This window comes from Arthrobacter sp. 49Tsu3.1M3 (assembly GCF_900168135.1).
GTDB lineage: Bacteria > Actinomycetota > Actinomycetes > Actinomycetales > Micrococcaceae > Arthrobacter.
Genome location: NZ_FUZD01000012.1, coordinates 1,228 through 114,886, shown reverse-complemented (window position 1 = coordinate 114,886; position 113,659 = coordinate 1,228). Strand labels below are relative to the sequence as shown.

Below are 113,659 nucleotides of genomic sequence, written 5' to 3'. Positions count from 1 at the left end.
GCGCGACTTCCTTGATGACCGTGCGGAACGTCATGATGTTATCCGCGGTCTGCAGGGCGTCGGCGTAGCGCAGGTCGATTTCGTTCTGGCCCGGGCCGGCCTCGTGGTGGCTGAATTCCACCGAGATGCCCACCGATTCGAGCATGGTCACGGCGGTCCGGCGGAAGTCCTGGGCCACGCCTCCCGGGACGTGGTCGAAGTAGCCGCCCTCGTCCACGGGGATGGGTGATCCGTCCGGGCCCGGTTCCTGGGATTTGAGCAGGTAGAACTCGATCTCGGGGTGGGTGTAGCAGGTGAAGCCCATGTCCGCGGCCTTGGCCAGGGTGCGCTTGAGGACGTTGCGCGGATCCGCGGCGGAAGGTTCGCCGTCGGGCGTCAGGATGTCGCAGAACATCCGCGATGTGGCCTCGGTCTCGCCGCGCCAGGGCAGGATCTGGAACGTGGCCGGATCCGGCTGGGCCAGCATGTCGGATTCGAAGACGCGGGCCAGGCCTTCGATCGAGGAACCGTCGAATCCGAGTCCTTCCTCGAAGGCGCCTTCCACCTCGGCCGGGGCCAGGGCCACGGACTTGAGCGATCCCACGACGTCGGTGAACCACAGGCGCACGAACCGCACGTCGCGCTCTTCGATCGTCCGCAGGACAAACTCTTGCTGGCGGTCCATACTGGCCTCTTTCCGGTTCTTCCATCCGCCCCAGGCCCGGCATTCATGGGCCCCGCGGCTGCTCACGGTTCACTTTACTAAGCATTGCCACCGATTGCTGAAGCCGGACCCCCGCGTAACACACCGTTAACACAAAGCCGGAGAAATTCGCGGCGGGAGGGGGCATTGCGCCGTCGCACAGGCCGCCCGTGTGACGTGATTCACGCCGGGCGGGGGCAACCCGCGGTAGCTGCGGCACTTCGTCTCGCACTACGCTCGTGGCATGGCCTCAAGTAACAGCTCCGATTCCAGCACGCCCGCAGAACTCGCGGCCCCCTACGGCAGCGGCCCGGCGGGGGCTTCAGCGGCCGCCCCCTCGGACACGCCGGCCAGTGGCACAGCCGGGACCGGCGACGGCGGCACCGGCGCGGCGGCGGAGGCGGCCCGGAAACCGGCGGCCAGGATCCGCACCCATCATCTTCACCAGGCCAAGGTGAACGGCGAGCGCTTCGCCATGCTCACCGCGTATGACCAGTACACCGCAGAAATCTTTGACCAGGCAGGCATCGAGGTGCTCCTGGTCGGCGATTCGGCCTCCAACAACGTCTTCGGCAACGAAACCAGCCTTCCCGTGACGGTGGACGAGCTCCTTCCGCTGTGCCGGGCCGTCGCCCGTTCCGCCCGGCGCGCCCTGGTGGTCGCTGACCTGCCGTTCGGCAGCTACGAGGTCTCCGCCCAGCAGGCGGTTGCCACCGGCGTCCGTTTCCTGAAAGAGGGCCTGGCCCACGCCGTCAAGATCGAAGGCGGAAAATTCTACGCCGAGACCGTCCGGGCCATGGTCCAGGCCGGCATCCCCGTCATGGCGCACATCGGTTTCACCCCGCAGAGCGAGCACTCCCTCGGCGGCTACCGCGTCCAGGGCCGCGGCGATGACGCCCAGCGGTTGATCGACGACGCCGTCGCGCTGGCCGACGCCGGCGCGTTCAGCGTGCTCATGGAAATGGTCCCGGCCGCCACGGCGGCCGCCGTCGATGCCGCCGTCGACGTCCCCACGGTGGGCATCGGCGCCGGCAGCGCCACCACCGGACAGGTCCTGGTGTGGCAGGACATGGCCGGTTTACGCGGTGGAAAAATGGCGAAATTCGTCAAACAGTACGCCGACCTCCGCACGTCGCTCAGTGACGCCGCAAAAGCCTACGGCGACGACGTGCGCTCAGGCCAGTTTCCCGGCCCGGAACACTCCTTCTAGTTCTGCGCCGGGGGGCCCGGGACCTTCCGGATCCGGGGACGCTTCGGCAACACATCATCCTTCATGGGCGAGGCGTTGCGCCTCCAGTGCGGGCACACTGACCATTAAGGTCTGCATTAGGACCTCAAGATGTTCCGCCGGCCCGGACGGTTTCATGCGCTAAGCGTTGGGTCAGGCTCCGGCGGACACGATTCGAGGAGTATTGATGGACACGAACAGCTTCTGGAACGTCCTGCTGTGGAGTTTCTGGTTCTTCATCTGGATCGCTGCGCTGATGGTGTGGTTCCGCTGCCTGATGGACTTGTTCAGCGACCACGAGCTCAGCGGGTGGGCCAAGGCCGGCTGGGTTATCCTGCTGATCTTCGTCCCGTGGCTCGGCGCCCTCATCTACCTGATCGCCCGGGGCCGCAGCATGGCCGATCGTCAGATGAAGATAGTGGCCCAGCAGCAGGCTGCCCAGCAGGAATATATCAAGCAGGCCGCAGGCTCGACGGCCAGTCCCGCCGCCCAGATCGCCGATGCCAGGGCGCTGCTCGATTCCGGAGCCATCAACCAGACCGAGTTTGATTCGCTCAAGGCAAAGGCCTTGGCCTGACGCTAAAACGGGCTGCGCCCGACATGAGAATCACCTGGCTTGGTCACTCCACGGTGGTTCTGGATCTCGACGGGGTTCGGGTCCTCACCGATCCGCTGCTCCGTACCCATGCCGGGTTGCTCCGACGCCTGGCACCGCGTCCGGATCCGTCCTCATGGGCCCGACCGGACGCGGTGCTCCTCTCCCACCTGCACCACGACCACGCCGAGTTGCGCTCCCTGCGCATGCTGCGCGGGGCAGCGCTGATGAGTGCCCCGGCGAACGTGGCCTGGCTGCGTCGCCGAAAGCTGGCGCACACAGTTTCCTTGGGCGACGGCTGGACCCCGGTAGGCAGCGGGGTCCAGATTCGCCAGGTGCCGGCCGAACATCACAGCCGGCCAATGCCACACCGCCCCAACGACGCCAATGGCCAGCTCGTTCGCGGCCAGTCGGGCATCGTGTGGATCGCCGGTGACACGGGTTTGTTCCCGGAGATGGCCGCTCTCCCCGCCATGGCGGGAGGGCCGATCGATGTCGCCCTGGTCCCGGTCTGGGGGTGGGGACCGAGGCTCTCAGCGGGACACCTGACTCCCGAGACCGCCGCCCGGGCTGTCGCGATGAGCGGCGCACGGTTCGCCCTGCCGGTGCACTGGGGGACGCTGCACCCTCCGTTCGTCACCTACTTTGCCCGGAGCTGGCTCGAGCGGCCCGGCCACCGGTTTGCCGCTGCCGTGGCGGAACAGGCTCCCGGCTGCACAGCAGTCGTCCTCGCTCCCGGCCAGTCCTGGGTCGCGCCCCCGTAAGCCAAGGACTTCGGACTGGACCCGGCCCCGGGGAAATCCCCCGGTCGGTCGCTCAGCCGCGGGACGCCGTCGTGGTGCGCTGGCCACAGGACTCAAGCATCGCCACCAGCACTTGGTGGAGTTCCCCGGCACCCTCAATCCGTTCAGGCAGCCCCGCCATGAGATCAGCCGGGCCCATCAGCAGGGCGCGGTCCTGCCAGCCCCCCAGTCCCCCGTGGGATCCCACGAGGCCTTCGAAGGCTGCAACGTCGCCGGTCACGGGATCCACCGAGCTGTTGACATAGAGATCCGGCGCCTCGGGGTGCATCAGCGCGAGCTGCAGCACCCGCGCCGCATGCGGCCCGAAGCCGGCCAGCGGGTCGGTGCCCTCCACTGCCCCGCTGGTGATGTTGACGCGCCCGCCGCTTCCGATCGCCCACGCCGCGCCGTCGTCGTCGATGCCGGCCACGAACCCGACGCCGGGATGGCCCGCCAGGCCAGGGACCAGTGCCGGCCACCGATGCTCGAGTGCCCGGAGATTCAGGCGCCGGTCACCCCGCAGGTACACCAGGCCCAGGTTGCCCGAGCCCAACACGACCACCGGATCCTCTGCCGCGTCGCCCGGAGCCGGCGTCTCTTGTGCCTTGGTCAGCACCTCGTCGGCACGGCCGGCGAGCTTCCCGGACAGTCCGCCAGAGGCAACGTCGCCGGCGATGGAGTCAGCGCGCCCGAGTCCTTCGACGGACGCGTCCACGTTCTGAACCTGTTCCTGCATCAGTTCCGCGCACAGATCACCAAGCGCCTGGTCATACCTGTCCGCGAACGGCGTGCCCTGGGACTGGCCGTGGTCCGAGAGCACCACCAGCCGGTAGCGGCGGGGAGCGGACCCGGCGAGTTCGGCCAAGGCGCCGAGCGTGCGGTCCAGGCCATCCAGGGCGGCAAGCGACTCGGGGCGGAACATGCCTGCGTGGTGGGCGATCTCGTCGTAGTCAACGTAGTCGACGTAGATGCACTTCGTGCCGCGACGCAGCTCCTCCGCCACGAGGGCCGTGTTCAGGTCCCGCAGCAGACCGTTGGTGACAGCCCGCAGCAGGGCGAAGGTCCAGTCCCGCCGCACCCGCGGGTTGAGGTCACGTTTGATCTGTCTCCGGGCCTGCCAACGCTCCTTGAAGATCTCGCCGACGGTGCGCGTGAAGCTGCGCATGAAGCCGTTCGGGGTGGCAAAAAACCAGGCGAACGCGCGGCGGGTTTGGGTCGAGCCGCGCCGGACCTCTACCCGGCTCATCGTCAAGAACGAGCGGGGCGCGTCGCCGGTGAACAGGTTCGAGATGGAGACGCCGTCGTCGCAGAGCAGGCCCTGGCCGGTGCTGTGCCTCTCCTCGATCACCCGGGCATCTGCCGGACGGTTGGCCACCAGGACGCGTTGGAGCTCACGGTCATACCACCGGAAGGCCGGGATCCCGTCGACCGTGCCGTGCAGTATGCCCATCTGGCTCGCCGGCGTGGTGCAGGGCAGCTGGGGAGTCCATTCACGGAACTGGTAATCCCCCGAGGCCAGCCAGCGGCGGAGATGGGGAACTCCCCCGGACTGGACCGCCCACTGCAGCACCGGGAAAGGGACCCCGTCGAGCTGGACGAACAGGACACCGTCAACCTCCGGATCAGTCACCGTTTCCTGCCGGCGCGCCCGTCCGGCCAGCGAGGTGATGAGGCCGTCATCGGTTCCGGCTGTGGTGGCCCACGAGATGAGCGTGCCCACGACGGCACTGACCCAGGTAGCGGCGAGGGCTGTCAACGGCGTCGACTCGATGCCCGGCACCAGACGGATCGCGACGTACATGATCAGGGCCTGCCCCACCAGGGCGGTAAGAAGCACTGCCACCCAGCCCACCCTGGCCGAGATCTCCACCAGCACGGGGCGCAGGACCAGGCCGACGAGGCCGGCTGCCGCCGCCACGGCGGCGTATGACCACCAGCTGGCCGCAGAGAACCCCGGCAGCAGGGCGCCGGTGATAATGAGGGCTACAGTCGAGGCAGCCCAGGCAAGGGCGAGCCTGGCGAGGTCTGAGATTCGGGCGCCGCGGGTGCGGACAACGCGCGTCGGCATTTTCCCAGTATGGCGGGCGGCAACCGGCCGGCACTCACCCTCACAGGGTGAGAATCACGGGCGGGGAAAAATCAGTCAGCGTGTGCGGTGTCCGGTCCGCGGTCGCCGGGGGGACGTTCCCGCGGGCGCAACAGGCCCGTACGGGCTAGTCGTCCTCGTCCTTGTCCCACGCCTCATTGCGCGCCTTGACCTTTTCCAGGGCGTGTTCGGCTTCCTCACGGGTCTTGTACGGTCCGATCAGCTGGCTCCAGTCGGACATCGCGTCTTCCTCGATCTCGTGGGTGTTGACGTTGTACCAGTATTCGGGCATCGGGGCTCCTTCATGGCCCGGAGCGTGTCCGGGCTGTGTTTTCCGGCTGTGTTTTCCGGCTGTGTTTTCCGGCTGTGTTTTCCGGGCTGCGCCCGGCTACTTATATGATCAATCTATGCCTTCTCTAGCCTCAACTGCACCCATCGGCACGCTGGTCCCGGGGACAGTGAGCCCGCAGCTTCCCGTGCCGCCGTCCATCCCGCGTCCGGAATATGTGGGCAAGCCGGCCCCTGCGAAGTTCACCGGCTCAGAGGTCAAGTCGGCGGAGACCATCGAGAAGATCCGGATCGCCTCCAAAATCGCCGCCCAGGCCATCGTGGAGGTCGGCAGGCACATCGAACCCGGCGTCACCACCGACCAGCTGGACCGGGTGGGCCATGAGTTCCTGCTGGACCACAACGCGTACCCCTCCACCCTCGGATACCGGGGCTTTCCGAAGTCCCTGTGCTCATCCCTTAACGAGGTCATCTGCCACGGGATCCCGGACAGCACCGTGGTCCGGGACGGCGACATCCTCAACATCGACATCACGGCCTTCGTCGGCGGCGTCCATGGCGACACCAACTACACCTTCCTGGTCGGCGACGTCGACGAGGAATCCCGCCTCCTCGTCGAGCGCACCCAGGAATCGCTGAACCGCGCCATCCGGGCCGTGGCTCCCGGCCGCGAAATCAACGTGATCGGCCGGACCATCGAGTCCTACGCAAAACGCTTCGGCTACGGCGTGGTTCGCGACTTTACCGGGCACGGAGTTGGCGAAGCCTTCCACACCGGGCTGATCATTCCGCACTACGACGCCGCGCCCGCATACAACACCACGATGGAAACCGGTATGGTGTTCACGATCGAGCCGATGCTGACCCTGGGCACCGTCGACTGGGACATGTGGGCCGATGACTGGACCGTCGTGACCCGGGACCGCAAGCGCACCGCCCAGTTCGAGCACACCCTGCTCGTGACGGAGTCCGGCGCAGAGGTCCTCACGCTGCCCTGACCCCCTGCTCGACACGCTAGTTCCCGGAACCACCCCGCTCTTTCACAACCGGCCCTGCCCGGTCACTACAGCCCGCCCCTGCCACGAACGGAACGACATTGGCCAAGAAGGACGAAAAGTCGAAGAAGAACGCCCCGCTGATCGGCATTGACATCGGCGGGACCGGAATCAAGGGCGGGATCGTGGACCTGAAAAAGGGGAAGCTGATCGGTGACCGCGTGCGCTTCCCGACCCCGCAGCCCTCCACCCCCGAGTCCGTGGCCGAAGTCGTCGCGCAGGTTGTCGCCGAGCTCTCGGCCCGTTCCGATGCCCCCGACGCCAGCAGCCCCGTGGGGGTCACCTTCCCCGGCATCATCCAGCACGGCGTCGTCCATTCGGCCGCGAACGTAGACAAGTCGTGGCTGGAAGCCGACATCGATGCCATGCTCACGGCGCGTCTCGGCCGCCCTGTGGAGGTCATCAACGACGCCGACGCCGCCGGACTCGCCGAGGCCCGCTTCGGTGCCGGCGAGGGAGTCGCCGGCACGGTGCTGGTGATCACCCTTGGCACCGGCATCGGCTCGGCGTTCATCTTCGACGGCAAGCTGGTTCCCAACGCCGAACTCGGGCACCTCGAGATCGACGGCTTCGACGCCGAGACCAAGGCCTCGGCCGTGGCCCGTGAGCGCGAGGGCCTCAGCTGGGAACAGTACAGCGTGCTGCTGCAGCGCTACTTCTCCCACGTGGAGTTCCTGTTCTCCCCCGAGCTCTTCATCGTGGGCGGCGGCATCTCCAAGCGTGCGAACGAGTACCTGCCGCACATGAAGCTGCGCACGCCGATCGTCCCGGCCGAGCTGAAAAACGACGCCGGGATCGTGGGCGCGGCCATCGAGATTGCCCTCAAGCACAAGCTGGCCAAATAAAGGCCCATTGCACTCTTAAAGCCAATTGAGCTATCACTCCGGGTCGTCCTGAACGCTGGGAACGACCCGGAGTGATAGCTCAATTTCTATGTGGAGCGGTGACGTGGAGCCGGTGGTGGCTGCGGCTTCCCCTCCGCTGCCACCACCGGAGTCTGTGGTGGATCCTGGGACGCAGTCGCCAGGACAATCAGGACATTTACGACGGCGCCTGCAGCGGCCGCTTGTCCGGGCTCTTGCCGTCCCGGCCCTTGGTCTCTGCCTCATGGCGAAGCAGGGAAATCGCCGATTCGAAGTCCTCGAGCGATTCGAAGGCCTGGTAGACGCTGGCGAACCGCAGGTAGGCGACCTCGTCGAGACGCTGCAGCGGCTCCAGGATCGCCAGCCCGACTTCGTGGGCCTCGATTTCGGCGGCGCCGGAGCCCCGGATCGCCTCCTCGACTTCCTGCGCCAGCAGGGCGAGGTCGTCTTCGGTGACCGGGCGGCCCTGGCAGGCTTTGCGAACGCCGTTGATGACCTTGCTGCGGCTGAACGGCTCGCCGACACCCGAGCGCTTGATGACGGTCAGGCTCGTGGTTTCCACAGTGGTGAACCGGCGTCCGCATTCGGGGCACTGCCGGCGGCGCCGGATGGCAGAGCCGTCGTCGGCGATCCGGCTGTCCACGACACGCGAATCAGGGTTCCGGCAGAACGGGCAATACATGTCAGTTCCTCCCCTGTCGCAATCCGCTGTGAGATCAGTTTACGACTAGATGTAGCTGAATAACAAGCCTGTAATTACTACATGTAGTGGTCCGGGACCTGAACTACCGGGCTGCGAACCGCACCGTGACGGCCTCGCCGTGCGCCGGCAGGTCCTCCGCGCCGGAGAGGCTGACGATGTGGCCGCTGACCTGCTCCAACGCGGAGCGGGTGTAGTTGATGACCTGGATGGCCCGCAGGAACGTGGTCACGTTCAGTCCGGAGGAGAAGGCCGCGGTGCCGCTGGTGGGCAGCACGTGGTTGGAGCCGGCGCAATAGTCCCCCAGGCTGACGGGACTGTAGTCCCCCACGAAGATCGCACCCGCGCTGCGGATCCGGCCGGCCACCCGGGCGGCGTCGGCGGTCATGATTTCAAGGTGTTCCGCGGCGTACGCGTCGCAGGCAGCAATGCCCTGCTCCAAGTCCTCGACCAACACCACCCCGGACTGCGGGCCCGAGAGCGCCTCGCGGACGCGGCTGGAGTGCTTGGTGGCAGCGGCCTGCCGCTCGAGCTCCACGCGGACCTCGGCGGCGAGGGCCTCGGAGTCGGTGAACAGCACCGAGGCAGCCTTGGGGTCGTGCTCGGCCTGGCTGATGAGGTCCGCGGCTACCAGGGCCGGACTGGCGGTGGCGTCCGCGAGGATCGCGATCTCCGTAGTGCCGGCCTCGGAATCGATCCCGACAACCCCTTTGACCAGGCGCTTGGCGGTGGCCACGAAGATATTGCCCGGACCGGTGACGACATCCACGGGGTCGATCCCGGGGAGGTGGCCGCCGTCGGACGCGTCGGCCGGGATGCCGTAGGCGAAGGCCGCAATGGCCTGCGCCCCGCCGATCGCGTAGACCTCCTCGATGCCCAGCAGGCAGGCCGCAGCCAGGATCGTGGGGTGCGGGAGGCCGCCGAAGTTCTTTTGCGGCGGCGAGGCGAGGGCAATCGATTCGACGCCGGCGGCCAGGGCCGGGACCACGTTCATGATCACCGAGGACGGGTAGACAGCCAGGCCGCCGGGGACATAGAGCCCCACGCGCGCCACCGGCACCCAGTTCTGGCTGACGACGGCGCCCTCGCCGAGTTCGACGTCGATGTTCGCCGGGCGCTGGGCGTCGGCGAAGGCGCGGGCCCGCTTAATGGATTCCTCCAGGGCCGCGCGAACGGCGGGATCCAGGTTCTCAAGGGCTGCACGCAGCGCCTCGGCCGGGACGCGGGGATGCGCCTGTTCGACGCCGTCGAACGCCTGTGCCAGCTCCCGCAGTGCGGCGAAGCCCCGGGTGCGGACGGCGGAGATGATATCCAGGACCTTGCCCTCGGCGTCGGCCATCGTCCCGGACTGTGCCCGGGGCACGGCTGCGCGGAGTCCGGCGAGAGACAGGTGCGCACCGCGCACGTCCACCGTGCGGAAGTTAAGGGTGGCGGTCATCGGGGTCACGGGGCTGTCAGGAGTTAGGCTCACCCGATCATTTTACGTGCCCCGCCGCGGCGGGGTTGCCGCCGTTGCCCGGGAAGAGGCTGTTGAGGAAGATGGCCAGGGCTATCGCTGCCGGCCAGATGGCGAGGACCGCATAGGAGCGCAGGGAGAAGGCGACGCTGGCGCTGGCCGAGGTATCTGCCGGCGCCCCCCACCATTGGGCGCTGAGCACGCCGGTTCCCCACGCGATGAGCGCACCCGCAGCACCGGCGAGGACCACGAGGACAACGGTGCCGGGTCCGGGCTGCTGGTGCTTGTTGCCGGCGACGAACGAGCCGGCAATGCACCCTGCGAGCAGGCACAGCCCCGCCAGCACAAGGTCCCGGGGCAGCCAGGTGGCGGTGTTGGTGCCGGCGGCGAGGTCAGGGTTCCCGGTCAGGACATTCAGGCCCGACGGCGCCAGAAGCCACCAGAGCAGCCCCACCGGGATGCCGGCGGCCGCGATGACCGCGGCCTTCCGCCATGTCCCCCCGGGACCGGGCTGCCCCTCGGCATGCCGCTCGGGCTGTGCGGGCTCCCCGGTGTGGTGGACGGGGCCGTCTACTGCGGACTGTGTCATGCAACAAACCGTAACAAGGATTCCCGTGGCGCATGACGCCGGCCGGCAGCACATGACGGGAGGCGTAAAGAAAATGCCGCACTCGATTCCCCTGCGCAATACGCTGGCAGAGTAGAAGTACGACACGCACGTGCAGCAGGGAGTTGGATCGCAGTGGCCACAGATGAAGGTATTTTCGAGGGAACATTCAGGGAAATGTTCCGCCGGCACGCGGCGGGCGTGGCCATCATCACGGCCAACCACAACGGTGTCCCGTTCGGATTCACGGCGACCTCCGTGGCCTCGCTGTCCGCCAAGCCGCCGCGCTTTACGTTCAACATGGCCAGGACCTCCAGCTCGTGGCCGGCCGTAGCGAACACGACCTACATTGGCGTGCACATGCTCGGGCTGGAAAACCAGGAGCTCGCCGACCGTTTCGCCCGGGCCGGCAACCGGTTCGACGGCGATCACTGGGAGCTCGGGCCCTACGAGGTGCCCGTGCTCAAGGGAGTCAGCGGCTGGCTGATCGGCAAGGTTCAGATGCGGCTCTCCTTCGAGAACAACGCGGTTGTGGTGGTCGAGGTGGTGGAGGGCCAGGTCGGCGACGACGGCGTTCCCCTGCTCTACCACTCCGGGGCCTACAGCCAGCCCGTTCCACTCGACTACGAGATCTGACAGACGCCTCGACGGGCTGCGCATTAAAACTTTCCCGGTGGTGCATCCGCCGACGGCCTTTGGCCGGTAGTAAGGGTGTAAGCACAACCACCGCCCCCAAGTGGGGCCCCGATGAGGAGTTGGAAATGCGCAAGACACTCTCTGCAGCCACCGGAGCAATGACGCTGCTGGCAGCAGTGGCCCTGGCCTCCCCGGCCCAGGCCGGGACCTGGCACCACAGCGACGAGGGAACGGCAAAACTCTCCGTCCTCCACGGCGTTCCGGGCCTTACCGTAGACGTCTGGGTCGACGGCAAACTCACCCTGGATAATTTCACACCGGGCACATTGGCCGGGCCGTTGAACGTCCCCGACGGGGACCACAAGGTCGCCATCACCGGTGCCGACGCCACCAGCGCCGACCACCCCGTGATAGGTCCCGTAACGGTGGACCTCGAAGCAGGTCGGGACTACACAGCAGTCGCACATCTGGCCGCTGACGGGAAGCCCACGGCCACCCTTTTCACCAATAGCACCTCCGCCAGCCCGGATGGAAAGGGCAAGCTGACCGTCCGGCACGTCGCTGCGGCTCCCGCCGTCGATGTCCTGGCCGGTGGCAACGCGGTGATTGAGGGACTCACCAACCGGCATCAAAAAACCCTCACCCTCAAGGCCGGAACCGTCCCGGCCTCGGTCGCAGCCGAGGGAACCACTGAAGCGCTGATCGGCCCGGCCGACGTCAAGGTCACTGCGGGGAAAAACACCATCGTCTACGCCTGGGGAAGCCTCGCCGACAACAACCTTGGGGTCGCCGTACAGGTAGTGGACTCCTCATCGCGCGGCCACAAAGAGCACCACGAGTAGGCCCATCCGGAACTTCGGCAGGCATCCTGTTTTCCCGCCCGGTGGGGCCGCATCAACCGCGGCCCCACCGGCACGCGCACAGTGGCAGCCCGGAAGGCTGACCCAGTTCGACCATGGCGGAGTCCCCGCGCGAGCGGCATAATGTGGTGCAACAGGGGCCACTGCCGCTCAAAGGAGCACCTGATGGAGGCTGCCGCATCGCACGATTGGGACTCCGGTCTCGATCACGCATTTGCCGGCGGCGACGAACGCGTCCTCGCAGAGGCGTACCGACGGTTCAGTCCGCTCGTCTACACGCTGGCGCTGAGATCCTTGGGAGAGCGGGCCGCTGCCGACGACGTCACCCAGGAGGTCTTCATTCGGGCCTGGAAATCACGGACCACTTTTCGCCCGGAGGCGGCGCGGCTGCCGGCATGGCTGGTCGGGATCGCCCGCAATGCAATCTCCGACGCCTTGTCCGCGCGCTCCCGCCAGCGCCATCTCGAACAAGCAGCCGCTCTCTTGGTCGTTGACCCCGCTTCCCGCCCGGATGCCGGGGACGTCGAAGAGGTCGCCGACCGCCTGGCGCTGGACGAAGAACTGGAGCACTTAGGGGATCCCCAGCAGGCAATAATGCGGCTGGCGTTCTATGAAGACCTGACTCACGACCAGATCTCGTCGCGCCTCAACCTGCCGCTCGGGACTGTCAAAAGCCACATCCGGCGCAGCCTCACCCGCTTACGCACCCGCCTGGAGGTGGAACATGGAACACCTTGACGCCGAACTCCTCAGTCTGCTGGCCCTCGGCGAGCCCCTGGGCACGGACGCCGACGCCGACCACCTCGCCAGCTGCCCCACGTGCAGCGAAACCCTCCGAGGCCTGCAACATGCCGTGCACGTTGCCACCCTCGACACCGCAGGCATCGAACTCGAGCGACCCGGCAGCCAGAACTGGGCCGCCATCCATCAGGCCCTCGGCCTCGCGCCGGCCCTCGCAACCGATCCCCTGAGCCAGCCCAGCTCAGGGCCCCCTGCCCCGGAGAAACCAGCCGCACCGGAGGAACCCGCCGCGGCGGAGGCGCGCCCGAACCAGGGCGCCGGCACAAAGCCGGCACCGATACCAATGCGGCCCAGCGCCAAAGACAGGCGTGGCCGTCCCGGTCTGTGGATTATCGCGGCTGCGGCCGGAATCGTTCTCGGCACGGCCGCCGGATGGACCGCTGCCGGAGTTCTCGGACACACCGGCACTCCCGCACCTTCCTCCACCCAGTCGGGTCCCGTTTCGACAGTCGTCGCCCAAACGTCACTGACTCCGCTGCCCGCACATACCGGGAGCGGAGATGCCCGGGTGGAGCAACTCCCCGATGGAACCCGGCACCTGATCATCCGGCTCTCCAACGACCCCATCACCGGATTCCGGGGAGTGTGGGTCGGCTCTGCCGACCTGTCCAGAATGGTAAGCCTGGGTGTCCTCGACAATGAATCCGGCATTTTCACCATCCCGGACGGCGTTGACCTGGCCCAGTACCCCATCGTGGACGTCTCCAACCAGCCATACAACGGGAACCCGGCCCACTCCGCCGACAGCATCGCCCGGGGAACGCTCAACCCGAAAAGCTGATCCCCGGATACCATCGTGAACCCTGGCGGGGCGGGAGGGACTCAGGGCGCGCTGGACCGCTCAGCCTTGCGTGGCGGCCGGCACCCCCTGCACGTCAGTTATCCAGGCACGTCGGGCCGAGCAGCACCTTCAAGTCGCCGAACAGTGACGGGCTCGGGTTGACGCGAAGGTGCACCGGCAAGCCCATGACCTCCACCCGGGTGTCGCCCTGCAGGTGCAGGCGGACCTCCGAATTTCCGCGGTGGGTGCGCAGCACGTCGCCCAGCTCGGTAACCACGGCCTCGGTGGCCTTGTGCGTGGCCATGGTGATCACCACGGGCCCGTTCTGGCTGTCGCTGAGGTCCGGTACGGAGAGTTCCATGCAGTTCAAGGTGACGGCGCCGTCGTCGCGCCGCTGCAGGCGTCCCTTGACCACCACGATCAGGTCCTCCGCGAGCACCGAGGCGATAGGGCCGTAGACCTGGCCGAAGAACATGACCTCCATGGAACCGGCGAGGTCCTCGATTTCGGCCCGGGCGTAGGCGTTGCCGCTGGCCTTGGCGATCCGTCGGCTGAGCGAGGTGATCATGCCGGCGATGGTCACGATCGAGCCGTCCGGCGGCCCGTCCTCGGCGATGATCGAGGTGATCGACCGGTCGGCGTGCTGGCTCAGGAGCCCTTCCAGCCCTTGCAGCGGGTGGTCGGAGACGTAGAGGCCGAGCATGTCGCGCTCGAACGCCAGTTTGTCCTTCTTCTCCCATTCCGGCAGATCGGGGATCTCGGTGCTGAGCGATGCCTCCGGCTCCTGGTCCTCAAAGCCTGCGAAGAGGTCGAACTGGCCGATCGCCTCGTTGCGCTTGAGGGTGATGACGGAGTCGATCGCTTCTTCATGGATCATGGCCAGGGCCCGCCGGGGGTGGCCGAGCGAGTCGAAGGCGCCGGCCTTGATCAGGGATTCGATGGTCCGCTTGTTGCAGACCACCGCCGGTACCTTCAGGAGGTAGTCCTTGAAGGAGGTGTAGGCGCCTTCTTTTTCGCGCGCCGCCACCATGGCCTCGACGGCGTTCACGCCGACGTTGCGGATGGCGCCCATGCCGAAGCGGATGTCGGTGCCCACAGGGGTGAAGTTGAGGGCTGACTCGTTGACGTCGGGCGGCAGCACCGTGATGCCCATGCGCCGGCATTCGTTGAGGTAGATCGCCGACTTGTCCTTGTCGTCGCCCACCGACGTCAGCAGGGCAGCCATGTACTCCGGCGCGTAGTGCGCCTTCAGGTACGCGGTCCAGTAGGAGATCACCCCGTAGGCGGCCGAGTGCGCCTTGTTGAAGGCGTAGTCGGAGAACGGCAGCAGGATGTCCCAGAGGGTCTTGACTGCGGCCATGGAATAGCCGTTGTCCTGCATGCCCTGGGAGAAGCCGGCGAACTGCTTGTCCAGCTCGGATTTTTTCTTCTTGCCCATGGCGCGGCGCAGGATATCGGCCTGGCCAAGGGTATAGCCGGCAAGTTTCTGCGCCACGGCCATGACCTGCTCCTGGTACACGATCAGCCCGTAGGTCCCGCCCAGGATTTCGGACAGCGGTTCCTCGAGCTCCGGGTGGATCGGGATGACTTCCTGGATCTTGTTCTTGCGCAGCGCGTAGTCGGTGTGCGCGTTGGCGCCCATGGGTCCGGGCCGGTAGAGGGCCAGGACGGCGGAGATGTCTTCGAAGTTGTCGGGCTTCATCAGCTTGAGCAGGGACCGCATGGGTCCGCCGTCGAGCTGGAAGACGCCCAGTGTGTCTCCGCGGGCGAGCAGCTCGTAGGACGCCGTGTCATCCAGCTCGAGCGTTTCGAGGTCGAGCTCGATGCCGCGGTTCATTTTGATGTTTTCCAGGGCATCGGAAATGATCGTCAGGTTTCGAAGCCCGAGGAAGTCCATCTTGATCAGGCCGAGGCCTTCGGACGTCGGGTAGTCGAACTGGGTGATGACCTGGCCGTCCTGGAAGCGGCGCATGATCGGGATCACGTCGATGATGGGGTCCGAGGACATGATGACGCCGGCGGCGTGCACGCCCCATTGCCGCTTCAGGCCCTCGATGCCCAGCGCCGTCTCGAAGACCTTGGCGGCCTCCGGGTCGGTGCTGATGAGCTGGCGGAAGTCGCCGGCCTCGCCGTAGCGCTTGGACTGGGGGTTCTGGATGTCGGCCAGCGGGATGTCCTTGGCCATGACCGCCGGCGGCAGCGCCTTGGTCAGCTGCTCGCCCATGCTGAACGGGTAGCCCAGCACGCGCGAAGAGTCCTTGAGGGCCTGCTTGGTCTTGATCGTGCCGTAGGTGACGATCATCGCCACGCGTTCGTCGCCGTATTTGCGTGTGACGTAGTCGATCACTTCGGAACGGCGCCGGTCATCGAAGTCGACGTCGAAGTCAGGCATGGAGACGCGGTCCGGGTTGAGGAAGCGCTCGAAGATCAGGCCGTGGTGCAGCGGGTCCAGGTCGGTGATGCGCATGGCGTAGGCCACCATGGAGCCAGCACCGGAGCCACGCCCGGGGCCGACCCGGATGCCGTTGTTCTTGGCCCAGTTGATGAAGTCGGCGACGACGAGGAAGTAGCCCGGGAAGCCCATCGAGGTGATGACTTCGAGCTCATAGTCGGCCTGCTTGCGGACCTTGTCCGGGATGCCCCCGGGATAGCGGTAGTGGAGTCCCTTGTCGACCTCCTTGACCAGCCAGGACGTTTCGTCCTCCCCCTCCGGGCAGGGGAACCGGGGCATGTAGTTGGCGCCGGTGTTGAAGGAGACTTCGCAGCGTTCGGCGATCAGGAGCGTGTTGTCGCACGCCTCGGGGTGGTCGCGGAACAGTTCGCGCATTTCCTGAGGTGACTTCAGGTAGTAGCCGCTGCCGGAGAACGCGAAGCGCGAGCCGCCATTGTCGTAGGTCGGCTCCAGGAGGGTGGAACCGGACTGGATGGCCAGCAGGGCCTCGTGCGCCTTCGCGTCGTGCTCGTGCGTGTAGTGCAGGTCGTTGGTGGCCACCAGCGGCAGGTTCAGGTCCTTGGCCAGGCGCAGCAGGTCACCGGTGACGCGCCGCTCGATGTCCAGGCCGTGGTCCATGAGCTCACAGAAGTAGTTCTCCGCCCCGAAGATGTCGCGGAACTCCGCCGCGGCCTCCAGGGCTTCGCGGTACTGGCCGAGGCGCAGCCGGGTCTGGACCTCGCCGGACGGGCAGCCGGTGGTGGCGATGAGCCCTTCCGAGTAGGTGTTCAGCAGCTCACGGTCCAGCCGGGGCCATTTGCCGAAGACCGAGTCCAGCGAGGCGATCGAGGAGGCCCGGAAAAGGTTCCGCATGCCCACGTTGTTGTAGCTGAGCAGGGTCATGTGCGTGTACGAGCCGCCGCCGGAGATGTCGTCCTTGCGCTGGTGCTCCTCGCCCCAGCGCACACGGGTCTTGTCCGTGCGGGCGGTCCCGGGAGTCACATAGGCTTCGACACCGATAATGGGCCTGATGCCCTGGTCGGTTGCGCGCTTCCAGAAGTCGAAGGCGCCGAACAGGTAGCCGTGGTCGGTCGTGGCGAGGGCCGGCATGCCGAGCCGCTCGGTTTCGTCGAACAGCTCACCGAGCCGGGCGGCACCGTCCAGCATCGAGTACTCGGTGTGGTTGTGGAGATGGACAAACGAGTCGTTGCTGGAAGTCACCGCACCATTCTAGTGCCGTGCCGCGACGGCGGTGTGCAGCCACGGCGGTGAGGATGGAACCTGCCGGCCAGGCCGGCAGGATCCGCCGGCCCGGCAGAACCCCGTGGATTCACGCCGCCCGTGCCTGCGGCTCAGGCGTTTCCGGACTCCAGGACCGTCAACGCGTACTGCAGGTCCTGCGGGTACTCGCTGGCGACAGTCACCCGCTCCCCGGTACGCGGGTGGTCGAAGGACAGTTCCCGGGCGTGCAGCCACTGCCGGGTCAGCCCGAGGGTGGCAGCCAGCCGCGGGTCTGCACCGTAGGTGAGGTCACCGGCGCAGGGGTGGCGCAGGGCCGAGAAGTGCACGCGGATCTGGTGGGTGCGGCCCGTCTCGAGGTGCACCTCCACGAGTGAGGCTTTCCCGAAAGCTTCCAGGACCTCATAGTGCGTCACCGAATCACGGCCGTCCTCGGTCACGGCAAACCGCCAGTCATGGCCGGGGTGCCGGCCGATGGGCGCGTCGATGGTGCCCGCCAGCGGATCGGGAAGGCCCTGTACGACGGCGTGGTAGACCTTGTCCACGGTGCGCTCCTTGAAGGCGCGCTTGAGCACGGTGTAGGCATTTTCGGTCTTGGCCACCACCATGACACCGGAAGTGCCGACGTCGAGCCGGTGGACGATGCCGGCGCGCTCCGGGGCGCCCGACGTCGAAATCCGGTAGCCGAGCCCGGCGAGGCCACCCACCACCGTGGGTCCCACCCATCCGGGCGAGGGGTGCGCGGCCACACCGACCGGTTTGTCGATGACCACAAAGTCGTCATCGTCCAGCAGGATCAACAGGTCGTCCACTACTTCCTCCACGATTTCCAGGGGGTCCCTGCGGTCCGGCACCACGACCTCCAGCACGGTGCCCAGGGTGAGTTTGAGGGACTTTCCGACCTTCCCTGCGTTGCTGGTGACGTTGCCTTCGGCGATCAGGACGGCGGCCTGGGAGCGGGAGATGTCCATCAGCCTGGCCAGTCCGGCGTCCACGCGGGAACCGGCGAGGTCCTCCGTGACGGTGAAGCGGTGGTGCCCAGCGGCTGCGGTACCGGGTTCGGCGGCCATGTCGGCCGCCATGTCAGCGGCGCTTCCTGAGGCAGTCTCAGACATCGTTAGCCACCGTCTCCTTCGTGTGGCGCGAGCCGTCCAGGGAGATTCCGCGGAGCGTGAGCAGGCAGATGATCACGACGGCGGAGACGACGGCGGAGTCGGCGATGTTGAAGATCGCGAAGTTTGGCAGCTGGATGAAGTCCACCACATGGCCCATCGCGAAGGACGGCTCGCGGAACAGCCGGTCCGTCAGGTTGCCGAGTGCGCCGCCGAGCAGCAGCCCCAGCGCCAGGGCCCACCAGAGCGAGCCGAGCTTGCGCAGCTGCAGCAGGATCGCGACAGACACCGCCGCCATGATGATCGTGAACACCCAGGTGACGTTCTCGCCGATCGAGAACGCCGCCCCCGAGTTGCGGATGTAGAACCAGTGCAGCAGCGGGGGAAGCACGGGGATCCGCTCACCTTCGGTCATGGTGGTCGTGACCCAGAGCTTGGTGAGCTGGTCGAACACGTAGGCGAAGACCGCGAAGGCAGCGAACAGGACAAACAGCTTTGCCCGCCGCGGCCGGGCGCGCACGGGCTGTGCCGCCTCGACGGGCTGCATGGCGTCTGGTGATGGTGCGTCAGTCATAGGGCTTTCGATCGGGAGCCAGTGCGGGACCGGGTTCAGGTACCGGCAAGCGCCGGGCACCTGGGCCGGTGCCGGCACGTTGCGGGAAAAGGGAAAAGCCGGCGGCCGAGGAATCCTCAGCCACCGGCTTTCAGAATACTTGCTTTTTGCCCTAGCTGGCTTCGCCAACCTCGGGGGCCGCAACGGAGCCGCGGGCGTCCAGGTCGCGGAGCTGGCCTTCGATGTAGGCCTTCAGGCGTGAGCGGTAGTCGCGCTCGAAGCCGCGAAGCTGCTCGACCTTGCGTTCCAGGACGGAGCGCTGCTGCTCGAGGGCACCGAGGATCTTGCGGGACTTTTCCTGCGCATCGTTGACGAGGCTGCTGGCCTCGATCTGGGCTTCAGCGATGATCTTGTCCCGCTGCTGCTCGCCGTCAGCGATGTGCTTGTCGTGCATCTGCTGCGCCATGGCGAGCAGTCCGGCGGCGGACTCCGACGCCGGGGTGGCGGCGCTGCGTGCCGGCTCGACAACCTGGGCGGCCTTGGCAGCCTGCTCGGCTTCCTTCTTCTTGGCGCCTTCTGCGGCCGCCTTTGCCTTGGCCTCGGCCTCGGCCTTGGCGGTGTCTTCCTTCTCGGCCTTGACGGGCGCCGGGACCTTTTCCACCACGGGTGCGGCGGCTGCGGAGCTGGCAGGCGTGCCGGCGCCGGATTCGGCGAGCTTCTTGCGCAGCTCGTCGTTCTCCTGGTTCAGGCGCCGAAGTTCGACGACGATCTCGTCCAGGAAGTCGTCAACCTCGTCCTGGTCGTAGCCTTCGCGGAACTTGGTCGGCTGAAAGCGCTTGTTGACAACGTCTTCTGGCGTCAAAGCCATCTGGTCACCTCGTTGGTCTAGTTAGTCAGTAGGCCTTCCGGCCGTCAAAACTACGGTACCTAAATATGGTCTGGTTCCTCTAATTCAACACCGCAGTGTCAAACCGGAGTTTTCTTTCGGTTTGGGCCAGGGCCGGACAGGTCGCTGCCGGGCTGCGGCTGCGGCCTATGCTGCGATCGGCTGGGCGTACACCAGGCCCTTGACGACCCACATCGCCACGCTCACGGCCACGAACAGCAGCAGGAAGCCGATGTCCAGCGACATTCCGCCCAGCCGCAGCGGCGGGATGAGCCGGCGGAGCAGCTTGAGGGGCTTGTCCGTGACCGAATACACAGCATGGGCGGTCACGAGTGCCAGACCGCGCGGCCGCCAGCTTCGGGCAAACATCTGCACCCAGTCGTAGACCAGGCGGATGATCAATGCCACGAAAAAAAGCAACAGAGCGATATAGACGAGCCCCAAAACAATTCCCATGAGCTAACTCATATCTCCATGTTCATTCCGGATACCGAAGTGTCCTAAGGAAAGTGTCACTTCTATTTCAACACGGATAATTCCGCACGGATGCCAGGCAGGTGTCCCCGCCTGGCATCCGTACCGAATATTCGGGCCTAGCTCTGGTTGAAGAAACTCGCCTGCGTCTCGCTGACCTTCTTGTCGTCGCCGATGACTTCGATGTAGGACGGCGAGAGCAGGAAGACCTTGTTCGTCACCCGTTCGATGCTGCCGCGGAGGCCGAAAACAAGACCGGCGGAGAAGTCCACGAGGCGCTTGGCGTCGGCCTCGCCCATGTCGGTGACGTTCATGATGACGGGGATGCCGTCGCGGAAGCTTTCGCCGATGAGCTTGGCGTCGTTGTACGACCGCGGATGGATGGTCGTGATTTGCCGGAGTCCGGTGGTCTCTTCGCGGCTCGATGCCGCACGCTTGATGGGTGTCACAGGTGCGCGATATTCCTCTTCAGCGGCGTGAGGCTCTTCCCGGGGAACCTCGCGGACGGGCGCCGGAGCACGTCGTTCCTCGCGGTCCTGCTCCATGGATTCGTCCTCATCCTTGTGCGGTGTGGGGTGCTCAGACTCGTAGTGTTCGTCGCCGTCGGCGAGCCCAAGATAGATCATTGTCTTGCGCAGAGCGCCAGCCATGGTCGACTCCTAATCTTGTCCGTAAGCGGGCCGCTTAGTGACTAGACAGCCTTGGAATCCCCGCCATTACCTTCCAATATGTCGAACTTACCGCAGGGCCGGACGCGGACCGAGAATATCGGAGCCAATGCGCAGGTGTGTCGCCCCGAAGCGGACGGCCTCTTCGAGGTCCTGGCTCATGCCGGCGGATATTCCCGTGGCGTACGGAAATTGTTCGGCCAGCCGCCCGGAAATGCCCGCCAGCTTTTCGAAGGCAGCCGCCGGGTCCGCCCCGAGCGGGGCAACGGCCATGACGCCGGCGAGCCTCAGTCCGTGGGCACCGGCGACCTGTTCGGCCAGCGCGGGGACTTCGCCGGGGGCCGCGCCGCCGCGGTGCGCTCCTTCGTCTTCAGCCAGGCTGACCTGGATGAAACAGTCCAGCGGCGGGCGGCCTGTGCGGTCGGCTTCGACAGCCATCGCCTTGGCCAGGGCCGAGGCCACGGCTTCCCGGTCCACGGAGTGCACGGACGTGGCGTATTTCACCACGGATTTCGCCTTCTTGCTTTGGAGCTGGCCGATGAAGTGCCAGCTCAGCCCAAGGTCCTGAAGCTGCGCCGCCTTGTCCGCGGCCTCCTGGTCCCGGTTCTCCCCGACGTCGGTGACCCCCAGCGACGCCAGCCGCCGGACGTCCTGCGCAGGATGGAATTTGGTGACGACGATCAGGCGCGGTGGCGCCGCCTGCCGCCCCGCGGCGGCCGCGGCGGCGCCGATCCGGCGGCGGACGGCCGCCAGGTTCGCCTCCAGCTGGGCCAGGCGGGGGCCTTCAAGCGCGTCCGTTCGGCCCCCATGGTTCTCCCCCGGCGCCGTGCCGGGCTCGACGGCGTGTGCGTCGGGGCGCTTCGCCGGTTCAGTCATGGCCATGCGCCTTTTTCCCGTCAGTCCCGTGTGTGCCGTCCGTCCAAGCCAGCCCGGCGAAGCGGCCGGTGCGGCTGTCGCGGCGGTAGGAAAAGAGGGTGTCGTCCTCGAGGGTGCATCCCCCGGAGTATTCGATCGCGACGCCGGCAGCTTCCAGCTGGCTCCGCACTCCGGCCGGCAGGTCCAGGCCAGGGGTGCCGGCGGAGGTGGTGCACCAGGTGGCGGGCACGGCCGCGGCAACGTCCGCGCGCAGGCTGCCGGGGACCTCATAGCAGCCCCCGCAGACCGAAGGGCCCACCCAGGCGCTGATGTGGTCCGCGCCGAGCTCCCGGAGGCGGGCCACGGCGGCGGGCACCACCTCGGCGGCGACGCCCGGCCGTCCGGCGTGGACGACGCCCAGCACCGGCGCCCCGGCCGGATCCTCGCCGACCAGCACCACCGGCACGCAGTCCGCCACCAGGACCGCCAGCGGCTCGGTCAGGGAGACCATGGCGTCGGCCGTGGGCGCGGCGGGACCTTCGCCCGCGGCGTCCGCGGCCGTGGACCCAAGGATGGTGGCGACGTCGCTGCCGTGGACCTGGTTCATGTACCGGAAGGAGCGCCCGCCGAGCCCGGCGGCCGCTTCGAGCGCCGCGCGCCGGCGGCGGACCGCCGCGGGGTCGTCACCGACATGCAGTGCCAGGTTCCCGGCTCCGGCGTCGGTGAAAGCCACCCACACGCCCGGCCGGACTTCAGCCCGCCAGCAAAACAATCACAACACCGCCATCAACATGTCCGGAATACCTGCGTTCATACAATCCACCGTAACCCGCCGCAAAGCAGCATGGCACCGCCGGACGGCGGTGCCATGCTGGAGCGGAACTATTTACTTGAGGAAGTCCGGGACATCCAGGTCATCGGAGTGCCGGCCGGACAGGTCCGGCTCCACGACGGCCGGAAGGTCGACGTCGAAGCCCGAATCGGCCGGTACGGCAGAGGGGCGCTGCTGGCCCCAGCCGCCGTAGCCGGAGGCGCCGACGGTGGCGTGCAGCGGCTGGACCGGGGCGGAGGCGGGTGCCTGCGCCGGCGCGGGGGCGGCGGTCGCGGGCCGCTGCGGCGCGGCCGGCAGGGACTGGTCCATGGACGGCGAGGTGGCCTTGACGTCGTCGAAGCCGGCGGCGATGACGGTGACGCGTGCCTCGTCGCCGAGGGCGTCGTCGATCACCGCGCCGAAGATGATGTTGGCCTCCGGGTGGGCGACTTCCTGGACCAGGCGGGCTGCCTCGTTGATTTCGAAGAGGCCAAGGTCCGAGCCGCCCTGGATGGACAGCAGCACGCCGTGCGCGCCGTCGATCGATGCTTCCAGCAGCGGGGAGGCGATGGCCAGCTCCGCGGCCTTCACGGCGCGGTCTTCGCCGCGGGCAGAACCGATGCCCATCAGCGCGGAACCGGCACCCTGCATGACGGACTTGACGTCGGCGAAGTCGAGGTTGATCAGGCCGGGGGTGGTGATGAGGTCCGTGATGCCCTGGACACCGGAGAGCAGGACCTGGTCGGCGGAACGGAACGCGTCCAGGACCGAGACGTTGCGGTCGCTGATGGAGAGCAGTCGGTCGTTCGGGATCACGATCAGGGTGTCGACTTCATCGCGCAGGGCGTCGATGCCGGCCTCGGCGGAACCGGCACGGCGGCGGCCTTCGAATGTGAAGGGGCGCGTCACGACGCCGATGGTCAGGGCGCCAAGGGACCGGGCGATCCGGGCGACGACGGGGGCGCCGCCGGTGCCGGTGCCGCCGCCTTCGCCGGCGGTGACGAAGACCATGTCTGCGCCCCGGATGACCTCTTCGATTTCATCGGCGTGGTCCTCCGCGGCCTGCCGGCCAACTTCAGGGTTCGCGCCAGCACCGAGTCCACGGGTCAGCTCACGCCCGACGTCGAGCTTGACGTCGGCATCGCTCATCAACAATGCCTGGGCATCGGTGTTGATGGCGATGAATTCGACGCCGCGAAGACCGACCTCGATCATGCGGTTGACTGCGTTCACGCCACCGCCGCCGATGCCGACGACCTTGATGACGGCCAAGTAATTCTGCGGAGCTGCCACGTTACGTGTCCCTTGTTCGTGTACTAATGCGAAAACTGATCGAGTCCTGCTTGAAGCTTTGAACCTTAACCTTCGACTTGAAGGTTATAGTTATGTCAAGTAACTCATGTCTGTGACGGTATTTCCTATGCAGGGGACATTCAATAACCGGCGCCGCGTGTCGCGCGAATACCGGGCAAATAGCCCCTGTAAGTAGTCCCGCGGGCAGCTGGACGTCCGCTGGACATCCTGGCCGCGGCGGATCCGATTGCCGGCTACCGCGTGACAGGGTGCCGGGGCACGCTGACATCGTAGACCTTCACCGGGTTTTTGGGATCGGCCGGGACCTTCAGGAGGGCAGAAAGGACCCGTGCCTTCAGCTCCTTCTCCCCCGCGTTGCCCCAGACGATTGTCTGCCCGTCGACGAGTCTGAGTTCGACGGCGTCGGCCGACGCGGCAGAGGCGTTGGAGAGCCGCGCCAGCACATCCGCCGGCAGGGCGCCCAGCACCGCCGTGATGGCCTGGAACAGGTCCTTCGGCAGGGTTCCGCTGCCGCCGTCAATCACCGGCAGCGATACCGACGCGGCATCGGCGGTAGTGCTGAGCTGGACGCCGTCGACGTCCACCAGCTGGAATGTCTTGCCCTGCTTGACCAGGGCCACGGGAATGCGCTCGGTGACGTGCACCTGCAAGGTGGCGGGCGGGAGCGCCTTCGCGGTGACGTCCTTGACCTGGACCAGCGGCTTGAGCAGGGCGGCGACCTCCTCCTCGCTGATCTGCGGCAGCGGCTTGCCCTGAAGGGGCGCGAGGGCGGCCTGGACCTGATCCGGGTGCAGCATCTTTGTACCCTCCACTGTGACCGTGCGCAGGGCCAGGACCGGCGAGTAGACGGCGGCCGCGACGATGCCCGCCATCAGCACGGACACGATGCCGATGGTGCTGAGCAGGATCCGCCGGCGGCGCTTGCCCTTGGGCTCGGGGAAGGACAGCACCTTCCCGGGCCCGTTGTCCGCGGTGCCCTGCAGGTTCTGCGGATTGCGGGCCGGGCCGGCGGCGGTGTCCGCGGCGGTCTTGGACGCGGAAATGACATCCGTGCCCGTCCCGGCGGCCGGCGGCCGGGAGCCGGACCCGCCGGTGCCGGATGCGCCACGGTAGGTGGGGCGCCTGGCGCTAGGCACCGGTGGCCTCCGCCGTCAGGGCCTCGACAATCAGCGGCCCGTAGGCCGTGACGTCACCGGCGCCGGCGGTCAGCACGATGTCCCCGGGTCCGGCGGCCGCCAGCACTGCCTGCACGGCCTCCCCGTCGGGTCCGACAAGGCGGCCGCCTGGGCCCAGGTGTGTGGCGATCAGCCCGCTGGTGACGCCTGGAATGGGATCCTCGCGGGCAGGATAGATGTCCAGGACCAGGGCCGTGTCCGCCGTGTTGAGCGCTTCGGCGAACTCGCGGGCAAATTCGCGGGTCCGGGAAAACAGGTGCGGCTGGAAGAGCACGTGTACCTTATGCTCCCCGGCGACCGCCCGTGCCGCGGACAGGGCGGCGCGGACTTCCGTGGGGTGGTGGGCATAGTCGTCGTAGATGCGGACGCCGCGGCCCTCCCCCTTGAACTCGAAACGGCGCGAGGCGCCGGAGAAGTGTGCCAGTGCCGCCGCAGCGGCGTCGGGCGCGACGCCGAGTTCGATCGCCACAGCGAAGGCGGCGGCAGCGTTGAGCGCGTTGTGCCGGCCCGGAACCTGGAGTTCGACGCCGAACGTGCCCGCCGTCGTCGAGATCCCCATCCGGTTAGGTCCAGCGTCGTGCAGCCGGACGGCGGCGTCCTCGGCGGTTCCGTAAAGCACCACGCGGGTGTTGCCGCGGGCCAGGGTGCGTTCGGCCAGCGCCCTGGCCCCGGGGTCGTCAGCGCACGCCACCAGGACGCCGTCCGCCGGGAGCAGGGCCGTGAAGCTGTCGAAGGAGGCATACACGGCCTCGGCGGTGCCGTAGAAGTCCAGGTGGTCCGGCTCGACGTTGGTCACCACGGCGATCGTGGGGCGGTAGTTCAGGAAAGAGCCGTCCGACTCGTCGGCCTCGGCGACGAAGATGCCCGCCGTGCCGTGCGCCGCGTTGACTCCGAGCGCCGGGACGTTGGCGCCGATCGCGAAGGACGGGTCCAGCCCGGCGCCCTGCAGCAGCACGGTGATCATGGAGGTCGTGGTGGACTTGCCGTGCGTCCCGGCGACTGCCACCACAGTGTCATCCGCCATCGTGGCAGCCAGCGCCTCGGAGCGGTGCAGCACCGGCAGTCCGGCGGCACGGGCCGCGGCGAGCTCGGGGTTGTCGGGCCGGATCGCGGAGCCGGCGACCACCGTCTGGGCGTCTTCCAGATTGCCGGGAGCATAGCCGACGGCGATCCGCGCCCCGGCGGCCGCGAGGTCCGCCATGACGGGCAGCGACTTGGCGTCGGAGCCGCTCACCGGGATGCCGCGGGCCACCATGATGCGGGCAACGGCGGACATGCCGACGCCGCCGATGCCGATGAAGTGCACGCGGCCGAGGGATTCCAGGGCATGGGTGACGTGTTGGGGCTGGGTCATTGCTCTACTGCTTCCTGCCGTGCTGGTTCGTGCGGTGTCGGTTACCGCTGTGCTCGTTCGAGGACGCGACTTCGAGGATGAGATCGGCCATGCGCCGGTCCGCGTCGCGGATGCCGAGCCGTTCGGAGCTGGCTGCCATCCGGGCCAGCCTGTCCGTGTCCAGCAGCAGGGGAATGATGTTCCCGCTGATCCAGTCGGCGGAGAAGGCCTTGTCATCGACGATCAATGCGCCTCCCGCGGCGACCAGGCCGGCGGCGTTCAGCGCCTGCTCGCCGTTGCCGATGGGCAGCGGGACGAAGACGGCGGGGACGCCCACGGCGGCCACCTCGCAGACCGTGGCGGCTCCGGCACGGGCCAGCAGCAGGTCCGCCGCGGCGTAGACGGTTTCCATGCCGTCCACGTACTCCACCTGCCGGTAGCCTGGCGCGGCGAGCGGTTTGCCGTCGGCGTCGTGGACGGACTTGCCCCGGCCGGTGATGTGCAGGGTCTGCACTCCGGCGTCGGCGAGGGCCCCTACGGCCGCGGCGAGGGAGCGGTTGATGCTCTGGGCGCCCGAGGACCCGCCCGTGACGATGAGCGTCGGCCGGTTGGCGTCCAGGCCGAGCGCCTGCCGTGCACCGGCCCGGGCGGCCGCGCGGTCGAGGCCGGAAATTTCGGGGCGCATGGGCATGCCTACGTGCCGGGCGGCGCGGCCCAGCTTGGTCGCGGCGAAGGCCACTGCCACGTGGGCGCCGAGGCCTGCGCCGACGCGGTTGGCCAGGCCGGGACGGGTGTTGGCCTCGTGGACCACGATCGGGATCTTCCGGCGCCGGGCAGCGAGGTACATCGGTGTGCACACGTACCCGCCGACCCCCACCAGGACGTCGGCGCCTGCCTCGTCCAGGATGGAACCCGCCTGCTTCACGGCAGCGGCCATCCGGCCCGGGAGCCGGAGCAGGTCCGCGGAAGGCTTGCGCGGGAGCGGGACGCGGCTGATGGTGGCAAGGTCCAGGCCGGCCGCCGGGACGAGCCGCGCTTCCATTCCCCCGGGGGTCCCGACAGCCAGGAGCTGCACTCCGGGGCGGGACTGCCGGAGGGCGCCGGCGATGGCCAGCAGCGGGCTGATATGGCCGGCGGTTCCGCCGCCGGCAAGGACCACGGACAAGGGCGACTCGGTGTTCATGAAGGGCTGTTTACGCTTTCGTACGGTTCTTGGCGGCGGGGCTCTTGCTTGCGGGGGCCTTGGTGGGGCTCTTAGTGGGGCTCTTGGCTGAGGGGGCCTTGGGGCGGGCTGCCGTGCGGGCGGCGGACCGGCTGGAGGCCGTGCTGGCGGCGGACCGGCTGGCGGCAGTCTTTGCAGCCCGGGCAGCGCGGGCCCTCCGGACTGAATTGGCGAAGGCGGCCGGGCCGAACCTGAGCATCTTCTTCGGCTGCATGCCGGGGTCCATCTGGGCCCGGGCCAGGGACAGGACGACGCCGATTGCGCACAGCGACATCAGCAGGGCAGAGCCGCCATAGGAAATGAAGGGCAATGGGACACCGATCACCGGTGCCAGCCCGGTGACCACGGCCATGTTGACGCTGGCCTGGCCGAGCAGCCAGACCATGATCGTGCCGGCCAGGACGCGGTGGAAGACATCGTGCTGGGCGACGACCACGCGGTAGATGGCGGTGCCGAGGATGGCGAACAGGACCAGGACGACGATCGTGCCGACCAGTCCGAGTTCCTCGCCGATGATCGCGAAAATGAAGTCGTTGTGCGCTTCCGGGATCCAGCTGTATTTCTGCCGGCTCTGGCCCAGTCCGACGCCGAACCAGCCGCCAGACGCGAGCCCGTACAGGCCGTTGGTGGACTGGTAGTTCAGGTCGGAGCCGTCGGCGCAGGTCTGGCCCGTCCATGACAGGATGCGGCACATCCGGTTCGGGCTCGTGACGGCGAGGATCGTCGCGCCAAGGGCCAGGACCGCCCCGGCGAAGCCGAAAAGGTACAGCCGCACGCCGGCGAAGAACAGGGCGGCGGCCACGATGATCATCACGATCATGGCCGTCCCGAGGTCATTTCCGGCCAGGATGAGGCCAAGGACCGCAATGGCGCCCGGGAGCACGACCGGAATGAGCGCGTGGCGCCATTCGTGGAGGAGCTTGGCCTTGCGGTCAAGCACGGTAGCCATCCAGAGCGCGAGGGCAAGCTTGGCGGCTTCGGAGGGCTGGAACGTGAACGGACCGACGTCGATCCAGTTCTGGTTGCCCAGCGCGCTGCGTCCCACGAGGAGGACCAGGCCCAGCAGTGCAATGGCCAGGAAGATGAGCGGCCAGGCGAAGCGCCTGAGCCAGACGACGTTGACGCGGGAAAGGACAAGCATCGCGAAGACGCCAATCGCGGCGAATCCGCCCTGTTTGAGGGCGGCCGAGTACGGCGACTCCCCCGCGGCGATGGCTTCCACGCTGGAGGCCGAGAGGACCATCATGATCCCGATAGCCGTCAGCGCCAGGGTGGAGCCAAGGATCAGGTAGTACGTGGATCCGTTGCGGGACTTGCCGGTACCTTCCAGGGCCGACCAGAATCCGCGGCTCCAGGCACGCACCCGGGCCGCGGGGGTGACGGCCGGGCCGCCGGCCGTTGGCCTTGCCGCCGAAGGGGCCGGACGGCCGGCGGGCGTGCCACTGGTGGCCCCGCCTCTACTGACCCCGCCTGCGGCGGGCCGTGCCGCCGTCGTACGTGTGGGCGTGCTGACCATTGTTACTCCTCGCTGGTCTGAGCCTGCCCTTCCACGAGCTCGCGGACAGCTTCGATGAAGGCATCGCCACGGTGAGCATAGGAAGAGAACTGGTCCATGGAAGCAGCCGCCGGGGCCAACAGCACAGTGTCCCCGGAGGCGGCCAGCTGCGCCGCCGAGGCAACGGCCTGGGCCATCACAGTCTCGCCGAAAATCGGCGAAGGGCCTGCGTCGGCTTTGGCCGTACCGGCAGTCTGCACGTCTTCAGTCTCGCCCTTGCCCTGCCCGATCACGGGGACATCCGGCGCGTGTCGCTTCAGGGCGGCCTGCAGATCGCTGGAGTCCGCGCCGATCAGGACCACGGCCTTGAGCCGGCTGCCCTGTTCCTGGATCAGGGAGTCGTAATTCACGCCCTTGGACAAGCCTCCCGCGATCCACACCACATTCTGGAACGCGGACAACGAGGCGGCGGCGGCGTGCGGGTTGGTGGCCTTGGAATCGTTGATCCACAGCACACCCTGATGCCGGGCCACCAGCTGGATCCGGTGGTCTCCCGGTAGGTAGTTCAGCAGGCCCTGGCGCACAGCCGATGGCTCCACCCCGTAGGCCCTGACCAAGGCAGCGGCTGCCAGCGCGTTGGCCACCATGTGGCGCGGCGCCACCGGTCCCAGGTCGGCGATCGAGGCGAGTTCGGCCGCGCTGTCCTTGCGTTCGGCGATGAACGCCCGGTCAACGAGCAGCCCTTCCACAACGCCGAGCCTGCTGATCGCCGGGGTCAGTGTGGTGAATCCCACGGCCCGGCAGCCTTCCACCACGTCGGCGTCCTCGACCATGCGTTCGGTCTCGATCTGCTCGGCGTTGTAGATGCAGGCCTTCTGCGTGTTCGCGTAGACCTTGGCTTTGTCGGCCAGGTAGGAGGCGTAGGAGCCATGCCAGTCCACGTGGTCTTCAGCGACGTTCAGGCACACACTGGCCACCGGCGACACCGAGTGGCTCCAGTGCAGCTGGAAACTGGACAGTTCCACCGCGAAGGCGTCGTAGTCCACGGGATCGCGCAGGGCGTCCAGGATCGGGGTTCCGACGTTGCCTACGGCGATCGCTTTCAGGCCGGCGGCCTGGAGCATGGACTCGGTCAGGCCGACAGTGGTGGTCTTTCCGTTGGTGCCGGTGATGGCCAGCCAGTCGGCAGTCTTGCGGCCCTCACGTTCGCGGAGCCGCCAGGCGAGCTCGACGTCGCCCCACACCGGAATGTGCGCCCGCGCCGCCGCGGCGAGCAGGGCCTGGTCCGGGCGCCAGCCCGGGGACGTGACCACCAGGTCCGGCTTCTGCCCGTCGATCTTCGGAACGGACTCCACCGCCTCCTCCCCCAGCAGGACGTCCACGGCACCGACGATCCGGAGTGTGTCGGCCTGGGCCAGTGCCTTGGCGCTGGTGGCGGCGTCCACCACCACCACCCGGGCGCCGAGTTCAATGAGGGTGTCGGCCGCGGCGAAGCCGGAGACGCCGATGCCGGTGACCACGACGCGCAGGCCGGCCCAGTCGGAATCCCACGTGGTGAGCCCCTGCAGCCGGGGCGAGGTGGTGAGCGGGGCGGGGATGGGACCGGTCACAGCAGCACCACCCATTCGGCGTAGAAGATGCCCAGGCCGGCGGCGACAAACAACCCGGAGAGGATCCAGAACCGGACCACCACCGTGACTTCGGCCCAGCCTTTGAGTTCGAAGTGGTGCTGGAGCGGTGCCATCTTGAAGAACCGTTTGCCCTTGGTGATTTTGAAGTAACCCACCTGGATGATGACCGAGAGCGTGATGAGGACGAAGAGCCCGCCGATGAAGGCCAGCAGCAGTTCGGTGCGGGACAGGATCGCGAAGGCAGCGACGGCGCCGCCGATGGCAAGGGAGCCGGTGTCGCCCATGAAGATCTTCGCGGGCGAGGTGTTCCACCACAGGAACCCGACCATCGCCGCGCTCAGGATGGCGGCCAGCAGGGCCAGGTCCAGGGGGTCGCGGACCGAGTAGCAGCCGCTGCCGGCCTGCCTCGGGGATCCGCAGGCCTGGTTGCTTTGCCAGATGCCCATGAGCGTGTAGGCCCCGAACACCATGACGGAAGCGCCGGCTGCCAGGCCGTCGAGGCCGTCGGTGAGGTTCACGCCGTTGGTCGCGGCGGTGACGATCAGGTTGGACCACAGCACGAACAAGATGGCGCCGAGGACGGTTCCGGCGAACGCGAGGTTAAGCCACGGAATATCGCGCACCAGCGAGATCTGGGTGGACGCCGGGGTCAGGCCCGCGGCATTCGGGAAGTTCAGCGCCAGCACGGCAAAGATGATGCCAACGGCACCCTGGAGGATCAGCTTGGCCTTGGCGTCCAGGCCCAGGCTGCGCTGCTTGGAGATCTTGATGAAGTCATCCAGGAATCCGACCAGCCCCATGCCCACCATGAGGAAGAGCAGGAGCAGCCCGGAGGCGCTTGGCCCCGGTGAGTGCGGGTTCATCATCCACATGATCAGGTGCGTGAGCCCGTAGCTGACCAGGACGGCCACGACCACAACGGTGCCGCCCATTGTGGGCGTGCCCCGCTTGGTGTGGTGGGAGGTGGGTCCGTCGTCCCGGATGAATTGTCCGTAGCCCTTGCGGACCAGGAACCGGATGAACAGCGGGGTGCCCACAAACGCGAGGAGCAGCGCCATTCCGGCGCCCATCAGCAGTGCAATCACAGCTGTGCACTCCCTTCTGTGGCGGTTGCGGCAGTTCCCTCAGCAGGTCGCTCGGGAGAGTCTTGGGTGGCATGTGGGGGTAATGCTATCCGATCCCCCAAGTGGCGCAGCCCGATGCCGTTCGATGACTTGAACAGGACCAGGTCGCCCGGCTGGAGCTCGGCCTGGAGAAGCTCGTAGGCCTCGTCGGCCGTCTCGGCGAAAACGCATTCGTCGCCCCAGGAGCCTTCGTTGACGGCGGAGACATACAGCGACCGGGCCTCCCTGCCCACCACGACGAGCCGGGAGATGTTCAGCCGCACCACCTGGGTGCCGACTGCCATGTGCTCCCGGATGGAATCCGGGCCCAGTTCCAGCATGGCGCCCAGGACCGCCCAGGTGCGGCGGCCGCGGCCCAGCTCGGCCAGCGTCCGCAGTGCAGCCCGCATGGACTCCGGGTTGGCGTTGTAGGCATCGTTGATGACGGTCACGCCGTCGGGACGCTCCGTGCGCTCCATCCGCCAGCGGCTGGCGGCGGTCTGCGCGCTGAGCGAGGCCGCGATCTGCGCGCCGGGGATGCCTGCGGCGTGGGCCGCGGCCGCCGCCGCGAGGAGGTTGGCCATGTGATGGGCGCCGATCAGCTTGGCGGCGACGTGGTGCCGGGTTGGCCCTTGCGGGGCTTTCCCGTCCTGTGCCTTCCCCTCCGGGGTTGGTCCCTGCTGTGCCGTCACGTCGGCGGGCAGGTAGAGCTCAAATTCCGGGTGGCCGTCGGCGTTCAGTTCCACGTCCGCGGCCCTCACCACCTCGGCCTGGAGGGTATTGTCCTGGGCGGTGCCGGCCGCGCCGGCCTCGCGGGAGGTGTAGCCGAGCACGCGTGCCCGGGTCCGGGTGGCCATGGCGGCGACGCGGGAGTCGTCCAGGTTCAGCACGGCGGTGCCCCCGGCCGGGAGCGCCTCCACGAGTTCGCCCTTGGCGACCGCGATGTTCTCGACGCCGCCGAACTCCCCGGCGTGGGCGGAGCCGACGCCGAGGACGACGCCGATCTCCGGCCGGACCATGTCCGCGAGGTATTGGATGTGGCCGATGCCCGTGGCGCCCATCTCGATGACGAGGTAGCGGGTGTCGAAGTCGGCTTTGAAGACTGTGAGCGGCACGCCGATCTCGCCGTTGTAGGACCCTTGCGGCGCGACCGTGGCACCTTCGGCGCCGGCGGCCGTGAAGATTCCGGCGAGCAGGTCCTTCGTGGTGGTCTTGCCGGCGGAGCCGGTGATGCCCACCACGGTGAAAGCGGCGCCGGCCGCCGCGCGGCTGGCGCGGATCCGGCGGACGGCTTCGGCGGCCAGCGCGCCCATGGCCAGGACAGCGTCCTCAACGACGACGGCGGGATAGTCGGTTCCGGCGGCGTCGGCCACTTCGCGCTCCACGAGCGCCAATACGGCGCCCCGGTCGAAGGCTGCGCCGACGAAGTCGTGCCCGTCTGCGTTCTCTCCGGGTTTGGCCACATAGAGGGAACCCGCCGTGGCCTCGCGGGAGTCGGTCACCACGGAGGCGGGGGTGATTCCCGGTTCCGCGGCGAGCCGGCCGTTGGTTATGTCGGCGATTTCCGCCGCTGTAAATGCAATCATCTCGGTTTAGGACTCTATCCGGTGGTCTTCGAGAACGGTGAATCCCCGTGCTGTCAAGGCGTTCCGAAGCTCCACCCGGTCATCCAGTGCCAGGTTGACTCCCTTGACCTCCTGCCAGACCTCGTGCCCGCGCCCGGCCACGAGGATGGTGTCCCCGGCTCCGGCGAGCTCTACGGCCTTCAGGATGGCGGCGTCGCGCGGGAAGACCTCCAGGACCGTGCAGTCCAGGCCTTCGTCGTCCTTGGCCGCCAGGGCCCCGGCAAGGACGTCCGCGCGGATGGCCGCCGCGTCCTCGTCGTGGGGATCGTCGTCGCTGACAATCACGGTGTCCGCCAGCCGCGCCGCGATGGCCCCCATCGCGGGGCGTTTGCCCTGGTCCCGCTGTCCGGTGGCGCCGAATACGATGATCACTTTGGATCCGGGTTCCGGGGACCGGACGGCTGCGAGGGCACGGGCCAGGGCGTCGGGGTTGTGCGCGAAGTCCACCACGGCCGCCGGGGCCGTGGACACCAGCTGCATCCGGCCGGGCACGGCAACGGTGAAGGGATCCGCGGCGTCGAGGGCGGCCTGCACCGCGGCCGGCTCGTGGCCGCCGGCGAGGACCATCACCGTGGCCAGCGCGGCGTTGGCGACGTTGAAGCTTCCCGGCAGGCAGGTGTGGACGCGCAGCTCGGTGCCGTCGCGGTGCCGGAGGACGAAGTCGGAGCCGAGGCCCCGCGGAACGGTCCGGACCACAGTCCAGTCGGCGGTCCAGTCCGCGTTCCCGTCCGCGGTCCGGCCGGCGTCGGCCTGCCCGGCGCCGTCGGTCCCGGCCGTGGCCAGGGTGGTGACCGGGATTTCGGCGGCGGCCGCAAGCTTGCGGCCCCAGTCGTCGTCGATGGTGACCACGGCGGCGCGGGCGCGTTCGGGCGTGAACAGCCGGGCCTTGGTCTGGAAGTACTCCTCCATGGTCCCGTGCAGGTCCAGGTGGTCCTGGGTGAGGTTCGTGAAGCCGGCGACGTCGAACACGACGGCGTCGACCCGGTGGAAGGACACGGCGTGCGAGGAAACCTCCATGGAGGCGGCATCGAGCCCGCGTTCGCGCATGAGCGCCAGAAGGGCGTGCACATCCGTGGATTCGGGCGTGGTCAACAGGCTCGGGATCGGCTCCCCGCCGGCCAGGATCTCAATTGTCCCGATCAGCCCGGTCCGCTTGCCCAGCGCCCGCAACAGGGCGTTGATGAAATAGGTGGTGGTGGTCTTGCCGTTGGTGCCTGTCACCCCGAAGAGGGCCGGTGCCCCGGCGCCGTCGGGCCTACTCTGGTAGATGAGCGCGGACAGCCGGCCGACCACGCTGCGCGGCTCGCCGGCCAGCAGCACCGGGACGGCGATGTCATGGCCCAGGGCCAGCAGGCGCGCCCCGGCGTCGTCTGTCAGGACCGCCACGGCGCCGGCGCCGACGGCCTGGGACACGAAGTCGGCCCCGTGCCGTGTGGCGCCCGGCAGGGCCACATACAGGTCTCCCGGGCGGACCGACCGGGAGTTCAGGGAGATCCCGGTGACCTGGACGGAGCCGGACGCACCGGGAACGGCGACGCCGATCGCCGCCCCGATGGCTGCCAGCGGCACTGCGGCAACCGCAGTGGGCCGGAAGCCCTGGGTGGAGTTATGGCCGGACGGCGCGGAAGCATCGGGGTCGGTGAGCTCTGACAAGTGGATCTCCGTTGTGGTGCTAGTGGATCGGGCACTGAAAATATCGGGCACTGAAAAAATCGGGCACTGGTAGATCGGGAGCTGCGCACGCGGAAATGCTCCGGCGCGCAGGCAATGGGTGTGGCGTCGGCTCGTGACTTCCGCGTGCCAGGTGGAACAGGCGCTACTTGGCGTACTGCGGCAGCCGCGCGGGTTCGCCGGTGGAGGGCTGGACGTTGAATGTGCGCAGCGTCTGGCTCATCACCGAACGGAACACCGGTCCGTTGGTGATTCCGAAGATGCTTCCCTTGGGCCGTTGCAGGACCACCTCAACAATAAACCGCGGATCGTCCATGGGCGCCATTCCGATGATGGAGGCTGTATAGCCGCAGAACCCTGATTTGCCGTCGTCGCAGGGCGATTCGGAGGTGCCGGTCTTGGCGCCCACCCGGTACCCGTCGATCGCGGCCTCTTTGATCTCGCCCTCGGTTACGGCGCTCTCAAGGATGTCGCGGACCTGTTTGGCCGTCTCCTTGGAGACGACTTGCTGAGGGGCCTTGGCCGGGACTTTTTCCTCGGCACCGTCGTCCGGGTTGATGTAGCTGTCGATCAGGCGCGGCTGGAGCATCACGCCGTCGTTGGCGATGCTCTGGTAGGCCCGGACGGTCTGGAGGGTGGTTTGGGCGACGCCCTGGCCGAAAAGCACGGTGTACTGCTGGCGCCCGTCCCACTGGTCGGACGGGGTCAGAATTCCCTTGGATTCGGCGGGCAGACCGATGTCGGGGGCCTCGCCGATGCCGAACTTCCGCAGCCAGTCATAGCGCTGTTCCTTGCTCAGCCGCTGGCCCACCATGACTGTGCCGGTGTTCATGGAGTAGCCGACAATGCCTGCCAGCGTCCGCTGCTCGGTGCCGTGTTCGAACGCGTCGCTGAAGGTCTGGCCGTCCACGGTATAGGTCGGTGGAATGGTGAACCTGTCCAGCGGGCTGGACTTCCCCTCCTGGATGGCCGCTGCGGCCGTGATCATCTTCTCCACCGAGCCGGGCTCGTAGGCGGCGGTGACGGCCCGGACCCCGCGGTCCTCGGCGGCAACCTTGCCGGGGTCGTTCGGATCCGGGGAGTCGGTATCGGCCATGGCCACGATGTTGCCGGTCTTGACGTCCTGGACCACAATCACGCCCCACTCGGCACTGAGCTTGTCCTTCTGGCTTTGGATCGCCTGCTGGGAGAAGTACTGCAGGTCCGAATTCAGCGTGAGCTTGATGTCCTTGCCGTTCACCGCCGGCGTCAATTGGTCCACGCCCACCGGGATGCGCAGTCCGTCGGCGCCGATTTCAAACAGCCGCTTGCCCGGTGTGCCTTTGAGTACGTCGTCCTGGGTCTGCTCGAGGCCCGCCTGTCCGGTGCTGCCGTCCTTGAGGAAACCGACAATTCCGCCGGCCACGGAGCCGTTGGGGTAGACCCGCTTGCTGGTGCCTTCGGTGACGATGCCGGGAATCTGCAGCTTGGATACCTTGTCCTCGACGTCCGGTTTCAGGTCCTTGGCCACGATGTAGTAGCGCTGGGTTCCGGTCAGGGCATCGCGCAGCGTGCCGCGGTCCATGCCGAGCACGGCGGCGAGTTCGGAGATGCCCTGGTCCCGGGTGACCTTGACGAGCTCGTCCTTGCCGTTGATGGTCTCGAACCGGCGGAAGGATTCGGTCTTGGTGTTGACTGTCTGGTCCACCACGACGTTGTAGCGGATGACGCTGCTGGCCAGGACGGCGCCGGAGGAATCGAGGATGCTGCCGCGCTCTGCGGGCAGCACGGTGGGCGTGAGCCTGTTGTTGAGGGCGGCCTCAGCCAGGCCCCCGATGTCCAGGCCCTGGACCATGAACAGCTTGCCGCCAACCACGAGCAGGAGCGCCAGCATGATGCCCAGCCCCACGCGGAGCCGCCGGGTGGGGTTTGGGGCTTTCGCCTTGCTTGCCCTGCCGGAGTTCTTCGCCACGGTGAGTCCTTGCTGCTTGCCTTGCTGGTGGTCAGTGAACGTTACTGCCCCGGGGTCTTCTGCGCGGGGGCGGGAACCGAGCCGCCGTGGAGTTCCACGGCGGGGGCGGCGGGTTTGGGTGCGGGTGCGGGCTTCGCAGCGGCCGGCGCCTTGTCTGTGTCCGCCGGTTTGGTGTCTGCGGGTGTGGTGTCCGCCGCCTTGCGCTGGGCGAGAGGCTCGTTCTCCGTGGCCGGCGGGACAACCGTGAGCTGTCCGGCGACGGCCGGTGCGGCGATGACGGCACCCGGAGCATCACCCTTGACGGCCGGCTTGGCCTTGCCGGTGACACTGAGGGTGGAGAGGTCGATCTGGCCCTTCGCGACCGAAGCCACCATGCCCAGTTCAGTGGCCTTGGCCGCCAGGTTCTGCGGGGCGTCGAAGTTCTGCACCTGCTGGGTGAGGTCCTGGTTCTGCTTGGTCAGTGTGGTCTGTTCACTGCGGAGCTGGACCAGCTGGTACTGGGCGGAGGAGACGGAGATGTTCAGGACCAGCACGGCCATGAGGGCAATCGCCAGGAGCCCGAAGCAGAGCACCACGAACGGTGCGCGGCGCTTGCGCGGCACGGAGCGGACCACCGACAGCGGGGTGCGTGCCTTGCGGGGCTGGTCAAGGCCGGGGCGGAGGCCGGGCAGTGCACGGGCAGTGGCGCCCTGGGCAACGGGGTAGCTGTTGACGGCGGCGGTGCTCATGCGGCTCTCCTGGCTTTGATGCGTTCGACGGCGCGCAGCCGGGCGGAAGCTGCGCGGGGGTTTTCGGCGATTTCAGCGGCGGTGGGTACCTCGGTGCCCTTTGTCAGGGTTTTGAGTTCGGCCTTGTGCTCCTCGAGCTCGACCGGGAAGCCGAGCGGGGCCGAGGACTTCGATCCGGCCTGGAAGAAGCCCTTGACGATCTTGTCTTCCAGGGAGTGATAGGACATGACCACCACGCGGCCACCGAGGGCGATGGCCTCGATCGCTGCTGGGATGGCGCGCTCGAGGACGTCCAGTTCCTCGTTGACCTCGATCCGGAGCGCCTGGAAGGTGCGCTTCGCGGGGTGGCCGCCGGATTTGGCGGCACCGGCGGGCACCACGGCCCGGATCTGGTCGACCAGTTCGCCGGTGGTGGTGAAGGGCTTTTCGGCGCGCGCGGCCACGATCCTGTTCGCGATGCGGCCGGCGAACTTCTCTTCGCCCCATTTCCGGATGATCCGGACGAGTTCTTCTTCGCTGTAGTTATTGACGACGTCGGCGGCCGTCTGGCCCCGGCTGGTGTCCATCCGCATGTCCAGGGGCGCGTCGAAGGAGTAGGCGAAGCCGCGCTCCCGCTCGTCCAGCTGGAGCGACGAGACGCCAAGGTCCATGAGCACACCGTGGACTTCGGTGAAGCCCAGGTCTTCGAGGACGTCCGGGATTTCGTCGTAGACGGCGTGAACGAGGTCGGTCCGGTTCTCGAAGGGCGCCAGTCTGGCCCCCGCCAGTGCCAGGGCTTCCTCGTCGCGGTCGATGCCGATCAGGTGAAGGTCGGGGAAGCGCTCCAGGAGGGCCTCGGAGTGTCCGCCCATGCCGAGCGTCGCGTCGATCACCACGGGGGTCTCGCCACGGCTCCGTGCGGCCTCGATGCCGGGGGCCAACAAATTGATGCACCGGTCCTTGAGGACCGGTACATGGCGTTCGGACGTCGGCTTCGCCTGGTCGGGATCCGTCATGCCTTCGTCCTTTCGTTGGCCTTGCTGGTTGCGCTTTGCTGGCTGCGCTTTGCTTGGTACTGCTCTTACGCAACGTTCCTTGGTCCAGATCCCCATCCGCGCCTATCCTGCGCCGGCCTGGCTCCGGGGAAGTGAGCCAGGACAACAACCGGATGGGCGGCTGGAGATCTCGATCAAGGAACGTTGTTTGCTGGTGGATCAGGGGGGTTCAGAGAATCCCCGGGATGGCGTCGTCTGTTTCCGAGAAGGCAGTTTCCTTTTCGGCCAGGTACTCATTCCAGGCTTGGGCGTCCCAGATCTCTGCCCGGGATCCTGCGCCAATGACGGCGAGTTCCCGGCCAAGACCCGCATACTCCCGGAGCGCCGGCGGAATCGTCACGCGCCCCTGCTTGTCAGGTACCTCGTCCGAGGCTCCAGAGAGGAAAACACGGATGTAGTCACGTGCCTGCTTGGAGGAAATTGGAGCCTCCCGCATCTGCTCGTGAACCCGGCCGAATTCCGCCTCACTGAAGACGTAGATGCAACGCTCCTGGCCCCTTGTGAGAACCAGTCCGCTGGCAAGTTCCTCTCGGAACTTCGCGGGGAGGATAATTCGACCTTTTTCATCCAGACGCGGCGAATGTGTGCCGAGAAACACGGCCCACCGCCTGTCTGTTTTAGGAAGTCCAACGTCCCCTGTGCTGCCACTACCCTCTTACGTCCTCCACATTACTCCACATCGCTCCACAGTCAACGACACGCCCGGGATGTTTAGACAATTCTGCGGATGTTTATCCCCCTTCTTCCCAGCATTTGCAGGGAACCGGGACTGGTGGGGGAAGTGGAGCGATTTTGCCCGCTTGCCTTCCGGCCCCCACCGATTGACGGGGCGCACCGGCGCGGGAGCACATAATTCGACGCGGTCGTCCGTTTTGCGGCGCCATCGAAGCCAAATCCGAGCAAGGCTGCAGGAAACGTGCCGGGAATTGCCGCATTAAATGGCGAAGACCCGCCGAAGCGGGTCTTGCGCCGCTCCCCGGCGGACCGGTGGCGGGAAGTGGAGGACTTTACGGGGCCGTCACTGAGCGGTTCAGGACTCGCCCCCGTGCCGTTCGTCCCAGCGCTGCTCAAGGTTGCTCATGAACGAACTCCTGGGCTTGCCCTGCTTGCGTCCGCCGGCTGCCCTGGCCTTGCCGACCGCAGAACTGCGCATGGTGGCGAAATAGACTCCGGCGCCCATCACAACAAAGCCGAGGACCCCGACAAAGATGTTCTGCATCGACACCCCGACCAACAACAGCAGCACGCCCGCGAGAGTCGCGAGCACGCCGATGACAAGGTGGCGGGTGGACCATGAGCGCCCGGGGACCGATCCCATTGAACTTGCAAACTTTGGGTCGTCCTCATGCAGCTGCTTCTCAAGTTGCTCCAGCAACTTCTGTTCGTGTTCCGAGAGCGGCATCACGACCTCCTCAAGTCTGCCAACGTCCGGGCATGACGTGGCCATTGCCCTAATTCCCTAACGCCCGGGATTCCGAAGTGGTTCCCCCGTCACCGCCATTGGTGAAAAGGGGGTCAATTCAGCTCTCCCGCGCCGGTCTTAGCTGGCCAGGTCGCCCGAACGGACGATCCAGTAGTCCTAAACCTAGGTATTAATAAGGATAGATTGTTGCGGCCTGTTCTGAAAGACAGTCTTAAGGCCCTTTCGCCGCCGGAACCCTTGGGAACGGGCGCCCGCCGGGGTTCCGGCCACGCTCACTCCGGGGCGCCCCCGGAATCCAGGAGCCGGGCCGGAAGGACTGACTTGTTGCCGAACTTCCGGGTGACAGCATCGAGGGCCTGTTCGGCGGCCCGCCAGTTGTCGTCCCGGCGGTCAAGACTGAGCTGAAGCGGGGCATCGGCGGCCTCTTCCAGCTGCTCGGCGCGGATGCCGACCAGCCGGACCGTCATGGGCCGCTCACCCACCGAGTCCAGGAGCTGCACTGCCACCGCGTACAGGAGTTGGGCGCTATCGATCGGTGTGCTCACGGTGCGGCTGCGGGTAATGGTGGAAAAGTCGGCGTAGCGCAGCTTGAGCGCCACGGTGCGGGCGTGCATGCCGGCGCTGCGGAGGCGCTCCGCCGTCCGGTGCGAAAGGCGCAGAAGCTCCCGGTGAAGCAGCGCGTCATCCGCGGTGTCAGTGGCGAACGTCTCCTCGGCACCAATGCTCTTTTCCAGGCGGACCGGCGTCACGGGCCGTGGATCGATGCCCCAGGAGAGCCGGTAGACATGCTCCCCCGATGCGCCCAGCAACTTGCGCAGGGAGGGAAGCGGCGACGCGGCGACGTCCGCCACCGTCCTGATGCCCCGGCGGGCCAGCACCTCCACGGTCTTGCCGCCCACTCCCCAGAGCGCACTGACGGGAAGGCTGTGCAGGTAGGGGACGGTTTCCTCCGGCCGGATCAGCAGCAGTCCGTCCGGTTTGCAGCGGGTGGATGCGATCTTGGCGACAAACTTGCTGGCGGCGATGCCCACTGATGCCGTAATGCCCAGCTCCCGGAACACGCGCGCCCGGATGAGTTCGCCAATCTCCCGTGGTGGCCCGAGCCTCCGGATGGCTCCCCCGACGTCCAGGAACGCCTCATCCACGCTGAGCGGCTCGACGAGGTCGGTGATGGAACCAAAGATTGCCATGATCTGGCCGGACACTTCGTAGTACAGCTTGTGGCGGGGCTCGATGATGACAGCTGAGGGGCACATCCGCGCCGCCACCACCATGGGCATCGCTGATCTGACGCCGAAGGCGCGGGCTTCATAGGACGCGGAGAGCACCACGGAGCGGTCCGCGGGGTAGCCCACAATCACGGGCTTTCCCTTCAGCTCGGGCCGGCTGCGCAGCTCCACGGAGACAAAGAAGGCGTCCATGTCCACGTGCATGATGCTGCTGCGCCGCAGTTCCAGCAGGGAGTCCCCTCCCGGGCTGCCGGGGGGCTGGACCTGGGGTTGCGCATTCGAGGGCCCGTTGGGGTACATATTCGTCTGCACTCCCTGCTGATTCTCTGCGTCCGGCCCCACGTCTTCAATCCTATGCCCGGGGACTGACTAAACTGGAGGCTGATTCCGCTTCAACCCCAGGAGGAAAGTCCCTGTGAAGGTATTTGGACAGCGCAAACGTGCCGCAGCCGCCATCGCGGCGGCGGGCGCGCTATTGGCTTTGGCCGCATGCACGCCTGCCGGCACCGGGAGCCCGGCGGCGTCGCCGGCGTCGACCCCGGACGCCTCTGCGCAGTCCTCCACCACGGCTCCCCCCAGCCCCTCCGCAGAGCCCGGCACGTCAGCAACGGTCGGCGCCCTCGTGCCCGGCTTCCCGCAGAAACTCCTGCCGCTGATGCCCGGGGCCCAGGTGGTCTCCAGCAGCTTCGACAAAACCACGGTGCCGGCAACCGCGGCACTGGTCGGCAGCATCACCGCCCCCGCCGCCGATGTCCTGGCTTTCTACACCAAGGGGCTGCAGGCGCAGGGCTTCAAGCCCGTCCCCGGGGAAACCGTCGGCGCCCTGCCTTCCAAGGACTTCCTGCGCGGGGACAACGAAACCGTGAATATCTCCGTCATGCAGACAACAGGGGTGTCCACGTTCACGATCGGTGCGAACGTCGCCGCCGAGTCCGTCAAGTGAGTCTCGCCGAACAGCTACGGCTCGAGCAGGCGGATTACGTGGCCGCCGTCGCCGGCAAGCTCACCGAGTTCCTGACCAGCCGGCAGGCCGTCATGGCCTCGATCTCCCAGGACATCGATCCGCTCATGGGCTCGATCTCAAACCTTGTCACAGGCGGAAAGCGCCTGCGTGCGCTCATGTGCTACTGGGGGTGGCGCGGTGCCGGCGGAGAAGCCGGCGCGGCCGAGGTGGTCACGGCCGGCTCGGCCTTGGAGCTGTTCCAGGCCGCGGCCCTGATCCACGATGACATCATTGACCGCTCGGATACCCGCCGGGGCGGACCCAGCGTCCACCGCAGGTTCATTGAACTGCACGAGGCCCAGGGCTGGGCGCTGGACAGCGAGCGGTTCGGCCACGCGGCAGCGATCCTGACCGGGGATCTCTGCCTGTCCTTCAGCGAGGAATCGTTCACGGAGATCGGACACCGGGCGGCCTCCGGCAGCCCGGCACGGCTGATCTTCAACCTCATGCGCGCAGAGGTCATGGCCGGGCAGTACCTCGACATCCTGGAAGAGGTCGCCGGGCCGAGACGGGACCGCGCCGGGGCCGTCAGCCGGGCCCAGTCCATCATCCGGTTCAAGTCGGCCAAATACTCCACGGAGCACCCGCTCGCCCTCGGCGGCGCCCTGGCCGGCGCCGGCGACGAGCTGCTGCGCGGCTATTCCGCCTTCGCCCTGCCGCTCGGCGAGGCGTTCCAGCTGCGGGACGATGTCCTTGGCGTCTTCGGTGACCCCGTCACCACCGGCAAACCTGCCGGGGACGATCTCCGTGAGGGCAAGCGCACGGTCCTGGTGGCCTTCGCCCTGGACCAGGCCTCGGCGGCCGAATCAGAGTTCATCGACGCCAAGCTGGGCAGCCCCGATCTCGGCGATGCGGACATCGAGGAGATCCGGCGGATCATCGTGGACTGCGGTGCGCTCCAGGCCACGGAAGTGCTCATCGAGGAGTTCGGCAAGGCTGCCTTCGCCGCCCTGGATCTGCTGCCGCTTCAGGAGCTGCCCAAAACCGCGCTCCGCAGGCTGGCAGAAGCCACGGTCAGCCGCGCCGCGTAACCCGGCCCCCCACGGCAGTATCCCCTTTTAAAGGGTGCCTGGTTAAAGGGTGTCCGGAAACACGGCGGGCCGCGCACGGCGCTCGCGCTGTGCACGGCCCGTCACGGCACGGCACGGCACGGCACGTCCGGAGGATGCTGCCGGCGCAGTGTTGCTGCCGGTGTGCTTTTACCAGGCCAGTGATTGTGCCCTGCGGCGAATTTCGGTCTTGCGCCCTTCCCGCAGGGCGTCAATGGGCCGGCCGCGGAGGGAATCGTCCGGCGTAAAGAGCCAGTTGATCAGTTCCTCATCCGAGTATCCGGCGTCTGAGAGAACAACAATGGTGCCTTTCAGGCTCTCCACCGCGTGCCCGTCCTGGATGAAAGCCGCAGGCACGGACCGGATGCGCCGGTCGCCGATTCTCACGGCCGCCAGCGCACGCTCGTCCAGCAATGCATGGACCTTGGTGATAGATACGTTCAGAAGCTGTGCGACATCGGGCAGGGGCAGCCATTCGCCCACGAGGCTTTCTACATTACTCACGCATAAAGATTGCCATGGCCGGTGCCCCGCCGCCTAGTCGGCATCCGCAGAATTCACGCTGCCGCCATGGCCGGTCCCGCCACGCCGGAATGCCGCCCGGCTCCACCCGGGACTCCACCGGAACGGCTTTCGGGGCGACACTCCACCGGAATCCGGTTTGCGGAATGTCAAACGGTTCTTGTGCTAATTGCCAATTCATGAGAGATTCACATAGATCACATTTGTAACAGAAATAACTTTTGTCACACTGGTAACACCAGTTCTACCGGCCTGACCGCAGCGTTGCCGCTGAGAAGAGGATCTTTCCAATGACAACCTCACGTTCGCCACAGCTCCGTCCGGGGCGCAGCCTGCCGCTAATCGCGGCGACGACGGCGGCGCTTCCCGCCGTCGTGCTTTCATCCCTGGCGATCGCCCAGCCCGCCGCAGCCGAATCGCGTGTGCGCTCGGTCCCGGCAACGCTCGCGGCCGCCATGCGTGCCCAGGCAAAGGCTGACGCGGCGACATCCCTGAAGGCGGCAGTGATCCCGGCCGCCTCCGTCCCGGTGACGCTGCCGAGCGCCTTGCGGCCCGCGCAGCCGGCCGCTCCGGCCGTCTACACGATCGCCCGCGGCGACACCATCAGCGCCATTGCCGGCCGCTACGGCCTGGACACGTTTGCCGTGCTCAAGCTGAACAACCTGCAGGCGAACACCATCATCTACCCGGGGCAGAAGATCAAGCTCACGGGTTCGACGGCGGCAGCGCCCAAACCGTCCGCACCGGCGGAATCGACTCCGGCAACGCCCGCCTCGGGCGGCGGCAGCGTGTACGTCGTTAAATCCGGCGACACCCTGAGCGCCATCGCTTCTCGCCACGGCGTTGGGCTTTCCGAAATCTTCAAGTGGAACGGGCTCGGCATGAGCTCGGTGATCTATCCCGGCCAGAAGGTCAAGGTCGGCGGCGGATCCAGCACTCCTGCCCCCTCCGCACCCGTGACGGCCACCGCACCCAAGCCGTCGGCGCCCGCGCCTGCCAGTTCCGGCTCCTACACCATCAAGGCGGGCGACACTCTCTCCGGCATCGCGGCCCGCAACGGTGTCAGGCTCTCGGACGTCCTCTCGGCCAACCGGCTGACGATGTCGAGCATCATCTACCCGGGCCAGAAGCTCGTCATCCCCGGCGCGTCGACCATCGCACCGGCATCGAGCACGCCTGCCACCACCACGCCCCTCGTGCCCAGCACGTTCCTCGGGTTCAGCTACCCGGCCGCGGTGGTCAGCTCGGCCAACCAGAACAAGGCGCTGCTCAACGCCTCTCCGGTGCCCAGCCGCCAGCAGATGAAGTCGATCGTGGCGGACACGGCCCGGCGCATGGGCGTGGACGCCAGCCTTGCACTGGCTTTTGCCTTCCAGGAATCCGGCTTCGACCAGCGTGCCGTGTCACCGGCCAATGCGATCGGCACCATGCAGGTCATCCCGTCCTCGGGCGAATGGGCCTCCGATCTGGTGGGCCGCAAGCTGAACCTGCTCGATCCGTACGACAACGCCACGGCAGGCATCGCGATCATCCGCCAGCTGGTTCGCACGAGCCCGGATGTGGACACCGCAATCGCCGGCTACTACCAGGGCCAGTACTCGGTGAGCCAGAACGGCATGTACGAGGACACTAAGGGCTACGTCGCCGCCATCAAGGCCAACCGGCAGCTGTTCGGCTAAACCCGGCCGTTCGGCCAACTACAGACTCCAGCACAGGCTCCCCTACAGCGGAGCGTGACGCTACGGGCCCGGATCGGATGTTGATTCGGGCCCGTTTCTGTCCAGCGACTACGATTGTAAGGTGCAGGAATACGTGTCGGACGCTCTCGTAGGGAACCTGGTGGACAACCGCTACCAGGTTCAATCCAGGCTTGCCCGCGGCGGGATGTCCACCGTGTACCTCGCCACGGACCAGCGCCTTGAGCGTGACGTCGCGCTGAAGGTGCTCCATCCCCATCTGGCCGACGACCCGCAGTTCCTTGACCGGCTGGGCCGCGAAGCCAAGGCTGCCGCCCGGCTCTCCCACCCGCACGTCGTGGGCGTCCTGGACCAGGGCGAAGACGGCCGGCTCGCGTATCTGGTCATGGAATTCATTAAGGGCCACACGCTGCGGGATGTCCTCAATGACAAGGGCGCCCTGTCGCCGCGGCTGGCTCTGGCGCTGATCGATCCGGTCGTCGAAGGCCTCGGCGCCGCGCACGCCGCCGGAATTATCCACCGGGACATCAAGCCCGAAAACGTCCTGATCGCCGACGACGGGCGGATCAAGCTCGGCGACTTCGGCCTGGCACGCGCTATCTCGACGTCGACGAGCACGGGCGCCCTGATCGGGACCGTCGCCTACATCTCCCCCGAACTTGTCCTGGGCAAACAGGCGGATGCACGCAGCGACATCTATTCCGTCGGGATCATGCTCTACGAAATGATCACGGGCCGGCAGCCGTTCGAAGGCGACGTGCCCATCCAGGTCGCCTACCAGCACGTCAATTCCACCGTCGCAGCGCCTTCGCTGGAGGTGCCCGGGCTGGCTGCCGAGATCGACGAACTCGTCCAGTGGTGCACGGACCGGGACCCGGACAAGCGCCCCGTCGACGGCGGCGCCCTGTTGTCCGAGCTCCGGCACATCAGGACCAACCTCAGCGACGCCGAACTCGACCTCCAGCCGCCGGCGGCTCGCAGTAGCCTGCCGGCCGTGGCTGCACCGCCACGCCGGCTGCCAGGCGGTGCCGGTCCGGCGCCGGGCGCGCGAGACGCGCAGGCAACGGCCCACGTGCTGCCGCCCACCGAAATGCCCACGGAGTTGCAGACTGAGGTTTACGGCAGCCTCGCCCGGCCCACCGAGATGATTTCCCGTGCCAGTGGCAACCCGACCACCGTAATGTCCGGTCCCCCGCGGCGTCCGGCCTACGGACCGTTGTCCACCCCGGACGAGGCGGCTTACGACGGAGCCGGGTATGACGGCCCGGCGGAGAGTGCGGTTGCCCCAAGCAAACGCGCCCAGCGCAAGCTGGACCGGGACGGGGAGAAAGCGCGCCAGCGGGCCGCCGCCACGCCCACCAGGACGCTGCACGAGGGCAACCCCCGGCGCCGCGGCCTGCTGTGGATCGTCCTGCTCGTCGCCGCGGCGCTGCTCGCCGCCGTCGCCGGCTGGTTCTTCGGCATGGGTCCGGGGTCACCGGGAACGATTCCCCCGGTGGCGAACAAGACCGTTGCCGAGGCCCAGGACCTGCTCCGCACCGCCGGCTTCCAATCCACCGTGAAGGATGTCTTCGACGACGACGTCTCGCCCGGGCTCGTGGTCGGCTCGGAGCCGACCGCCGGGAAGGTCATCCGCAAGTTCCAGCCCGTGTCGCTGGCCGTTTCCAAGGGCCCGGAGCTGTTCCCGCTGCCGGACCTGGCCGGCAAGAGCCTCGACGAGGCCAAGACCACCCTCAACGGCGCCCAGATGGCTTTGGGCCCGATTACCGAGACCTACGACGAGAAGGCCCCTGCCGGAACCGTCCTTGCCCAGGCTCCGCGCAGCGGCAACCCGGTCAAGCACGGGACGCCCGTGGGCCTGACCGTCTCGAAGGGCCCGCAGCCCATCCCGGTGCCGGATGTCCGCGGCCAGGCGCAGGACGCCGCCGTGAACGCCCTGCAAGCCGCCGGCCTGAAGGCCGTGGTTGCGCCGGAGCGGGCCAACGACAGGAATGTACCCGAGGGCGCGGTGCTGGCGCAGGATCCGGCCTCCGGCAACCTGACCAAGGGCGGCACCGTCACCTTGACCATCTCGAAGGGCCCGAAGCTCGTCGAGGTGCCCAGCTTCATCGGCAAGCAGGCCTCGGAGGCCCAGGAAGCCCTTGAGAAACTCGGCTTCAAGGTCCAGGTCGATAACATCCTCGGCGGTTTCTTTGGCACGGTCCGGGACCAGAACCCGGTGGACACGATGGCCCCGGAAGGCTCGACCGTCACGCTCACCGTCGTCTGACCGGCGCCCCGCTCCCCCTGCCATCGCACAAAAAGCTCCGCCCGGCTGCTGAAGCCGGGCGGAGCTTTTATCAGAAACGTTCTGTCAGAAAGGTTTGTCAGAATGCGCTCTGCCAGATGGACTCTGCAAGAAACGTTCTGCCCTTCAGTGCGTCAGCGCTTGGAGAGCGCTCCGGCCACCAGGAACGCCATCTCGAGCGACTGCATGTGGTTCAGGCGGGGATCGCAGACGGACTCATAGCGGTCCAGGAAGGCTTCCTGGTCGATCGGGTCGGCTCCGCCGAGGCACTCGGCGACGTCGTCCCCTGTCATCTCCACGTGCAGGCCGCCGGGAACGGTGCCGAGCGCGTGGTGGACTTCGAAGAATCCGCGCACTTCGTCAATGACGTCGTCGAAATTGCGGGTCTTGTAGCCGTTGGGCGAGGTGACCGTGTTCCCGTGCATGGGGTCGGTGACCCAAAGGACCTGGGCCCCGGAGGCGGTGACGCGCTCGACGATCGCCGGCAGCTTCTCGCGGATGTTGCCCGCACCCATGCGGGTGATAAAGGTGAGCCGGCCGGGCTCCCGGTTCGGATCCAGCTTGTCGATCAGGCGCAGGGCGTCGTCGCCGCTGGTCGACGGGCCGAGCTTGACGCCGATCGGGTTGCGGACGCGGGAGAGGAAATCAACGTGCGCGTGGTCCAGCTCGCGGGTCCGCTCCCCGATCCACAGGAAGTGCGCGGACGTGTCGTAGGGCAGCCCGGTGCGCGAGTCGATGCGGGTCAGGGCGCGCTCGTAGTCCAGCAGCAGGGCCTCGTGGCTCGCGTAGAATTCCACCCGCTTCAGGGCCTCGAAGTCGGCACCGCAGGAGGACATGAACTTGATGGCACGGTCGATGTCCCGGGCCAGGGACTCGTAGCGGGCGTGGGCCGGGTTCTCGGTGAAGCCCTTGTTCCACTGGTGCACCAGGCGCAGGTCCGCGAAACCGCCCTGGGTGAAGGCGCGGATCAGGTTCAGCGTCGAAGCGGAGGTGTGGTAAGCCGTCAGCATCCGGCCGGCGTCGTGGGCGCGGGACTCGGGCGTGAAATCGTAGCCGTTGACGATGTCGCCCCGGTAGGCCGGCAGGGTGACGCCCTCGCGCGTTTCATCGTTGGAGGAGCGGGGCTTGGCGAACTGGCCAGCCATGCGGCCCATCTTGATGACGGGCATGGCCGCGCCGTAGGTCAGGACAACGGCCATCTGCAGGATGGTCCGGACGCGGGCGCTGATCTTGTCCGCCGTCGCGGCTTCGAAGGTCTCGGCGCAGTCGCCGCCCTGGAGCAGGAACGCCTTGCCCTGCGCGGCGGCGGCGAGCCGTTCGCGAAGGATGTCCACTTCGCCGGCGAACACGAGGGGCGGGAGGACGGAAAGTTCCTTGACGGACGCCTCGAACACAGCCGGGTCCGACCAGGTGGGCTGCTGCGAGGCCGGGAGCTCCCGCCAGTTGTCCAGTCCGGGATAGTTGGCGGCTCCGCTCTGGGCGGTGCTGGTCAGCGGGGAAACTGGTTTCTCAGATAGCTCGGTCACTATCTAAGGATAGTTGTACTGTGGCTGTTCGGCGGTTCCGCCTGTCATTGACCGCGCAGTTTCCGTCATATGGCAACTGGGCAGGACTCAGGCGCCGCCGGGAATCTCCGGGCCGTCCTCCCCTGCCGTCGCCGGCGGGGCCTGTTCCGGACCCTGTTCCGGCGTGGGAGAGGTTGCGTCCTGCGCTGTGTTCGGGCCTGCGTCGCGGCCCGCCTCCTGCGCTTTGCCCGCCAGGCGGAGCTTCACGACGGCGGCGTACTCATCCACGTATTCCTGGCCGGAGAGGCGCATGAGTTCGTACATGATCTCGTCAGTCACTGAACGCTGGATCAGCCGGTCATCCTCCATCCCGTAGTAGCGGCTGAAGTCGAGCGGTTCGCCAAAGATCATGCCGATGCGGCGGATGTTGGGCACCCGCTTGCCGATCGGCTGGACTTTGTCCGTTCCGATCATTGCCACCGGGATGACCGGGACGCGGGCCTGCAGCGCAAGGCGCGCAACCCCCACCTTGCCGCGGTAGAGGCGCCCGTCGGGGCTGCGGGTCCCCTCGGGGTAGATGCCCAGGAGGGAACCCTTCTTGAGCACGTCCATGCCGGCGTTCAGCGACTGCGCGGACGCGGCGCCCCCGGACCGGTCCATGGGGAGCTGGTTGGTGAGCCGGAAGAACGCTGCGGTCAGCCTGCCCTTGATCCCGGTGCCGGTGAAGTATTCGGATTTCGCCAGGAACGCGACCGGCCGGGGCACCATGACCGGCATGAAGATGGAATCCGAGAAGGAGAGGTGGTTAGAGGCAAGGATCGCGGCGCCGTCGGCAGGGACGTTGTCAAGGCCCTTGACCCAGGGCCGGAACAGCAGCCTGAGCACCGGCCCCAGGACAAACGTCTTCATGAACCAATAAAACACTCGGTGACCTCTCCGGAAGGCGTCTGGCCTGCGGCCCGAACCGGGCCCGGCCAGGCTTCAATGGACACCTTACTCTAGTGAGTTTTGGCGCCAAGGGTGACACGATGGGCTCATGACTGAAAGCAGCACTCCCCCTGCGCCGGCCGCTTTCAGCTACCCCGGCCACGGCCCCAACGCCCGGACCGGAGTGGCCATCTGCCACGGCTTCACAGGCAGCCCGCTCAGCGTCCTGCCGTGGGCCCGCCACCTCGCCGCGCAGGGCTTCGCCGTATCGGTACCGCTTCTGCCCGGGCACGGCACCCACTGGCGGGACCTCGCCCGGCAGGGCTGGCAGGACTGGTACAGGAGCTTCGAAACAGCGTACCTGGACCTCGCCGCCCGGACTGATGACTGCTACGTGGCGGGGCTGTCCATGGGCGGCACGATCGCCCTGCGTACCGCGGCCCGCCACAGCGTGGCCGGCGTGGCCGCCGTCAACCCCGGCCTGAGCTTCTACGACCGCAGGGTCCGGATCGTGGGACTGCTCAAGTACTTCCAGCGCACCACCACGCCCATCCAGGAGGAGAATTCCACGGCGGCCACCACCGATGACGGTGACTACTCCCTGACGCCGCTGGCCGCCGTCCACCAGTTGCGCCGGCTGTTCGCCGCGACCCTCCGGGACCTGCCGTCCGTTTCCGCCCCGGCCCTGGTCTTCAAGTCAGGCACCGACGCCGTCGTCCCGCCCTCGTCCCTGGCGCTGCTGCGCAGGCGGCTCGGGTCCCAGGAACTCACCGTGATTCCCCTCCCGCACAGCGGGCACGTTGCCACCCTGGACGCCGATGCGCCGCTACTCTTTGAAGAATCAGTGCGTTTCTTCCTCCAGCACGCCCACGCCAGTTCGCCGCCCCGCGCCCCCTCGGAGACCCCATGAGCATCCTCCCGGACCACTCGCCGTTCAGCAGCCCGTTCACGGGAACCCTCCCCCGGACCGGCATCGTGGTCTCGCACGGCTTCACCGGCAGCCCGCACGGTGTGCGGGACTGGGCGTCGTCCCTGGCCGGCGCCGGGTTCGCCGTCCGGCTGCCCCTGCTGCCGGGGCACGGAACGAGCTGGCAGGAGCTGGCCAAGACCCGCTGGCAGGACTGGCATGCCGCCTTGGACGCGGCCTACCTGGAGCTTGCGGAAGAATGCGACGTCGTCTTCGTGGCGGGGCTGTCCATGGGCGGCGCCCTCGCGTTGCGGATCGCGGCCACCCGCCCCGTGGCGGGGGTGGTGGTGGTCAACCCCGGCCTCGTCATCGATGATCCCCGCGCCCCGCTGGCCGGCATCTTGAAGTTTGTCCTCAAAAGCACCCCGGCGATCGCCAATGACATCCTCAAACCGGGCATGGATGAGTACGCATACCCGCGCACTCCGGTGGCCGCCGCGCACGAGCTTAACAAGATGTTCAAGGACACCGTGCGGCTGCTGCCCCGCGTCACGGCTCCGGTCCGGGTCTACCGTTCCACAGTGGACCATGTGGTGTCCGAATCCAGCATGGAGGCCCTGCGCCGCGGGTTGACCAACGCCCCGCTCGAGGTGGTCCGGCTGGAAAACAGCTATCACGTCGCTACCATGGACAACGACGCGCCCGAGATCTTCCGTGGCACGGCCGAATTTGTCCGGTCTGTTGCAGCCGCAGCCGGTCCGGGCGCGGCCCGCGCCAGCCGGAAGGACACGGCCAATGACTAAACCGGACCCCGACGTCCCGGACCCCGAGACCCCTGACCCCGAGATCCCTGACCCGGACAACGACAGGTCACCTGCCCCTGATGCCGTCGCTGACGCTCCCGGCCTCCAGCGTCCGGGCGCCACCCCGCCCCCTGAGGCACAGGACCCGGCCGCCGCGGACGCACCGCTTGCCGATGACGACGCCGTCTGGCTGGATCTCGTCGCCAGGCTCGAAGGGGTCGGGGCAGGCGGGGACCAGGCAGCTGGCGGCACGGCCGGCGGAACGGACAGCGCCACCGGCGCTGGATCCGGCTCCGGCGCTGGCTCGTCTACGGCGAGGTCGTTCAGCGATTTCGACCCGCTGGGCCTCGCCGGCGTCGCGCCGATCGAGCTTTCCGCCAGGGAGCGGCTCGCCCCCGCCCCGGGGAACCCGGCCGCGGGCAGCAGTGAGGCACCGGACACCGCATCCGGCCCCCGGGATTATGAGGCCGACGACGACGACGACGGCGTGTTCGTCCCGGAGGAGCCGCCCAGCCTGGCCGGTGCCGATCCGATGACCGTCCTTGCCTGGATCGGCGCGGTGGGCGGCCCGATTGCGCTCGTGTTCTCGGCGATGTTCTGGCGGTCGGCCCCGACGCTGGCGATCGTGGGTATGGTGGCCGCGTTCGCAGCCTCCGTGGTGTTCCTGATCATGAAGCTGCCGGGTGAGAAGGACGAGCACGACGACGGGGCTCGCATTTAGTCCGCCCGGTTTAGTCCACCCGGTCAGGGCGCCAGCCGCCGCTCTCGTTGGTACAGGGCCTGGGAAGGCAAACTACTGGGTGTGCATGCGGCTGCTGACCCGGGAGAGGTCGGCGGCGCCTATCAGTCCGGCGTTGGATCCCAGGGCCGCCAGCTCGATCTCCGCCGCGGGGCGGAAGCCGCGGCCGGTGAGATTCCGCGCGAAGGCCTTCCGGGCGGGCGCGACGAGCAGCTCGCCGGCGTCGCACAGCCCGCCGCCGATCACGAACTTGCCGGGGTCCAGTGCGGCTGCGAGGTTCGCCAGGCCAAGGCCCAGCCATTCCCCGACGTCCTCGAGGAGTTCGCGGGAGGCTTGGTCGCCGGCCTTGGCCAGCTCCGTCACGATCACGCCCGTAATGCGTCCCACGTCGCCGTCCACGGCCTTGAGCAGTTCCTGGGCCACCGGGGAATTCGCGGCGGCCAGTTCCCTGGCCTCGCGGCCGAGCGCATTGCCCGAGGCGTATTGTTCCCAGCAGCCGCGGTTGCCGCACTCGCAGCGGTGCCCGCCCGGCATGATGATCTGGTGGCCGAACTCCCCCGCCACACCGAAGCGGCCGCGTTCGAGCCGTCCGTCCATGACCATGGCCCCGCCGATTCCGGTGCCCAGGGTGATGCAGACCAGACGGCTCTGTCCCTGCCCGGCGCCGAAGCGCCATTCCGCCCAGGCGGCGGCGTCGGCGTCGTTGGTCAGCAGGACGGGTCGGCGCAGCAGCCGCTGCAGGTTCTCGCGCAGCGGTTCATTGCGCCAAGCCAGGTGCGGGCTGAAAAGGACAGTGCCGCCGTCGAGGTCCATCCAGCCAGCGGCGCCGATTCCGACCGACCAGATCCGGTGTCCGGCGCCGAGCTCTGCGACCAGTTCGACAATGACCTGTTCCACGGCACGCGGGTCGTTGCCCGGGGTGGAGCGTTTCGCCTGGCTGAGGATCCTGCCCTCGGCGTCCACCACGCCGGCAGCAACCTTGGTTCCCCCGATGTCGACGCCGATCGCCAGGCCCTTGCGGCCCAGCCGCAGGTGTGAGCGGAGGTCGTGCCCGGCCGTGGCGGACGCGGCTCCGGCCAGGGTCCTGCTTCGCCAGGCGGCGGTCCGGCGGCGCAGGCCGGGCTGCCCGCCGGGTGTTGGTGTCTGCATGGTGCCCCATTCTATTCGCCCGGGCCGCCGCAGCCGCGAAGACCCGGCCGCATGACCCGGCAGCAGAGCGCCACGGAGGTGCCCGCAGCATCCCCGACTGGCGAAACGGCGGCCCCAACCGTAAAGTTACTGGCCAGTAGGTGTCGCAGAACACACCTTCGGGGGACCGCATACTAGGCTTAGCGGTACCCCTTGCGGGCCTATGGATACCAAAGGAGCTGTCGTGCGAGAAATCATTGTCCCGCCACTGGTGAATGTCGATCCGGACACCAACGTCACCGATCTCGTGGTGCGCCAGGCGGCCAAGGCCTCCAACCCTGCGTTGTTCTCGCGGCTCGACGCAGCCGGCCAGTGGCAGGACGTCCGCGCCACGGAATTCCTGGCCGACGTATCGGCCCTCGCCAAGGGCCTCATGGCCAGCGGTGTGGAAGCCGGCGACCGGGTGGGCATCATGTCCCGCACCCGGTATGAATGGGCCCTGATCGACTTCGCCATCTGGTTCGCCGGCGCCGTCTCGGTCCCGATCTATGAAACCTCCTCCCCCTCCCAGGTGGCCTGGAACCTTGGCGACTCCGGCGCCGTGGCCGCGTTCGGCGAATCGGCGCACCACGAGGACATCATCCGGCAGGCGGCCACCTCCGAAGGGCTCACCGCCCTGGGGCATGTCTGGCAGCTCGAGGGCGACAGCCTGGACGAGGTCCGTGCGGCCGGAGCCGGCATCAGCGATGCCGAGCTCGAAGCACGGCGCAGCCAGGCGTCCCTGAACGATGTCGCCACGATCATCTACACCTCGGGCACCACCGGCCGGCCTAAAGGCTGCGAGCTGACGCACGGCAACTTCGTGGAACTGTCCGAGAACGCGCTGGTCACGTCGCTGGGCACGATCGTCCACGAGCAGGCGCGGACCATCATGTTCCTGCCCATGGCCCACGTCTTCGCACGCTTCATCTCTGTGCTGGCCGTCGCGGCCGGCGTCACGGTGGCGCACACCCCGGACATCAAGAACCTGCTGCCGGATCTGCAGAGCTACAAACCGACCTTCATCCTCGCCGTCCCGCGCGTTTTCGAGAAGGTCTACAACTCGGCCCTGACCAAGGCCGAGGACGGCGGCAAGGGCGCCATCTTCCACCGCGCCGCGGACACCGCCATCGAATTCTCCCGGGCCCGGCAGGCCGGCAAGGTCGGGCTCGTGCTGACGCTCAAGCACGCCGTGTTCGACAAGCTCGTGTACAGCAAGCTCCGGGCCGCAATGGGCGGGAACGTCTCCCATGCCGTTTCCGGCGGCGGCCCGCTCGGCGAACGGCTGGGCCACTTCTTCCAGGGCATCGGCATGCAGATCCTGGAAGGGTACGGGCTGACTGAAACCACGGCGCCGATCACCGTCAACACCCCCGACCTGATCAAGATCGGCACCGTCGGGGCCCCGATTCCGGGCAACTCCGTCAGGATCGCGGACGACGGCGAGATCCTCGCCAGGGGCGTGTGCGTCATGCGCGGCTACTACAAGCGCGATGACCTGTCCGCCGCGACCTTCGAGGACGACTGGTTCCGCACCGGCGACATCGGCCAGCTGGACGAGTCGGGGTTCCTGACCATCACCGGACGCAAGAAGGAAATCATCGTCACGGCCGGCGGCAAGAACGTCGTCCCGGCCCTGCTGGAGGACCAGATCCGCGCGGACGCGCTCGTCTCGCAGGTGCTCGTGGTCGGTGACAACCGCCCGTTCATTGGCGCCCTGGTGACCCTGGATGAAGAAGCCCTGCCCGGCTGGCTGGGCCGCCACGGGCTCCCGGCCTCGACCTCGCTCGCCGAGGCTGCCGAGAACCCCGCCGTCAAGGCCGCGGTCCAGGAGCTCATCAACCACGCCAACCAGTCCGTATCCCAGGCCGAGGCAATCAAGTCCTTCCGGATCGTGCCGGCCGACTTCACCGAGGCCTCCGGCCATCTGACCCCCTCCATGAAGGTCAAGCGGGCCCAGGTGCTCAAGGACTTCGAGAACGTGATCGAGGAAATGTACAGCACCAAGCGACCCACCCTCGCCTAGGCTGCAACCGCAATCGCCCCGCACCAGAGCAACGCGGGGTCAGATACGGCCCATCCGGCGCCCCCAGATGGGCCGTATCTGACCCCGCTTTCGTTCGGGAGGCAATGTCCGGCATAAACACAAGGGTCCTTCCGGCGGAAGCCGGAAGGACCCTTGTGTGTTGATGGGGTGCGGGTTGCCGCGCTGCGGCTATTCGACGACGAGCAGCAGATCCCCGCCCTGGACCTGTTCGATCCCGGCGACGGCGAGCCGCGCAACGGTGCCGGCCACCGGTGTCGTGATGGACGCCTCCATCTTCATGGCCTCGATCGTGGCCACCGTGTCGCCGGCCTTGACGGTGTCCCCGGCCTTGACGGTCAGCGTGACGGCACCCGCGAACGGCGAGGCGACCTGGCCGGGCTGGGAGGTGTCGGCGCGTTCGGCGGCCTTGACGTTGCTCACCACTGAACGGTCGCGGACCACCACGGGCCGGGACTGGCCGTTGAGCGTGCACATGACCGTGCGCATGCCCTTCTCGTCCGGCTCGGAGACGGCCTCGAGCGAGGCGATCAGGCGGACGCCCTTCTCGAGCTCGATCTCGTGCTCCGCGCCGCGCTGCAGCCCGAAGAGATAGTCCCGCGTGTCCAGCACCGAAAGGTTGCCGTAGGCCTCCACGCTCTTCTGGTAGTCCTTGGTGGGCCCGGCGAAGAGCAGGCGGTTAAGCGTGCCCCGACGGGTTTTGGAGTCACCGTTGAGCGCAGCGCTGTCCTCGGCGCTGATCTCGACGTCGCGGACCTTGACGGTGCGCCCCTGCAGCGCCTTGGTCCGGAAGGGCTCGGGCCAGCCGCCCGGCGGGTCACCGAGCTCGCCGGAGAGGAAGCCGATCACGGAATCCGGGACGTCGTACTTTTGCGGGTTCTCGTTGAAGTCCGCGGGATCGGCGTTGAGGCCCACCAGGTGCAGGGCGAGGTCGCCCACCACCTTGGACGACGGGGTCACCTTGACCAGCCGGCCGAGGATCCGGTCCGCCGCGGTGTACATGTCCTCGATCGCCTCGAAACGCTCGCCCAGGCCCAGCGCCATCGCCTGCTGGCGCAGGTTGGAGAGCTGGCCGCCCGGAATTTCGTGCTGGTAGACCCGGCCCGTGGGCCCCGGCAGTCCCGACTCGAACGGCGCGTAGACCCGGCGGACGGCCTCCCAGTAGGGTTCGAGGGCGCAGACGTTCGCCAGGCTGAGGCCGGTGTCGCGCGGCGTGTGGGCCAGCGCGGCGACGAGGGCCGAGGCCGAGGGCTGGCTGGTGGTTCCGGCCAGCGAGGCAGAGGCCACGTCCACGGCGTCCACGCCGGCATCCACGGCCGCGAGGAGCGTGGCCAGCTGGCCGCCGGCGGTGTCGTGGGTGTGCAGGTGGACGGGGAGGTCGAACCGCTCCCGCAGCGCCGAGACCAGGCGCGCCGCGGCAGCCGGACGCAGCAGCCCGGCCATGTCCTTGATCGCAAGGATGTGCGCCCCGGCGTCGACGATTTTCTGCGCCAGCTCCAGGTAGTAATCCAGGGTGTAGAGCGTTTCCTCCGGGTCCAGCATGTCCGCGGTGTAGCAGAGGGCGACCTCGGCGACGGCGGTACCGGTCTCGCGGACGGCCCGGATGGCCGGAGCCATCTGGTTGACGTCGTTGAGGGCGTCGAAGATCCGGAAAATGTCGATGCCCGTGGCGGCGGCCTCGTTGACGAAGGCCACCGTGACCTCTTCCGGGTAGGGCGTGTAGCCGACGGTGTTGCGGCCGCGGAGCAGCATCTGCAGGCACAGGTTCGGCATGGCCTTGCGCAGGGCGGCAAGCCGGTCCCAGGGGTCTTCACCGAGGAAGCGCAGGGCGACGTCGTAGGTCGCCCCGCCCCAGGCCTCGACAGAGAGCAGCTCGGGGAGCAGCTTGGACTCTGCGGGACCGGCCGCCACGAGGTCGCGGGTGCGCACCCGGGTGGCGAGCAGGGACTGGTGCGCGTCGCGGAACGTGGTGTCCGTGACGGCCACGGCGTCCTGCGCGCGCAGGGCACGGGCGAACCCTTCCGGGCCGAGTTCCTGGAGCCGCTGGCGGGATCCAGGCCGGGCCGCGGCGTCATCCAGGGCCGGAAGCTTGTCCGCCGGGTCCGTGTGGACCTTGAGGTCGCCGTTGGGCTTGTTGACCGTGACGTCGGCAAGCCAGGTCAGCAACTTGGTACCGCGGTCGGCCGAGACCCGTGCCTTCAGCAGCTGGGGCCGTTCGTCAATGAACGAGGTGGCCACGTCCCCGGCGACGAAGTCGGGATCGTCCAGGACGGCCTGCAGGAAGGAGATGTTGGTGGACACGCCGCGGATGCGGAATTCGGCGAGGGCGCGGCGGGCCCGGGCGACGGCGGCCGGGTAGTTGCGTCCGCGGCAGGTCAGCTTGACCAGCATGGAGTCGAAGTGCGGGCTGATCTCCGCGCCCGAGTAGACGGTGCCGCCGTCGAGCCGGACGCCGGCGCCGCCGGCCGAGCGGTAGCCGGTGATCTTGCCGACGTCGGGCCGGAAGCCGTTGGCCGGGTCCTCCGTGGTGATGCGGCACTGCAGGGCGGCGCCCTTGAGCTGGACGCTCTCCTGGGACAGGCCGAGGTCCGCGAGGCTCTCACCGGCGGCGATCCGCAGCTGCGCCTGGACGAGGTCGACGTCGGTGACTTCCTCGGTGACGGTGTGCTCGACCTGGATGCGCGGGTTCATTTCGATGAACACGTGCTGGCCGGCCCGCTCACCCACCGTGTCGACAAGGAATTCGACGGTACCGGCGTTGACGTAGTTCAGCGCCTTCGCGAACTTCACGGCGTCGCGGTAAAGCGCCTGCCGGATGCCTTCGTCGAGGTTCGGGGCAGGCGCGATTTCGATGACTTTCTGGTGGCGGCGCTGGATGGAACAGTCCCGCTCGAAGAGGTGCATGACGTTGCCCTCGGCATCGGCCAGGATCTGGACCTCGATGTGGCGCGGGCGCAGGACGGCCTGTTCCAGGAACATAGTGGGGTCGCCGAACGCGGCGTCGGCTTCGCGCATGGCGGCTTGCAGGGCCTCCGGAAGCGCCTCGCGGGTATCCACGCGGCGCATGCCGCGCCCGCCGCCGCCGGCGACGGCCTTGGCGAAGATGGGGAAGCCGATTTCATCCGCGGCGGCGATCAGTTCGTCCAGGTCCTTCGACGGCTGGCTGGACTTGAGGACCGGGACGCCGGCCTTGCGCGCGGCCTCGAGGGCGGCAACCTTGTTACCCGCGAGTTCCAGGACCTCGGCCGGCGGGCCGACGAAGGTGATGCCGGCCTCCTTCGCGGCCCGCGCCAGGCGCGGGTTCTCGGAGAGGAAACCGTAACCGGGGTAAATGGCGTCCGCCCCGGACTCCTTGGCCACGCGCACCACCTCATCAACGTCCAGGTAGGCCCGGACCGGGTGTCCTTCCTCGCCGATCAGATACGCCTCATCGGCCTTCTGGCGGTGAATGGAGTTGCGGTCCTCGTGGGGAAACACAGCGACAGTCTTGGCACCAAGCTCGTAGCTCGCGCGGAAGGCGCGAATCGCGATTTCGCCGCGGTTGGCCACCAGAATCTTAGAAAACATACTTCTCCTGCTTCATCGCGGGCGTATCGGTAAGTGCTCACAGTGTCTAGGACCTGTGCGGGCAAACACAAATCATTGTGGCGACTGTCACAGCATTATCCGTCACGGACGCCGCGATGGGCAGGGCCTTGGCCTTGCAGCTTTCCCCGTCCGTCCGATTGGCGAGTCTGGCGCCCCACGCCGGATGAAACGGGTTTCGCCGGAGCATCAACATATGATGAGTGGGTGGGTGGCGCATGCACGCCCCGGCTCCGAAGAACGCAGGAGCCGGCACGACCCCGTCTCGGCAACCGGCGTTAGGTATTGGTTTTTCAAGTGCAAGTAGTGAGCATCAGCAGCCTCAAAGGCGGTGTCGGCAAGACATCCGTGACCACCGGACTGGCGTCGGCGGCATTGGCCGCCGGCATCCCCACCCTCGTCGTCGACCTTGATCCGCATGCTGACGCCAGCACTGCCCTGGGCGTGAGCCCGGACGATCAGCTCGATATCGGCAGGATGCTGAGGTCGCCGCGGCGGGCGCATCTGGCGGACAACGTGGTCCCCAGCGGCTGGGTGGAACACGCCCGGATCAACGGCCGCGGCAACGCCAGTGCGAACGGCAGCGCCAACGGCAGAATTCAGTCCGGCGCGGCAACCTCCGTCCTGGACGTGGCCGTCGGCTCTGCCTATACCGGCATCTACGACCGCCCCGACCTGGGCCGCCGCGACCTCCGCCGGCTTTCCACGGTCCTGGCCGGTGCGGAGAACTACGAACTCGTCCTGGTCGATTGCCCGCCGTCACTGAATGGCCTGACCCGGATGGCGTGGTCCGCGAGCGACAAGGTGACCCTGGTGGCCGAGCCCGGACTCTTCTCGGTGGCCGGCACGGAACGCACCATGCGCGCCATCCAGTTGTTCCGGCAGGAATTCGCCCCCAAGCTGTCCCCGGCCGGCATCGTGGCCAACCGGGTGCGCAGCAGTTCGGCCGAACACTCGTTCCGGCTCTCGGAGATGGAATCCATGTTCGGCCAGCTGCTGCTGAGCCCGCATATCCCGGAGCAGGCCAACTGGCAGCAGATCCAGGGCGCGGCCCACTCCATCCACCACTGGCCCGGCGACTCGGCCAAGAATGCGGCCGGGCTCTTCGATGCCCTGCTGCAGAACCTGCTGAACCAGGGCGGCGTGGCCCCGGCCGGCGCTGTCCGCGACCGCAGCCTTCGGTAGCCCCGGACTGCCGTACACAGCCCAACAGAATGAGGCCGCCTTCCCTGTCCGGGAGGCGGCCTCATTCTGTTGAACTAAGCGTTGTATTCAGTCGTGCCTGCAGCTGTGGGCGCTAGCCGATCTTGCGGGCCGCCCGGCGCTTGCTCAGCTCGTCGTCGGGAAAGGACTGGTCCGCGGCGTGTTCGCTGGGAAGGGCTGCGAGGCTTCCTTCAACTTCGCGCCATACGCGGCCGACGGCGATGCCGAACACCCCCTGGCCGCCCTGGACGAGATCAATGACTTCATCTGCCGATGTGCACTCGTAGACGCTGGCGCCGTCGCTCATGAGCGTGATCTGGGCAAGGTCCTCGACGCCGCGCTCCCGCAGGTGCTCCACGGCGGTGCGGATCTGCTGCAGGGAGACGCCCGTGTCCAGGAGCCGTTTGACCACCTTGAGAACCAGAATGTCGCGGAAACCGTAGAGCCGCTGCGAGCCGGAGCCGGCCGCGCCGCGGACGGCGGGCTCAACGAGTCCGGTGCGCGCCCAATAATCGAGTTGGCGGTAGGTAATGCCGGCCGCCTTACAGGCGGTGGGTCCGCGGTAGCCCGCGTCCTCGTCCAGAACGGGGAGATCCTCGGTGAACAGCAGGCCTTGGGCACCGCTGGCGGGCACAGCAATGCCGGCCGTTGAGGCCTGCTTCAGCTCGCCTGCTTCGCCTTTCGGACTCACGTGGACCCTCCTTGTCGTGGGTTCCCCTGGGTTTGTTGCATCGGCAGCAATAGATGTGAACAGCTGCATGACACAGGATGAATACTTCATCCGTGTAATTCAGCCGGGCTGCACCTTCCAGTGTGACTTGCGCGGCTACCGTATGCAATGGGAACTTGTACCTCCGACGTTAGGCCTGCCGGGGCCCAAGGTCAAAGACGTTGGGGCTATTCCGGGGGCGTGTCGAAAGTTTCATCCTCGACTTTAACGTTTGGTGCCACCACAGCTGTCACGCACGTATCAGAAACACCAGCAGTCACAGCCGCGCCCGCAATCCCGGCAGGTTCCCTGGACCGGGCTGCCTGGGCCGGCTCAGCCGCCGAAGTCTTCAGGTTCGACGTCGTCGAGGAACTCGCGGAAGCGCCGCAGCTCGCCTTCCTCGTCCACGGCGGGACCGGGGTGCGTATCCTCGCCCTCGTCGTGTTCGGTAATCCGGACGCCGGCTTCATCCATGACGGCGTCGGCGCACCAGATCCGGCACTTGGCGCGCAGGGCAACGGCCAATCCATCCGAGGCCCGGGAGCTCACGGTGGTGCCGTTCTCGAACTGCAGCTGCCCGTAGAAGATGTTGTCCTCCACCGCCACGATGTTGACGCTGACGATCGTGTGGCCCAGGGCCTCGACAACGTCCACCAGGAGGTCGTGGGTCATCGGCCGGGGCGGGATGACCCCCTGCTGGGCCAGGGCGATGGCGCTGGCCTCCGGGGTCCCGATCCAGATGGGCACGTGGCGCTCACCATGGATTTCCTTGAGCAGGACAAGCGGCTGGTTGGACGGCAACTCAATCCGCACGCCGACAATCTCCACCTCAATCATCAGATGTCCATCCTTGAGATGCGGTCGTGGACCAGCGCCTGGTGCAAGGACAGGCAGAGGTCGCTGATTTCCCGGGCCGCCTCGGCGGCGCGGGCGTGGGAGGCTGCGTCCTTGCGGGAGGTCAGGGTGGCCACGGCACGCTCCACGAGCCCGAATTCGCGGTCGGCAGCCGCCTGGAAGGGCCGCAGGTGGCGGGGTTCCAGGCCATGGCTCTCCAGCTGGACGCAGGCCCGCGCGACCTGCAGCGCGTGTTCGTCGAATTTGCCGTTGACGTGCCCGATCAGGCCGTAGCTCAGGAGCGATTCCAGCAGCGGGACGCTCGCCCCGGATTCGGCGCGCAACTGCTCCTCGCTGAGCCGGCGTGCCCGGCTCTGCAGCTCGGAGGCGAGCTCCTCGGAGACAATCCGCGGGGACAACGTGACGCCTGCCGGCAGGTTCTCCGGCCGTTCGCCCCGGTCGATCGCGTCAAGGTAGTCCTTGATGACCTTCAGCGGCAGGTACTGGTCGCGCTGGAGTGAGAGGACGAAGCGGAGCCGTTCGACGTCGTTCTCGGAATACTGACGGTAGCCGGCAGGGGTCCGCTGCGGGTTGATAAGTCCCTTTTCTTCAAGGAACCGGATTTTTGACGCAGTCATGCTGGGGAAGTCGTCGCTCAGTTGAGCCAGGACTTCCCCGATGTTCAGAACCTGGGGTCCGCGCCGATCCGCATGTGCCGTGGCCACAGGCAACTACCCCGGAATCAGACGTTGCCTGCTGCGCGGGCAGGGCTGAGGTAGAAGGTGAGGCGGAATTTGCCGATCTGGACCTCGTTGCCGGACTTCAGTTCCACCGAGTCCACGCGGTCGTGGTTGACGTAGGTGCCGTTCAGGCTCCCGGTGTCCACAACCTCAAAGCTGCGTGCAGTGCGGCGGAATTCAACGTGCCTGCGCGAGACAGTGACGTCGTCGAGGAAGATGTCGGCGTCCGGGTGGCGGCCCGCCGTGGTGACGTCGGAGTCCAGCAGGAACCGCGCACCGGCGTTGGGGCCGCTGTGCGCCACGAGCAGGGCCGACCCGAAGGGAAGGGCCTCAACCGCTGCCCGTTCCTCGGTCGAAAGCTTCGGCGTGAAATTGGGTTCGTCGCGCACCGGAGTGAGGTTGATCGACGTGGTCTCCGAAGCCTTCACTCCACCCGTGCGGTAACCGTCACCGGTGTCGTTCCGTTCGTGCCCAAACATTGAGTCCTCCTCATTCGTTGCAGGTGTCCCCCCTGCAAACAACGCATGCCGTCCGGAAAAGCCTTGCAGTCCCGGTAATGAGGCCCTTCGGCGGGGCGCGGCTTTGTTTTGTTATCCCAACAACACTCGCCGGCGGCCCCGGCCCGAATGACCTCTGTCTTTAGCCTACCTGCTGTTCATACTCGGATGCACTGAGCAAGGACTCGACCGCGTCGGCTTCCGCGAGCTTGATTTCGATCAGCCAGCCTTCACCGTACGGATCAGAGTTGATAAGGGCGGAATCGGTGTCCAGCGACTCGTTCCTGGCCACCACCTCGCCCGTCACCGGAGCGTAAATGTCGCTGACGCTTTTGGTCGATTCGACCTCTCCGACGACGTCATTGGCCTTGATGGTAGTCCCGACCTCGGGCATCTGGGCGTAGACGACATCCCCGAGGGCGTCCTGGGCAAAATCAGTGATGCCCACGCGCACAACCCCGTCGGCGTTGGGGGCCGAAACCCATTCGTGTTCTGCGGTGTAGGACAGGTCTTCGGGAATGATGCTCATGACGGGCCTTTCATCGGGTCAATCACCTGGCGGCGGCAGTCGTTTGTTCTAGCCGCCGCTGAAAGTATAGGCATATCGGGCAGGGGCCGGGGAGGCATCTGCGAAGATGGTGCCATGGCAGAACATGCTCCGCTGAAGGTCGGGAATGTGAACAACCGGGGCGCCGGGACCGTCCGGACACGCCAGGGCTAGGCCATGCCTGAGCTTCCTGAAGTTGCGGCCCTGACGGACTTCCTGGACGAGCACCTGCGCGGAGCAATGGTGCGGAAAATCCAGCCGGTCTCCTTCGCCGTGCTCAAGACGGCAGACCCTCCCTACTCCGACCTCCAGGGCAAGGCCATCACCGCGGTGCAAAGGTTCGGCAAGTTTGTCAGCATGGAAGCGGACGGGCTGCATTTTGTCTTCCACCTGGCGCGGGCCGGCTGGGTCCGCTTCACTGACTCCCCCACCGACACACAGCTGAGAATGGGGAAGGGCCACATCGCGCTGCGGCTGACGTTCGAGGGCAATTCCGGCCCGGTGGGCATGGACCTGACCGAGGCGGGCACGAAAAAAAGCCTGGCGGTCTATGTGGTCCGCGATCCGCACGACGTGCCCGGCATCGCGGCGCTCGGACCGGATCCGTTCAGTCCGGACTTCGACGTCGAGGCCCTCGCCGGGATTCTCGGCTCCAGTTCCCAGCAGATCAAGGGTGTCCTGAGGAGCCAGGGCATCATCGCCGGGATAGGGAATGCGTACAGTGACGAGATCCTGCACGCCGCCAGGACTTCGCCGTTCGCGATCGCCAAGTCGCTGGACCGGACGGACGTCCAGCGCCTCTACGACGCCATCCACACCATTCTGGGAACGGCGGTGGCGGAGGCCAAGGGCAAGCCGCCCAACGAGCTCAAGGACACCAAGCGGAGCCACATGCGGGTCCACGGCCGGACCGGCGAACCGTGTCCGGTGTGCGGGGACACGGTCCGGGAGGTTTCCTTTGCCGATTCCGCCCTGCAGTACTGCCCGACGTGCCAGACGAAAGGAAAGATCCTGGCCGACCGCCGGACTTCCCGCTTCCTGAAATAGCGGAACACCGCGGTCCTTCCAGGGAACGCCGCGGAGCGGATGTGGCCGGGCAACAGAAAACCCCGCCATTCCTTCATCAGGAATGGCGGGGTTTCAGCTGTTGGTCGGGCTGACAGGATTTGAACCTGCGACCCCTTGACCCCCAGTCAAGTGCGCTACCAAGCTGCGCTACAGCCCGCTGGTTCCACCGTTCTCCGCCCGGAAGTCGTCCCGGATTCGCTCCAGGTTTTCTTCCAAGCAGTCCGGCCGAACCACCTCCAAAAGCTTACACGATCCGGGAGGGTGCCTGTGACAATTTCAGGCTGTCGCGGCAAGGTGTGTCGGAATTAACGTTTCTTGCCACGCTTTTCGCGCACACGCATGTTGACCTCGATCGGCGTGCCCTCGAAGCCGAAGGTCTCCCGGAGGCGTCGGGTGATGAACCGGCGGTATCCCGGATCCAGGAATCCGGTCGTGAAGAGCACGAACTTCGGCGGCCGGCTCGAGGCCTGCGTGCCGAACAGGATACGGGGCTGCTTGCCGCCGCGGACCGGGTGCGGGTGCGCCGCGACGAGTTCGCCCAGGAACGCGTTGAGGCGTCCGGTGGGAATGCGCTTGTCCCAGCTTTCCAGGGCGGTGTCCAGGGCCGGGACGAGCCGGTCCTTGTGCCAGCCGGTCTTGGCCGAGATGTTCACGCGCGGCGCCCAGGCCACGTGTGCCAGGTCCTGCTCGATTTCGCGTTCCAGGTAGCGGCGGCGCTCGTCGTCGAGGAGGTCCCACTTGTTGAAGGCCAGCACCAGGGCGCGGCCGGATTCAACGGCGAGCTGCAGGATGCGGACGTCCTGCTCGCTGAGCACTTCGTCCACGGCCAGGAGCACGACGGCGACCTCGGCTTTTTCGAGCGCGCTCTGCGTGCGCAGGGAGGCGTAGAAGTCTGCGCCCTGGGCCATGTGCTGGCGGCGCCGGATGCCGGCGGTGTCCACGAAGCGCCACGTGCGTCCGCCGAGTTCGATGAATTCGTCGACCGGGTCGCGGGTGGTGCCGGCGGTGTTGTCCACCACCACACGTTCGGAACCGGCGAGCTTGTTCAGCAGCGAGGACTTGCCGACGTTCGGGCGGCCGATCAGGGCGATGCGGCGGGGTCCGCCGGAGCGCTCGAGGCCCTCAATCAGGGAGTACTCCGGGAGGGTGTCCATGACGTGGTCCAGGAGGTCCGCCACGCCGCGGCCGTGCAGGGCCGAGACGGGGTACGGTTCGCCGAAGCCCAGGCCCCAGAGGGTGGCCGAGTCTGCTTCCTGGGCGAAGTCGTCCACCTTGTTGGCCACCATGATGACCGGCTTCTTCGACTTGCGCAGCATCTTCATGACGCCTTCGTCGGTCGCGGTGGCGCCCACAGCGGAGTCGACGACGAACAGGACGGCGTCGGCAAGTTCCACGGCCATCTCGGCCTGCTCCGCCACACGGGCGTGGATGCCGCGGGCATCGTGCTCCCACCCACCGGTGTCCACCACGGTGAAGTTGCGGCCGTTCCAGTTTGCCGAGTACATGACACGGTCGCGGGTGACGCCGGGGGTGTCCTCGACCACTGCCTCGCGGCGGCCCAGGATCCTGTTGACCAGGGTGGATTTGCCCACGTTGGGCCGGCCGATGATGGCCAGGACCGGGTCCAGCTTGACCGGGCCGTCAAAGTCCTCGTCGTCGAAGTGGCCGCTGAGCAGGGCGGCGTCGTCTTCGTCGAGCTCGTAGTCGTCGAGGCCGGCACGCAGCGAGGCCGCGCGGAGTTCCGCTTCGTCATCGTCCAGGGCGGCAAGGTTTTCAGCCACCTGGTCGGTGCCGGTGGGCGTGTATTCGTCTTCGCCGGCGCCAAAATTGCCGGAGGTTTGAGTCGTATCGCTCATTGCACTTTCCTTAGGTGGTGATCTGCCGGCGTCCCGGCTACTGCTTCATGACGTTCATGCGGTGATTCCGCGTGGGGCAGGGGCTGCCCGGTTCTTAGTACTGAGTCCTGGACATGGCGCGCTAATGCGGCCCGGATTTCGGTTCCCGCCCTGTCCATTGAAACACGCCCGGTCTCGCCGGGCCTGCGGCTGACGTTGATGGCCCCGCCGAAGCTGACATGCAGCCGCCGGCGCGGTGCGGGCACCGTGTCCAGGTGTTCGCCGCCGATTCGTGTGCCCAGGATGGCCACGGGAACCACAGTTGCGCGGGAGTTAAGCGCCAGCCAGGCGACGCCGTTGTTGATCGCGGCGGCCTCACCGCTCCCCCGCGTGCCTTCGGGAAGAATCCCGACGCACCGTCCGGCGTCGAGCAGGCTCCGGGCGGTGGCCAGCGCCGCACGGCCGCCGCGGCGGTCGACGGGCAACTGGCCCGACGCCGCCAGGACGCGGCCGAGGAACCCGGTGAACATCTCCTGCTTGACGAGGATGTGCATGGGCCGGGGCGAGGCGCCGAACATGACAGGCCCGTCCAGGAAGCTGATGTGGTTTCCCGCGAAGATCACGGGACCGGCCGCCGGGACGTTGGAGCGTCCGCTGACCGAGGTGCGGTAGACGAGGTGGTCCAGGATCCAGCCCACGGGCCGGCTCCACGCCGTCGTCCACTGACCGGGCAGGGAGGCGGCCGCTGTCCCCGGCAGTCCGGCGCGCCCCTCAGTCACCGTGGACGGCCCGGAGCGGAACAGGAGAGTGGTTGACCACGGTGTCCACGATGTCGAGGGCGGCCTGGACCGTCTCGTCAAAGTCAAGGTCGGAGGAGTCAAGGGTCACGACGCCGTCGGCCGCCGTGGTGAAGTTCACTACGGTGGAGTCCTTGGCATCGCGGTGCGTGACCTGGGCCGCCAGCTGCTCGGCGTTCTGGCTGCCGCCCAACTGGATGCCGCGGCGGCGCAGCCGGGCTTCCTCGCTGGCGGTCAGCAACATCCGCACTTCGGCATGGGGCGCGACGACAGTGGTGATGTCCCGGCCCTCGACCACCATGCGGCGGTGGTGCTTTTCGATCAGCTCGCGCTGCCGGCGGATCAGTTCAGTCCGCGCGCCCAGGGTGGTGGCGACGGCGCTGACTGCCGCGGAAATGGCGGGTTCACGGATGGCGAGAGTGACATCGTGCCCGCCGACGCGGACGTACTCCTCCTGCGGGCTCGTGCTGATTTCCAGCGGCAGGGTCTCTGCGGCGGTCTCGACGGCGGCCCCGTCGTCCAGGTCCGTGCCGCTCTGCAGGCAGAACCACGTCAAGGCGCGGTACATCGCGCCGGTGTCGAGGTAGGCCAGTTTCAGCCGGCGGGCCACCTCTTTGCTCACGCTGGATTTGCCGGAGCCGGAGGGGCCGTCGATGGCAACCACAAGGCTTTTTCCGGGGCGGACTACGTCCACTGTCTCGATGAGTTCCTGGGTCATTACTGGAGTACCCGCCATCCACGGTCGTTGAGGGCTGCTATCAAAAGGTCGTGCTTGTTGGGCAGGACGGAAATTTCCACCATGCCCACATTCTGCCCCGAAGAGTGGTCGAGGCGGAGATCTTCGACGTTGACGCCGATCTCGCCAATCTCGGTCAGCAGCTTGGCGATCTGTCCGGGTGTGTCATCCACCAGCACGGTCAGCCACGCGTATGCCTGCGGGGGTCCGCCGTGCTTGCCCGGGATCCGGGACTGGCCGGCGTTGCCTTCGCTGATCAGCTGGGCAAGGTCCAGCCGGGCGCCGGGGGCGGCCGGCGCCTCCAGGGTGCCGATCAGCCGGTTGAGGTCCTCGCGGACTCCGTGCAGGATTTCCACCACTTTTTCCGCGTTCGCGCCCAGGATCTGGACCCAGAGCGTGGGATCGCTCGCGGCGATCCGGGTGACGTCCCGCAGCCCGTTCCCGGCCAGGGACAGGGCGTGCAGGGGCGTGCCCTGCAGGCGGCTGGCCACGAGCGAGGACATCACCTGCGGCAGGTGTGAGACGAGCGCCACGGCTGCATCGTGCTCGTCGGCAGCGAATTCGGACACGACGGCGCCCAGATCGCCGGCCAGCGCACGCGCCACCTGCAGGGACTCCGGCAGAGTCTCCGCCGCGGGGCACACGACCCACGGCATGGAGGTGAACAGTTCGCCCCGGGCCGCGACCGGGCCCGATTTCTCGCGCCCGGCCATGGGGTGGGTCCCGACGTAGCGGCCCAGGTCCGCGCCGCGGCTGCGGAGATCGGCCAGGATCTGTGCCTTCACGCTCGCGATGTCCACCACGACGGCGTGCGGGTAGTCCTGGAGCGCCTTGGCCACGACGTCCGCCGTGACATCCGGCGGCGCGGCGACGACGACGAGCTCCGGCGCCTCCCCCTCGAGGCGCGCCAGCGGCAGCCCGGCGCCGATGTCGACGGCGACGGCCTGGTTGGTCGGTGAGGGATCCGAGAGGAACACAGGGACGCCCCGCCCCCGCAGCCCCAGCCCAATGCTGGTGCCCAGAAGCCCGGAGCCCAGAACGAGCACCGGGCCGTTCAGGTGGCCGCGGCCGTGCGTGCGGAAGGCGGACATGCTTACAGCCCCACAGAGGCCAGCAGGTGGCCGACTTCCTGCTTGCCGAGGTTGCGGATGCTGCCCTGGCGCTGGTCGCCGAGCCCGATGGGGCCGACCTTGACGCGCACCAGGCGCAGCACGGGGAAGCCGACGGCGTCGAACATGCGCCGGACGATCCGGTTCTTGCCCGAGTGCAGCACGACCTCGATCAGCACGTGGCCGGGGGTCGAGTCGACGAGCTTGAAGGAGTCCACCGAGGCGATGCCGTCCTCGAGTTCGACGCCGCCTTTGAGTTCGGCGCCCACGCCCTGCGGGAAGGGCCCGCGGACCTGCACGAGGTAGGTCTTGGGCACTTCATAGGACGGGTGCGTCAGGCGGTTGGCGAGCTCACCGTCGTTCGTCAGCAGCAGCAGCCCTTCGGTGGCGACGTCGAGCCGGCCCACGTGGAAGAGGCGTTCGCCGTGGTGGTTGCGGACAAAGTCGCTGATGCACGGGCGGCCGTCCGGGTCCTCCATGGTGGAGACAACGCCCTTGGGCTTGTTGAAGACCATGTAGACCATGTTCTCGTCCAGCTGGATGCGCAGTCCGTCGACGTGGATCACTGCCGTCTTCGGGTCGACGCGCACGCCGAGTTCGGTGACCACCTGGCCGTCGACCTCGACGCGGCCCTCGGCGATCATTTCCTCGCAGACCCGCCGTGAGGCGACGCCGGCGGAGGCCATGACCTTCTGGAGGCGGGTGCCGTCGGCGTCGTGCAGCTCAGACTGCGGCACCTCGCGGCGCGGTCCGCGGTTGCGGGCGGGTTTGCGCACCGGTCCGAGGTTCTGGCCGAAGCGTTCGCTGCCGAAAGCGCGGGGACCGGCGAACTTGTTGGCGGCGCCGGTGCGCGGCTTGGGCTTGAGGGCGCCGGGAGTGCCGGGAGCCTTGCCGAAACCGGGCTTGCGGGCTGCTGCCTTGCGGGCTGCTTCCTTGCCGGAGGGCGCTTTCGACTTCCAGTCAGCGGAAGCCGGGCGGGCAGCCGACGGCGCGCCGTCCGGACCCTGCAGGTCCGGATCGATGAAGGCCTCTTCGCGAGGCTTGGGGTGCTTGAAGGGGCGGTCTCCGCCGCCCTTGTAGCCGGCTCCGCCGCTGCGGCCGGCGCCGCCCTGGGAGCTGCGGCCGGCGCCGCTCTGCGCGCCGCGGCCTGAACCGCTTTGCGCCGGCTTTTGGCCGGAATAGCTTTGTCCGGCACTGCTGCGTCCCGAACTGTTACGTGGTGAACCCTGGCGTCCCGCCTGTGTCATGACCCGTCCTTACGTTGGTGGCCCGCGGCCGCTGTCTCCCGACAACACCCGCCGGCCGGGCAAATGGTTCTGCCCGGTGGATACTCTCGCGCAGACGTTGTGCCTGCACAGATTCTGCTTAAGTACTGCCTACATTCTTGCTGCATCGTAAAAATCCTCGATGCCTTCCAGTCCAGGAAGGTGGGGGGAAAGCTGCGGCAATTCAGCCACAGAGCCGATTCCCATCCGCTCAAGGAAATACGATGTCGTGCGGTACAGGATTGCTCCGGATTCGGGATCTGTTCCCGAATCCTCAATCAGCCCCCGCTGCGTCAGCGTCCGCACGACAGAGTCAACGTTGACTCCTCGAATTGCAGACACCCGCGCCCTTGATACGGGCTGGCGGTATGCGATGACGGCGAGCGTTTCGAGCGCCGCCTGCGTCAGCCTGGCTGTTTGGCCTTCCAACACGAATCCGCCAACGATCTCAGCGAACTCCGCGCGGGAATAGATCCGCCAGCCTCCGGCGATATTCCGCAATTCAAAACCCCGGGGGGCGGCTCTGTTGCCGTCCGTGTTGCCGTTGTTGTTACGGCTCTGGCTGGCGACGTCCGCATCCGGGGCATTAACAGTATAGCCGTTATACTCCCGCTGCAGTTCAGCCAGCAGGGTCTCGACGACGTCGACCGTCAGTTTCAGCCCGGCAGCCAGGGCCGGGGCGGTGGCCGGTTCGTCGACCACCATCAGGACGGCCTCGAGGGCCGCGCGGGCGCCCCCCGGCAGGCTCGCGACGTCCGGCCCGGCGTCGGGCCCGGCCTCGCCGGCAGCGTCAGGGAGTCGTTCGTTCACGGTTGGTCCTCGTATTCTTCACTCAGGTTTTCGCTGCTCCACCCCTGGGTATCGGCCGTCCAGTGCACCGTCAGGTCCCCCAGCGGCAGCAGCTGGTCAAAGCCCACCGCCCGGTCACGGAACAGCTCCAGCAGCGCCAGGAACCGTGCCACCACCACCAGCGTCGATTCGGCGTCGGCGATCAGGGCCCGGAAGCTCAGCGGCGTGCCCAGCCGCAGCCGGTTCCCCAGCAGCTCGGCCTGTTCCTTGACGCTGACGGGCGCGCCGTGCAGGTGCGCGAGGCCCACTTCGGTGGGGGCTGCCTCCTTGGGTTTGAGGGCCGCCTCGGCCAGGGAAGCGAACTGGGCAGGGGTGTGCCGCCACAGCAGTTCCGGAAGCAGGGCAGCGAAGTGTCCCTCCAGGGCAACCTGCCGGGGATAGCGCCGCGCCTCGAGCTCGAGCGTGGAGCCGATCATGCCGGCCACCTGCTTGAAGGCCTTGTACTGCAGCAGCCGGGCGAACAGGAGGTCCCGGGCCTCCAGGAGGGCAATGTCCTCATCGTCCTCAACCTCGCCCGCGGGCAGCAGCCGGGCCGCTTTGAGGTCCAGGAGGGTGGCCGCAATCACCAGGAATTCGCTGGCCTCATCCAGCGCCCATTCCTCCCCCAGCTGCTGCAGCCCCCTGATGTATTTAATGAATTCGTCAGTGACCGTGGACAGCGCCACCTCGGTGATGTCCAGCTGGTGCTTGGAGATCAGGCCGAGCAGGAGATCGAACGGGCCGGTGAAGTTGGCCAGCCGCACTTCGAATCCGGGCTTTTTGACGCCCGGCTCTGCCGGGTGCTCCGGCCCCGCGGCCCGCGCGGATTCCGCACGTGTATCGAGCTCCGCAGTCATGTCAAGATTCACCGGCGGAGAAAAGGCGCCTGCCACGACCCTGGCTAGGGCGCGCCGCCGCGCGAGATCAGCTCTTTGGCGAGGCGGCGGTAGGCGTCGGCACCGACGTGGTTGCCCGCGTAGGTCGTGATGGGCTCGGCCGCGACCGTGGCGTCGGCAAATTTGATCGAGCGCTTGATGACCGTTTCGAAGACCTTGTCGCCAAAGGCCTCCACCAGGCGGGCGATCACCTCGCGGCCGTGCAGGGTCCGGGCGTCGTACATCGTGGCGAGCACGCCGTCGACCTGCAGGCGCGGATTGAGGCGGTCCTGGACCTTGTCGATGGTTTCGACGAGCAGCGCCACGGCGCGCAGCGCGAAGAATTCACAGATCAGCGGAATGATGACGCCGTGGGCGGCGGTCAGCGCGTTGACGGTGAGCAGGCCGAGCGAGGGCTGGCAATCGATCAGGACGACGTCGTAGTCGTCCTCGACCTTCTTCAGGGCCCGGTCCAGCACCTGTTCGCGGGCCACTTCGTTGACCAGCTGCACCTCGGCGGCGGAGAGGTCGATGTTGGCCGGGAGCAGGTCCACGTTTTCGACGCCGGTCTTCTGGATGGCGTCGCGGATGTCCACCTTGCGGTCCATCAGCACGTTGTACACGGTGAGGTCGAGCTCGTGCGGGTTGGTGCCCAGGCCGGCAGACAGCGCGCCCTGCGGATCGAAGTCGACCAGGAGCACGCGGCGGCCGTATTCGGCCAGGGCGGCGGCGAGGTTGATAGTGGACGTGGTTTTGCCCACCCCGCCCTTCTGGTTCACCATGGCGATGACCCGCGCGGGACCGTGGGAGGACAGCGGCGCGGGCTCCGGAAAGTCGCGTTGGGGCCGCCCGGTGGGGCCCATGACGGCGTCTTCCAGATCGAGTTCGGTGCCTTCCAGAGTTGCTGAACCCTGCTCGCTGCTCACGTATCTATCCACACTTTCGATGACGGTGATTGTCGTGCTTCATTGTGCCGCGTCCAGGCTCCCGGAGCCCAGCGCGTTCCTCCCAAGGTTACAGCGCCCGACACGGTATTCGGCGGACCTTGACACTGCGCCGGAGGCTGTGCCTTGACGTTCGGGTTGAAGTCGAAGGTTGCCGCCGGGCGGCCACGGCGGCCCGGGCGTGCCGGCAGGCACGCCCGGGGGGACGCCCGGGGGACGCAGGGACGGACGCCCGCAGGCGCGAAGCGAGCGGCTGAAGCCGGCAGCCGGGCCAGCGCTCCCAGGGCTCCGGACATATTGAAGTTTGTACCCCGCAGGCCTACATTGAAACGACGAGGTGGCAGCGGCTCATGCACGAACTTTCGATCACGCAAAGTCTTGTGGAGGCGGTCCTGGACCGGACCGGTGGCCGCTCCGTGACGGGCGTCAACCTGCGGATCGGACCCTTGAGCGGCGTCCTCCCGGATGCCGTGCGCTTTTGCTTCGAAGTCGTTTCAGCTGACACGCCGCTGGCCGGGGCAACCCTGACGATCGATGAATCCGAGGGCCGGGCCAGATGCCGCAGCTGCCACGACGAGTTCGTCCTTGAGGACATGTTTCTGCTCTGCCCCTGCGGCAGTGCCGATGTCGAAGTCGTCAGTGGCCGGGAACTCCTGGTCACCTCGGTGGAGGTTGCGTAGACATGTGTGCGACGTGCGGATGCGGCGACGACGCCGGCACCAGGGTTTCGGACCTCGACGGGACTGTGCACGATACCGTGCCCGCCGCTGCGGCCCCGCACGAACATTCGCACGATCACGATCACGAGCACGGGCATCCGCACAATCACAATCACAATCACGATCACGATCACGGGCACGATCACGAGCACGATCACGGGCACGGGCACGAGCACGGCCATCAGCATCCCCAATCCCCCGGGACAGCCGACGCCGGGCCCAGCCCCGCGGCTGACGGACGGACCCTCATCTCCCTGGAAGAGAACCTTCTCGCCAAGAACGACCTCCTGGCCGCACGGAACCGGGGTTGGCTGGAAGGCCGCGGCATCCAGGCCTTCAATGTCATGAGTTCCCCGGGGGCCGGCAAGACCACGCTCCTGGTCCGGACCATCAGGGAACTTGCCGGTGAGCTGGACATTGGTGTGATCGAAGGGGACCAGGAGACCTCGCTGGACGCCGACAGGATCCGGTCCACCGGGCGGCCGGTGATCCAGATCAACACCGGAGCAGGCTGCCACCTGGATGCCGGGATGCTGCAGCGGGCGCTGGGCGCGCTGGATCCGGTCCCCGGATCGACACTCTTCATCGAAAACGTGGGCAACCTGGTGTGCCCGGCATTGTTCGACCTCGGCGAATCGGCCCGGGTCGTTGTGATCTCAGTTACGGAGGGCGATGACAAACCGCAGAAATACCCCCACATGTTCCTGGCTGCCGACCTGGTGATCATCAACAAAGCAGACCTGCTCCCCTATGTGGAGTTCGACGTCGAGCGTTGCGTGCGCCAGGCGCGCCTGCTGAATCCCGGCGTCGACGTCCTGACCCTGTCAGCTACCACCGGCGACGGCATGGACGGCTGGCTGGAGTGGATCCGGAAGAATCCCCACCTGGCGGCGGCTGCCGCCGGGAGTGCGCCGCGCTCCGGCGGACTACGCGTTTGACCTGCTGACGCAACATTCGAGCCGCGGCCACAGGGCGGGCTCCGAAGGAGGCAACGATGCCTACAGCTACTGCATTGAAAGCGGAAGAAACCTTGATCCACGTGCTGTGGATCAACGCCGGACTCAGTTGCGACGGTGATTCCGTGGCCCTGACGGCGGCAACCCAGCCCAGCGTCGAGGAGATAGCCCTTGGGGCGCTCCCCGGACTACCCAAGATTGCCATGCACTGGCCGCTGATCGACTTCGAATGCGGCCCGCAGCAAGGCGCCGACGACTTCCTCGAGTGGTTCCGCAAGGCGGACCGCGGCGAACTGGAGCCGTTTGTGCTGGTAGTGGAGGGGTCCATCCCGAATGAAAAGCTGCACGCCGCGGGCGGCTACTGGGCGGCCTTCGGCAACAACCTCGACACCGGACAGCCGATCACCACCAGCGAGTGGCTGGACCGGCTGGCGCCCAAGGCGACGGCGATCATCGCCGCCGGGACCTGTGCGACCTACGGCGGCATCCATGCCATGGCCGGTAACCCCACCGGCGCCATGGGGGTGCCCGACTATCTCGGGTATGACTGGCGCTCCAAAGCCGGGATCCCGATCGTGTGCGTCCCGGGCTGCCCCATCCAGCCCGACAACCTGTCCGAAACCATGACGTATCTGCTGTACCAGGCCACCGGACAGGCCCCCATGATTCCCCTGGATGAGGCGCTCCGGCCGACCTGGCTGTTTGGCCAGACGGTGCACGAGGGATGCGACCGGGCGGGGTACTACGAACAGGGCGATTTCGCCACCGAATACGGGTCCCCGAAGTGCATCGTCAAGCTCGGCTGCTGGGGACCGGTGGTTAAGTGCAACGTGCCCAAGCGCGGCTGGATGAACGGAATCGGCGGCTGCCCCAACGTGGGCGGCATCTGCATCGGCTGCACGATGCCGGGCTTCCCGGACAAATTCATGCCGTTCATGGACGAACCTCCCGGCGGCAAGTTGTCGACTGCGTCGGTCATGCCGTACGGCAAGACCATCAGGACACTGCGGAACATCACGAAGCACACGCTGGACCAGGAACCACGCTGGCGCAAACCCGGTAATGATCTGCTGACCGGCGCCAAGCGGACCTGGTAGGGACGCTAGGCAGAGAGGCAATGCAATGACTTCGACGATTCCGATGCCCCCGGCGGACGGTACCGCGGGCGAGAACCTGGTGGAGATGGCCTGGGACCCGATCACACGGATCGTCGGCAGCCTCGGCATCTACACCAAGGTCGATTTCAAGAACAACCAAGTGGTGGAATGCCACAGCACGTCCTCGATTTTCCGCGGCTATTCCATCTTCATGCGCGGCAAGGACCCCCGGGACGCGCACTTCATCACGAGCCGGATCTGCGGAATCTGCGGCGACAACCACGCCACGTGTTCCTGTTACGCGCAGAACATGGCCTACGGCGTGAAGCCGCCCCACCTCGGCGAATGGATCGTCAACCTGGGCGAGGCTGCCGAGTACATGTTCGACCACAACATCTTCCAGGAGAACCTCGTCGGCGTGGACTATTGCGAGAAGATGGTCTCCGAAACCAACCCGTCGGTACTGGCCAAAGCCGAGAACACGCCGGCCCCGCACGCCGCCGAGCACGGCTACCGCACCATCGCGGACATCATGCGCTCGCTGAACCCGTTTACCGGGGAGTTCTACCGCGAGGCGCTGCAGGTGAGCCGGATGACCCGGGAAATGTTCTGCCTGATGGAGGGCCGGCATGTCCATCCCTCCACGCTTTACCCCGGCGGCGTGGGCACCGTGGCGACGATCCAGCTGATGACGGACTACATCACCCGGCTCATGCGGTACGTGGAGTTCATGAAGAAGGTCGTGCCGATGCACGATGACCTCTTCGACTTCTTCTATGCGGCCCTGCCCGGGTACGAGCAGGTGGGGCTGCGGCGCACCCTGCTGGGCTGCTGGGGGTCTTTCCAGGACCCGGAGTTCTGCAATTTCGCCTACAAGGACATGACGGAGTGGGGCCGGAAGATGTTCGTCACCCCCGGCGTCGTGGTGGACGGCAAACTCGTGACCACGGACCTGGTGCGCATCAACCTGGGCATCCGGATCATGCTGGGCTCGTCCTACTACGAGGACTGGGGCGACCAGGAAATGTTCGTCACCCGCGACCCGCTGGGCAACCCGGTGGACCGCCGGCACCCCTGGAACCAGCACACCAACCCGCGGCCGCAGAAGCGCGACCTCGAGGACAAGTACAGCTGGGTGATGTCCCCACGGTGGAATGACGGCGAAAGCAACCTGGCGCTGGATACCGGCGGCGGCCCGCTGGCCCGGCTCTGGTCGACTGCCCTTGCCGGCTTCGTGGACACCGGCTACCTCAAGTCAACGGGCAGCAGCGTCCAGATCGAGCTCCCCAAGACTGCGCTGAAGGGGCCGGTGACCCTGGAATGGAAGATCCCGCAGTGGAGCAACACGCTGGAGCGGAACCGCGCCCGGACCTATTTCCAGGCCTACGCGGCGGCCGCCGCACTGCACTTCGCCGAAAAGGCGCTCGAGGAGATCCGGGCCGGCCGCACCAAGACGTGGGAGTCCTTCGAGGTGCCGGAGGAAGCCATCAGCTGCGGCTTCACCGAAGCCGTCCGCGGCGTGCTCTCGCACCACATGGTGATCCGTGACGGCAAGATCGCCAACTACCATCCCTATCCGCCGACGCCGTGGAACGCCAGCCCGCGCGACTCCGAGGGAACACCGGGCCCGTATGAGGACGCCGTGCAGGGCCAGCCCATCTTCGAGGAGAACGACCGCGATCATTTCAAGGGCATCGACATCATGCGCACCGTCCGCAGCTTCGACCCCTGCCTGCCGTGCGGAGTCCACATGTACCTCGGCGACGGGCAGACGCTGGACTTGCTGCACTCCCCCACGCAGTCGCTCACCGGTGAGTAGCCCGCCATGGACCGGGAGAATCTGTTGGGCTCGGCCGGTGAACGGATCAGTTCCCTCCTGGACGTGCTGGGCTCCGGCGGTCCGGTGGCCCGGGACCGGGCCGAGGAACTGGTCCGGCAGGTGACGGAGCTGTACGGTGCCGGGCTGGAACGGATCCTGCACGTGCTCGATTCGCAAGGTGCGCTCGGGCCCGGAACGGTGTCCGCCCTCACGTCCGACCCGTTGGTGTCAGGCCTGCTCCTGATCCACGGGCTGCACCCCGTGGACCTGTCCGGCAGGGTCGCCGGCGCCCTGGACTCCGTCCGGCCCTACCTTGGCTCGCATGGCGGGGATGTGGAACTGCTCGGCATCAGCGAAGAAGGCGTCGTCCGGCTGCGGCTGCTGGGCAGCTGCCAGGGCTGTCCGTCGTCGTCAGTGACGCTGAAGCTCGCCGTCGAGGACGCGATCGAATCTGCGGCGCCCGAGGTGACCGGCATCGAAGTGGAGGAGGCGGCTCCCGCCGCCGTTCCGGCCCTCATCCCGGTCGGAGCCCTGCGCTCGCGGCTGGACGGGCTGGGCGCCCCGCCGGACGGCGGCACCCGCAGTGCGGCGCCGGGCTGGGCCGTCCCCGACTCCGGCACGCCTGCCTCAGGCACGTGGCAGGCGGTCCCGGCCCTCGCTGAGCTGGAGTCCGGAGCCGTGGCGGGCTTCCTGGTGGCGGGCGTGGAGGTGCTCACGTGCCGGATCGGCCCGGACGTCTACGCGTTTGTGGACCGCTGCCCGCGGTGCACCCACTCCATGCCGGGCGCCTCGCTGCAGCGGGCGCTGGCTGCCCCTGTGGGGGGCGGCCTGTTGCGCTGCCCGCACTGCCGCAGCCACTTCGATGTCCGGAAGGCCGGGGCCTGCCTCGAGGACAAGGCGCTGCATCTTGATCCCCTCCCGCTGCTGCTCCGCGACGGTGTTCCCTCCGTGGCCGTCCCCACCACCGCGGACCCGCTGTGAGGTGCCGGCACATGAACGCCGCGGCACGGGAACGGAGCAGGGCATGACGGCGCCGTCGGGAACCGGGAGTCAGCCGGCCGGCAGCGCCGGAAACATCAGGGCCGGAAACAACAGGGCCGGAAACAGCGCGTCGGCCCTCGCCGTGCTCCGCCGGATAGCTTCCGCCCGCCCGGCCCAGCCTGCCGGCGAGCGCTGCGAGATGTGCGCGGAGCCGATCCCGGACGCCCACCAGCACGTGGTGGATCTGGAGAGCCGCTCCCTGCTGTGCACGTGCCGCCCCTGCTATCTGCTGTTCACGGACTCGTCGGCCCATCTGCGCTACCGCTCCGTCCCGGACCGCTACCTCTCGTTCGAGCCCTTCGAGCTCGGCCAGGCCCAGTGGGACGAGCTGGAAATCCCGGTGGGGCTGGCATTCTTCTTCTTCAACTCGGCCCTTGGCCGGACGGCCGCTTTCTACCCGAGCCCCGCGGGCGCCACGGAGTCCGAGCTTCCCCTTGCTGCCTGGGCGTCGGTCCAGGCGGCCAACCCGGCCATCACCGTGCTCGCCCCCGACACGGAAGCCCTGCTGATCCGCGCCCCCGGTCCCGACCGGGACCGGGCGGACTGCCATCTGGTCCCCATCGATGCGTGCTATGAGCTGGTGGGCCGCCTGCGGCGGGTATGGAAGGGCTTCGACGGCGGCCAGGAGTCCCGCCAGGAGCTCGCGGGATTCTTCGACCGGATCAGCCGCCGCAGCAGGCCGGGCGCCGCCGCGGCAGATCTGGAGGGACGCCATGGTTGAGCTCGAATTCAGTGTGCTGGACATCGCCCCGGAAGCCTACGCCGCCGCACCCCAGCTGACCGCGCGCCTGCGGATCCAGGAGAAAAGCGGCACCGCCGTCCATGCCATGGCCCTGCGGTGCCAGGTGCGGATCCTGGCCCAGCGCCGCGGCTACGACGCCGACGAGGAAGCCGGGCTGCTGGAACTCTTCGGCACCCGCGGACGGTGGCCCACCACGCTCAAGCCCTTCATCTGGATGCACAGCGGCGTCCTGGTCCAGGGATTTGCGGACAGTGTCGACATTGACCTGCCGCTGCCCTGCACGTTCGACTTCGAGGTCGCGGCGGCAAAATACCTGAACTCCCTGCGGGACGGGACGGTCCCGCTGGAGTTCCTCTTCTCCGGGACGGTCTTCACGCGTGGCGCGGCGGGCTTCGGCGTCGAGCAGATTCCCTGGGACCGGGAAACGCGGTACGCCCTTCCCGTGGCGGCCTGGCGCTCGCTGATGGACGCCTTCTTCCCGAACCAGGGATGGATCCGCCTCGACCGTGACGTCCTCGCGGCCCTGGCCAGGTACAAGGCGGTCCACGGCTTGATTTCCTGGGAGGCCGCCATCGAGGGGCTGCTGGCCGGGGCGGGTGACCCGGTGCCGTGAACACCGGACTCAGCCTGGCCCGCGCCGTCGCCGACGCCGTCCTCTACGAGGGGTACCTCCTGTACCCCTACCGCGCGTCGTCCGCCAAGAACCAGGCCCGCTGGCAGTTCGGGGTGCTCGGGCCGCCGGGCGCGGATGAGTCCGGTGCCGGCGAAGCGCCGGACATGGCAGCGGATTGCCTCCTCGAGCCGGGACCCGCAGCCCGGGTCGACGTGCATCTGCGCTTCCTGCACCTCCAGAGACGGTCCGCCGAACGCGCGGATGACGGCGGTTTCGCCCCAGTCGACGAACTCACCGTCGGCGCTTCCCGGTGGCTTAGCTGGGACGAGGCAACGGATCAGGAGATCACTCTCGGGCCATACAGCCTCGGCCAGCTTGCCGCGGGCGTGCGCGCGCCGGTCAACGTACCGGCGAACGAGGACATCGAGCCCGTGCTGGACTCCGCAGGCGCCACCGCCGGCCGGCTTGTGCGCCGGCGCCGGCAGCTTCGCGGCGAGGTGCGCCTGATGGCGACGCAAGTGGCGCCGCCGGGGCCGGCGGTCCAAGCCGCTGCCGCCGCCGGGCCGGCCCACGGCCCGCTGTGGCGGCTCAGGGTCACGGTGGAGAACGCGGCGGCAGCGACCACCGACGCGCGTTCCGCCATCGAGTACTCGTTCATCGGGGCCCATGTCCTGCTCGCCGTCCACGACGCCGATTTCCTGTCGGTGATCGATCCCCCGGGATGGGCAGCAGCGGCGGCGGCCTCGTGCAGCCAGCACCGCTGCTGGCCCGTCCTTGCCGGCCCCGAGGGGCAGCGCGATGTCCTGCTCCTGTCCCCGATCATCCTCTATGACCATCCGGCGGTGGCACCGGAAAGCACCGTGGAACTGTTCGACGCCACGGAGATCGATGAAATCCTGACCCTGCGGGTGCTCACCCTGACCGATGCGGAAAAGGCGGAGGCCCGGTCAACCGATGCCCGGGCCGCGGCGATCATCGAACGCTGCGAAAACATGACGGCGGAGGAGCTCCAGCAGTTGCACGGCATCCTGCGGAACCCGCACGATGCCGTGCAACTGGCGGAGCCCCGCGGCCCCGGGAGCATCGGAGGCGACGGCTTCCCCGGCCCCGCGGGCCCGGCCTATCCGGAGTTTTCAGTTCCGGAGTTCTCAGTTCCGGGCGACGCCGAATCAGGTGACGCCGAATCAGGTACCGGGGCGGGTACCGGTGCCGGCACGCCGTGGTGGGATCCGGCCCGGGACGCCGCCGTCGATCCGGGATCGGACACCGTCTTCATTGACGGCGTCCCGATCTCACGCGGCAGCCGGGTGCGGGTTGTCCCGCTGCGCCGCGCCGACGCCCAGGACCTCTTCTTCGCCGGCAAGTCCGGGCGTGTCACCGGAGTCCACTTCGACGTCGACGGCGGAACGCACGTCGCGGTGGTCCTCGAGGCCGACCCCGCCGCCGAGCTGCAGGAGTGGTACGGACGGTATCTGTATTTCGCCCCCGAGGAACTCGTGCCGCTCACCGCGGCGCCGGCCCCGGACAACGGAAAGGAACCATCACCATGAAAGCTCTGGGCATCATGACAGTCGTGCTCTTGCTGGCCGCGGGCCTGGCAGCAGCCGTCGTCGGCCTGCGTTCAATTCCGGACATCAAGCGCTACGTGCGAATGCGGAGCATGTGAGGCCCGGTGTGAGCGGGGTTCTCGTGGCGGGCGTGGGGAACGTGTTCCTCCGCGACGACGGATTTGGACCGGCCGTCGCCCGCCGGCTGGCCGAGGAGGTGTCCGGCCTGCCCGGCTGGGCGCCGGAGGAGGTCCAGGTGCGGGACTACGGGATCCGCGGGCTGCACCTCGCCTACGACCTGCTGGACGGAGTGGATGCGCTGGTGCTCGTGGATGTGCTCCCGGCCCCGGCGGACGGAAGCACAAGCGCCGGAACGCTCCGGATCCTGAAGATCCGGGTGGAGGACCTGGAAAGCGGCGGTCCGCTGACTCCGGCCGGGCTTCGGGCCAATCCGGCCTTCGATCCGCACGGCATGGATCCGCTGGCTGTCCTCCGCCGCCTGCGTGTTTTGGGCGGATCGCTGCCGGAGACCTATCTGGTCGGCTGCATCGCGGGGCGAACGGACGAGGGCATGGGACTGTCCGAGGACGTGTCCCGCGCCGTTCCGGCAGCCGTGGAAGCCGTCCGCACCCTGGTCACAGCCCGCAGCACGAACGCAGACGCAGCGCCCGCGAGCGCGACTCCGGATGAAGCAGGCTAAGGAGGAACCACGGATGTGTCTGGGAATACCGGGCCGGATCATCGAAGTGATCGATGGCTACAACGGGCAACTCGCCCTCGTGGATGTGGCCGGAGTGGAGCGCAAAATCAACATTGGCCTCCTCGACGACGGCCCCGTGGAGAGCGGCACGTGGGTCCTGATCCACATGGGCTTCGCCCTGGAACGCGTGGACCAGGATGGTGCGGACCGTGCGATGACGGGACTTGAGCTCATGGGACGGGGCCAGGACCCCACCGACACCTCGCCGTAGCCTTCACTCCCCCACTGGGTGAACTCTCGCACTGAACTCTCGCACTGAACTCTCGCACTGAACGAACTGGAGGCGTCCGCTATTCGAGGGCGATCGCGGCGCCGCGGTGCTCCACGCCGGAATTCGCGATCTTGAGGTGGCGCGCAAAGTAGTGCTGGAGCCGGTGGAGCTGGGCTGGCGCGAGCCGGTCGCACACCCAGTCCCAGTGGAGGGACACCATGTCCCCGGGCGTGAGGTCAGCGATGAAGCCGGACCCGGCCACGGCGTACTGGGCCGTCTCGATCACCGGTTCCCCCAGCGACAGCGCCATGCCGTCCCACGCCAGGGGCCGCGAGCGCACGAGTGCGCTGTCCCCTTCGACGGCCACCACCTCGCCCCACCGGATGCGGCATTGGTCAAGGACGTTCAGGGCCGTGGATGAGCGCCGGTCATCGCGCAAGAGTCCCGTCCACGGATAGATTTCCAGGACGTGGAAGCTGTGATGCGGGACGCCGCCGGCCAGGACCCCTTCCATCAGGTGCGGGAACTGATGCCCGGTCCGTGCGCGGAACCGGTCCTCCATGGAATTGCCGATGCTGCGCACACCCACGGAGTCCAGCAGCGTGTTTCCCACCCAGTAGGCCTCCACCACCGCGTAGTCCAGTGGGTCCGGGTTGCCGGTGGCACCGGCGATGAGCTCCAGGTAGGGCCAGGCGCCGGCGAACCCCTTCGCCAGTTCGCGCAGGCCCGCATCGGTCACCCCGGACTGGCCATAGTGCAGCAGCGCGTCGCTGTCAGGCGGCCCGCAGCTGCCCCGCGAATTTGGTGGATATGCGTAGCGGACAAACAGTTGGGCGCCGTTGATTTCCATCCCGTGGCCTCGTTTCACAGGGGATATCAGCGAGGCTAGCACCGGCGCCCGTCGGCGAACAATGCCCGGCGTGATCGGCATTGACACCCCTGCGCATTCGGCAGATGCTGTGAGGAAGTGCCGTGCCGGAATCCTTGTCGTTGCCGGCGCGGAGCGAATGGCCGTTGCGCGCGGTCCTTCCCGGGAGGTAGGCCGATGAGCATCCCCGAAGCCAACCGACGATCTGTACTGGCAGCGGCCCTCTACGGCGGAGGGGCGCTGTTCCTGGCTTCCTGCGCCCCGGCCGGCACGTCGCCGCCGGCAGGGACTGGCGGTACTGCGCCCCCGGGTTCCGCCTCCGGCGCGGCCGGGATCCAGGTCACGGACCAGCGCGGGACCGTCCTGAGTTTCGACAGCCCGGTCACCCGGGTGGTGACCATTCCCATGCCCGCCGCCTCCCTGCTGGCCGCCGTCGACCAGGGCGCCAGCCATCTCGCCGGGATGCACAACGCCTCCTGGGTCGCCATGCGCGACGGCGCCATGGGCACCATGTACCCGGAGGCCCTGAACATCCCGCACGACATTGCCACGACGGACTTCACACCCAATGTCGAAAGCATCCGGGCGCTGAACCCCGACGTCGTGGTCCAGTGGAGCGATGCGCAACTGACGGCACCGCTGGAACAGGCCGGGATGAAGGTCCTTGGCATCACGAACACCGGTACGCAGCAGGATGTGGACACGTGGACCGCGCTTTTCGCTACGATGCTGGGCCGCCCGGACCGGGCCGTGCAGATGAAGGCGCGCAGCGACGGTCAGCAGAAGGCCATCCAGGCCGAGGCCGCCGCCCGCGGCACAGGCGGGCCGGGCATCATCTACTTCAACAGATTCAACGGCGGCCTCAAGGTGGCCGGAAACGGCAGCTACAACGACTTCTACATCAAGCTCATCGGGGCACACAACCCCGCCACCGGCCCGCAGGGCCTTCAGGGCAAGGGCATGGTGGGCGTGGACGTCGAACAGGTCCTGGCCTGGGATCCGGAAATCATCCTGCTCGGGAACTTCGATGACGCGATGCCCGCCGACGTCTACGCCAACCCGGTGTGGCAAAGCGTTTCCGCCGTGCGCTCCCGCCGCGTCTACAAGGTCCCCCTGGGCGGCTACCGCTGGGATCCCCCCGGCCAGGAATCGCCGCTGATGTGGCGCTGGCTTACAGATGTCAGTTTCCCCTCCGGCAACCGCTCCACGCTGAGGGAGGAGACAAACGACTACTTCGATTTCCTGTACCGCTACCGGCCATCGGCGCCGGAGCTGGACAAGATCCTCTGGACCAAAGCCAACGGCACCTCGGCCAACTACCGGCAGTTCGATGCTTCGTGAGGCCCAGCCTCTGACCACGGGACCCCCGGGCGGCCGGGGATCGCGGCTGCGCCAGGTCATCGGTCCATGCCTGCTCTCCGGAGCAGTCCTGGCGGCCGTGTCGGCGGTTGCACTCGCCAGCGGCCGCTACAGCGTGTCCCTGGACCATGTCGTGCAGATCCTGGCGTCCCGAATAGTTCCCTTCGGCCCGGGCCTTCCCGCGGCCGAGGAGAACGTGGTGCTGCTGGTCAGGTTGCCCAGGGTCCTGCTTGCCCTGCTGGTCGGTGGCGCCCTCGCCATCGGTGGCGCGGCCCTGCAGGCCGTGTTCCGCAACCCCCTGGTCAGCCCGGAGGTCATCGGTGTCTCCTCGGGGGCCTCCTTCGGCGGCGCCCTGGCCCTGCTGCTGGGCCTGGGCCCCGTCGCCCTCGTGGGCGGATCGTTCGGCTTCGGGCTGCTGGCACTGGGAATCGTCTTCCTCATCACGTCCGGACGGGGCGGCGCCCACATCCTCATGGTGGTCCTCGGAGGAATCGTCACGGCCTCGTTCTTCTCCGCCCTGGTGGCCCTGGTGACGTACCTGGCGGACCCGTTCACCACCTTGCCTGCCATCGTTTTCTGGCTGCTTGGCAGTGTCTCCACTGCCACCTGGGCAAAAGTGCTGGTGGCCCTCATTCCGATCGCTGCCGGCGGCGTCGTCCTGCTGGCCCTGCGGTGGCGGATCAATGTGCTCTCGCTCGGCGACGACGACGCCACCGCCCTGGGGCTCCGGCCGCGCCCCCTGCGCTGGGCGGTCCTCGCCGCCGTGGCCCTCATGGTCGCCGGGGCCGTCGCCGTCAGCGGCGTCATCAGCTGGGTGGGGCTGGTCATCCCGCACCTCGCACGCATGTGGGTGGGACCGGACCACCGGGTGCTGCTGCCGGTCTCCTTCCTGCTGGGCGGGGCCTACCTGATCGCCATCGACACCATCGCGCGCACCGCCACGGCCGGGGAAATCCCGTTGGGCGTCCTGACCGCCCTGATCGGCGCACCGGTCTTCTTCGTGCTCTTGCGCCGGAACCGGGAGAGGATCTGGGACGGTGCTTGAGCTGCGCGGGGCCGGCTTCGGCTATTCACCGCAGAATTGGGTGTTCAAGGATCTCAGCTTCTCGGTGCCGCCGGGCACCGTAACCGCGGTCCTGGGGCCCAACGGCAGCGGCAAAACTACCCTGGTGCGCTGCGCGGCCGGCATGCTGGCCGTGCGGGAGGGCGCGGTGCGCAGGTCCGAGACGGCGGGCTATGTTCCCCAGGCGCGCGGCAGCACGTTCGGCTACCCGGCCCTGGACATGGTGGTCATGGGCCGTGCCCGCCACATCGGCGTCTTCCGCTCCCCCGGCAGCCGGGACAGGGCCGCCGCGCTCCACGCCATGGACCGGGTGGGGATCGCCGCCCTGGCCGACCGGCTGTTTCCGACGCTGAGCGGGGGCGAGCAGCAGCTGGTCCTCATTGCACGGGCTATTGCAGGCGGTTCGCGGCTCCTCGTCCTGGATGAGCCGTCCACCGGGCTGGACCTGAAGAACCAGGTCCGGGTCCTGCAGCTGCTGAGGGAACTCGTGCGGACCGGGATGTCCCTGCTCGTCAGCACCCATCACCCGGACCACGCCCTGTTCCTTGCGGACTCGGTGGTCCTGATGGGCGCCGAGGGTGTGGTGACCGGGCCTGCCGGGCCGCTCCTCGCCGATGCGCAGCTTTCGGCGCTGTACGGCGTCCGCGTCAGCACCCTGAACTACGACGACGCCGGGACGCCCCGCCGCACGGTGGTCACCCCCTTCGGCGCCGACAAGGTCTGAACCGAACGCCCAAGCGCCCGGCAGCTGGGCTGCCGGGCGCTTGGGGTCATCGAGCGGTAGTGCGTCCGGTCCGGCCGCGGCCGGGCCGGTTCAGGCGTGGGTTCAGGCGTGTGCCAGGACCGGCTGTGCCGGCTGTGCGGGCTGTACCGGCTGTTCGGCATCCTGTGCGCCGGAGTGGCCGGCCAGCATCGTCTCTTCGTTGAACGGCTCGGCACCGGCCAGGACGCGGTCCACGCGTTCGCCGTCGATCTCCTTGACCCAGGTGCCGATCAGCACCGTGGCGACGGCGTTGCCGGTGAAGTTGGTCAGGGCCCGCGCCTCGGACATGAACCGGTCGATGCCGACGATCATGCCCACGCCGCCCAGCAGTTGGGGTGCGTGCGCCTGGAGTCCGGCGGCCAGCGTGGCCAGGCCGGCGCCGGTGACGCCGGCGGCACCCTTGGAGGCGATGATCATGAAGACCAGCAGGGAAACCTGCGCGCCAAGGTCCAGCGGCGTGCCCATGGCGTTGGCGACGAACAGTGCGGCCATAGTCAGGTAGATGGCGGTCCCGTCCAGGTTGAAGGAGTACCCGGTAGGGACCGTGACGCCGACGACGGGCTTGGACACGCCGAGGTGTTCCATCTTCGCGATCAAACGGGGCAGCGCGGCTTCGGAGGAGGACGTGGAGAAGATCAGCAGGTATTCGCGGCCAAGGTACTTCATGAGCCGGAAGATGCTGACGCCCGCGACCGCCTTGAGCAAACCGCCGAGGACCACGACGATGAACAGGGCGCAGGTGATGTAGAAGGCGCCCATGAGGGTCGCCATGCTGATGATGGCCTGGAAGCCGGTGGCACCGACCACCGCGGCGATCGCGCCGAAGGCTCCGACCGGAGCCAGCCACATGATCATGATGAGGATGCGGAAGACGAGGGCCTGGCCGTAGCCGACGGCCTTGAGGATCGGGGCTCCCTGCGGGCCCATCTTCTGCAGCGCGAAGCCGACCAGGATCGCGGCGAGGAGAGTCGGCAACACGGGAATGTCGCCCGGGATGATGCCCAGCAGGAAGTCAACGGTGCTGTCCACAGCCGCCTTCTTGTTCGGATCATAGGGTGCGAGCTTGAGGCCCTCGCCCGGGTGGATCAGGTTGCCGACCACGAGGCCGATCGCCAGGGCGAAAGTGGACATGACCACAAAGTAGGCGAGCGCCAGGCCGCCGACCTTGCCGACCGTGGCGGCCTTGGCGATGGAGCCGATGCCGAGCACGATCGTGCAGAAGATCACGGGCGCAATCATCATCTTGATGAGTTTGATGAAGCCGTCGCCGAGCGGCTTGAGGGATTTGCCGACCTCGGGGAACAGCAGGCCAATGACGGCACCCGCAATCACGGCGACGATGACTGCGATGTAGAGGTAGTGGGACTTGTCCAGTCCCTTGCGCTTCTTGGCCGGAGCGGCGGCCGGTGCTGCTGACTCTCCTCGTTGAGAGGCCATGGTGTTCTCCTTGGATAGGCTGGACTTGGTGCGGTCCTGGCTGTGGTCCGCTCTTGTCCTTCTTGCGTGTAACCCCATCATTGATGAGAAGGTGACGCGCATCACCCTTGCGTTCATATTGGTCATGGAAGGTGTTGATGATCCGGCGCTGGAGCATCGCCCGCAGGCTCTTTGCGGCCAACCTGCTGTTCGTGGTGGCCCTGACGGCCATCGTTGGCACGGCCGTGTTCGTGGACGCGCGCGATCACGCCTACGACGAGGCCGGACGCCGGATGGCAGGCATCGCCACCACCGTCGCCGACGCCCCCTTCGTCCTGGCGGCGGCGGACTCGGCCAACCCCACGGCCCTGCTGCAGCCGTATGCCCTGAAGATCATGAACGACGCCGACGCGGATTTCATCACGATCATGGCCCCGGACCGCACGCGCTGGACCCACCCGCGCGATGAGGAACTGGGCAAACCGTACATCGGTTCCATCGACGCGGCCCTCCATGGCCAGGTGTTCACCGAAGTCATGGCCGGCACCCTCGGCCCGTCAGTGCGCACCATCGCCCCCGTCAAGGATGCCGACGGCAAGGTCCGGGCGCTCGTGGCGGCGGGCGTGACGGTCCGGACGGTGGACGTCGCACTCTCCGGCCGGTTGCCGGCGCTGCTGGCCATCAGCCTGGCGCTGCTGGCCGGCGGGTCGGCGGCGGCCTGGCTCCTGGGACGGTACCTGCGCCGGGTGACCCGAGGCTGGGGTCCGGAAGAGCTGGGCCAGCTCTTCGCGTACTACGAATCGGTGCTGCATTCGGTGCGCGAGGGCGTGATCCTCATCGACCCCAAGGGCAAAGTGGTCATGTACAACGACCAGGCCGCCGAACTGCTCGGGCTGAGGAAACAGTCCGCCGACGGCGGCCCCACCTCCGGCGCTGACGGCGGTGCGGGGGGCGGCCGCCAGGCGGCTCCCTCCCTCGCGGAGTTGCCGCTGGCCCCCAGCCTCAAGGAGCTCTTCGAATCGGGGCGGACCGCCCTGGATGAGATCCACCTGACCGGCTCGCGGATCCTGGTAGTCAACCAGGGCCCCGCGGTGGGACCCGAATCTGCCGGCGCCCGCCAGCGTGGAGCGGAGTCCGTCGCCGCCGCTGGCACTCCTGTTTATGGCACGGTCGCCACCATCCGGGACCGTACCGAGATCGAATCCCTGGGCAGTGAACTCGAAACCATGCGCACGCTCTCGGACGCGCTCCGCGCCCAGACCCACGAGCACGCCAACCGGCTCCACACGATCGTCTCGCTCATGGAACTGGGCCGGGGCCCCGAGGCGCTGGACTTCGCCACCAAGGACCTGGAACTGAGCCAGCGGCTCACGGATGACATTGTGAGCTCCATCGAGGAACCCGTGCTCGGCGCCCTGATCATGGGCAAGGCAGCCGAGGCACACGAACGCGGCGTCGAACTGACCCTCAATACCAGCGGTTCGACCGCCGTGACCGGACTGGCCGTGCAGGACCTCGTGGCCATCCTGGGGAACCTGCTGGACAATGCCATCGACGCCGCGGCCGAGGCGCCGGCACCCAGGCTCGTGGAGCTGACCGTCGAGACCACCGGCTCCGCCCTGGAGATTACCGTGGAGGACAGCGGCCCCGGGATCGATCCCGCGGCCGTGGAGGACGTCTTCCGGCACGGTTTCAGCACCAAGGCCCCGGGACCGTTCGGACGCGGCCTTGGACTGGCCCTGGTGCGCCAGGCGGTGCAGCGGCTGGGCGGTACCATGACAATCACCAGCCCGGCCGGGGCGCTGTTCCGCGTCACTCTGCCCGTCACAACACCGCCGGTCACTACGCAGCCGGTCACTACAGAGGGACAACCATGAGCGAGATCCGGGTGCTCGTCGTCGAGGACGAGCCCATCGCTGCCGCAGCGCACGCCGCCTACATCGAGAGGCTGGACGGTTTCACCCTGGCAGGCTCCGCGCCCGACGGCCAGTCCGCTCTGCGCCTGCTCACCGAATTCTCCGCGGCAGGCAATCCGGTGGAGCTGGTCCTGCTGGACATGAACCTCCCGGACCTGCACGGGCTGGACATTGCACGCCGGATGCGGGCGGCCGGACTGTTCGCGGACATCATCGCCATCACCGCGGTGCGGGAACTGAACATTGTCCGCAGCGCGGTGGCCACCGGCGTGGTCCAGTACCTGATCAAGCCGTTCACCTATGCAACCTTTGCGGACAAGCTCGCCAGCTACCGGCTGTTCCGCGAGCAGCTGGCAGCGCCCCTGGCCGGGGAGGCCGGGGCCCGGGCGTCCCAAAGCGATGTGGACCAGGCCTTCGCCAGCCTCCGTGCCCCGTCCGAGCTGTCGCTGCCCAAGGGCCTGGCCGTGTCCACGCTGGAATCGGTCAAGGACTACATCAAGCAGCAGGCCGAGGCGGTGTCTGCCAGCGAGGTCATGGAGGCGCTCGGGATGTCCCGGGTCACCGCCCGGCGCTACCTCGAATACCTCGCCGACGCCGGAACGGTCACCCGCGCCGCCCGCTACGGCGCCCCCGGCCGGCCGGAGAACGAGTACCGCTGGAACCGGCCGCGGACCTAGGCCTCCTCGCGCTCCCCCGTTCCCGTCCATGGGGGGCACTTGCCGGTCATTCCGGGAAACACTGCCACGAAATGTCGTCCCGGCGGTTTCCGTGCGGCGGGATGATCGCAAACGCTTAGTGCCATGCGGCCGCTGTTGAAGTGTCAGGGCACTGGGGCGGCGCGCGTTGCGATTAGGCGATGATCCGGGTGATCATCATTCGCCGCCCCACTGCGGTCTGGTGCCGGCGGACGCTGTGTCCGGGCCTTCTTCGTGGTTGCTTGCCGCAACCGACGACTTGATTCAATGCGGCGGGGTCGTCCTGGCCAGAGGTAGCCGCGTCGCCGGTGGCCGTGGGGTTACATGATGCCGGTGGGAACCAGCAGGACCCAGGCGAGGGCCGGGGCTACGAGCACCACTCCCCCGGCATAGGCCATCAGCTGCCGGTAGACCCGCTGCCTGTCGTTGTCGCGGGCGTTGGCGACGACCAGCGCCCCGTCGGTGGAGAAGGGCGAGACATCCACCACCGTGGCAGCGATTGCCAGCGCCGCGACCGTTCCTGAGGCGCTCAGCGAGCTGGTAGCCAGAAGCGGGCCGGCCAAGGGAATGAACGCGGTCAACAACGCCGTGGAGGAGGCGAAGGCTGAGCCGACGCCAATGACGTAACAGAGGACGAGCGCCACCAGCAGCGGGGCGCCCAGTGCCAGAGCCTGCTCGGCGAGGGTATCGATGACGCCAACATGCTGGAGCAGGGAGACATAGGTGATCATGCCGGCTACCAGCAGGACGGTGGACCAGGAGACGCCGCCGATAAACGTTTGGTGTTCCCTGATGTTGACCAGCGCCAGCAGGAGTCCGGCGGAGAGGGCCACGAAGCCGATCGGCAGGTGGAACCCCAGGGTGCACACGAGCATCACCGCGATCAGTGCCAGCGTGAGGATCTGTTGCCCGTGAGGACGGCTGGTCAGGGCGGTGTCGACGTCGGCATGCTGGCCGCCGTCGCCGTCCCGCAGCTTGCCCAGGAGGGCGAACAGCACGATAGTGAGCACGGAGAGAATGAGATTAAGAGCGAAGCTTGCAATGAAGAGTGCGCCCGGGGAGACGGGAAATCCGTTCTTTAGGGCGATATCGTGCACCAGCACACCGGCGACAGACAGCGGGGAAAAGCCGCCGGCGTGGGCTCCGTTGATGATGAATGCGCCCATCAGCACGGGATGGATCCGGGACTCGTAGGCGAATCCAATGGCCGCCGGCGCCAGCAGCGCAACGGCCGCCGGTGAGAAGGTGCCCAGTGACGTGAGCGCAGCAGCGATCAGGAAGAACACCCAGGGAAGCAGCATGGTCTTGCCCCTGACGAGGCGCACGCAGGTCTGGACGATGATGTCGATGGTGCCGTTCCGCTGGGCCATGCTGAAGAAATAGGTGACTCCGATGATCGTCACGACGATGCTCGCGGGGAACTCTTCGAGGATCTGCTTGTCCGTCATTCCGAGCATGAAATAGCCCACGCCGAAGGAGGCAACCAACCCCATCACGCCGATGTTCAGCGGCCATTTCGTGGCGACGATGAACATTATGACGAGGATGACGAGCGGGATGATTTGGACAGCGGTCATGGGATGCTCCGGTTGCGGGGTGGCCGAAGGGTTGAAGATACCACCCCCCAGCACGAGCGCAACCAAAGCCAGGAAAGCGAACCCGGCGGCCGCCGCCAGTAGGATTCGGCGGCGGCGGCGGGTTGGCCGCGGGGCATCGTTGTCCCGGGTCTCGTCCGCAGCGACAGCGGTGCGGTGCTCAGTCTCGGTCATGATGGTCTCCTCAGCAGGTGGCTCCCGCGAGGGAGGCAGCGACGGCGCTGCCAGGGACCTCGGGGAGATGGATGGTGGTTGTGGCGATCGTGCGGGCCGTGCGGTCGACGCCTACGAGGAGCGTCCCGTCGTGCTCCTCGCTCCAGGTCTCGATGACCCCGGCGGGGGTGCGGAGCCGGAGCGTGCTCCCCAGGGACTCGCCCGTGATGGTGTGCAGCACGGTGCCGGGGGTGCGGGCGGCCAGGGTCAGGGCGATGCTGCCGGTGATGGCCAGGGCCGGGTGGGGCTTGCCCATGGACAGCATCATGACGTTGGCGTCGCAGGCGGGGTCGGCCTGGGCGGGCGCGGCGACAACGGCGAGCTTGGGGATGGCCCGGGCCGCTTCGGCTGTCGTGCGGACCAGCCCCATCCGCACCGCCGCCTGCCGCCGGATCTGCTCCAGGGTATCCAGCTGCAGCTCCACTCCGGCGCGCCAGCCGTCGTACCTGGCCGGGTCCAGGCCCAGCTCTTCGGCGTTGACGATCACCACGGGCGCTCCGGCGTCGACCATCGATACAGTCCATCGGGTTCCGCCGGCGGTGAGGGTGTCGGTGGCCGCTCCGGTGGGCAGCAGCGCACCGGTGGTCTTGCCGGCAGGGTCCTGGAAGCCGAGCCCCACAGCGTAGCCGGGGAAGGGTACGCCTGGCATCCGGGCGTCCGGAATGGAGGCCAGGGCTCCGGCAGGGGTTGCCACACGCTGGACGATGATTTGGTTGGTGTTGGTGTTGCGGGTGACGATCCTGGTGACGTCTCCGTTTGGGAGCACCCAGCCCTTCTCGATGGCGTACAGACCCACCACCGCCGAGCCGTTCCCGCAGTTGCTGCCCCAGTCCACCGCGGCCTCTTCGACACCCACTTGGGCAAAGGTGTACTCAACGTCGACGTCGCCACTGACGGGCCGGTGCAGGATCACGGCCTTGCTGGTGGTCGAGGTGGCGCCGCCGACGCCGTCGATCTGGCGCGGGTCCGGGCTGCCGAACAGCCGCGGCAGCAGCACATCGAGGCTGGTGCCTCCCGCCTGGAGATGCTCCGCTTCGAACACCCAGCACTTGCTGGTGCCTCCGCGCATCCATTGGGCTTCGATCTTCATGGTGATTCCCGCTTCTCCTCGTGCCTCAGACGTGAATGAGGACCTGAAAAGAGATTGAGCCAGATCACAATTTTAGACAATGTTGGATTTTTTCAGGGGGATGTAGAATTGCTTAACTCATAGAGCGATGGGGGGTTGTACCGCAGCTCCTCAGCGTCCGTTGCCAGGAATAGGGCGCGAAGTTCCCAATGGAGGCCCCGTCCCGGCAGGGAATGAACCAAAGGCGAAGAAGGGTGAAGTGTTGCTTAACGACGAAGGCCAGGATCTGTTCGACATAAGGCGGCTGGCGCTTCTGCTGGAAGTGGTAGAGCAGGGGTCCATCACCGCGGCGGCCGAGTTGATGATGTATACGCCCTCGGCCGTCTCCCAGCAGCTGCGCAAGCTCGAACAGGAGGTGGGGCAGCCTCTGCTCACCCGTCGCTCCCGCGGGGTGGTGCCCACCGAGGCGGGCCAGGTTCTGGCCGGCCACGCCCGCAAGATCGTCTGGCAGATGCAGGCAGCCCGGTCCGACCTGGGCCAGATTGCCGGCCTCAGACGCGGGTCCCTGAGCGTGGGTACATTCCCAACCCTGGCCGGATCCTTCCTGCCCATCGTCATCCGGACCTTCAAAAAGCGCTACCCGGCCATCAACCTCTCGTTGCGCAGCGCCCGCTTCGATGAACTCGTCGCAGATCTGCAGTCCGGGGTCACGGGTCTGTGCCTGCTGTGGGATTACCCCTGGAATCCGTTCCGGGACGATTCCATCCGCGTAACCGAGGTGTTCCGGGAGAGCACCGTTATCCTGGTGGCCCGCAGCCACCCACTCGCTGGGCGGGAGCAGGTAAGTATGGAGGACCTGCGCAACGAGTCCTGGATCGTGCGCGCCGAGGCCCACCCCGTCGTGGAGGTGCTGCAGCGTTCCGCTCACGACGCCGGCTTCGAACCGGAGATTGCCTTCCTGGCCAACGACTACCAGGAGGCCCAGGCCATGGTCAGCGTGGGAATGGGCGTGGCCATGGTTCCCAAGACCGCCGTGGCGCTTCAGCATCCCGACGTGAAGGTGCTGAGCCTGGGTTCCGCCGCCCCGCTGCGGAGGATTCTGCTGGCGCAGCGGGAGGACAAGGTTTACGCCCCGGCCGAGGTGGCCTTCCACTCCACCCTGCTGGAAATCGCCCGCGAGCGGGCCGGCGACTATCACTAGGGCCCAAGGCCGCCCCGGTCACTCCGTAGCGGAGGGGCGCAGGGTTTCGAGCAGCGCGTCGATCACGCCGGCGTCCTCGATCGTGGAGGGCACCACGTAGGTCTCGCCGTCGGCGATCTGGCGCATGGTCTTGCGCAGGATCTTTCCCGAACGGGTCTTCGGCAGGGCGTCCACCACGGTGACGTGCTTGAAGTCCGCCACGGCCCCGATGTCGCGCCGGACCAGGGCGATCAGGTCCTTGACCAGGACGTCCTCCGGCACGTCCACCCCGGATTTGAGGACCACGTAGCCGCTGGGCCGCTGGCCCTTGAGCGCGTCGGCGAGGCCGATCACGGCGCATTCGGCAACTGCCGGGTGCTGGCCGATCACCTGTTCCATCGCGCCGGTGGAGAGCCGGTGTCCGGCGACGTTGATGATGTCATCCGTGCGGCCCATGACGAAGACGTAGCCGTCCTCGTCCCGGTAGCCCGAGTCGCCGGTGGCGTAGTAGCCCTCAAACGCCTGCAGGTAGGAGGAAATGTAGCGGTCGTCGTTGCGCCAGAGCGTGGTCAGGGTGCCCGGCGGCAGCGGCAGGCCCAGGACGATGTTGCCTTCCGTGCCAGCCTCGACGTCCCCGCCCGCGCCGTCGACGACGTTGAGCCGGAAGCCGGGCATCGGGACGCTCGGCGAGCCGGCCTTGATCGGCAGCCCGCCGAAGCCGCGGGGGTTGGCGCAGATGGCCCAGCCCGTCTCCGTCTGCCACCAGTGGTCGACCACCGGAACACCGAGCACCCGGGAGGCCCAGTGGAAGGTATCGGTGTCCAGCCGCTCGCCGGCCGCGAACAGGGTCCGCAGGCTGGCAATGTCGTACTTGTCCAGGAACCGGCCCTCTGGGTCGGCCTTGCGGATGGCCCGCAGCGCGGTGGGCGCGGTGAACAGCACGTTGACTTTGTGGTCCTGGATGACCCGCCAGAACGCGCCGGCGTCGGGCGTCCCCACCGGCTTGCCTTCGTAGAGCACCGTGGTGGCGCCGGCCAGCAGCGGCCCGTAGACGATGTAGGAGTGGCCCACAACCCAGCCGACATCCGAGGCGGTCCACATGACGTCGCCGGGACCGACGTCGTAGAGGTTTTCCATGGTCCATTTCAGGGCCACGGCGTGGCCGCCGTTGTCCCGCACCACGCCCTTGGGCGAGCCGGTGGTGCCCGAGGTGTAGAGGATGTACAGCGGGTCCGTCGCCTTGACGTCCACCGGCGCGGCCGCCTCGGCGGAGGCCATCTGGGTGTCCCAGTCGAGCCATCCGGGGTGCTCGGCCGCCATGGAGGCCACCGTCGAGGCGAAGCCGTCCCTGGCCTTGACCAGCACCGGGGTTTCGGCGGCGCCGGCGATGCTGAGGGCCTCGTCGACGGCGGGCAGGTACTCAATCCGGCGCGACGGCTCGATGCCGCCGGACGCCGTCACCACCGCCGCGGGGGCTGCGTCGCGGATGCGGGCGGCAAGTTCCTTGGGCGCAAACCCGCCGAAGACGACCGAGTGCACGGCGCCGAGCCGTGCGGTGGCCAGCATCGCAATCGCAGCCTCGGGGATCATCGGCATGTAAATCACCACACGGTCGCCCTTGCCGACGCCGCTGCGGCGCAGGACACCGGCGAACCGGGCCACGAGGTCCGTCAGTTCCGCGTAGGTATAGCTCTGCCGGATGCCCAACATCGCGGAGTCGTAGACCAGGGCGTCCTGCTCACTCCTGCCTTGCGCGACGTGCCGGTCGAGGGCGTTGTACGACGTGTTCAGGACCCCGTCCGGAAACCAGTCATAGAGGGGCGCCCGGCCCGCATCGAGGGCCTGCCGCGGTGGCGTCTGCCACGAGATCCCTTCCGCGGCCTCCAGCCAGAACTCTGCGGGATGTTCCAGGCTCCGTTCGTAGGCGGCCTGGTAGCTCTTGGTGACCATGACGTACATCCTGTCCACGACGTTGTGATGCTGCCATGGTAAGCCGGGGCGGACCGGCGGTACAAGGGCCATGTATACACAACTCGGCCATTTATGCACTTCAGGTGGCATTTGCTGGGCAAATGACCGATGCGTGTATACACTGATGATGTTTCATCCCGACAAAGCCATCGCCGAAGGAGGCAGGATGCGCGCCAGCGACAAGGCCTACGCGGCCCTGCGCGACGACATCATCGAATGGCGCCTCCTGCCCGGAACCGTGCTTGCGGAGGTGGAACAGTCGGCGCGCCTCGGCATCTCCCGCACCCCGCTGCGGGAGGCCCTGAGCCGGCTCACGGCCGAAGGGCTGACGACGACGGCGGGCGGGCGCGGCGTCGTCGTCACCGACATTTCCCTGGACGACATCGACGAACTGTTCGAACTGCGCGAGACCCTCGAGGGCCGGGCCGCCGCCCTGGCCGCCGAACGCGGCGACCCCGCAACCTTCGATGCGTTGCGGCGCGAACTGCTCCGGGCCCCGGAACTGATCGGCGGACAGGATCCGGCCCTGCACGACTACTACGGACTGGTCGGACGGCTGGACGCGGCCATCGATGCCGCCATCTCCAACGCGTACCTCGTCCAGGCCATGCGCAGCCTGCGCGTCCACCTCGTGCGCGTCCGCCGCCTGGCCGCCGACGACGCCGCACGGCTCACTGCCGCGGCCGCCGAGCACGCGGCCATCGCCGAGGCGATCGCCGCCGGCAACCCGCACCTGGCCGAGGCCGCCACCACGCTTCACCTGCACCGCAGTCTTTCGCACGTCAAAGCCACGCATACACCTCAGCAAAGGGAGCACCATGGTTAAGGAACACCACGTCCGCGTATACAAGAGCGAGGAAAACCTGGGCCGCGAGGACCAGCTTGCCTACAAGATCGCCAAGGTCGCCGCGGATCCGGCGGAAGTCACCGATGAGGTCACCGACATGGTGATCAACCGGATTATCGACAACGCCTCGGTGGCGGTCGCCTCGCTGAACCGAGCCCCGATCGTCGCGGCCCGGGCCCAGGCCCTCACCCACGGCCCCAGCACCGGCGGCAAGGGCGCCAAGGTCTTCGGCATCGAGGAACGCGTCTCCCCCGAATGGGCCGCCTGGGCCAACGGCGTCGCAGTCCGTGAACTCGACTACCACGACACCTTCCTGGCCGCGGACTACTCGCACCCGGGTGACAACATCCCCCCGATCCTGGCCGTCGCCCAGCACGTCGGTTCCAGCGGCCGGGACCTGGTCCGCGGCATCGCCACCGGCTACGAGATCCAGGTCAACCTGGTCAAGGCCATCTGCCTGCACAAGCACAAGATCGACCACGTGGCCCACCTCGGCCCGTCCGCCGCCGCCGGCATCGGGACCCTGCTGGGCCTCGACGTCGAGACCATCTTCCAGTCGGTCGGCCAGGCGCTGCACACCACCACCGCCACCCGGCAGTCCCGTAAGGGCGAAATCTCCACCTGGAAGGCACACGCCCCCGCGTTCGCCGGCAAGATGGCCGTCGAATCCGCGGACCGTGCGATGCGCGGCCAGACCTCCCCCGTGCCGATCTACGAGGGCGAAGACGGCGTGATCGCCTGGATGCTGGATGGCCCGGACGCCTCCTACACCGTGCCGCTGCCTGAGGCCGGCGAGGCCAAGCGGGCCATCATGGACACCTACACCAAGGAACACTCGGCCGAATACCAGGCCCAGGCGTGGATCGACCTCGCGCGCAGGCTCAACGGCGAACATCCCGAGGTCACGGACCCGGCCAACGTCGAGTCCGTGCTGATCAAGACCAGCCACCACACCCACTACGTGATCGGCTCGGGCGCCAACGACCCGCAGAAGTACGATCCCACGGCCAGCCGCGAGACGCTGGACCACTCGATCCCGTACATTTTCACGGTCGCGCTGCAGGACGGGACCTGGCACCACGTGGACTCCTACGCCCCGGAACGCGCCGCCCGCCCGGACACCGTGGAACTCTGGCACAAGGTCACCACGGTCGAGGACCCGGAATGGACCCGCCGCTACCACTCCCTGGACATCGCCGAGAAGGCCTTCGGCGGCACCGTGGAAATCACGCTCAAGGACGGCACGGTCATCACCGATGACATCGCCGTTGCCGATGCCCACCCGCTGGGCGCCCGGCCGTTCGCCCGGGAGCAGTACGTCAACAAGTTCCGCACCCTCGCCGCCGGCCTGGTGGCCGACGAGGAGATCGAGCGCTTCCTCGCCGCCGCCGCGCGGCTCCCCGAGCTCGCCGCCGGCGAGCTGGACCAGCTGAACATCCAGGCCGCCGACGGCGTGATCGACCTCGCCGGCGCCCCGAAGGGACTCTTCTAATGTTGTATTCGAAGGTCACACCGGAGCAGAAGCGGATCCGGTTCCGCGAAATCCTCGCCTCCGGCACCATCGCCCAGTTCCCCGGCGCGTTCAACCCGCTCTCGGCGCGGCTGATCGAGGAGAAGGGCTTCGCCGGGGTGTACATTTCCGGCGCCGTCCTCGCCAATGACCTGGGCCTGCCGGACATCGGGCTGACCACCCTCACGGAGGTGGCCACCCGCGCCGGGCAGATCGCCCGGATGACGGACCTGCCGGCAATTGTCGACGCCGATACCGGCTTCGGCGAGCCCATGAACGTGGCCCGGTCCGTCCAGGAGCTCGAGAACGCCGGCCTGGCCGGCTGCCACATCGAGGACCAGTTCAACCCCAAGCGCTGCGGCCACCTCGACGGGAAGAACGTCGTGGACCTGGAGACCGCCACCAAGCGGATCCGGGCCGCGGCCGACGCCCGCCGCGACCCGAACTTCCTGATCATGGCCCGGACCGACATCCGCGCCACGGACGGGCTCGAGGCCGCCCAGGAGCGCGCCAAAGCGCTCGTGGAGGCCGGCGCGGACGCGATTTTCCCGGAGGCGATGAAGGATCTGGCCGAATTCCAGGCCATCCGCGACGCCGTCGACGTTCCGATCCTGGCCAACATGACCGAATTCGGCCAGAGTGCCTTGTTCACCGTGGAGGAGCTGGCCGGCGTCGGGGTCAATATGGTCATTTATCCGGTGACGCTGCTCCGTAGTGCCATGGGCGCTGCGGAGCGTACTCTGGAATCGATTAAGGCCGACGGAACCCAGGAGGCACAGGTTGGAAGCATGCTGACCCGTGCGCGTTTGTACGATCTCGTTGATTACGAGGCTTACAACCGTTTCGATACCGGAGTCTTTAATTTCCAGATCCCCGGTAAGTAAGCCCCGCATAGAACCTCCGGCACGTGCCGGTATACAGGCGTTAGGAACAAAGGAGTTTCAGCATGGCTGAACAGGACATTAAAAAGGGCCTCGCCGGCGTCGTGGTGGACTACACTGCGGTCTCCAAGGTCAACCCGGACACGAACTCACTGCTGTACCGCGGCTACCCTGTGCAGGAACTGGCCGCCAAGTGCAGCTTCGAGGAAGTCGCGTACCTGCTTTGGAACGGCGAGCTGCCCGACGCGGAGCAGCTGGCGGAGTTCACCGCCCGGGAACGCGCCGGGCGTGCCCTGGATCCGGTCGTCAAACAGGTGATAGACGCGCTGCCCACCACCGCGCACCCCATGGATGTCTGCCGGACTGCCACGTCGGTGTTGGGGGCCCGGCACCCGCTCGCCGAGGACGCCTCGCGCGAAGCCAACCTGGCCAAGGCCATTGATCTGTTCGCCGCGATGCCGGCCGTGGTGGCCTACGACCAGCGGCGCCGGCACGGCCAGGACGTGGTGGAACCCCGCGAGGATCTGGGCTACGACGCCAACTTCCTCTGGATGACGTTTGGCGAGGAAGCCGTCCCCGAAGTAGTCGACGCGTTCAATGTCTCCATGATTTTGTACGCCGAGCACTCCTTCAATGCCTCGACCTTCACGGCCCGGGTAATCACCTCCACGCTCTCGGACCTGCATTCAGCCGTGACCGGCGCCATCGGGGCCCTCAAGGGCTCGCTGCACGGCGGTGCCAACGAGGCCGTCATGCACACCTTTGACGAGATCGGCATCCGGCCGGAGGAGTCCCTGGAGGACGCCCACGTCCGGGCCAAGGCCTGGATGGAGGACGCCCTGGCCCACAAGAAGAAGGTCATGGGCTTCGGCCACCGCGTCTACAAGCACGGCGACTCCCGGGTGCCCACCATGAAGTCGGCGCTGGACAAGATGATCGCGCACTATGGCCGGCCGGAGCTGCTGGGCCTCTACAACGGGCTCGAGACGGCGATGGACGAGGCCAAGGGGATCAAGCCGAACCTCGACTACCCGACCGGACCCACGTACCACCTCATGGGCTTCGACACCGCCACGTTCACCCCGCTGTTCGTCGCCAGCCGCATCACCGGCTGGACTGCGCACATCATGGAGCAGCTGGATTCGAACTCCCTGATCCGCCCCTTAAGCGAGTACAACGGCGTCGAGGAACGGCACCTGGCGTAGCAGGGCTTCCTGCGGGACGCACGGGACCGGACAGCCGGCACGGGCCGGCCACCTGTCAACAGGTGGCTGGCCCGCGCTGTTTGCCCGCGGACTTCAGCGCCGCGGGATCCGGACCGACGCGACGGTCTCGTTGTCCTCGTTGAGGACCACGACGACGTCGATCGTTTCGCCTGCCAGCGCCGGGGGCAGCCAGTGCCCCGCATCCTGCCACATCCGCTCGAGCGGCAACGACGCGGAGTCGAACCACTCGGGCGTGATTTCCGGGCTCTCGGCGGGTTCGCCGTGCCATCGCCGGGTGGTGAAGAGCCGGCACGACATGTTCCAGTCGGGCCGGGCCGGAAAGATGAACTCGACAATGCCGGCGTGGGCCAGGTCCTCTTGGAGCACTATGATGCCGGCTTCTTCCCAGACCTCGCGGACCACGGCCTCGGCGTCGCTCTCCCCCGGCTCCACGTGGCCGCCGATTCCCACGATTTTCCCGATGCCAAAGCCGGTCCTTTTCATACCCAGCAGCACCTCGGTGCCGGTCTCCGCGTCACGGAGCGGGAAGCAGAGAGTGACTGGCGTGAGCTTCATGTGTTCAACCCTATAGCCGCCGCAGGCTGCCGGCGCTATCCGGCGGCCGGGCCGTCGCCGACAAGCTGCGGCCTCAGTTCGACTGGAATCCCCTTGTCCGCGAATTCTTTGTCCATGGCCTGCTGCGGGGTGAGTTGCTGCCCGTTTTGCGAGACATCATTGTTCAGAGCCTGGAACTTCCAGGTGAAGACGCTGGACCATTCCTGCCGGAAGTCGCACAGGAAGCGCCCGTTCTGCAATTTGGCAATGTGATACCACGCATTGCCGCCGTCGAGCTGGAGCGCCCGGACCCCTTCATCGGAGGTGGAGTACGCGAGCCAGCCATCGGCACAGCCCAGCACCGTGTGGTAGGCCTGCTCGGCGGCGGGAATCGGTTGGATTGCCCGCTGCTGGTCATTGCGCTGCTGGTCGACGTTCGCCATGGTGCATGCGACGCCGCCGGTGCTCAAGGCTGCGGCTGCGGCACTCGCTGTGGGGGACGGGGCGGCAGTGGACGGGGTTGGGGATGACGGCGATGGGCTGGCGGAGACAGTCGGGGCCGGGATGCCCGTCTGGGCCGGCCCGGGTGCTGGTTGCGGCATCAGATTGCCGCCGACAACCACCGCGCCAACGACGGCTGCAGCGGCCAGTACAGTCGCGGCCGCAGCCCGCACGCCCTTGCGTCGTGCAGGAGTGCGCCCTGCCAAAAGGACGACATTCGGATCCGTGGAAAATACGATTGAGCGGGCAGAGTCGCTTCCGGGCTCTGCTCCCGGCGCTCCCACCCGAGGTTTTGCATCCCTCATGAGCTGTTCGATGCGGTCCATGGCTAGTCCTTCCGTTCGGCCAGGAGATGTGAGGGGGCAGCTTTCGCGAACGCCCGGCGTGCCCGGTGCAGGCGAACCGCAGCGGCGGATGACGAACATCCCAGCGTCTGCGCCAGTTCAGCGATGGTCAGCTCGTCCCAGTAGCTGAGCATGAGGACCTCGCGGTCCCGCTCCCTGAGCTGCACCAGCACCTCTGCCACGGCGGTTCGTTCTTCATCGTTTGACTCGGGGATTTGGCTGCGGGCATCGTCTTTCAGCCTTTCGACAAGCTCCTGGCGGCGACGGCGGCCCTTGTACTCATTGCCGAGCACATTCCGGGCCGTTGCCAACAGCCAGCCAATGCCGGGCGGTTCCGCCAGCTCTTTCTCCCAGGCAATTCTGAAGACGTCCGCAGCCAGTTCCTCGGCGCGGTGCCTGTCACTGATACGGCAGGCAATGTAGCGGTAGACCCGCGCGGAGTGTTGGGTGTGCAGATCAATGAACGCTTGCTCTTTGGCAGCCAACATGGTGGTTCCCCCGGACATCGATGACTTCTTCTTGATGTCTAAGTGTCCAGTGAACGGCGTTTTCTTACACGGGCCGGCAAAAAAGTTTGCCGGAACCGGCTCGGTGCGGGAACCGGACGGACTTTGCCTTAGCCCAGGGCGCGCGGGTGCGCTGCTGCGTAGATCTCCCGCAGCGTATCGGCTGTCACCTGGGTGTAGACCTGCGTGGTGGTCACCGAGGCGTGCCCCAGCAGCTCCTGCACCACCCGGACGTCGGCGCCGCCCTCGAGCAGGTGGGTGGCGAAGGAGTGCCGCAGCGTGTGCGGCGAAACGTCCTTGGTGATGTGGGCCTTGTCGGCCGCGGCCTTCAAAATGGTCCAGGCGCTTTGCCGGCTGATCCTGCCGCCGCGGGCGTTGAGGAACAGGGCAGGGGTGCCCTTGCCCTTGGCGGCCAGCAGGGGCCGGCCGCGGACGAGGTAGGCGTCCAGGGCGCGTGCCCCATAGGAGCCGAGCGGGACGAGGCGTTCCTTGGAGCCCTTGCCGAAGAGCCTGACGATCGCGGGCCCGTCGCCGGCATCGGACCCGCCGGAGGTCTGCAGGGAGATGTCGTCTACGTCCAGGCCCACGGCTTCGCTGATGCGGGCACCGGTGGAATAGAGGAATTCGAGCAGCGCGCGGTCGCGCAGGCCGGTTGCCGTGTCCGTGCCGGCCGCCTCGAGGATCCGGGTAACCTCATCGACGCTGATGGCCTTGGGCAGCCGCTTGCCGGGCATGGGCGGATGGACGTCGCTGGCGGGGTCGGTGGACGTGACGCCTTCGAGGGCCCAGAACTTGTGGAGTCCGCGCACGGCCACCACCGTCCGGGCCGCCGAGCGGATGCCCAGGGCGGAGCCGCCGTCGGACCCGTCGGAGAGCGCCTGCACGAAGGCGGTGACGTCGTGCCGGGTGATCTCCGCGGGTCGTTCCCGGCCCGCGTGGGCCAGGTGCCTGGCGTAGCGGGCCAGGTCCCGCCGGTAGGCGGAGAGCGTGTTGGCCGCGAGGCCCCGCTCCACGCCCATGTGCTGCAGGTAATCAGTGATTGCGCGGTCGATCGCCGTCAACGGCCGTGCGGGCGGACGCTCGGGAACGGCTGCCTGCGCCGGGGCCGGAAGTTGGGCCGGGGCCGGCGGTTCGGCAATCAGCGGTTCCACTAGCGTTGGCTGGGATGGGCGGGCCAGGGCGCGTCGGCCGGGCGGAGGCTTTCGAAGTTGCCCGCGCGGGCGGCGGCAGCGGCCAGCACCCCGACGACGGCGGACGGGTTGTGCAGGCGTCCGTCAAGGACCGCCTGCACGGCCTCGTCCAGCGGGGTCCAGCGCAGTTCGATTTCGGCTTCCTCGTCGGTGCGGACGTGCCGCTCGTGTCCCGGCACCTCACTCAAGCCGCGGGCCAGGTAGATGCGGATGGCCTCGCTGGAGGAACCCGGGGAATTGAAGAAGTCCGCCAGCACGTTCCAGCGGTCCGCGACGAGGTCCGCTTCCTCGGCCAGTTCGCGGGCAGCCCCGACGACGAAGCCCTCCCCCTCGACGTCAAGCAGCCCGGCGGGGATCTCCCAGAGGTCCATGCCGACGGGGTGCCGGTACTGCCGGAGCAGCAGCACGTCGCCGTCGTCGTTCATCGGGAGAACCGCCACCGCGCCGGGATGGTCGATGTAGTCCCGGACCAGGGTGTCGCCGTCGTCGTTGAGCTGGAAGCTGTCGCTGACGACGTCCCAGATCCTGCCTTCGTACACCTTCCGGGACGACAAAAGACGGCGCGGGCTCGGCTCATCCGAAACCTGCCGTGCAGCATTGGGGGTCTCAGACATACCGGGCATCGCGCCGTCCTTTGATTCAGTTGGAAATTACTTGGACACTGCTGCCGACGAGGGCTTGGGCGCAGGTGCCGGGGCTTCGGCCTTTGCACTGGGGCTGCTGCTTGCAGCGGGCGCGGCGTCGCCGGCCCGCTGGTGGCCAAGGGCAGCCTCAATCAAGCCCGCGAACAGCGGATGCGGGCGCGTGGGCCGCGAGCTCAGCTCGGGGTGCGCCTGCGTGGCCACGTAGTACGGGTGGACGTCGCGGGGAAGTTCCACGAACTCGACCAGCTTGCCATCGGGCGAGGTTCCGGAGAACGACAGGCCCTTGGCGGCGATCTGGTCGCGGTACTTGTTGTTGACCTCGTAGCGGTGCCGGTGCCGTTCGCTGACCTTCGTGGCGCCGTAGGTCTCTGCGACGACGGAGCCTTCGTCGAGCTTGGCTTCGTACAGGCCCAGGCGCATGGTGCCGCCGAGGTCGCCCTTGCCGTCAACGATGTCCAGCTGCTCTTCCATCGTGGCGATGACGGGGTACTTGGAGTCCGGCTCGAACTCGGACGAGGACGCTCCCTCGAGGCCGACCACGTTGCGGGCGTACTCGATCACCATGCACTGCAGGCCAAGGCACAGGCCCAGGACCGGGAGCTTGGTTTCGCGGGCATACTTCAGGGCGCCGAGTTTGCCTTCCAGGCCGCGGATGCCGAAGCCGCCGGGAACGCAGATGGCGTCGACGCCGGCCAGGGACTGCACGGCGCCCTCGCGGGTTTCGCATTCGTCCGAGGGGACCCAGCGGATCTTGACCTTGGTGTCGTTGGCGAAGCCGCCGGCGCGCAGGGCCTCCGTGACGGACAGGTAGGCGTCCGGCAGGTCGATGTACTTGCCAACGAGCGCGATCTCAACTTCGTGCTTCGGGTTGTGGACGGCGTCGAGCAGCTTGTCCCAGCTGGTCCAGTCCACGTCCTTGAACGGCAGGTCCAGGGCGCGGACGATGTACGAATCCAGGCCCTGGGAGTGCAGGGTCTTGGGGATGTCGTAGATGCTCGGGGCGTCGGGGCAGCCGATCACGGCGTCGATGTCGACGTCGCACATGCGGCCGATCTTGTCGCGCATCGGCTGCGGGACTTCGCGGTCCGACCGGATCACGATTGCCTCCGGCTGGATGCCGATGGAGCGCAGCGCGGCAACGGAGTGCTGCGTCGGCTTGGTCTTCAGCTCCTGCGACGGGCCGATGTACGGCACGAGGGACACGTGGAGGAAGAACACATTTCCGCGGCCGATGTCCTGGCGGACCTGGCGGGCGGATTCGAGGAACGGCTGGGACTCGATGTCGCCCACCGTGCCGCCGATTTCGGTGATGATGACGTCGGGGGCGTTCTTGCCCTCGGCGGGAAGCCGCATGCGCCGCTTGATCTCATCGGTGATGTGCGGGATGACCTGGACGGTGTCGCCGAGGTATTCGCCGCGGCGTTCCTTCGCGATGACGGTCGAGTAGACCTGGCCGGTTGTGACGTTGGCCGATCCTTCGAGGTTTTCATCGAGGAAGCGCTCATAGTGGCCGATGTCCAGGTCCGTCTCGGCGCCGTCGTCAGTGACGAAGACTTCGCCGTGCTGGAAGGGGTTCATCGTGCCCGGATCCACATTCAAATAGGGATCGAGCTTTTGCATTGTTACAGACAGACCGCGTGCCCGCAGGAGGTGGCCGAGGCTCGAAGCCGTCAGTCCCTTACCGAGCGAGGACGCTACACCACCGGTGACGAAGATGTGTTTGGTCGTCTTGGACGAGCCCGGAAACCGGGAATTTACACGAGAGTTTGATCGCTGCACCACGGGGTTTGAGCTTATCATCAATTCGGCCTTCCACGGGTTCCTTGGCGGGATCCCGATGTGATTGTTGTCCCAGCAGCGGTCCTTGCGGGAGTCCCTGCGGAGGTCCTTTCGGGCCCGCCTAGCTTTGCGGGAGGAGTTTGGCGTCGTCCAGCAGCTCCTGGGCGTGGGCCTGGGCTGATTCGGAGTCCTCTTGGCCGGCCAGCATGCGGGCCAGTTCGCGGACGCGGTCGGCCTCGTCCAGCAACTGCACGTCGCTGGAGGTGAAGCCGGTGGCGGTAGCCCCGTCAGCGCCCCGCACGGAGGTCTTGGTGACCCTGATGTGCTGGTTCGCGAACGCGGCCACCTGCGGCAGGTGGGTCACCACGAGGACCTGAACGTGCTGGGCCAGCATCGCCAGCCGGCGCCCGATCTCGACGGCGGCGCGGCCGCCGACGCCGGCGTCGACCTCGTCGAAGACAAACGTCGGGACGGGATCGACGGCAGCAAGCACCACCTCAATGGCGAGCATGACGCGGGAGAGTTCACCGCCCGAGGCGCCTTTGCCCAGCGGCCGGGCCGGCGCGCCGGAGTGCGGCTGAAGCAGGAAGGAGATCTCATCGGCACCGAAGGGTCCCAGCTGGCCTGCGGGCTCCACATTGATGATCAGGGTGGCATCGGCCATGGCGAGGGCTGTGAGCTCCGCGCTGACCCGCGCGGAGAGGTCCTTGGCGGCCTTGGTGCGGGCCTTGCTGATCCCGGTGGCCTTCTTCCGGAGCTCGGTTTCAGCCCGGGCGACCTCGGCGTCCAGCGCCTCGATCCGGGTGGAGTCGTCCTGAAGTTCCTCGTGCCGGGCCCGGGCTTCCTCCGCCCAGACCAGCACCTCGTCAATGCTCGGCGCGTACTTGCGGACCAGCTTGGCCAGCGCGGCCCGGCGGTCCTCGATTTCGGCGAGCCGTTCCGGGCCCTCCGTGTCCAGGGCGGCCTGGTAGCTGGCGAGTTCAGCGGCGATGTCGTTGAGCAGGAAACCGACCTCGGCCAGGCGCGCCGCGGCAGAGCCCAGCTCACCGTCGTGTTCGGCAACGTGCTCCAGGGTGCGTTTGGCAGCGTCCACGAGGGTGGTGGCGTCGGCTTCTTCACCGAAGTCCTCGGCGATGAGCGCCTGGTGGGCGGTGCTGGCCGCGATCCGCAGTTCCTCTACGTTGGCCAGTTTCACGGCCTCGGCCTTGAGGGCCTCGTCCTCCCCCGGCTGCGGGTCCACGGCGTCGATCTCGGCCAGGGCAACGTGCAGCGACTCGGCCTCGCGGAGGCGTTCACGCGCGGCACTGCGCAAGGAGTCCAGCTCGCCCTGGCTGGCATGCCAGTGCGTGTAGAGGTCCTGATATGCGGCAAGTGCGCCCGCAAGGCTCTCGCCCGCGAATTTGTCCAGGGCACCGCGTTGCGCCACCGGGCTCTTGAGTCGGATCTGGTCCGACTGGCCGTGCACCACCACAAGTGTTTCGCCGATTTCGGCCAGCACCCCCACCGGCGCGGCGCGTCCGCCCAGATAGGCCCGGCTGCGGCCGTCGGCTCCGACGCTGCGGGCCAGCAGCAGTTCCACACCGCCGTCGAACTCCTCTACCTCGGCCCCGGCTTCCCTGGACCGCGCAACGGCAGCGTGGCCGGCGTCGAGCTTCAGCACAGCCTCCGCCGAGGCGCTCTTCGCGCCGCTGCGGACGGCGCCGGCGTCGGATCTGGCGCCGAGGAGCAGCCCGACGGCGGTCACCACCATGGTCTTGCCGGCACCGGTTTCACCGGTCACCACGCTGAGGCCCGGGCCCAGCGGCAGGGTGGCGTCGGTGATGACGCCGAGGTCGCGGATACGCAGTTCTTCAAGCATGGTTCACTTCGCAGTCGAGGGGTCGGGCCCGTCGGCAGTTCCCTCGTGGCGCGGCGAGGGAAGCGGCGGCATGGGACGGGGGGTGCGGATGATCGGGAGGGGGCCGGTGTGGATGGCCCGGGTTTGGGGCACGGGGCCGCGCCAGCCCTGGATGGGGAGCTGGAATTTGCGCACGAGCCTGCCGGAGAAGGGGGTCTGGTGCGTCCTGGCCAGCCGGACGGGCGTCGCGGAGCGGGTCACTTCGACGCGCGCGCCGGGCGGCAGATCCACCGAGCGGCGGCCGTCGCACCAGAGGACGCCCTGGGCATCGGTGCGGTTCAGGATTTCGACGGCGAGCCGGGACCGCGGCGAGACCACGAGCGGCTTCGCGAAGAGGGCATGGGCGCTGATCGGCACGATCAGGAGGGCCTCGACCTCGGGCCACACCACCGGACCGCCGGCGGAAAACGCGTAGGCCGTGGAGCCTGTGGGCGTGGCCAGGACCACGCCGTCGCAGCCGAATGAGGTCAGGGGGCGTTCGTCGACTTCGGTGACCACCTCCAGCATCCGTTCCCGGTTGCCTTTTTCGATCGCGGCCTCATTCAGGGCCCAGGTGTGCCAGATCTTCTGGCCGCGGACCCAGACCTGGACGTCGATCGTCATGCGCTCTTCCACCGTGTAGTCACGGCTGGCGATCCACTCGACGGTCTGGGCGAGGTCGGCCCGTTCGCTTTCGGCCAGGAACCCCACGTGGCCAAGGTTCACTCCAAGCAGCGGCACGTCGACTTCGCGGACCAGTTCGGCGGCACGGAGGATGGTGCCGTCCCCGCCGAGGACCATGACGAGTTCCACCTCGGGCAGCTTCACGTGGTCGTGAAGGACCTCGACCGGGTGGTCGAGCCGGCCGAAGAAGCGGACCATGTCGCCGAGCTCGTTCTCCTGCAGCACGGGGACCAGGCCGGATTCGTGCAGCAGGGCGCACGCTTCCCAGGCAGCCTTGAGGGACTCCTCGCGCCCTGTGTGGGCCAGGATCAGGACACGCCTGCTCATCAGGTTCCGCCTTCTGGTGGTACTAGTGGTTCGGCCAGATTGTTCCGAGCAACGCAGCAACAGCTGCGTCCCGCTCCTCGATCTTAGGCGGGACTTCCGACATCGCGCGTTTTATCCACAGGAAGTATTCGACATTGCCGTCCTGGCCGGGCAGCGGGCTCTGGGCGAGGCCCGCCAGGACCAGGCCCGCATCCACGGCGGCGGCAGCCACCTTGCCCACCGCGAGCCGGCGTTCGCGTTCCGAGGTGACCACGCCGGTCCGGCCCAGCCGGTCCTTGCCGATCTCGAACTGTGGCTTGACCATGAGGACGAGGTCGCCGCCGGGCAGGGTGCAGGCCGCGAGTGGCGCCACCACAAGGGTCAGCGAGATGAAGGACAGGTCAGCCACCGTCAGAGCGGCCGGTCCGCCGATGTCCGCGGCGGCCATGTAGCGGACGTTGAGGCCTTCATGCACGGAAACCCTGGGGTCATTCCGGATTTCCGGCACCAGCTGGCCGTGTCCGACGTCGACGGCCACCACGTGGGCCGCACCGCGCCGCAGCAGCACATCGGTGAACCCGCCGGTGGAGGCGCCGGCGTCGAGGCACCGTTTGCCGGCGACGTCGACGGCGGGAAAGGCATCCAGCGCCCCGGCCAGTTTGTGCCCGGCGCGGCTGACGTAGCCGTCCTCGGCCGAGGCCGTGACGTCCAGCGCGGCGTCATCCGTCACCTGCAGGGACGCCTTGGCGAGGACCTCGCCGCCGGAGCTCACCTTGCCCTCGGCAATGAGCCGGGCGGCATGGGTCCGGGACCTGGCGAGCCCCCGGCTGACGAGTGCCTGGTCAAGCCGGCTCACGATCCCCCGTTCCCCGCGGCATGGATACGGCGCGCCACGCCGGCGTGGCCGGCCACGTCTTCGTTCAGGGCCTCCAGCAGGGCATCATGCAGGCCCGCATAGACTTCGCCGTGCGCGGACACAGGCATTTGCCGCACGGCCGCGAGGCGGTCCAGGACAGCGTTGACGGCCGGATCCAGGACTGCTGCGGCGTGCTCTGGTGCCGCGTGCCCGGACAGCTCCGCCGGGAGCTGCTGCGACGGCAGCTCGGGCCAGGCGACGTCGGCCGCAGGGGTCGGCGCCTCAGCCGGCTGTTCGTTCGAGGCCTGGTCCCGTTCCTGGTGTAGCTCGCTCATGTGTCCAGCCTAGTGATCGGACCACTCGAGGACCGGAGCCCGTGCGCTGGTCGCCTCGGGGTTTGCGGCCCACCAGGCCGAACAGGCGGCACGCCACGAATCGAGATCGGCCGGGTCGCCGCTGATGTGGACCGACTGCCCCCGCACGATCGCCGAGGCCGTGCCGCTACGGAACCGCCCGGCGTCGTGCTCTACGGCAGGGTATGGCGCGTACAGGCCGGTCAAATCATTGATCAGGAAATCGGGGCGTTCCACAGACCGTGCGGCGAGGATCGATTCCCGTGTGTCCACTCCGGTCAGCACAGCGACGGTGGCGAAACCGGCGTTGTTGCCGCCCAGGATGTCGGTGTCCAGGCGGTCACCGACGACCAGCGGCCGGTCCGCCGCCAGCCGCTTGGCGGCAGTGTGGAACAGTGGGGCCTCGGGTTTGCCGGCCACGATCGGGCTCTTTCCGGTCGCGGCTGCCACGGCTGCGACGAGCGTTCCGTTGCCGGGGGCAATTCCTCGCGCCTGGGGAATGGACCAGTCCGTGTTGGTGGCCACCCACAGGGCGCCGCCGGCGACGACGTACGACGCCTCGGCGAGGTCTTTCCAGCCAAGTTCCGGGCTGAAGCCCTGCACGACGGCGACGGGGTCATCCTCCGCGCCGCGGACGGGAACCAGGCCGACCAGTTCAATTTCCTGGGCGAGTGCGGGACTGCCCGTGATCAGCACGTGTGCCCCGGCCGGCAGCAGCGACGCCAGCAGCGCTGCCGCTGCCTGCGAGGAACTCACCACCTGGTGGTCCTCGGCGGGGGCGCCGAGATCGCGCAGGTGTTGGGCCACCTGTGCCGGAGACCGGGATGCGTTGTTGGTGACGTAGCCCAGCCCGACGCCGACCCCGGCCAGCCGGCGCAGCGACTCGACGGCCCCGGGAATGGCGTTGGGACCGGCATAGACAACGCCGTCGAGGTCGGAGAGCAGGGCATCAAAGGTGGAGATCAGGGCGGTACCCGTCATGCGATTAGTCCTCCACACTTTCGCGCTGGGCCTGCTCCGAGTCGTTGGAGAGTTCCTGGTCCGCGTCATCGTTCAGTTCCAGGTCGTCCTCGTCGATGGCTTCGTTATCGCCTTCGTCATCGGCTTCGTCATCAGCATTGTCGAGCACGTCGGTTTCCACTGAATCCAAGTCGGACTCGGCGTCGTCAGACTCGAAGTAATCAGCTTCAGCGTCGTCGGCACCGTCGTCGCTGGCGAGCTCACCGCCCGCGTTCAGGCCGGCCACTCCGGCTGCGGCGCCGGTGGCTTCTGCCGCGGCAGCGGCACCGGCGGCACGCGGTGCTCGCTCTTCGGTTCCGGCGTGCGTGTCGGCATGCTCCTGCGCCCGGAGGCGGCGCTGCCGTTCCTCCTCGCGGGCTTCTTCTTCCTCGTCCCAGCCGAGATCGATGATGTCGGGTTCCTCGTCAGCCCCGAGGCCCAGCGCGTTTTCTGCCACAGTGGCCTGGCGCTGCCATTTGCCGGCTTCGGCAGCGCGGCCGGCTGCCGTCAGCGCGTCAGCGTACGCACGGAACAGCCGGGGGCTGTAGGAAAAGGCGCGGTTGATGTCCAGCTGCGGGATTTCCAGTTCGGAAACCGCGGCGTCGAGCTGCCCGAGGTCGGTGCGGGCCCCGGCTGCGACGATGGCCAGTTCCACCTTGCCGGGGGCGTCGAGATCCTTGGCTTCGTCGGACCGGGCCATGTCCAGGGCACGGTCAGGGCGGCCAAGGCCGCGTTCGCAGTCGGCCATGACCGGCAGGTGCATGTTGGAGCCACTGATCCGGCGGTAAGTCCGGAATTCCCGGAGGGCTTCACCATAGTGGCCGGCTGCGTAGGCCGTCAGGCCGACAGCTTCGCGGACGGATGCGAGGCGTCCGCCGCGGCGGCTGGCTGCCAGGGCATGCTGGAAGGCAAGCTCAGGTTCTTCGTCCAGGAGCCGTCCGGCCATGACGAGGTGGCGGGCCACCCATTCGGCGCTGGTGCCTTCGAGGGTCTTGATCTGGTGCTGCGTGGCGCGGTCGAGCTCCTTGCCCGTGACGTCCTCGTCGATCTGAGGTGAACGCTCCCGGTCCGGGCGATTGGCGCTGCGGAGGTCGCGGGCATTGGGCACGCGAACCGGACGGTCCTCGGGGCGGTCGCGTCCGTACTGGCGCGGGCCTGAGTCGCCACGGTCGAAGCCCCGTGCGGGACGATCCTCGCGGGTGCCGAAGGGCTTACGGTTCTCGCCGCCGCTGTACGGCTTGCGGTCACGATCGCCACCGCCGCCGAAGCTGCGCTGTCCGCCGCCTTCACGCGGGGCACGATCGCCATAGGGCTTACGGTCGCGGTCGCCGCCGCCGCTGTACGGCTTGCGGTCACCATAGGACGGGCGGCTGTCGCCACCAAAGCTGCGCTGTCCGCCGCCTTC

At 67.6% G+C, this 113,659-nt stretch carries 104 protein-coding genes and 1 tRNA gene (1 of these 105 cut by a window edge); 40 read left to right on the top strand and 65 right to left on the bottom strand.

The window, feature by feature from the left end; all coding sequences use genetic code 11:
* Positions 1-664 carry the 5' end (the start) of a type I glutamate--ammonia ligase gene (glnA, locus tag B5X90_RS13870; protein WP_028275859.1) on the bottom strand. Its footprint begins 677 nt before the window's first position, so 664 of the gene's 1,341 nt are visible here — the first part of the coding sequence; its start codon is at positions 662-664; its stop codon lies beyond the left edge, outside the window.
* 262 nt (positions 665-926) lie between these two features.
* Between glnA and panB the strand changes: the two genes are divergently transcribed.
* The 3 genes from panB to B5X90_RS13855 all read left to right on the top strand — a co-directional run bounded on the left by panB (position 927) and on the right by B5X90_RS13855 (position 3,269).
* On the top strand, positions 927-1,892 hold the full coding sequence (panB, locus tag B5X90_RS13865) for a 3-methyl-2-oxobutanoate hydroxymethyltransferase (RefSeq protein ID WP_079553974.1): 966 nt from the start codon (positions 927-929) through the stop codon (positions 1,890-1,892).
* A gap of 205 nt (positions 1,893-2,097) precedes the next feature.
* On the top strand, positions 2,098-2,487 hold the full coding sequence (locus B5X90_RS13860; RefSeq protein WP_079553972.1) for an SHOCT domain-containing protein: 390 nt from the start codon (positions 2,098-2,100) through the stop codon (positions 2,485-2,487).
* A 23-nt stretch (positions 2,488-2,510) separates the two neighbouring features.
* Positions 2,511-3,269 carry an MBL fold metallo-hydrolase gene (locus B5X90_RS13855; RefSeq protein ID WP_079553970.1) on the top strand — a complete coding sequence of 253 codons (759 nt, stop codon included), beginning with the start codon at positions 2,511-2,513 and terminating at the stop codon, positions 3,267-3,269.
* A 52-nt stretch (positions 3,270-3,321) separates the two neighbouring features.
* Here B5X90_RS13855 and B5X90_RS13850 read toward each other — a convergent pair whose 3' ends face one another.
* Both B5X90_RS13850 and B5X90_RS21020 read right to left on the bottom strand, forming a co-directional pair.
* The gene (locus tag B5X90_RS13850) at positions 3,322-5,355 is read right to left on the bottom strand and encodes a phage holin family protein (RefSeq protein ID WP_079553968.1); all 2,034 of its coding nucleotides are present in this window, start codon (positions 5,353-5,355) and stop codon (positions 3,322-3,324) included.
* A 145-nt stretch (positions 5,356-5,500) separates the two neighbouring features.
* Positions 5,501-5,665 (bottom strand): SPOR domain-containing protein, encoded by a 165-nt coding sequence (locus B5X90_RS21020; protein WP_018772367.1) that lies wholly within the window; start codon positions 5,663-5,665, stop codon positions 5,501-5,503.
* Positions 5,666-5,780: 115 nt separating this feature from the next.
* Between B5X90_RS21020 and map the strand changes: the two genes are divergently transcribed.
* Positions 5,781-6,659, top strand: coding sequence for a type I methionyl aminopeptidase (gene map / locus B5X90_RS13845; RefSeq protein WP_079553966.1), 879 nt, complete (start codon positions 5,781-5,783; stop codon positions 6,657-6,659).
* Positions 6,660-6,757: 98 nt separating this feature from the next.
* Positions 6,758-7,561, top strand: coding sequence for a polyphosphate--glucose phosphotransferase (gene ppgK, locus B5X90_RS13840; RefSeq protein WP_079553964.1), 804 nt, complete (start codon positions 6,758-6,760; stop codon positions 7,559-7,561).
* A gap of 196 nt (positions 7,562-7,757) precedes the next feature.
* On the opposite strand, the gene nrdR is transcribed toward ppgK, so the two are convergent.
* The 3 genes from nrdR to B5X90_RS13825 all read right to left on the bottom strand — a co-directional run bounded on the left by nrdR (position 7,758) and on the right by B5X90_RS13825 (position 10,324).
* Positions 7,758-8,261, bottom strand: a complete 504-nt coding sequence (nrdR, locus tag B5X90_RS13835) for a transcriptional regulator NrdR (protein WP_028275865.1) — start codon at positions 8,259-8,261, stop codon at positions 7,758-7,760.
* Between the two features lie 103 nt (positions 8,262-8,364).
* Positions 8,365-9,717 carry a histidinol dehydrogenase gene (gene hisD / locus B5X90_RS13830; protein ID WP_079554012.1) on the bottom strand — a complete coding sequence of 451 codons (1,353 nt, stop codon included), beginning with the start codon at positions 9,715-9,717 and terminating at the stop codon, positions 8,365-8,367.
* A 37-nt stretch (positions 9,718-9,754) separates the two neighbouring features.
* Positions 9,755-10,324 (bottom strand): hypothetical protein, encoded by a 570-nt coding sequence (locus tag B5X90_RS13825; RefSeq protein ID WP_079553962.1) that lies wholly within the window; start codon positions 10,322-10,324, stop codon positions 9,755-9,757.
* A gap of 195 nt (positions 10,325-10,519) precedes the next feature.
* Between B5X90_RS13825 and B5X90_RS13820 the strand changes: the two genes are divergently transcribed.
* The 4 genes from B5X90_RS13820 to B5X90_RS13805 all read left to right on the top strand — a co-directional run bounded on the left by B5X90_RS13820 (position 10,520) and on the right by B5X90_RS13805 (position 13,420).
* Positions 10,520-10,978, top strand: a complete 459-nt coding sequence (locus tag B5X90_RS13820; protein ID WP_143264755.1) for a flavin reductase family protein — start codon at positions 10,520-10,522, stop codon at positions 10,976-10,978.
* A gap of 125 nt (positions 10,979-11,103) precedes the next feature.
* Entirely contained in the window at positions 11,104-11,820 is a 717-nt protein-coding gene (locus B5X90_RS13815) for a DUF4397 domain-containing protein (RefSeq protein WP_079553958.1), read from the top strand.
* A gap of 183 nt (positions 11,821-12,003) precedes the next feature.
* Entirely contained in the window at positions 12,004-12,576 is a 573-nt protein-coding gene (locus tag B5X90_RS13810) for an RNA polymerase sigma factor (protein WP_079553955.1), read from the top strand.
* A complete protein-coding gene (locus tag B5X90_RS13805) occupies positions 12,563-13,420 on the top strand; it encodes an anti-sigma factor (protein ID WP_079553953.1) in 858 nt (285 codons plus the stop codon). The genes B5X90_RS13810 and B5X90_RS13805 overlap by 14 nt, the downstream gene beginning before the upstream one ends.
* A 94-nt stretch (positions 13,421-13,514) precedes the next feature.
* Here the strand turns inward: B5X90_RS13805 and dnaE are convergent, their stop codons facing one another.
* From dnaE to dinB, 23 genes are all read right to left on the bottom strand, one after another.
* The gene (dnaE, locus tag B5X90_RS13800; protein WP_079553951.1) at positions 13,515-17,072 is read right to left on the bottom strand and encodes a DNA polymerase III subunit alpha; all 3,558 of its coding nucleotides are present in this window, start codon (positions 17,070-17,072) and stop codon (positions 13,515-13,517) included.
* A 131-nt stretch (positions 17,073-17,203) separates the two neighbouring features.
* Positions 17,204-18,172: an RluA family pseudouridine synthase gene (locus B5X90_RS13795; RefSeq protein WP_179129149.1), complete on the bottom strand. Its 969-nt coding sequence runs from the start codon at positions 18,170-18,172 to the stop codon at positions 17,204-17,206.
* 25 nt (positions 18,173-18,197) lie between these two features.
* Complete coding sequence (gene lspA / locus B5X90_RS13790) at positions 18,198-18,776, bottom strand: signal peptidase II (protein WP_079553949.1); 579 nt, start codon at positions 18,774-18,776, stop codon at positions 18,198-18,200.
* 151 nt (positions 18,777-18,927) lie between these two features.
* Positions 18,928-19,623 carry a DivIVA domain-containing protein gene (locus tag B5X90_RS13785; protein WP_079553947.1) on the bottom strand — a complete coding sequence of 232 codons (696 nt, stop codon included), beginning with the start codon at positions 19,621-19,623 and terminating at the stop codon, positions 18,928-18,930.
* A 165-nt stretch (positions 19,624-19,788) separates the two neighbouring features.
* A complete protein-coding gene (locus tag B5X90_RS13780; protein ID WP_018772353.1) occupies positions 19,789-20,097 on the bottom strand; it encodes a YggT family protein in 309 nt (102 codons plus the stop codon).
* Between the two features lie 137 nt (positions 20,098-20,234).
* A complete protein-coding gene (locus B5X90_RS13775) occupies positions 20,235-20,765 on the bottom strand; it encodes a cell division protein SepF (RefSeq protein ID WP_026266243.1) in 531 nt (176 codons plus the stop codon).
* An 87-nt stretch (positions 20,766-20,852) separates the two neighbouring features.
* Positions 20,853-21,659, bottom strand: coding sequence for a YggS family pyridoxal phosphate-dependent enzyme (locus B5X90_RS13770; protein WP_079554008.1), 807 nt, complete (start codon positions 21,657-21,659; stop codon positions 20,853-20,855).
* Positions 21,652-22,410: a laccase domain-containing protein gene (locus tag B5X90_RS13765; protein ID WP_079553945.1), complete on the bottom strand. Its 759-nt coding sequence runs from the start codon at positions 22,408-22,410 to the stop codon at positions 21,652-21,654. Before B5X90_RS13765 ends, B5X90_RS13770 begins: the two co-directional genes overlap by 8 nt.
* Before the next feature lie 114 nt (positions 22,411-22,524).
* Positions 22,525-23,742 (bottom strand): cell division protein FtsZ, encoded by a 1,218-nt coding sequence (gene ftsZ / locus B5X90_RS13760; RefSeq protein ID WP_079553943.1) that lies wholly within the window; start codon positions 23,740-23,742, stop codon positions 22,525-22,527.
* Between the two features lie 254 nt (positions 23,743-23,996).
* Positions 23,997-24,899 carry a cell division protein FtsQ/DivIB gene (locus tag B5X90_RS13755; protein WP_079553941.1) on the bottom strand — a complete coding sequence of 301 codons (903 nt, stop codon included), beginning with the start codon at positions 24,897-24,899 and terminating at the stop codon, positions 23,997-23,999.
* The gene (gene murC / locus B5X90_RS13750) at positions 24,892-26,292 is read right to left on the bottom strand and encodes a UDP-N-acetylmuramate--L-alanine ligase (protein ID WP_079553939.1); all 1,401 of its coding nucleotides are present in this window, start codon (positions 26,290-26,292) and stop codon (positions 24,892-24,894) included. The genes B5X90_RS13755 and murC overlap by 8 nt, the downstream gene beginning before the upstream one ends.
* 4 nt (positions 26,293-26,296) lie before the next feature.
* Positions 26,297-27,454, bottom strand: coding sequence for an undecaprenyldiphospho-muramoylpentapeptide beta-N-acetylglucosaminyltransferase (murG, locus tag B5X90_RS13745; protein ID WP_079553937.1), 1,158 nt, complete (start codon positions 27,452-27,454; stop codon positions 26,297-26,299).
* A 10-nt stretch (positions 27,455-27,464) separates the two neighbouring features.
* Positions 27,465-29,009, bottom strand: coding sequence for a putative lipid II flippase FtsW (ftsW, locus tag B5X90_RS13740; protein ID WP_079553935.1), 1,545 nt, complete (start codon positions 29,007-29,009; stop codon positions 27,465-27,467).
* A 2-nt stretch (positions 29,010-29,011) separates the two neighbouring features.
* Complete coding sequence (gene murD / locus B5X90_RS13735; protein ID WP_079553933.1) at positions 29,012-30,613, bottom strand: UDP-N-acetylmuramoyl-L-alanine--D-glutamate ligase; 1,602 nt, start codon at positions 30,611-30,613, stop codon at positions 29,012-29,014.
* Positions 30,595-31,704: a phospho-N-acetylmuramoyl-pentapeptide-transferase gene (gene mraY / locus B5X90_RS13730; protein WP_028275881.1), complete on the bottom strand. Its 1,110-nt coding sequence runs from the start codon at positions 31,702-31,704 to the stop codon at positions 30,595-30,597. The genes murD and mraY overlap by 19 nt, the downstream gene beginning before the upstream one ends.
* Complete coding sequence (murF, locus tag B5X90_RS13725) at positions 31,701-33,308, bottom strand: UDP-N-acetylmuramoyl-tripeptide--D-alanyl-D-alanine ligase (RefSeq protein ID WP_079553931.1); 1,608 nt, start codon at positions 33,306-33,308, stop codon at positions 31,701-31,703. Before murF ends, mraY begins: the two co-directional genes overlap by 4 nt.
* A 6-nt stretch (positions 33,309-33,314) precedes the next feature.
* Positions 33,315-35,000 carry a UDP-N-acetylmuramoyl-L-alanyl-D-glutamate--2,6-diaminopimelate ligase gene (locus B5X90_RS13720; protein ID WP_079553928.1) on the bottom strand — a complete coding sequence of 562 codons (1,686 nt, stop codon included), beginning with the start codon at positions 34,998-35,000 and terminating at the stop codon, positions 33,315-33,317.
* A gap of 163 nt (positions 35,001-35,163) precedes the next feature.
* The gene (locus B5X90_RS13715; RefSeq protein ID WP_079553926.1) at positions 35,164-36,969 is read right to left on the bottom strand and encodes a peptidoglycan D,D-transpeptidase FtsI family protein; all 1,806 of its coding nucleotides are present in this window, start codon (positions 36,967-36,969) and stop codon (positions 35,164-35,166) included.
* Between the two features lie 41 nt (positions 36,970-37,010).
* Positions 37,011-37,697 (bottom strand): hypothetical protein, encoded by a 687-nt coding sequence (locus B5X90_RS13710; protein WP_079553924.1) that lies wholly within the window; start codon positions 37,695-37,697, stop codon positions 37,011-37,013.
* A complete protein-coding gene (gene rsmH, locus B5X90_RS13705; RefSeq protein WP_079553921.1) occupies positions 37,694-38,692 on the bottom strand; it encodes a 16S rRNA (cytosine(1402)-N(4))-methyltransferase RsmH in 999 nt (332 codons plus the stop codon). Before rsmH ends, B5X90_RS13710 begins: the two co-directional genes overlap by 4 nt.
* A gap of 208 nt (positions 38,693-38,900) precedes the next feature.
* Entirely contained in the window at positions 38,901-39,329 is a 429-nt protein-coding gene (gene mraZ, locus B5X90_RS13700; protein ID WP_028275887.1) for a division/cell wall cluster transcriptional repressor MraZ, read from the bottom strand.
* Positions 39,330-39,761: 432 nt separating this feature from the next.
* Positions 39,762-40,133 (bottom strand): DUF3040 domain-containing protein, encoded by a 372-nt coding sequence (locus B5X90_RS13695; protein WP_028275888.1) that lies wholly within the window; start codon positions 40,131-40,133, stop codon positions 39,762-39,764.
* A gap of 293 nt (positions 40,134-40,426) precedes the next feature.
* Positions 40,427-41,587 carry a DNA polymerase IV gene (gene dinB, locus B5X90_RS13690; RefSeq protein WP_179129147.1) on the bottom strand — a complete coding sequence of 387 codons (1,161 nt, stop codon included), beginning with the start codon at positions 41,585-41,587 and terminating at the stop codon, positions 40,427-40,429.
* A gap of 211 nt (positions 41,588-41,798) precedes the next feature.
* On the opposite strand from dinB, the gene B5X90_RS13685 reads away from it, so the two are divergent.
* A complete protein-coding gene (locus B5X90_RS13685) occupies positions 41,799-42,326 on the top strand; it encodes a hypothetical protein (RefSeq protein WP_079553919.1) in 528 nt (175 codons plus the stop codon).
* On the top strand, positions 42,323-43,417 hold the full coding sequence (locus tag B5X90_RS13680; protein WP_079553917.1) for a polyprenyl synthetase family protein: 1,095 nt from the start codon (positions 42,323-42,325) through the stop codon (positions 43,415-43,417). The genes B5X90_RS13685 and B5X90_RS13680 overlap by 4 nt, the downstream gene beginning before the upstream one ends.
* A 168-nt stretch (positions 43,418-43,585) precedes the next feature.
* On the opposite strand, the gene B5X90_RS13675 is transcribed toward B5X90_RS13680, so the two are convergent.
* Positions 43,586-43,939, bottom strand: a complete 354-nt coding sequence (locus B5X90_RS13675; RefSeq protein WP_026266238.1) for an Rv2175c family DNA-binding protein — start codon at positions 43,937-43,939, stop codon at positions 43,586-43,588.
* 308 nt (positions 43,940-44,247) lie between these two features.
* Here B5X90_RS13675 and B5X90_RS13670 point away from each other — a divergent pair, with 308 nt between their 5' ends.
* Both B5X90_RS13670 and B5X90_RS13665 read left to right on the top strand, forming a co-directional pair.
* Positions 44,248-45,636 (top strand): LysM peptidoglycan-binding domain-containing protein, encoded by a 1,389-nt coding sequence (locus B5X90_RS13670; protein WP_079553915.1) that lies wholly within the window; start codon positions 44,248-44,250, stop codon positions 45,634-45,636.
* A gap of 121 nt (positions 45,637-45,757) precedes the next feature.
* A complete protein-coding gene (locus B5X90_RS13665; protein WP_079553912.1) occupies positions 45,758-47,923 on the top strand; it encodes a Stk1 family PASTA domain-containing Ser/Thr kinase in 2,166 nt (721 codons plus the stop codon).
* A 152-nt stretch (positions 47,924-48,075) separates the two neighbouring features.
* Here the strand turns inward: B5X90_RS13665 and B5X90_RS13660 are convergent, their stop codons facing one another.
* On the bottom strand, positions 48,076-49,470 hold the full coding sequence (locus B5X90_RS13660) for a class II 3-deoxy-7-phosphoheptulonate synthase (protein ID WP_079553910.1): 1,395 nt from the start codon (positions 49,468-49,470) through the stop codon (positions 48,076-48,078).
* Between the two features lie 84 nt (positions 49,471-49,554).
* The gene (locus B5X90_RS13655; RefSeq protein ID WP_079553907.1) at positions 49,555-50,370 is read right to left on the bottom strand and encodes a lysophospholipid acyltransferase family protein; all 816 of its coding nucleotides are present in this window, start codon (positions 50,368-50,370) and stop codon (positions 49,555-49,557) included.
* A 112-nt stretch (positions 50,371-50,482) separates the two neighbouring features.
* Between B5X90_RS13655 and B5X90_RS13650 the strand changes: the two genes are divergently transcribed.
* The 3 genes from B5X90_RS13650 to B5X90_RS13640 are packed head-to-tail and all read left to right on the top strand — an operon-like array spanning position 50,483 to position 52,804.
* Positions 50,483-51,283: an alpha/beta hydrolase gene (locus tag B5X90_RS13650; RefSeq protein WP_079553905.1), complete on the top strand. Its 801-nt coding sequence runs from the start codon at positions 50,483-50,485 to the stop codon at positions 51,281-51,283.
* Positions 51,280-52,083 (top strand): alpha/beta hydrolase, encoded by an 804-nt coding sequence (locus B5X90_RS13645; protein ID WP_079553902.1) that lies wholly within the window; start codon positions 51,280-51,282, stop codon positions 52,081-52,083. Before B5X90_RS13650 ends, B5X90_RS13645 begins: the two co-directional genes overlap by 4 nt.
* Positions 52,076-52,804 carry a hypothetical protein gene (locus B5X90_RS13640; RefSeq protein ID WP_079553899.1) on the top strand — a complete coding sequence of 243 codons (729 nt, stop codon included), beginning with the start codon at positions 52,076-52,078 and terminating at the stop codon, positions 52,802-52,804. Before B5X90_RS13645 ends, B5X90_RS13640 begins: the two co-directional genes overlap by 8 nt.
* Positions 52,805-52,876: 72 nt before the next feature.
* On the opposite strand, the gene B5X90_RS13635 is transcribed toward B5X90_RS13640, so the two are convergent.
* Positions 52,877-53,971, bottom strand: coding sequence for an ROK family glucokinase (locus tag B5X90_RS13635; protein ID WP_143264754.1), 1,095 nt, complete (start codon positions 53,969-53,971; stop codon positions 52,877-52,879).
* Between the two features lie 223 nt (positions 53,972-54,194).
* Between B5X90_RS13635 and B5X90_RS13630 the strand changes: the two genes are divergently transcribed.
* Positions 54,195-56,015: an AMP-dependent synthetase/ligase gene (locus B5X90_RS13630; protein WP_079553896.1), complete on the top strand. Its 1,821-nt coding sequence runs from the start codon at positions 54,195-54,197 to the stop codon at positions 56,013-56,015.
* 189 nt (positions 56,016-56,204) lie between these two features.
* On the opposite strand, the gene B5X90_RS13625 is transcribed toward B5X90_RS13630, so the two are convergent.
* Positions 56,205-59,600: a pyruvate carboxylase gene (locus B5X90_RS13625; RefSeq protein WP_079553894.1), complete on the bottom strand. Its 3,396-nt coding sequence runs from the start codon at positions 59,598-59,600 to the stop codon at positions 56,205-56,207.
* A gap of 315 nt (positions 59,601-59,915) precedes the next feature.
* Between B5X90_RS13625 and B5X90_RS13620 the strand changes: the two genes are divergently transcribed.
* The gene (locus tag B5X90_RS13620) at positions 59,916-60,803 is read left to right on the top strand and encodes a ParA family protein (protein ID WP_079553892.1); all 888 of its coding nucleotides are present in this window, start codon (positions 59,916-59,918) and stop codon (positions 60,801-60,803) included.
* Between the two features lie 112 nt (positions 60,804-60,915).
* On the opposite strand, the gene B5X90_RS13615 is transcribed toward B5X90_RS13620, so the two are convergent.
* The 5 genes from B5X90_RS13615 to gcvH form a co-directional block, all read right to left on the bottom strand.
* Complete coding sequence (locus B5X90_RS13615) at positions 60,916-61,512, bottom strand: MerR family transcriptional regulator (RefSeq protein ID WP_079553890.1); 597 nt, start codon at positions 61,510-61,512, stop codon at positions 60,916-60,918.
* A gap of 351 nt (positions 61,513-61,863) precedes the next feature.
* Positions 61,864-62,367, bottom strand: coding sequence for a bifunctional nuclease family protein (locus tag B5X90_RS13610; RefSeq protein WP_028275904.1), 504 nt, complete (start codon positions 62,365-62,367; stop codon positions 61,864-61,866).
* Positions 62,367-63,002 (bottom strand): transcriptional regulator FtsR, encoded by a 636-nt coding sequence (locus B5X90_RS13605; protein ID WP_370119917.1) that lies wholly within the window; start codon positions 63,000-63,002, stop codon positions 62,367-62,369. The genes B5X90_RS13610 and B5X90_RS13605 overlap by 1 nt, the downstream gene beginning before the upstream one ends.
* A 104-nt stretch (positions 63,003-63,106) precedes the next feature.
* Positions 63,107-63,583: an FHA domain-containing protein gene (locus tag B5X90_RS13600; RefSeq protein ID WP_079553888.1), complete on the bottom strand. Its 477-nt coding sequence runs from the start codon at positions 63,581-63,583 to the stop codon at positions 63,107-63,109.
* 160 nt (positions 63,584-63,743) lie between these two features.
* The gene (gene gcvH, locus B5X90_RS13595; RefSeq protein ID WP_079553886.1) at positions 63,744-64,130 is read right to left on the bottom strand and encodes a glycine cleavage system protein GcvH; all 387 of its coding nucleotides are present in this window, start codon (positions 64,128-64,130) and stop codon (positions 63,744-63,746) included.
* Between the two features lie 195 nt (positions 64,131-64,325).
* Between gcvH and B5X90_RS13590 the strand changes: the two genes are divergently transcribed.
* Positions 64,326-65,195 carry an Fpg/Nei family DNA glycosylase gene (locus B5X90_RS13590; RefSeq protein ID WP_079553884.1) on the top strand — a complete coding sequence of 290 codons (870 nt, stop codon included), beginning with the start codon at positions 64,326-64,328 and terminating at the stop codon, positions 65,193-65,195.
* A gap of 101 nt (positions 65,196-65,296) precedes the next feature.
* On the opposite strand, the gene B5X90_RS13585 is transcribed toward B5X90_RS13590, so the two are convergent.
* The 9 genes from B5X90_RS13585 to B5X90_RS13545 all read right to left on the bottom strand — a co-directional run bounded on the left by B5X90_RS13585 (position 65,297) and on the right by B5X90_RS13545 (position 73,587).
* Positions 65,297-65,373 (bottom strand) — tRNA-Pro (locus B5X90_RS13585).
* A gap of 148 nt (positions 65,374-65,521) precedes the next feature.
* Positions 65,522-67,072, bottom strand: a complete 1,551-nt coding sequence (gene der, locus B5X90_RS13580; RefSeq protein ID WP_028275909.1) for a ribosome biogenesis GTPase Der — start codon at positions 67,070-67,072, stop codon at positions 65,522-65,524.
* Positions 67,069-67,749, bottom strand: coding sequence for a lysophospholipid acyltransferase family protein (locus tag B5X90_RS13575; protein WP_079553882.1), 681 nt, complete (start codon positions 67,747-67,749; stop codon positions 67,069-67,071). Before B5X90_RS13575 ends, der begins: the two co-directional genes overlap by 4 nt.
* A gap of 73 nt (positions 67,750-67,822) precedes the next feature.
* Positions 67,823-68,566 carry a (d)CMP kinase gene (cmk, locus tag B5X90_RS13570; RefSeq protein ID WP_028275911.1) on the bottom strand — a complete coding sequence of 248 codons (744 nt, stop codon included), beginning with the start codon at positions 68,564-68,566 and terminating at the stop codon, positions 67,823-67,825.
* The gene (locus B5X90_RS13565) at positions 68,566-69,675 is read right to left on the bottom strand and encodes a prephenate dehydrogenase (RefSeq protein ID WP_079553880.1); all 1,110 of its coding nucleotides are present in this window, start codon (positions 69,673-69,675) and stop codon (positions 68,566-68,568) included. Before B5X90_RS13565 ends, cmk begins: the two co-directional genes overlap by 1 nt.
* Positions 69,676-69,677: 2 nt before the next feature.
* A complete protein-coding gene (locus tag B5X90_RS13560) occupies positions 69,678-70,940 on the bottom strand; it encodes a pseudouridine synthase (protein WP_079553878.1) in 1,263 nt (420 codons plus the stop codon).
* Positions 70,941-71,069: 129 nt separating this feature from the next.
* Complete coding sequence (locus tag B5X90_RS13555; RefSeq protein ID WP_079553875.1) at positions 71,070-71,768, bottom strand: SMC-Scp complex subunit ScpB; 699 nt, start codon at positions 71,766-71,768, stop codon at positions 71,070-71,072.
* On the bottom strand, positions 71,765-72,643 hold the full coding sequence (locus tag B5X90_RS13550) for a segregation and condensation protein A (protein WP_079553873.1): 879 nt from the start codon (positions 72,641-72,643) through the stop codon (positions 71,765-71,767). Before B5X90_RS13550 ends, B5X90_RS13555 begins: the two co-directional genes overlap by 4 nt.
* A gap of 44 nt (positions 72,644-72,687) precedes the next feature.
* Positions 72,688-73,587, bottom strand: coding sequence for a ParA family protein (locus tag B5X90_RS13545; RefSeq protein WP_018772307.1), 900 nt, complete (start codon positions 73,585-73,587; stop codon positions 72,688-72,690).
* Between the two features lie 368 nt (positions 73,588-73,955).
* Between B5X90_RS13545 and B5X90_RS13540 the strand changes: the two genes are divergently transcribed.
* The 11 genes from B5X90_RS13540 to B5X90_RS13495 are packed head-to-tail and all read left to right on the top strand — an operon-like array spanning position 73,956 to position 83,110.
* A complete protein-coding gene (locus tag B5X90_RS13540) occupies positions 73,956-74,285 on the top strand; it encodes a hydrogenase maturation nickel metallochaperone HypA/HybF (protein WP_079553871.1) in 330 nt (109 codons plus the stop codon).
* A gap of 2 nt (positions 74,286-74,287) precedes the next feature.
* On the top strand, positions 74,288-75,262 hold the full coding sequence (gene hypB / locus B5X90_RS13535; protein WP_079553869.1) for a hydrogenase nickel incorporation protein HypB: 975 nt from the start codon (positions 74,288-74,290) through the stop codon (positions 75,260-75,262).
* Between the two features lie 56 nt (positions 75,263-75,318).
* Entirely contained in the window at positions 75,319-76,377 is a 1,059-nt protein-coding gene (locus B5X90_RS13530) for an NADH-quinone oxidoreductase subunit B family protein (RefSeq protein ID WP_026538777.1), read from the top strand.
* Positions 76,378-76,402: 25 nt separating this feature from the next.
* Positions 76,403-78,196, top strand: a complete 1,794-nt coding sequence (locus B5X90_RS13525) for a nickel-dependent hydrogenase large subunit (RefSeq protein ID WP_079553867.1) — start codon at positions 76,403-76,405, stop codon at positions 78,194-78,196.
* A gap of 6 nt (positions 78,197-78,202) precedes the next feature.
* Positions 78,203-79,177 carry a NifU family protein gene (locus B5X90_RS13520; protein ID WP_079553865.1) on the top strand — a complete coding sequence of 325 codons (975 nt, stop codon included), beginning with the start codon at positions 78,203-78,205 and terminating at the stop codon, positions 79,175-79,177.
* Positions 79,178-79,220: 43 nt separating this feature from the next.
* A complete protein-coding gene (locus B5X90_RS13515; RefSeq protein ID WP_218670198.1) occupies positions 79,221-79,958 on the top strand; it encodes a DUF5947 family protein in 738 nt (245 codons plus the stop codon).
* On the top strand, positions 79,951-80,592 hold the full coding sequence (locus B5X90_RS13510) for a DUF6084 family protein (protein WP_079553863.1): 642 nt from the start codon (positions 79,951-79,953) through the stop codon (positions 80,590-80,592). Before B5X90_RS13515 ends, B5X90_RS13510 begins: the two co-directional genes overlap by 8 nt.
* Positions 80,589-82,142, top strand: a complete 1,554-nt coding sequence (locus tag B5X90_RS13505) for a phage tail assembly protein (RefSeq protein ID WP_079553860.1) — start codon at positions 80,589-80,591, stop codon at positions 82,140-82,142. The genes B5X90_RS13510 and B5X90_RS13505 overlap by 4 nt, the downstream gene beginning before the upstream one ends.
* Positions 82,139-82,258, top strand: a complete 120-nt coding sequence (locus B5X90_RS21860) for a DUF6893 family small protein (RefSeq protein ID WP_018772298.1) — start codon at positions 82,139-82,141, stop codon at positions 82,256-82,258. The genes B5X90_RS13505 and B5X90_RS21860 overlap by 4 nt, the downstream gene beginning before the upstream one ends.
* 8 nt (positions 82,259-82,266) lie before the next feature.
* On the top strand, positions 82,267-82,839 hold the full coding sequence (locus B5X90_RS13500; RefSeq protein ID WP_079553858.1) for a hydrogenase maturation protease: 573 nt from the start codon (positions 82,267-82,269) through the stop codon (positions 82,837-82,839).
* A 13-nt stretch (positions 82,840-82,852) separates the two neighbouring features.
* A complete protein-coding gene (locus B5X90_RS13495; RefSeq protein WP_079553855.1) occupies positions 82,853-83,110 on the top strand; it encodes a HypC/HybG/HupF family hydrogenase formation chaperone in 258 nt (85 codons plus the stop codon).
* A gap of 79 nt (positions 83,111-83,189) precedes the next feature.
* On the opposite strand, the gene B5X90_RS13490 is transcribed toward B5X90_RS13495, so the two are convergent.
* Positions 83,190-83,960, bottom strand: a complete 771-nt coding sequence (locus B5X90_RS13490) for a DUF6390 family protein (RefSeq protein ID WP_079553853.1) — start codon at positions 83,958-83,960, stop codon at positions 83,190-83,192.
* A gap of 195 nt (positions 83,961-84,155) precedes the next feature.
* Between B5X90_RS13490 and B5X90_RS13485 the strand changes: the two genes are divergently transcribed.
* Genes B5X90_RS13485 through B5X90_RS13475 form a run of 3 tightly spaced genes read left to right on the top strand, consistent with a single transcriptional unit; the run spans position 84,156 to position 87,124 of the window.
* Positions 84,156-85,319: an ABC transporter substrate-binding protein gene (locus B5X90_RS13485; RefSeq protein WP_256860229.1), complete on the top strand. Its 1,164-nt coding sequence runs from the start codon at positions 84,156-84,158 to the stop codon at positions 85,317-85,319.
* Positions 85,309-86,382: a FecCD family ABC transporter permease gene (locus B5X90_RS13480; RefSeq protein ID WP_256860228.1), complete on the top strand. Its 1,074-nt coding sequence runs from the start codon at positions 85,309-85,311 to the stop codon at positions 86,380-86,382. Before B5X90_RS13485 ends, B5X90_RS13480 begins: the two co-directional genes overlap by 11 nt.
* The gene (locus tag B5X90_RS13475) at positions 86,375-87,124 is read left to right on the top strand and encodes an ABC transporter ATP-binding protein (protein WP_079553851.1); all 750 of its coding nucleotides are present in this window, start codon (positions 86,375-86,377) and stop codon (positions 87,122-87,124) included. The genes B5X90_RS13480 and B5X90_RS13475 overlap by 8 nt, the downstream gene beginning before the upstream one ends.
* Positions 87,125-87,226: 102 nt before the next feature.
* On the opposite strand, the gene B5X90_RS13470 is transcribed toward B5X90_RS13475, so the two are convergent.
* Positions 87,227-88,600: a cation:dicarboxylate symporter family transporter gene (locus tag B5X90_RS13470; protein WP_079553849.1), complete on the bottom strand. Its 1,374-nt coding sequence runs from the start codon at positions 88,598-88,600 to the stop codon at positions 87,227-87,229.
* Positions 88,601-88,737: 137 nt separating this feature from the next.
* Between B5X90_RS13470 and B5X90_RS13465 the strand changes: the two genes are divergently transcribed.
* Both B5X90_RS13465 and B5X90_RS13460 read left to right on the top strand, forming a co-directional pair.
* The gene (locus tag B5X90_RS13465; protein WP_079553846.1) at positions 88,738-90,456 is read left to right on the top strand and encodes a sensor histidine kinase; all 1,719 of its coding nucleotides are present in this window, start codon (positions 88,738-88,740) and stop codon (positions 90,454-90,456) included.
* Entirely contained in the window at positions 90,453-91,172 is a 720-nt protein-coding gene (locus B5X90_RS13460; RefSeq protein WP_079553844.1) for a response regulator, read from the top strand. The genes B5X90_RS13465 and B5X90_RS13460 overlap by 4 nt, the downstream gene beginning before the upstream one ends.
* Positions 91,173-91,510: 338 nt before the next feature.
* Here the strand turns inward: B5X90_RS13460 and B5X90_RS13455 are convergent, their stop codons facing one another.
* Positions 91,511-92,959: an SLC13 family permease gene (locus B5X90_RS13455; RefSeq protein WP_079553842.1), complete on the bottom strand. Its 1,449-nt coding sequence runs from the start codon at positions 92,957-92,959 to the stop codon at positions 91,511-91,513.
* Positions 92,960-92,969: 10 nt separating this feature from the next.
* The gene (locus B5X90_RS13450; RefSeq protein ID WP_079553839.1) at positions 92,970-94,088 is read right to left on the bottom strand and encodes a PrpF domain-containing protein; all 1,119 of its coding nucleotides are present in this window, start codon (positions 94,086-94,088) and stop codon (positions 92,970-92,972) included.
* Between the two features lie 241 nt (positions 94,089-94,329).
* Between B5X90_RS13450 and B5X90_RS13445 the strand changes: the two genes are divergently transcribed.
* Positions 94,330-95,268 carry a LysR family transcriptional regulator gene (locus B5X90_RS13445; protein ID WP_079553995.1) on the top strand — a complete coding sequence of 313 codons (939 nt, stop codon included), beginning with the start codon at positions 94,330-94,332 and terminating at the stop codon, positions 95,266-95,268.
* An 18-nt stretch (positions 95,269-95,286) separates the two neighbouring features.
* Here B5X90_RS13445 and B5X90_RS13440 read toward each other — a convergent pair whose 3' ends face one another.
* Entirely contained in the window at positions 95,287-97,197 is a 1,911-nt protein-coding gene (locus B5X90_RS13440; RefSeq protein ID WP_079553837.1) for an AMP-binding protein, read from the bottom strand.
* Between the two features lie 187 nt (positions 97,198-97,384).
* Here B5X90_RS13440 and B5X90_RS13435 point away from each other — a divergent pair, with 187 nt between their 5' ends.
* The 4 genes from B5X90_RS13435 (at position 97,385) to B5X90_RS13420 (ending at position 101,661) form a co-directional block, all read left to right on the top strand.
* Positions 97,385-98,044 (top strand): GntR family transcriptional regulator, encoded by a 660-nt coding sequence (locus tag B5X90_RS13435; protein ID WP_079553835.1) that lies wholly within the window; start codon positions 97,385-97,387, stop codon positions 98,042-98,044.
* The gene (locus B5X90_RS13430) at positions 98,037-99,557 is read left to right on the top strand and encodes an MmgE/PrpD family protein (RefSeq protein WP_079553833.1); all 1,521 of its coding nucleotides are present in this window, start codon (positions 98,037-98,039) and stop codon (positions 99,555-99,557) included. Before B5X90_RS13435 ends, B5X90_RS13430 begins: the two co-directional genes overlap by 8 nt.
* Positions 99,557-100,459 carry a methylisocitrate lyase gene (gene prpB, locus B5X90_RS13425; protein WP_028277409.1) on the top strand — a complete coding sequence of 301 codons (903 nt, stop codon included), beginning with the start codon at positions 99,557-99,559 and terminating at the stop codon, positions 100,457-100,459. Before B5X90_RS13430 ends, prpB begins: the two co-directional genes overlap by 1 nt.
* Before the next feature lie 62 nt (positions 100,460-100,521).
* Complete coding sequence (locus B5X90_RS13420; RefSeq protein WP_028277410.1) at positions 100,522-101,661, top strand: bifunctional 2-methylcitrate synthase/citrate synthase; 1,140 nt, start codon at positions 100,522-100,524, stop codon at positions 101,659-101,661.
* A gap of 93 nt (positions 101,662-101,754) precedes the next feature.
* Here B5X90_RS13420 and B5X90_RS13415 read toward each other — a convergent pair whose 3' ends face one another.
* From B5X90_RS13415 to B5X90_RS13360, 12 genes are all read right to left on the bottom strand, one after another.
* Positions 101,755-102,237 carry an 8-oxo-dGTP diphosphatase gene (locus B5X90_RS13415; protein WP_079553831.1) on the bottom strand — a complete coding sequence of 161 codons (483 nt, stop codon included), beginning with the start codon at positions 102,235-102,237 and terminating at the stop codon, positions 101,755-101,757.
* 35 nt (positions 102,238-102,272) lie between these two features.
* On the bottom strand, positions 102,273-102,659 hold the full coding sequence (locus B5X90_RS13410; protein WP_079553829.1) for a hypothetical protein: 387 nt from the start codon (positions 102,657-102,659) through the stop codon (positions 102,273-102,275).
* Between the two features lie 386 nt (positions 102,660-103,045).
* Complete coding sequence (locus tag B5X90_RS13405) at positions 103,046-103,567, bottom strand: RNA polymerase sigma factor (RefSeq protein ID WP_079553826.1); 522 nt, start codon at positions 103,565-103,567, stop codon at positions 103,046-103,048.
* A 110-nt stretch (positions 103,568-103,677) separates the two neighbouring features.
* A complete protein-coding gene (gene xerD / locus B5X90_RS13400) occupies positions 103,678-104,628 on the bottom strand; it encodes a site-specific tyrosine recombinase XerD (RefSeq protein ID WP_079553992.1) in 951 nt (316 codons plus the stop codon).
* Between the two features lie 89 nt (positions 104,629-104,717).
* A complete protein-coding gene (locus tag B5X90_RS13395) occupies positions 104,718-105,380 on the bottom strand; it encodes an NUDIX domain-containing protein (protein WP_079553824.1) in 663 nt (220 codons plus the stop codon).
* Positions 105,381-105,407: 27 nt separating this feature from the next.
* Complete coding sequence (locus B5X90_RS13390) at positions 105,408-107,201, bottom strand: CTP synthase (RefSeq protein WP_079553822.1); 1,794 nt, start codon at positions 107,199-107,201, stop codon at positions 105,408-105,410.
* A gap of 100 nt (positions 107,202-107,301) precedes the next feature.
* On the bottom strand, positions 107,302-109,038 hold the full coding sequence (gene recN, locus B5X90_RS13385; RefSeq protein ID WP_079553820.1) for a DNA repair protein RecN: 1,737 nt from the start codon (positions 109,036-109,038) through the stop codon (positions 107,302-107,304).
* Between the two features lie 3 nt (positions 109,039-109,041).
* Positions 109,042-110,067: an NAD kinase gene (locus B5X90_RS13380; RefSeq protein ID WP_026538753.1), complete on the bottom strand. Its 1,026-nt coding sequence runs from the start codon at positions 110,065-110,067 to the stop codon at positions 109,042-109,044.
* A 22-nt stretch (positions 110,068-110,089) separates the two neighbouring features.
* A complete protein-coding gene (locus tag B5X90_RS13375; protein WP_079553818.1) occupies positions 110,090-110,902 on the bottom strand; it encodes a TlyA family RNA methyltransferase in 813 nt (270 codons plus the stop codon).
* Positions 110,899-111,237 carry a hypothetical protein gene (locus tag B5X90_RS13370; protein ID WP_079553816.1) on the bottom strand — a complete coding sequence of 113 codons (339 nt, stop codon included), beginning with the start codon at positions 111,235-111,237 and terminating at the stop codon, positions 110,899-110,901. Before B5X90_RS13370 ends, B5X90_RS13375 begins: the two co-directional genes overlap by 4 nt.
* Positions 111,238-111,246: 9 nt before the next feature.
* Entirely contained in the window at positions 111,247-112,236 is a 990-nt protein-coding gene (locus B5X90_RS13365; RefSeq protein ID WP_079553814.1) for an HAD-IIA family hydrolase, read from the bottom strand.
* A gap of 4 nt (positions 112,237-112,240) precedes the next feature.
* Positions 112,241-113,659 (bottom strand): hypothetical protein (locus tag B5X90_RS13360; protein ID WP_256860226.1); only part of this gene is annotated, 1,419 nt, incomplete at its 5' end.

What these genes read in the sequence shown, in the direction of transcription:
- B5X90_RS13520 (WP_079553865.1), top strand. Translation starts at nt 78,203, where the DNA reads ATGGACCGGGAGAATCTGTTGGGCTCGGCCGGTGAACGGATCAGTTCC.
- B5X90_RS13380 (WP_026538753.1), bottom strand. Translation starts at nt 110,067, where the DNA reads ATGAGCAGGCGTGTCCTGATCCTGGCCCACACAGGGCGCGAGGAGTCC.
- B5X90_RS13785 (WP_079553947.1), bottom strand. Translation starts at nt 19,623, where the DNA reads ATGGCTTTGACGCCAGAAGACGTTGTCAACAAGCGCTTTCAGCCGACC.
- B5X90_RS13465 (WP_079553846.1), top strand. Translation starts at nt 88,738, where the DNA reads ATGATCCGGCGCTGGAGCATCGCCCGCAGGCTCTTTGCGGCCAACCTG.
- B5X90_RS13370 (WP_079553816.1), bottom strand. Translation starts at nt 111,237, where the DNA reads ATGAGCGAGCTACACCAGGAACGGGACCAGGCCTCGAACGAACAGCCG.
- B5X90_RS13770 (WP_079554008.1), bottom strand. Translation starts at nt 21,659, where the DNA reads ATGACTGAACCGGCGAAGCGCCCCGACGCACACGCCGTCGAGCCCGGC.
- B5X90_RS13820 (WP_143264755.1), top strand. Translation starts at nt 10,520, where the DNA reads ATGTTCCGCCGGCACGCGGCGGGCGTGGCCATCATCACGGCCAACCAC.
- B5X90_RS13645 (WP_079553902.1), top strand. Translation starts at nt 51,280, where the DNA reads ATGAGCATCCTCCCGGACCACTCGCCGTTCAGCAGCCCGTTCACGGGA.
- B5X90_RS13470 (WP_079553849.1), bottom strand. Translation starts at nt 88,600, where the DNA reads ATGGCCTCTCAACGAGGAGAGTCAGCAGCACCGGCCGCCGCTCCGGCC.
- murF (WP_079553931.1), bottom strand. Translation starts at nt 33,308, where the DNA reads ATGATTGCATTTACAGCGGCGGAAATCGCCGACATAACCAACGGCCGG.
- B5X90_RS13485 (WP_256860229.1), top strand. Translation starts at nt 84,156, where the DNA reads ATGAGCATCCCCGAAGCCAACCGACGATCTGTACTGGCAGCGGCCCTC.
- prpB (WP_028277409.1), top strand. Translation starts at nt 99,557, where the DNA reads ATGTTGTATTCGAAGGTCACACCGGAGCAGAAGCGGATCCGGTTCCGC.
- B5X90_RS13435 (WP_079553835.1), top strand. Translation starts at nt 97,385, where the DNA reads ATGCGCGCCAGCGACAAGGCCTACGCGGCCCTGCGCGACGACATCATC.
- recN (WP_079553820.1), bottom strand. Translation starts at nt 109,038, where the DNA reads ATGCTTGAAGAACTGCGTATCCGCGACCTCGGCGTCATCACCGACGCC.
- B5X90_RS13775 (WP_026266243.1), bottom strand. Translation starts at nt 20,765, where the DNA reads ATGGCTGGCGCTCTGCGCAAGACAATGATCTATCTTGGGCTCGCCGAC.
- cmk (WP_028275911.1), bottom strand. Translation starts at nt 68,566, where the DNA reads ATGACCCAGGAACTCATCGAGACAGTGGACGTAGTCCGCCCCGGAAAA.
- dinB (WP_179129147.1), bottom strand. Translation starts at nt 41,587, where the DNA reads ATGCACGTGGACATGGACGCCTTCTTTGTCTCCGTGGAGCTGCGCAGC.
- rsmH (WP_079553921.1), bottom strand. Translation starts at nt 38,692, where the DNA reads ATGACGGATCCCGACCAGGCGAAGCCGACGTCCGAACGCCATGTACCG.
- B5X90_RS13780 (WP_018772353.1), bottom strand. Translation starts at nt 20,097, where the DNA reads ATGGGAATTGTTTTGGGGCTCGTCTATATCGCTCTGTTGCTTTTTTTC.
- B5X90_RS13860 (WP_079553972.1), top strand. Translation starts at nt 2,098, where the DNA reads ATGGACACGAACAGCTTCTGGAACGTCCTGCTGTGGAGTTTCTGGTTC.
- panB (WP_079553974.1), top strand. Translation starts at nt 927, where the DNA reads ATGGCCTCAAGTAACAGCTCCGATTCCAGCACGCCCGCAGAACTCGCG.
- B5X90_RS13495 (WP_079553855.1), top strand. Translation starts at nt 82,853, where the DNA reads ATGTGTCTGGGAATACCGGGCCGGATCATCGAAGTGATCGATGGCTAC.
- B5X90_RS13565 (WP_079553880.1), bottom strand. Translation starts at nt 69,675, where the DNA reads ATGTCCGCCTTCCGCACGCACGGCCGCGGCCACCTGAACGGCCCGGTG.
- B5X90_RS13610 (WP_028275904.1), bottom strand. Translation starts at nt 62,367, where the DNA reads ATGATTGAGGTGGAGATTGTCGGCGTGCGGATTGAGTTGCCGTCCAAC.
- B5X90_RS13530 (WP_026538777.1), top strand. Translation starts at nt 75,319, where the DNA reads ATGCCTACAGCTACTGCATTGAAAGCGGAAGAAACCTTGATCCACGTG.
- lspA (WP_079553949.1), bottom strand. Translation starts at nt 18,776, where the DNA reads ATGACTGACGCACCATCACCAGACGCCATGCAGCCCGTCGAGGCGGCA.
- B5X90_RS13540 (WP_079553871.1), top strand. Translation starts at nt 73,956, where the DNA reads ATGCACGAACTTTCGATCACGCAAAGTCTTGTGGAGGCGGTCCTGGAC.
- B5X90_RS13515 (WP_218670198.1), top strand. Translation starts at nt 79,221, where the DNA reads ATGACGGCGCCGTCGGGAACCGGGAGTCAGCCGGCCGGCAGCGCCGGA.
- B5X90_RS13625 (WP_079553894.1), bottom strand. Translation starts at nt 59,600, where the DNA reads ATGTTTTCTAAGATTCTGGTGGCCAACCGCGGCGAAATCGCGATTCGC.
- B5X90_RS13805 (WP_079553953.1), top strand. Translation starts at nt 12,563, where the DNA reads ATGGAACACCTTGACGCCGAACTCCTCAGTCTGCTGGCCCTCGGCGAG.
- B5X90_RS13710 (WP_079553924.1), bottom strand. Translation starts at nt 37,697, where the DNA reads ATGAGCACCGCCGCCGTCAACAGCTACCCCGTTGCCCAGGGCGCCACT.
- B5X90_RS13420 (WP_028277410.1), top strand. Translation starts at nt 100,522, where the DNA reads ATGGCTGAACAGGACATTAAAAAGGGCCTCGCCGGCGTCGTGGTGGAC.
- B5X90_RS13455 (WP_079553842.1), bottom strand. Translation starts at nt 92,959, where the DNA reads ATGACCGAGACTGAGCACCGCACCGCTGTCGCTGCGGACGAGACCCGG.
- B5X90_RS13405 (WP_079553826.1), bottom strand. Translation starts at nt 103,567, where the DNA reads ATGTCCGGGGGAACCACCATGTTGGCTGCCAAAGAGCAAGCGTTCATT.
- murC (WP_079553939.1), bottom strand. Translation starts at nt 26,292, where the DNA reads ATGACCCAGCCCCAACACGTCACCCATGCCCTGGAATCCCTCGGCCGC.
- map (WP_079553966.1), top strand. Translation starts at nt 5,781, where the DNA reads ATGCCTTCTCTAGCCTCAACTGCACCCATCGGCACGCTGGTCCCGGGG.
- B5X90_RS13550 (WP_079553873.1), bottom strand. Translation starts at nt 72,643, where the DNA reads ATGACTGCGGAGCTCGATACACGTGCGGAATCCGCGCGGGCCGCGGGG.
- B5X90_RS13410 (WP_079553829.1), bottom strand. Translation starts at nt 102,659, where the DNA reads ATGGCGAACGTCGACCAGCAGCGCAATGACCAGCAGCGGGCAATCCAA.
- B5X90_RS13635 (WP_143264754.1), bottom strand. Translation starts at nt 53,971, where the DNA reads ATGCAGACACCAACACCCGGCGGGCAGCCCGGCCTGCGCCGCCGGACC.
- B5X90_RS13670 (WP_079553915.1), top strand. Translation starts at nt 44,248, where the DNA reads ATGACAACCTCACGTTCGCCACAGCTCCGTCCGGGGCGCAGCCTGCCG.
- B5X90_RS13560 (WP_079553878.1), bottom strand. Translation starts at nt 70,940, where the DNA reads ATGACACAGGCGGGACGCCAGGGTTCACCACGTAACAGTTCGGGACGC.
- B5X90_RS13460 (WP_079553844.1), top strand. Translation starts at nt 90,453, where the DNA reads ATGAGCGAGATCCGGGTGCTCGTCGTCGAGGACGAGCCCATCGCTGCC.
- B5X90_RS13450 (WP_079553839.1), bottom strand. Translation starts at nt 94,088, where the DNA reads ATGAAGATCGAAGCCCAATGGATGCGCGGAGGCACCAGCAAGTGCTGG.
- B5X90_RS13855 (WP_079553970.1), top strand. Translation starts at nt 2,511, where the DNA reads ATGAGAATCACCTGGCTTGGTCACTCCACGGTGGTTCTGGATCTCGAC.
- B5X90_RS13695 (WP_028275888.1), bottom strand. Translation starts at nt 40,133, where the DNA reads ATGCCGCTCTCGGAACACGAACAGAAGTTGCTGGAGCAACTTGAGAAG.
- hisD (WP_079554012.1), bottom strand. Translation starts at nt 9,717, where the DNA reads ATGACCGCCACCCTTAACTTCCGCACGGTGGACGTGCGCGGTGCGCAC.
- B5X90_RS21860 (WP_018772298.1), top strand. Translation starts at nt 82,139, where the DNA reads ATGAAAGCTCTGGGCATCATGACAGTCGTGCTCTTGCTGGCCGCGGGC.
- B5X90_RS13365 (WP_079553814.1), bottom strand. Translation starts at nt 112,236, where the DNA reads ATGACGGGTACCGCCCTGATCTCCACCTTTGATGCCCTGCTCTCCGAC.
- B5X90_RS13605 (WP_370119917.1), bottom strand. Translation starts at nt 63,002, where the DNA reads ATGACTGCGTCAAAAATCCGGTTCCTTGAAGAAAAGGGACTTATCAAC.
- B5X90_RS13850 (WP_079553968.1), bottom strand. Translation starts at nt 5,355, where the DNA reads ATGCCGACGCGCGTTGTCCGCACCCGCGGCGCCCGAATCTCAGACCTC.
- gcvH (WP_079553886.1), bottom strand. Translation starts at nt 64,130, where the DNA reads ATGAGCATCATTCCCGAAGACCTGTCCTACACCGCAGAACACGAATGG.
- B5X90_RS13815 (WP_079553958.1), top strand. Translation starts at nt 11,104, where the DNA reads ATGCGCAAGACACTCTCTGCAGCCACCGGAGCAATGACGCTGCTGGCA.
- hypB (WP_079553869.1), top strand. Translation starts at nt 74,288, where the DNA reads ATGTGTGCGACGTGCGGATGCGGCGACGACGCCGGCACCAGGGTTTCG.
- B5X90_RS13525 (WP_079553867.1), top strand. Translation starts at nt 76,403, where the DNA reads ATGACTTCGACGATTCCGATGCCCCCGGCGGACGGTACCGCGGGCGAG.
- B5X90_RS13825 (WP_079553962.1), bottom strand. Translation starts at nt 10,324, where the DNA reads ATGACACAGTCCGCAGTAGACGGCCCCGTCCACCACACCGGGGAGCCC.
- B5X90_RS13650 (WP_079553905.1), top strand. Translation starts at nt 50,483, where the DNA reads ATGACTGAAAGCAGCACTCCCCCTGCGCCGGCCGCTTTCAGCTACCCC.
- der (WP_028275909.1), bottom strand. Translation starts at nt 67,072, where the DNA reads ATGAGCGATACGACTCAAACCTCCGGCAATTTTGGCGCCGGCGAAGAC.
- B5X90_RS13510 (WP_079553863.1), top strand. Translation starts at nt 79,951, where the DNA reads ATGGTTGAGCTCGAATTCAGTGTGCTGGACATCGCCCCGGAAGCCTAC.
- B5X90_RS13480 (WP_256860228.1), top strand. Translation starts at nt 85,309, where the DNA reads ATGCTTCGTGAGGCCCAGCCTCTGACCACGGGACCCCCGGGCGGCCGG.
- nrdR (WP_028275865.1), bottom strand. Translation starts at nt 8,261, where the DNA reads ATGTATTGCCCGTTCTGCCGGAACCCTGATTCGCGTGTCGTGGACAGC.
- B5X90_RS13440 (WP_079553837.1), bottom strand. Translation starts at nt 97,197, where the DNA reads ATGGTCACCAAGAGCTACCAGGCCGCCTACGAACGGAGCCTGGAACAT.
- B5X90_RS13390 (WP_079553822.1), bottom strand. Translation starts at nt 107,201, where the DNA reads ATGATAAGCTCAAACCCCGTGGTGCAGCGATCAAACTCTCGTGTAAAT.
- B5X90_RS13600 (WP_079553888.1), bottom strand. Translation starts at nt 63,583, where the DNA reads ATGTTTGGGCACGAACGGAACGACACCGGTGACGGTTACCGCACGGGT.
- murG (WP_079553937.1), bottom strand. Translation starts at nt 27,454, where the DNA reads ATGAACACCGAGTCGCCCTTGTCCGTGGTCCTTGCCGGCGGCGGAACC.
- B5X90_RS13640 (WP_079553899.1), top strand. Translation starts at nt 52,076, where the DNA reads ATGACTAAACCGGACCCCGACGTCCCGGACCCCGAGACCCCTGACCCC.
- B5X90_RS21020 (WP_018772367.1), bottom strand. Translation starts at nt 5,665, where the DNA reads ATGCCCGAATACTGGTACAACGTCAACACCCACGAGATCGAGGAAGAC.
- B5X90_RS13395 (WP_079553824.1), bottom strand. Translation starts at nt 105,380, where the DNA reads ATGCCCGGTATGTCTGAGACCCCCAATGCTGCACGGCAGGTTTCGGAT.
- B5X90_RS13430 (WP_079553833.1), top strand. Translation starts at nt 98,037, where the DNA reads ATGGTTAAGGAACACCACGTCCGCGTATACAAGAGCGAGGAAAACCTG.
- B5X90_RS13590 (WP_079553884.1), top strand. Translation starts at nt 64,326, where the DNA reads ATGCCTGAGCTTCCTGAAGTTGCGGCCCTGACGGACTTCCTGGACGAG.
- B5X90_RS13810 (WP_079553955.1), top strand. Translation starts at nt 12,004, where the DNA reads ATGGAGGCTGCCGCATCGCACGATTGGGACTCCGGTCTCGATCACGCA.
- ftsW (WP_079553935.1), bottom strand. Translation starts at nt 29,009, where the DNA reads ATGGTCAGCACGCCCACACGTACGACGGCGGCACGGCCCGCCGCAGGC.
- B5X90_RS13415 (WP_079553831.1), bottom strand. Translation starts at nt 102,237, where the DNA reads ATGAAGCTCACGCCAGTCACTCTCTGCTTCCCGCTCCGTGACGCGGAG.
- B5X90_RS13795 (WP_179129149.1), bottom strand. Translation starts at nt 18,172, where the DNA reads ATGGCGGCCGACATGGCCGCCGAACCCGGTACCGCAGCCGCTGGGCAC.
- B5X90_RS13490 (WP_079553853.1), bottom strand. Translation starts at nt 83,960, where the DNA reads ATGGAAATCAACGGCGCCCAACTGTTTGTCCGCTACGCATATCCACCA.
- murD (WP_079553933.1), bottom strand. Translation starts at nt 30,613, where the DNA reads ATGGGTGGTGCTGCTGTGACCGGTCCCATCCCCGCCCCGCTCACCACC.